This window comes from uncultured Sphingomonas sp., assembly GCF_964243315.1.
Taxonomy (GTDB): domain Bacteria; phylum Pseudomonadota; class Alphaproteobacteria; order Sphingomonadales; family Sphingomonadaceae; genus Sphingomonas.
Map to the genome: position 1 here is coordinate 1 of NZ_CAXTEM010000004.1, position 112,345 is coordinate 112,345.

Genomic DNA, 112,345 nt, shown 5'->3' on the forward strand with positions numbered 1-112,345 from the left:
GCGTGGATGCCGACCGCGTCCATCAGGAATGCCGAGATGCAGAAGGCGGCGAGGACGATGGCGAGGACGAAATGGCTCATCTCGCCCTCGCGTTCGACGATCCGCGCGAGTGGCGCGAGCAGGCGCGGTCCGGCGAGGATCACGAACGCCGCCCAGAGCAGCCCGCCGCCGATCGCGAGGATCGCAACGCCAGCGCCACCGCCGAAGGTCGCGAGCACGATCGCCAGCACGCACCAGGAACAGGCGTCGTCGAACGCGCCCGCGGTCAGCGACAGCGTGCCGAGCGACGAATCGGCGAGGCCGCGCTCGTTAATGATCCGCGCCAGCATCGGGAAGGCGGTGAGCGCGATGCAGGCGCCGAGGAACAGCGTGGCGTTGCCGGTGCTGATCCCGTCGGCGAACAGGCCGGGCACGGTCAGCAGCCACGGCGTGATCAGCACCGCGATGCCGAACGGCGCGGCAATGCCGGCGAACGACACCATCGACGCGCTCTTCGCCTTGGAGCGGAAATGGTCGAGCCGCAGCGTCGTCCCGACCAGAAACATGTAGAGCCCGACGCCGAGCTGCGCGCCCGCATAGAGGACGTTGCGCGTCTCCTTGGGGAAGATCGCGCCCTGGAGGCCGGGGAAGAACAAGCCGAGCAGCGAGGGGCCGAGCACCACACCCGCGATCATCTCGCCGACGACCTGAGGCTGGCCGAGCAGCTTCTTTCCGAGCCAGCCGACGACGCGACAGGCGACCAGGATGACCGCGAGCTGGAGGAAGAAGTGGATGCTGAAGTCGCCCGGCGCATAGGAGGCTGCCGTTCCCGGCGCCGCGGGGCCGTGCGCGCCGAGCACGCCGCCCAGCGTCTTGCCCAAACTGTCCATCCAGCCTTGCATCTATCGTCTCCACCCCCGGATCCACGCCGTTCCGTGGTTTCCGTCGGCGGCAGAAGCCCGAGGATCGGTGGTGCGCGCAACATCTTTTCCGAGCGCGCGATGGCGAATTATCGCCTGGTGGGGCAAAGCGTTGCCGGGGTGACACAGGATAGGTATGTACCTACAAGGATCGAGCTATTCGGTAGGCAGGTAGCCACATGAAAACGGTGACGAGCCGTGCGTTCAACCAGGATGTCAGCCAAGCCAAGCGACTGGCCCGCGTCGAGCCGGTGTTCGTCACCGATCGCGGCAAGCCGACTCATGTGTTGATGAGCATCGACGCGTTCCGCGCGCTCGCATCGCCCGCCGAAACGCTGATCGATCTGTTGGCGATCGACGAACCGGTCGCTGCGGAGCCCGATTGGCGGGCGGCCGCTTCATGGGGGCGGGGGGAGACGCCCTGATGCACCTGCTCGACACCAGCGTGGTTTGGGAGCTTCGCGGGGCGCGTGCCGGGCGATGCGATGCCGGCGTCGCGGCCTGGACGAGCGCGCGGCTGCGGACCGAGCTGTTCGTCTCGGCGCTGGCGATCGCGGAACTCGGGGCGGCGGCGGCGCAGGTGGCGCGCACCGACAAGGCAGGTGCGGCCATTATCAAGCGTTGGGTCGACACCAAGGTGGTCGCCGCATTCGACGGACGCGTGCTGCCGGTCGATGCGGCGGTCGCGGGGCGTGCCGCGGCGCTCGGCTATTCCGACATGCGCGACGCGCTGATCGCAGCGACCGCGCTGGAACATGGGCTGGTCCTGGTCACTCGCCGCGCGCCCGCGTTCCGGCTCGGCAAGGTCAGGACCTTCGATCCCTGGGGCTTCCAACCCGACGCGGCGGAAATCGGCACCGACTGGCGCGAGGCGACCCGGCCCGGGCCGCAATGGCTCAAGAGCCTGTTCGTTCGCGGCTGATCCGTCTCGGCGCGCTCGCGGCGAACTGCTCCACCAGCGTGCGGTGCATCGGCAGGTCGAGCGCCGCGCGCTCGCCATAGCCCTTGATCCGCGCGAACAGCCGTTCGGCCTCCGCGGTGTCGGGGAAATCGCGGCGCCCGGCCGACAGATCGGTGCGGAAGTCCATGCCGTAGAGGATATATTGGTAGTTGAAGAAGGCGAAGGATTCGACGTCGATCGTGAAATCGAACCGGCTCGGCGGGCGATAGCGCCACTGATCGAGTAGCTCGCGAAGCCGGTCCGGGATCGTCGCCGGATCCGCATTGTCGCGCCAGAACGGCTCGGGACGCTCACTGAGGCAATAATGCAGCTTCAGGAAGCTCACGATCGTCGCATAGCGCGCGGTCATCAGCTCGTTGAACCGGCGCGCGGGCAGGTCGACCGGGCCGTGATGAGGGAACAGCTCCGCGATCATCCCGATCGCCGCCTCGATCAGCACGACGCCGGTCGATTCGAGCGGTTCGAGGAAGCCGCCGGCGAGGCCGACCGCGACGCAATTGCCGATCCACGCGCGTTCGCGGTAACCGGCGTCGAAGCTGAGCCGCCGGGTCTGGATCTCCCCTGCGCGTGGGCCGACATAGTCCGCGAGGATCGCCTCTGCGCGCGCATCGTCGATGTAGCGGCTGGCATAGACGCAGCCGATGCCGCGCGCGCCGGCCAAGCCGATGTCCCAGATCCAGCCGGCTTCGTGCGCGCTGGCGACGGTGTAGCTTTCGATCGGCGCGTCGGCCCGGTCATAGGGCAGCTTGCAGGTGATCGCGCGATCGGTGAACAGCTGGTCCGACACCGAATGGAACGCGGAGCCCATCGCACGCGCGATCAGCTCGGCGCGGAACCCGGTGCAGTCGATATACAGGTCAGCACGGAGCCGCCCGACATCGGTGTCGAGATGCTCGATCCAGCCATTTTCCGCGAGGACCACCTCGCCGACCCGCCCCGGCAGATGCGTGACGCCCAGTTCCCGCGCGCGATCGGCGAGCACCCGCGACAAGCCGACCGCATCGAAATGATAGGCGTAGTTGAGGGGACCTTCGAAATCGCCTTCGCTCGATTGCTTGGGCCCGCGCTGCGCCTCGGCGACGCGGTTCTGGATCGTGACCGCTTCGGCGAACGGCGGCCGTGCCGCGTCGTCTTGGAGCAGCCAATAGGGCACCAGACTGGTGCCCTCGGCATAGAAGGGGGGTTCGAAGGGGTGGAAGTAGGAATGTTCCGCGCCGTTGCCCGCTTGGTGCAACCAGTTCCTGAAGCGAACGCCCTGCTTGAACGTCGCCGAGGTTTCGCGAACGAACGCCGCCTCGTCGATCCCGAGGAAGCGCAGGGTTTCGCGGATCGTCGGGAAGGTGCCCTCGCCGACACCGATGATACCGATATCGGGCGATTCGAGCAGCGTGATCCCGACCGACGGACCCAGTGCCTTTGCGAGATAGGCGGCGGTCAGCCACCCGGCGGTGCCGCCGCCGACGATGAGGATGGTGCGTCGCGCCGTCACGATCCGGTCATAGCGCGCGCGCCGGGCTCATGACAGCCTTTGTCCGCCTCGCGTGCGGCGCGAAGGCGAGTGACGCGACGGCGATCAGCGGAGCGCGGCGGCACTTGCGGGCTTGGCAGCGGCGGGGTTGGTGCCGTCCCCGGTGAAGGGGGTCAGCCGGAAGCCGTAGCTACGGGGCGCGACCGGGATGCGGTATTGCGGCATCGGGCGACCGCCCTGGTCCCAGCTATTGTCGCCGCCGACTCCTGCCTGGACCGCGTCGATCATCAGCGACACCGATCCGTGTGGCACGATGTCGGTGCTGCGTCGCGTGCCGGGCGCGCGGCGCGACAGGTCGGCATAGGGGAAGGCGAGGACGTTCATCGACAAGGGCGCGTCACCGGTCACGCGCAGGCCTGCCGTCTTCGCCTGGAGCAGTTCCATCCAGCGGACATCGACCTTGTTGCCGCTTTCCTGCGGCCGCATGTAATCATGATATTGGTCCGCGATCGGCCCGCGCCACAGGCCGATCGGCGCGCCGGTCTTGCGATCCGCATAGGTCTCGTGCGGTCCGCGGCCATACCATTCGACGGTGTCGATGCTGGTCGGCATCGTGAAGAAGAGGCCGATCCGCAGCGGATCGGGCAGGTCGGTGCGCGAGGGCGTGAAGTCCGCCTGCACCGCGACCGACCCGTCGCCCGTCATCCGATAGCGCGACACGAAGGTGCCTGTGCCCTCGCCGACCGCATAGCGAACCATGACCTCCCGGCTGCCATCGCCGAGCGTGCGCGTGGTGACGGCCTCGACCTTGCGGCGATCGGATGCCTGCTGCCAGACCATATGGCTCTTCTCGATACCGGTGCCGATGTCGTTGTCGGTCGGTGCCCGCTGGAAATTGGGCGCACCGCCCTGGAGCAGCAGCCGCCCGCCCGCGGTGTAGCGATCGACGAGCCCGCTGCGGCGATCGATCACCAGCTCCGCGCCGCGTGCCGAAAGCCGCACTTTGCCGCCGCTCTCGACGAGTTGCACCGCGCCATCCGCTGGTGCGGCGGCGAGGGGCGTGCGGCCGAGCTCGAATTGTTCCCAGCCGATCACGCTGCCGGCGTCCACGCCCGCCACCGCGCCTTCGGTCGCCTTGGCCATTACGGTCAGCACATACTCCGCACCCGGCTTCGCGTCGCGCGGGAGGTCGAGCTTCAGCCGCTTGCGGCCATGCGGGTCGACGCGGATCGCCGGAAGGGTCGACTGCGCCACCGCCACGCCGTCTTCGAGCAACTCGTAGGCGAAGGAATAGCCAGACAGATCGACGAAATCGTGGCGGTTGATCACCGTCACCTCGCCCGTGGTGCGATCGAAATCCGCGAACTGGACCGGCGCATAGACCTTGCGGAGTTCGAACAGTTGCGGGTTGGGGGTGCGGTCCGCCTGCATCAGCCCGTCGCCGAACTCGATATCGCCGCCGGGGTTGGGTCCGTATTCGCCGCCGGTGCCCCAGTAGCGGCGGCCGTCGGTGGTGTACCGGTACATCGACTGATCGACCCAGTCCCAGATGAACCCGCCCTGCAGCTTCGTCGGGTGCGCGTAGATCGCGTCCCAATATTCCTTCAGATTGCCGCCCGAATTGCCCTGCATATGCGCATATTCGCACTGGATCAGCGGCTGCCGAAACGCCCAGTTCTCCGCATAGTCGACGATCCGTTCGACGCTGTCGTACATCGGCGCATAGATGTCGGCATAGTCGTTGGGCCGGTGATCGCGCGGCCCCGGCCAGGTGCCCCAGCCGAGATAACTCAACAGCCGCCCGGGATCGCGCGCCTTCACCGCCGCCACGGCCTTGTTGAAGGAGGGACCGATCCCCGCCTCGTTGCCGAGCGACCAGAAGATGATCGACGGGTGGTTCTTGTCGCGTTCGACCATGTTGGTGACGCGGCTGACATGCGCGCCTTCCCAGGCGGGATCGAAGCCCAACTGGAATTTCGCGCGCACTTCGGGGTGCCGGTTGGCGTAATCCATGTAGCCGTGGCTCTCGATGTTCGCTTCGTCCATCACGTACAGCCCGTAGCGGTCGGCGAGTTCGTAGAGCCGCGGATCATTGGGGTAGTGCGAGGTGCGCAGCGCGTTGATGTTCGCGCGCTTCATCAGCTGGATGTCGCGATCCATCGCTTCGTCGGAGATGACGTGGAAGGTCTCGGGATCATGTTCATGGCGATTGACGCCGCGGATCGTGATCGGCTTGCCGTTGACCGTGACGAGGCCGTTGCGCATTTCGACGATGCGAAAACCGATTCGGCTGGGGGTAGACTGGAGGATCCTGCCCTTGGCGTCGTAGAGTTCGACCAGCAGCGTGTAGAGATTGGGCATTTCCGCGGTCCAAGGCCTGGCGTTCGGCAGGATCGCCTTCAGCGTTACGGTCCGTTCCTTGTTGGCGGCGGGCACGGCCTGCGTGGTTTCCAGTACCTTGCGATCGCCGTCGAGCAAGACCGCGCGCGCGCTGGTCGCGCGTGAACCGGGGACGACCGCGAGATCGATCGACAGCGCGCCATCGCGATAGTCGTTCGTCAGCCCTGCATGGACGAAGAAGTCGCGCACCCGCGTCTTCGGCGCCGACATCAGGAAGACCTCGCGCTCAATCCCCGAGACGCGCCAGAAATCCTGATCCTCGAGATACGAGCCGTCGGACCAGCGATAGACCTGGATCGCGATCGTATTCCGGCCGGGTCGCGCATGCGCGGTCACGTCGAATTCCGACGGCAGCTTCGAATCTTCCGAATAGCCGACCTTCTTGCCGTTGACCCAGACGTAATAGGCCGATCCCGCCGCACCGATGTGGAGGATCACGTCGGTGCCCGCCCACCCCGCGGGCAGATCGACGTCGCGGCGATAGGATCCCACCGGGTTGGTCTTGTGCGGGATCAGCGGGCGATTGGCAGGGAAGGGATAGGTGATGTTGTTGTAGCGCGGCTGGTCGTAACCCTCGGCCTGCCAATCGGCCGGGACCTTGATCTCCTTCCAGGTCGAGACATCGTAGGCGGGCTGTTCGAACCCTGTCGGCAGCCGATCGGCATCGGGCGACAAGGCGAACTTCCATCGGCCGTTCAGCGGCAGGAAGCGGTCCGATCTCGCCCGTTCTCCGGCAATCGCCTTGGCGCGACTTTCGAACGGGAAGCCGGTGGCGCGGGCGGGCATCTTGCCGGCCGCGAACACCGCTGGGTTCTCCCAATCGGGTCGCGCCGCGTCGGCCTGCGGCTGGATCGGAACCGCGGGGTCCTGCGCGAGCGACCCCGCCGAGACGGAGAGCAGCAACATGGCGGCAGGAATGCGAACCCAAGGCATCGAAACGTCCTCCCACGGCTTGTCGCTTGCCAGGTTCAGGCTCGTGCGCCGCGTTGATGCCATCGCTAGCAACGAGCGATCATACTGGCAACGATGGTGGGATCAGCTGATTGCCGGCAGATCGATCACCACGCGCAACCCGGGGGAGGCGGCCTCCAGCCTCACCTCGCCGTCATGGAGCCGGGCGACCGCGGCGACGAGCGACAGGCCGAGCCCGACGCCCGCACCGCCGCGCGCCTCGTCGATGCGGCCGAAGCGGCGAAGCGCGGTGTGGTGATCTTCGGGGGCGATGCCCGCGCCCTCGTCGGCGACCGACAAATGGATGCGGTCCGCGGACCGGGCGAGACCGAGGGTGATGGTGCCGACGCCGTATTTCAGTGCGTTGTCGACGAGGTTGCCGAGCGCCTGCGCGATCAGTTCGCGGTGCGCGGGGCGGGTCACGTCATCGTCGATCGCGAGCCGGATATGGCGACCTGCATCCTCGATCACCGGTGCGTACATCTCGGCCAGTTCGCGCAATGCGTCGCCGAGATCGAGCGGGACGAAGGCTTCGCGGCCGATCCCGGCCTCGGCGCGCGAGATGCGCAGCGCGGTCTCGACGGTGGCGAGCAGGCGATCACCCTCGGCGAGCGCGCGATCGACGTCCTCCTGCGCGGCGGGCTCGCGAACCGTCACCGCGGCACGCTCGAGGGCAGACCGCAATCGGGTGAGCGGGGATTTTAGGTCATGCGCGATGATGTCGGTTGCCAGCGTCAATTCGGCGACCAGCGACTGGACGCGATCGAGCGTGGCGTTGACCGACATGGCGAGCGCCGCGAAGGCATCGCCGCTGGAATCGTCGGCGACGCGGCGAGACAGGTCTCCGTCGCGCACCGTGCGCAGCGTCGCGACGGTGTCATTCAGGCGGGTGACGATCATCCGCGCCGCGAGCCACGCCGCAAGGGCTGCGAAGGCGACCGCCAGCGCGAGCGCGATCAGGGTGGCGCGTTCGAGCAGTCGCACGATCCGGCGCTCGTCGTCGACGACGCTGCCGGTGAGCAGGCGAGCGCCGCCCGGCAAGCGGGTCGCGCGGATCAGCATCGCCTCGGGCGCGGCATGGCCGCGGCGGCGAAGCTCGACGTGAGCCGCGCGGTCGTCCAACGTCACTCCGGCCGGCCAGGCGGCGAGATTGCCGGCGATAGCGCGGCCATCCGGATCCGCCAGCAGCAGCACCGCGTCCGAACCGGCGGCGTCTCGCGCGCGGAGCGTCACCGCCTCGATCAACCCGCGGTCGCCGGCTTCGGAGCGGATCGCGAGCAGGTCCTGCCGGATCATGTCGGCGGTGGCGCTGGCGCTCGCATAGACCTGATCGCGCACCAGGGTGCGTACCGGCAGCAGCAGCGCGGCGGCGGCGGCGATCTGGAGCAGGAAGACTAGCGCAGCGAACCGCGCGGTGGTCGATCGGGGGTGCATGTCAGGGCGTCGCGCTCAGCCGGTAGCCGGCGCCGCGGACGGTATGCAGTAGCGAGCGGGCGGAGCCGTCGTCGATCTTCTTGCGCAAGCGGCTGATATGGACGTCGATGACGTTGGTGCCAGGATCGAAGTGATAGTCCCAGACGCCTTCGAGCAGCATCGTCCGGGTGACGACCTGGTCGGCATGGCGCAGCAGGTATTCAAGGAGCCCGAACTCACGCGGCTGCAGCGGAATCGGCCGCCCCGCGCGGGTCACGCGGTGCGCGAGGAGGTCCATCTCGAGATCGTCGCAGCGTAACGCGGTCTCGACCCCGGAGCCCCCCTTGCCGCGACGGACGAGGATCCTGATCCGCGCGAGCAGTTCGGCGAAGGCGAACGGCTTGGTCAGATAGTCGCTCGATCCCTCGGTCAGCCCCTTCACCCGGTCCTCGGCGGACCCGAGCGCGGACAGGATGATGACCGGCGTCTCGACGCCCGCGCCGCGCATGCCCGACAGCACCGCCATGCCGTCGATCCCGGGCAGCATCCGATCGAGCACGATACAGTCGTAGCCGGCGTCGGTGGCATGGAACAAGCCGTCGCGGCCCTTCGCGACCCGATCGACGACGAAGCCTTGTTCGCGCAGCCCGGTGGCGACGTAATCGGCGGTGGCGTCGTCGTCCTCGATCAACAGGATCCTCTGCGACACGGCTCCACCTCGCTGGTCCGCCGGAACGCTGCGCCGGGCGGGTCGCGGGGGGTGATGCCATCGCGGCTTCCCGGACGGCAAGCGCGCAAAGATGACATATCGCTCATCTTCCCGTCAGCCGATCGACAAGTGCGCAGGTGCATCGACAGCGCATGACGACCATCGCCTATCGCCGTGCCCGGCTGGACGAGCGCATCTGCCGGATGATCTGCCCGATCGCGTCGGGGATGGTCGGCGTGTGCCTGACGGGGATCGGGCTGCTCCGTCTCGGCGTCGTGGTGGGACGCCGCGCCAGCTTCGCGGACGACATGCTGGCGATCGACGCGCTGCTGTTCCTGGTCGCGACGCTCGCGTCCTACCTGTCGCTGCGCAGCCTGGACCAGCGTCGGCTGCACGGGATGGAGCGGATCGCGGATATGACCTTCATCATCGCGATGCTGGTGCTGACCGCGGCGTGCTTCGTGATCACCTATGCGTTGAGCGCGTGATCGCGCGCCCGGTCCGGATCGTCGCCGCGTGCATGGCGCTGCTGTTGGTGGGTGCGGTCGGCTACCTGGCGCATCTCGGCTATTACGGCAGCGAGATCTACCGGCTGCAGCCCGCGAGGCGCGCACCGCCTGCCGGGCGCGCTGGCATCGTCGCGGTGTTCCTGTCGGGTGATTCCGGGCTGAATGCCGGGATGGCGAGCACCGTTACGGGCACGCTGGCTGACCGCGGTATCCCGGTGCTGGGTGTCAATTCGCTGACCGCGTTCAAGAACGGCAAGACGCCCGCCGAGACGCGCGCACTGGTCGCGGACGCGACGCGGCGCGCGTTGCGGCTGCCCGGCGCGCGGCGGGTGGTGCTGATCGGTCAGTCGTTCGGCGCCGACATGCTGCAATATGGCGTGGCGGATTTGCCGGCCGCATTGCGATCGCGGGTGGTGCAGGTGATCCTGACGGTTCCGGGCGATACGCTGCTGTTCACGGCGTCGCCCGGCGGGCTGCTCGACGGACCGCCCGATGGCCCGGCGCTACCCAGCGCACGCCACATCGACTGGGTGCCGGTGCTGTGCGTGTACGGGCGCGAGGAGACCACCAGTCTCTGCCCCTCGCTCCACGCCGCGAACGTCCGCGTGGTGGCTCTGCCGGGTGGGCATTACCTGCATCACGACGGCCCGCGGCTCGCCGATCTGCTGTGGGATACAATCCTGCGCGCGACCCCGGCAAAGGCGGTGTCGCATGCGTGACCCCGTCGCCTGGATGCAACGACACCGGTTCGCGCTGTCGATCGTGGCGGCGCTGGTGCTTGCGGCAGTGGCGATCGTCGCACTCGAGCGATTGACCGCCGAGGTGCGCTTCGCCGACGTGCGCAGCGCGGTGCATGAGCTGTCGACCGCGCAGTTGGCGGCGGCGCTCGGCTTTACCGCGCTAAGCTACCTGATGCTGACGCTGTACGATGTCGTCGCGCTACGGATCATCGGGCGCGCGCTGCCGTGGCGAACCGCGGCGCTCGCGTCGTTCACCAGCTACACGCTCAGCCACAATCTCGGGTTGTCGCTGCTGACCGGCGGATCGGCGCGCTATCGCGTCTACAACGAGGCGGGGCTCGACGGGCCAGACGTCGCCCGCGTCATCGGCATCGCCGGCGCGACCTTCTGGGTGGGGATCGTCGCGGTAGCCGGCGTCGCGTTGCTCGTGCAGCCAACTCCAATCGCGCTCGGCGGGCTGACCGTCGGCACCGCGTCGGCGCATGCGATCGGAGCGCTCGCGCTGGTTGCGCTCGCGGCGCTGGTGGTGACGTGCGGTCGTCGGCGGACACCGCTGCGGCTGTGGCGGTTCAGCGTGCCGTTGCCGACCGGCCGGCAGGCGCTGGCGCAGATCGGCGTCGCGGTGATCGACACCGCAGCGGCCGCGGCGGCGCTGTACGTGCTGGTGCCCGGCGCCACCCCGGCGTCGTTCCCCGCCTTTATCCTCGCCTATGCGCTCGGCATCCTCGCTGCGGTGCTCACCCATGTGCCGGGCGGGGTCGGGGTGTTCGAGGCGGTGGTGCTCGCGGTCGTGCCGGGGAACCGGGTCGCGATCTTCGCCGCGCTGATCGCGTATCGGCTGATCTACTACCTGCTGCCCCTCGCGCTGGCAGCGGCGTTGCTGGTGTGGCGCGAGGGCGTTCGCCATCGCTCGCTGACCGGGCGCCTATTGCGCGACGGGCGGGCGGCGGCGACTGGGATCGCGCCGCTGTTGCTGGCCGCGGCGACATTCTTCGGCGGCGGCATGCTGCTGCTGTCTGGGTCGCTGCCGTCGCTGCAGGCGCGGATGGGCGTTCTAGCCGAGATCCTGCCGCTGCCGTTCATCGAGGCGAGCCATATCGCCGCGAGCCTGGTCGGGACGGGGCTGCTGCTGCTGTCGCCCGGTCTCTATCGGCGGCTCGACGGCGCGTTCGTCGCGACGCGAGCCTTGCTGGTCGCGGGTGCGGTGTTCTCGCTCGCCAAGGGAATCGATTACGAGGAGGCGATCGCCTGTCTCGCGCTCGCCCTGCTGTTGCAGGCGACGCGTGCCGCCTTCTATCGCCGTACCGCGCTGACCCAGACGCCGTTCTCGGGCGCGTGGCTGGCGGCGGTCGCGGTTGCGGTGTCGGGCGCGACCTGGGCCGGGCTGTTCGCGTATCGCCACGTCACCTATTCGGACGATCTGTGGTGGCGGTTCGCGCTGCACGGCGATGCGCCGCGGTTCCTGCGCGCGATGCTCGGGGTGGCGGTGCTGCTCGCGGGGGTGGCCTTGTGGCGCTGGCTCGGCCCCGCGCACCGCGTGAGCGATGTCGCGGCGGACCCCGCCAAGGTGCGCGACGTGCTCGCGCGCAGCGACCGGACCGACGCGATGCTGGCGCTGACCGGGGACAAGCGCTTCCTGATCGCGGAGGACGACAGCGCGATGCTGATGTACCAGGTGCGCGGGGCGAGCTGGATCGTGATGGGCGATCCGGTGGGCGACCAGGCGGCCTGGGGGCCGCTGCTCTGGCGGATTCGCGACCTGGCGGATCGCGCGCAGGGGCGCTTGCTGCTGTACCAGATCACCGCACCGGTGCTCGATCTGGCGATCGGGATGGGCTTGCAGATCGTCAAATATGGCGAGGAAGCGGTGGTCGATCTCGCGGCCTTTTCGCTCGACACGCCGCGGCTGCGCTCGATCCGCAAGGCGGAGCGCGTCGCGTCACGGCATGGGCTGACCTTCCGGATCGTGCCCGCCGCCGCGGTGCCGGTGGTGATCGACGACCTCGCCGCGGTGTCCGCGGAATGGATGGCGGCGAAGGGGCATGCCGAGAAGCATTTCAGCCTCGGCCGGTTCGATCGCGCCTATCTGCACCATTTCGACGTGGCGCTGGTGATGATCGAGGACCGGATCGTCGCGTTCGCCAACCTGTGGCTCACCGCCGATCACGGCGAGGCGTCGGTCGACCTGATGCGCCACCGCGACGATGCGCCGAACGGCACGATGGACTTCCTGTTCGTCCACATCCTGCGATGGGCGCAGGAGCGCGGCTATGCGCGCTTCACGCTGGGGATCGCGCCGCTGTCGGGGATCGAGGGCGGGCGGCTGGCGCCGGCCTGGGCGCGGGCGGCGGCGCTGGTGTTCCAGCATGGCGAGCGTTTCTACGGGTTCCGCGGGCTCAGGAGCTACAAGGCGAAGTTCGATCCCGCATGGGAGCCGCGGTACATTGCGGGCCCGCGCGGCGTCGCGCTCATCCAGGCATTGCGCGACCTCTCGCTGCTGGTCGGGCGCGGGGTGCCGGAGGCGAGCGGGTCATGACCGGGCCCGATACGAGAGCCGCGGATCCCGCGGCCGCGTGCAGCGTCGGGCGTCACGTGCCGGGCGGCGCGATCGTCGTCGACGAGCACGGCACGCGTCACGCGAAGTGCCGGCATTGCGGATGTTCCCTGTCGCGGCTGCAGTCGATCCGGCGCTGGTATCGATCGGGGCAACTCGGCTGAACATGACAAAGATGTAAGGCGCAGCCCAGCCTCCGCTTAGCCGCGCGCGCTACAAGCGCCGGTCAAAGCCGCGTCGGATTTGCCTGGCGCGCCGTTCGAAAAGGCCCAGCGATGCCAGCGCCCGTGTTCTTCGATCCCTCCGGCCGCCGCAGCCGGATGTCGCGCCGGGCGCTCGGGATCGTGATGCTCGCGCTGGTGCTGGCGTCGATCGCGTTCGCGACGACGCTGATCCTGGTGCCGTCCCGCCGCGACCTGCGGCTGCCCCTGCCGCAGCCGCATGCCGCCGCCGCGCGCGGGCAGCGGCACCGGCACGGGATCGCGGCCTGGCTGCCGCGGCGGATGGCGCAGGACACCGGCGCGGCGCTGAGCGTCGGCTTCTACGTGCCCGGCGACGATGCCAGCCTGGCGTCGCTGCGGCGTAACGGCAGTGCGCTCGACTGGGTAGTGCCCGCGCTGGTCAGCATCGCGGGGCCGCAGCATCAGGTGTCGGTGCAGCACGACGACGCATTCGATCGCAGCGTCGCGGCGCTGCCGAACCCGCCCAAGATACTGCCGATGGTGCAGAATTACGGCACCGACGCATGGGACGGCGCCGGTGCCGCGGCGCTGCTCGCCGATCCGGCACAGAGCGCCGCGACCGTGCGGCAGCTGGCGGCTTATGTGGTGGCGCGCCATGCGGCCGGGCTGGTGATGGACTTCGAATCGCTGCCCGCCCCCGCGATGCGCCCGTATCTCGGATTCCTGCGCCAGTTGCGCGCGGCGATGCCGAAGGGCGCCATCCTGGCGGTCACCGCGCCCGCCGAGGACGATCGCTGGCCGCTGCGCGCGCTGGCGCAGGTCGCGGACAAGATCGTGTTCATGGCCTATGACCAGCATTGGGAGGGCGGCGAGCCCGGTCCGATTGCGGCGCAGGACTGGTTCGTGCGGCAGGTGCAGGCCGCGCGCCGCGCGGTGCCCGGTGACCAACTCGTCATCGCGCTCGGCAGCTATGGCTATGACTGGCATGGCGGCGACACCGACGCACTGTCGATCGAGGAGGCGTGGCTCGCCGCCCACGACAGCGACGCCTCGCCCGCGTTCGACGCCGCCAGCGGCAATGCCAGCTTCGGCTATGACGAGGACGGCGTGCGACATTCTATCTGGATGATGGATGCGGCAACCAGCTGGAACCAGATGCAGGTGCTGAAGCGGCTCGACATCGACAATGTCGCGCTCTGGCGGCTCGGCACCGAGGATCAGGGCTTCTGGGCCGATCTGGCGGCGATGCGCACCGGCGGCGTGCCTGATCTGTCGCGCCCGGCGGCGATGCTGAACACCGATGTCGAGGGATCGGGCGAGATCCTGCGCATCACCGCGACCCCCACCACCGGCAAGCGCACGACGCGGATAGATGCGCAGGGGATCATCCGCGACGAGCGCTACGACGCGCTGCCGACCCCCTATGTGGTCCAGCGCGCGGGCGCCGCGAACCCGAAGCTGTTGGCGCTGACCTTCGACGATGGGCCCGACGGCGTTTGGACGCCGCGCATCCTCGACGAACTGAAGGCTGCGCGGGTGCCCGGGACCTTCTTCGTGATCGGCGAGAACGCGCTCGCGCATCCACGTCTGCTCAACGACATCATCGCGGGCGGCAACGAGATCGGCAACCACAGCTACACGCATCCCAACATGGCGCGGCTCGGGCCGCGGGCGACCTCGCTCGAACTGAACGCGACGCAGCGGCTGGTGCAGGCCTATACCGGGCGATCGATGACGCTGTTCCGTGCGCCCTATTTCGGCGATGCGGAGCCGACCACGATCGACGAGCTGGAGCCCGCCCTGCGCGCGCAGCAGCTCGGCTATACGGTGGTCGGGCTCCATGTCGATCCGAACGACTGGCAGCGGCCGGGGACCGACGCGATCGTCCGGCAGGTGCTCGATCAGGTGGCGGCGGCGACACCGACCAACAGCGGCAACGTCATCCTGCTCCACGACGGCGGTGGCGACCGCGCGCAGACCGTGGCGGCGCTACCGCGGATCATCGCGGCACTGAAGCAGCAGGGGTATCGGTTCGTCACCGCATCGCAGCTGGTTGGCGTCAGCCCCGCGCAGGCGATGCCGACGGTGTCGGGTGGCGACCTGTGGGCGGTGCGTACCGATGTCGCGGTGTTCGTGATCCTGGCAGCGCTGGTCGCGGGGATCACCTGGCTGTTCTACGTCGCCATCTCCCTCGGTATCGCGCGCGCTATGATGATGGCGGCGCTCGCCTGGTTGCAGGCGCGCCATCGCCGCGCGGACCCGCCGGCGTTCACGCCGACCGTATCGGTGATCGTCCCCGCCTATAACGAGGAACGCGTGATCGTCTCGTCGGTGCAGCGCGTGCTGGCGAGCGACTATGCCGGGCTGGAGGTGATCGTCGCCGACGACGGTTCGAAGGACGCGACCAGCGCGCGGGTGCGCGAGGCGTTCGCGGGCGATCCGCGGGTGCGGCTGCTGACGCTCGAGAATGGCGGCAAGGCGGCGGCGCTCAACCGTGCGCTGCTCGATGCGGGCGGCGAGGTGATCATCGCGCTCGATGCCGATACGCAATTCGAGCCGGAGACGATCACGCGGCTGGCGCGGTGGTTCGCCGACCCGCGGATCGGCGCGGTCGCGGGCGATGCGCGGGTCGGCAACCGCGTCAACCTGGTCACGCGTTGGCAGGCGGTGGAGTATATCACCGCGCAGAATCTGGAACGCAGGGCGCTTGCCGGGTTCGACGCGATGACGGTCGTGCCGGGCGCGGTCGGTGCATGGCGCCGCGCCGCGCTGGATGCGGTCGGCGGCTATCCCGAGGATACGCTGGCGGAGGACCAGGACCTGTCGATCGCGGTCCAGCGGGCGGGGTGGCGGATCACCTACGATCCCGATGCGGTCGCCTGGACCGAGGCGCCCGAGACGTTCCGTGCGCTCGCCAAGCAGCGGTTCCGCTGGGCGTTCGGGACGCTGCAATGCCTGTGGAAGCACCGCGGGATCCTGCGAACCGGCAAGCCGTCGGGGCTCGCCTGGGTTGGGTTGCCGCAGGCGTGGTTGTTCCAGATCGCGTTCGCCGCGATCTCGCCGCTGATCGATCTCGCGCTGATCGTATCGATCATCGGGACCATCCTGCGGGTCGGGCAGCATGGCTGGGCGCAGACCAGCGGCGATGTCGGACGGATGGCGGTCTACTGGACCGCGTTCACCGCGATCGACGTGGCGTGCGGGTGGATCGGCTATTGGCTCGACGGTAACCGCGCGCGCTTCCCCGCGTTCCTGCTGATCGCGCAGCGGCTGGTATACCGGCAGATCATGTACGGCGTCGTGCTGCGCGCGATTGCGGCGGCGATCGGCGGCTGGACGGTGGGCTGGGGCAAGCTCGAGCGGACCGGTCGGGTCGGGGTAGGGGCGGCGGCCTGACGAGCGGCGCTAGGCGTTGCGGCGGTCGCGCTCTACAGTCCGGCGGATGTCCGAAGATTACGCCCACGGCCGACGCGATGGCCTTCGTCTCGCGCTGGCGATCCTGGCGGCGGAGGAGGAGAAATGGTCCGCGCTGCTCGGTGCGAGCAGGTCGTCGCGTACCAACATGATCCGCGGCGTTCGTCACAAGGCGCTGCAGGTCGCGCAGACCCGGGTGCAGACCGCGCTCAACCGGTTGGTGCCGAAGGACGACGCGGCGATCAGCGACGAACTGGCGAGCGCATTGGACCGCGTCGGGCTGTAGCGGCGGTTAGGTCCCGACCTTGCGCGGGCGGATGTAGACCGAGGTGAGGGTCGGTATCGCGGCCTTCAGTTCGTGCTCGATCGCGGTGACGAGGGTCTCGCCTTCGCCCATCGTCAGCGTGTCGTCGAAGTCGGCGGTGACCGCGACGAACACCGCCTCGGGCGCGGTGTGGATGGTGCGGACTTCGCTGACCGAAGTGATCCGCGGCTGCCGCGCGATCATCGTGCGGACCTGCTCGATCAGCGCGGGCGCGGCGCTCTCGCCGATCAGCAATCCCTTCGCCTCGCGCGCGAGCAGGACGGCGACGAGCCCGAGGACGAGGCCGATCAGGATCGACGCGACGCCGTCGATGCGGGGATCGCCGAAGTGGTGGCTTGCCCAGACCCCGAGCGCGGCGAAGGCGAGGCCGACCAATGCCGCGCTGTCCTCGAACAGCACGATGAATCCGGCAGGATCCTTCGATCGGTGGATCATCGCCCACCAGCCGAGCTCGCCGCGCTTGGCGCCCAGTTCGCGGACCGCGATCGTCCAGGAGCTACCCTCCAGCAGGAAAGCGACGCCGAGTACGACATAGTTGATCAGCGGATTGCCGAGTGGTTCGGGTTCGCGGATATGCTGCCAGCCCTCGTAGACCGATACGCCCGCGCCCACCGCGAAGATCAGGATCGCGACGATGAACGCCCAGAAGTACAGCTCGCGGCCATAGCCGAACGGGTGGAGCCGATCGGGTGCGCGGCGGGCGCGATGCTGGCCGTAGAGGAGCAGGACCTGGTTGCCGCTGTCGACTAGCGAGTGCACGCCCTCGGTCAGCATCGACGACGATCCGCTGATCGCCGCCGCGACGAATTTGGCGATCGCGATGCCGACATTGGCGGCGAGCGCGCCGTACAGCACGATGTTGGCCCGGATTCGTTCCACGATGGTCATCGTCTTGCGCTCGCACAGTCAGGCGACGGGACGGTCGCCTGGTCATGGCGGGCAACGTACCGCCGCGCGGTAGGATGCACGGCGTAGCGATCGATATGCATGCTGACGGCAGGAAGCCGCCAGCCTTTCGGCCGACGGCTTCCGCACATCTGTCAGGGAAAATCAGGCGTAGGTAACGGCGCTGTGACGACGACGATACCGTGCGGTCGCACCGATCAGGCCGAAGCCGATCAGCATCATCGCCCAGGTCGCCGGCTCCGGAACCGCTGCGATCGCGAGGTTGTCGACCTCGAACGAATTGCCGGTCGACGAGAAGGTCACGTTGGTGAAGAACTCGCCCTCGTCGCCGGTGATGGTGAACAGGCCATTCGTCGAAGGATCGGACTGATTGCCGTTGGCTGGGTTCTCGAAGCTGCTGCTGCCGGGGATGACGATGTCGATGCCGGTGCTGCTGCCGATCGTGAGCTGGTTGTACGAGTCGATCGAGCCCCAGTCGAACTGGAATGACTTGACCGCGTTCATAAAGGTGTAGGTCGCGAACCCGCCGTTAAGGACCGACAAATAGGCGGTGCCTGCCGGCTGCGAGTTGGCGGGCGGTGCACCGCTGCCATCGGCCGGCGGAACCTTGATCTGGAACTTCTCACCGATCAGCCCCGCTGCAGTGTCGAACGTGTTGATTACGGTATAGCCATTCGATGGCGAAGCACCCATTGGCATGAATGCGAACGTCGCTGCGCTTGCGGGGGCCGCAAACACGGCAACGCTTGCGACAAGACCAGTAGCGAGTACCGACTTCAGAATAGATGACATGTTTACCTCCCGAGTTAGACGATTGATCCAGTGAGAGTGACTTCGACCCGCTTGCGCCCTTTCGAGCGAGTCTCCCTCGGAACCCACCACCATCGATTAACAGCAAGTTAAGGACCGCACATGGACCATGTGCGCGTTAACCCTGTTCTTGCTTATGATCATTGCGGGGCGCCTAGAGCATTAGATTCAAACGACTTCTCGGTTTGAATTTGGCCGGTTTTTCCATGCCGACGTATCGAAGCATGGTTAAACTGTCCTGTTTCAGCACGATCGGTCGAAGGCGCACGATAATAGTGCGGGCAATGTACGAGCAAATCGCGGGATCAGGTGGCGATCCTGCGGGTCGTAGTCGGAAGGACCGCCTTGAAGATCTTGATCTATGTTTGCGACTGCTTGGAGCCTGGCCGTCGTGCTTTACCGAACCACGATTGCATCTAGTACCTGCGCCGAGCGTCGACGGCCGCGGGTCTAGAGCGGGGACGACGAAGAAGGTGACTGGGTCTGCTTCAGGTCATCTCGCTTTCGCTCCAGCGCGCCTCGATGATCGGCGCGGGGACGAAGCTGATTGGGCGCGGGATCGACGGCGGTGGCGCGGTCATGCCCTGTTGCAGGTAGCGGATCGCCGACATCAGCCCGTTGCGCGAGAATGGTTTTGGAATGACGCCGTGCGCACCCGCGAAGTCCGACGGGATCTTCATCGGGTTCGCGGTGACGAAGACGATGACCGCGCTGGTCCAGCGCTCGCGGATGAGCGCGGCGACGTCCAGCCCGCTCGATCCCTTTGCCAGGTGCATGTCGAGAAACACCAGATCGGGCGCGTCGATCGTCAGCGCCTCGACTTCGTCGAACGACGCCGCCTCCCCGATCACGCGGTGGCCACAGTCGGTCACCATCGCCTCGAGATCCATCGCCAGCAACGCCTCGTCCTCGACGATGAGGACGGCAAGGGTCTTGGCGATCGGATCCACCTAGCGCGCCACGGGGAAGGAGATGGTCACCCGGGTGCCCGGCGCCGCGCTGGTATAGACCGCGGCCGCGCCGACCTGGCGCGCCATCCGGTCGATCAGCGTGCGCCCGAGCCCGCCTTCGCGACCGGGGCCGTCGGTGAAGCCAGGTCCGTCATCCGCGACGACGATCCGCGCCTGATCGTCGGCGACATCGGCACGGATGGTCAGGGTGCCCGGTCGGCCGTCGGCATAAGCATGCTTAATCGCGTTGGTCACGACCTCGTTCAGGACCAAGCCGAACGCGGCGGCACTGGCGGACGGCACGTCGATCGGCTCGACCACGCTGTCCACCACGATGTCGTCGCGCCCGCTGGCGCCGATCACGTCGGTGGCGAGGTTCACCGCGAAGGCAGCGACGTCGAACCGGGTCACGTCGTCCGACTGGTAGAGCCGGCGGTGAACGGTCGCGAGTGCATCGACGCGTTCCAGCATCGCCTCCAGCTTGCTGGTGATCGCGGGATCGTCGATCGTGCGTGCCTGGAGCCGAAGCAGCGACCCGATCATCGTCAGGTTGTTCTTCACGCGGTGATCGACCTCGTGGAGAAGCACCGTCTTGGCTTCCAGCGCCATGGCGAGCGCGGCGGTGCGCCGTTCGACCTCGCGTTCGATCTCCGCCTTCTGCAGCGCGATCGTCTGCTGCGCTTCGACCCGGCTCGTGACATCCATTTGCGAGGCGAAGAAGAACTGGATCGCGCCGGCCTCGTTGCGCACCGGGCTGACATAGAGCGCGTTCCAGAAGGTCGACCCGTCTTTGCGGTAGTTGAGCAGGTCGACATCGACGCTCGTCCCCGCGGCGATCGCCTCGCGCAGCTTGCGGACCTCGACCTGATCGGTGTCGGACCCCTGGAGAAAGCGGCAGTTGCGGCCGATGATCTCGTCGCGGTCATAGCCGGTGAGCTTCTGGAAGGCTTCGTTGACGAAGATGATCGGATTGTCGTCCTGCTGGGGATCGGTGATCACCATCGGCATGCGGGTCGCGCGGACCGCCGCGGCGAACGGATCGCCCTCGCCGGATTCATGATGCACCTTATCCGTCAGGTGCCAGTCGTCACGCTGCTTCAAGAAATACGCTCCGTCTCGCCGGGAACCCGGCACGTGCACGCCAGGTGCCGCGCGTGAGCCGATAGAGCGGCTCACCCTCGTTGGCCAGAGGGCCCGCCCTTTATCCTAGAAAACGCTCGAAATGAGCATGCGTCGCGTCCGGCTTCGACGCGATCAGCGTGCGGACACGGCCGTCGACGTCGTCGTCGGTTTCCCCGCTGTGGCGCAGGGCCATCGACCAGCTGCCGAATTCCCGCTGATCGAGATCGCGATCGACAAGCACCTCGACATCGCGGTGCCTAGGATCCTTGACGATCCGGTCGAGGGTGAGGCGGACCGCCTCGTCGGGTCCTTCGAGCACTTGGAGGAAGCGGTCACGGCGGACCCAGAGCAGCCCGGTGACGCTTTCGAGCGCGTTGTTGTGGCGCGATTGCTGGAGGATGGCGTCAACCACCGCTTGTCGCGGGGGTGCCGTACTCGTGCTGACGTAAAGAACCTGACGCAAGAGACCTCCTAGCGGGGTGCCGGGTATCACCACGCCTAATCGATGACGTTGATATGGATCAACTTCTTGTTCCCCGTGATTATCGTCAGCACACAAATTGCAGACATGAGGATACTCACTATATCTGCGCTCATGAGTGACAGCATCGGTTTTCTAATCAGCGATGTCTCCCGGCTGATGCGGCGGCGGTTCGACGAGCGTGCACGCGCAATCGGGGTGACGCGGCCGCAATGGCGCGCGTTGACCGCGCTTTCCCGGCACGAAGGCATCAACCAGGGCCAACTGGCCGATCTGCTCGAGGTCGAGCCGATCACGCTGTGCCGGATGGTCGATCGGCTGGAGGACGCGGGGCATGTCGAGCGGCGGCGCGATCCGGGCGATCGCCGCGCCTGGAATATCTTCCTGACCGACCGATCGCGACCGCTGCTGGAGCAATTGGGCCGGATCGCGGACGACCTGTTCGCGACCGCGCTGGCGGGCGTGGCGGCGGAGGATCGCACCCGCCTGACCGCGACGCTCGACCGTATTCGCGACAATCTCGCCACACCCGAAACCGGGAAGGATAGTGCACATGGCTGATGCCGATCCCGTCACCGACCTGCGTAGCGCGGAGGCGGCACAGGTCCAGGTTGCGAAGCCACGCCGCTGGGGGCGGCTGGCGCTGCTGCTGAGTGTGCCGCTGCTGATCGTCCTGATCGGCGCGTATCTGTGGGTGACCTCGGGCCGGACGGTATCGACCGACAACGCCTATGTCTCGCAGGACAAGGTGGCGGTGTCGGCCGATGTCGCGGGCCGGATCGTCGAGGTGAATGCGCGCGAGAACCAGCAGGTGCGTGCCGGCGACATGCTGTTCCGGATCGATCCCGACCCGTACCGGATCGCGGTCGCCCAGGCGAACGCATCGATCGCGACCGCGCAGGTCGACGTTGCGACCTTGCAGGCGAACTACCGCGGCACCAACGCAGATATCGAGGCGGCGCGCGATGCGATCACCAATGCGCAGGAGGATTACCAGCGGCAGGCAGCGCTGATGAGCAGCGGCTTCACCACGCGCGCGCGGCTCCAGCAGGCTCAGCATGCGGTGGAGCAGGCCCGCGCGCAGCTTGCCAATGCGCAGGCGGCAGCAGCGGAGGCGCAGGCCAAGCTCTCGGCAGGGTCGGCGGTGCCGGGCACTGCGCCCGCGATCGCCGCCGCGCAGGTCCAGCGGTCGCGCGCCGCGCTCGATCTCGCGCGCACCGTCGTTCGTGCCCCGGTCGGCGGCACGGTGAGCCAGGCCGATCGGCTCCAGGTCGGGCAGATGATGATCACCGGACTGCCCGCGGTCAGCATCGTCGCCAACGGCCGGTCGTGGGTCGAGGCGAACTTCAAGGAAACCGATCTCAACAAGATGCGCGTCGGCCAGTGGGCCGAGATCGGCTTCGATGCGTATCCGGGGCTGACGCTGAAGGGCCATGTCCAGTCGATCGGTGCGGGAACCGGCAGCGAATTCTCCGTGCTCCCGGCGCAGAACGCGACCGGCAATTGGGTGAAGGTGACGCAGCGCGTGCCGGTGCGGATCGCGATCGACGAGAAGAGCCCGCGTCAGCTGATCGCGGGGCAATCGGCCGACGTGACCGTCCGGGTCGAGTAGGGCCGCGCGCGTGAACGACGAGGCGCCGGCTCTCCATACGTCCAATCGCCCGCTGCTGACGCTGGGGGTGATGGCGGCGACGATCATGCAGATCCTCGATTCGACGATCGCTAATGTCGCGCTGCCGCACATGCAGGCGTCGCTCGGGGCGACCGCCGACACCGTGACCTGGGTGCTTACCAGCTACATCGTCGCGTCCGCGGTCGCGATCCCGCTGACCGGCTGGTTGTCCGACCGGGTCGGCAGCCGCAACCTGTTCCTCGGTGCGGTGGTCGGCTTCGTGATCGCGTCGATGCTGTGCGGGCTGGCGACGAGCCTGCCCGAGATGGTCGTGTTCCGCGTGCTCCAGGGAATCGCTGCGGCGTTCATGAACCCGCTTAGCCAGACCGTGATGATGGACATCAACCCCAAGTCCAAACAGGCGAGCGCGATGTCGATCTGGGGAATGGGGGTGATGGTCGGCCCGATCCTCGGCCCGGTGATCGGCGGCTGGCTGACCGACTATTACGACTGGCGCTGGTGCTTCTACGTCAACGTGCCGGTCGGGATCGGCTGCTTCGCGATCCTGTGGGCGCTGCTGCCCGGCCGCGGCATCACCCGGCGGCGGTTCGACCTGTTCGGCTTCGCCTCGCTGGCGGTCGCGATAAGCGTGTTCCAGCTGATGCTCGACCGTGGCCAGACGCAGGACTGGTTCAGTTCGTGGGAGGTGTGGATCGAGGGCATGGTCGCACTCGCGGCAACGTGGATGTTCGTCGTTCACCTGTTCCTCGCCGATCACCCGATGTTCGATCGCAGCCTGTTCGCGAACCGCAACCTCATCACCGGGCTCGGCTTCATGTTCGTGATCGGCGTGCTGATGACCGCGACGCTCGCGCTGCTGCCGCCGATGCTCCAGAGCCTGTACAATTATCCGGTGCTGACCATCGGGCTGCTGTTGATGCCGCGCGGGATCGGGATCGTCGCGAGCATGTGGATCGCCGGGCGGCTGATGCAGCGCAACGTCGATCCGCGGATCATGGTCGGACTGGGGCTGAGCATCGCGGCGTATTCGCTGTGGGAGATGACCGGCTGGAACCTACAGATGGGATCGATGCCGTTCATTGTCACCGGCGTCGTCCAGGGCGTCGGGCTTGGCCTGATCTTCATACCCCTGAACGTCATGGCCTTCGCGACGCTGTCCCCGATGAAGCGCACCGACGGCGCCAGCCTGATGAACCTGTCGCGCAACATCGGCGGTTCGGTCGGCATCTCAGTGGTCACCGCGCTGCTCGCGCGCAACGTCCAGATCAGCCACGAGGTGCTCGGCGGGCATCTGACCACCGGCGTGATCGGCGGCGCGGATCCGGTCGTGTCGAGCGCTGTCGGCGGCACCACCGACCAGGCGCTGATGCTCGCGGATGCGCTGATCAACAAGCAAGCGGCGATGATCGCCTATATCGACGACTTCAAGCTGATGATGATCCTGACGCTCGCGGCGTTGCCGCTGGTCTTAGTGCTGAAGCGGCCGAGGGGCGCCGCGCCGGTCGCCGCCGCCGCTGACGCGATGGGTCATTGATGGTTCAGGCAGGCAAAGGCATCTAGGAACCTCCGCGCGTTTCGCTAGTCTGATCGCCGGTCACGCGCGGAAGAAGCGCGGAGCGAACAGGGCGAGGTACGACGATGACCGAGATCTCCGCTGCGCCTGACGAGCCGATCGCCGCCGAGCGGCCGGGCCGGCGGCGCAAGATCGTGGTGCGGGTGCTCGTCGGTATCGTGGTGGCGATCTTTGCAGTGTGGCTGCTGCTCTACATCACCAAGGGTCGGTTCCTGCGCCACCCGTTCGAGCGCGTCGTCGGGTCGCTAACCGATCGCGAGGTGCGGGTAGGGGGCGATTTCCAGCTTTATTTCGCGCCGTTCGCGATTCGGCTCGTCGCGGACCGCGCGAGCGTCTCCAACCCCGGCTGGACGACGCGACCGCATCTGTTCAGCGCTGATCATGTCGAGGCGCGGATCGCCCCGCTGTCGCTGCTGTTCGGGCGGCGGCGACTTTATTCGCTCGATCTGGTCAACGGTGCGGTCGATCTGGAATGGAACGCCGCGCACGATCGCAACAGCTGGACCTTCGGCGACAAGAAGGGCGGCAAGCCGCTCGAGTTCCCGACGATCGACGTCGCGACGGTGGCGGGCACCACGATCCGCTACCGTGATCCGCGGATGAAGCTGCTCGCCGATCTCCGCTTCGAGACGATCCGCTCGAACGCCGCGCGGATCGGGCAATCGGTCGACTTCACCGGCACGGGCATGGTCCGCGCGACCCCGTTCACGCTGACCGGCGCGCTGCTGTCCCCCGACCGCACCGTCGCCCGCGGGCAGAACAAGCTCACACTTCGCGCGGTCGCCGCCCATAATGTGATCGACGTCGCCGGCACGCTGCCGAGCGTCGCCGATATCGAAGGCGTGCCGCTGGCGGTCGCGGCGCGCGGGCGCAACATCGACGAACTGCTCAACATTATCGGCGTGGTGGTGCCGGAAACCCGGCGCTACCGGCTCACGGCCAGCCTGGTGAAGCGCGGCACCGACTATCGCTTCACGGGGATGAAGGGGCGGTTCGGCGACAGCGACATCGCGGGCAGCTTCACCGTCCAGCAGATCGAACCTCGGATCCACATCGACGCGACGCTCGCCACCCGGCAGCTAGACATCGTCGATGTCGCGCCATTCATCGGCTACAATCCCGATCTCGTCGCCGCCAAGGGCGTGGTCGCCGCGGCGCGTGCGACCGGCGCCGCGCCCGCGCGAATGCTGCCCGATGCGCGGCTGCGGGTGGAGGCGATGCGGCAGTTCGATGCCGATGTCCGCTACACCGTCGGTACCGTGCGATCGCGCAAGGTGCCGATCTCGAACGTCGCGCTGACGACGCGATTGAAGAACGGCGTGCTCCAGCTGTCGCCGCTGACCTTCGCGATGGCGCGCGGCAACGTCGCTGCCGACGTGACGATCGACGCGAGCAAGCGCCCGACCCATACCCGCTACGACATCCGCCTCGCGCCGACCCCGATGAGCCGGCTGCTCGCGGGCTTCGGGGTGGCCGAGGCAGGTACCACCGGCATGATCAAGGGCCGGCTCCAGCTCGAAGGTGACGGCGAGACCATCCATGAATCGCTGTCGGCGGCGAATGGTCGCATCGCGCTGACGATGCCGCACGGCACCTTTTGGACGCGCAACGTCCAGCTCGCCGAACTCGATGTCGGCACCTTCGTGCAGAAGATGTTCCAGGGCCGGCTGAAAAAGCCGGTGGAGATCAATTGCGGCGTGATCGCCTTCACCGTCCGGCGCGGCGTCGCGGCGGCGGATCCGATCCTGATCGACACCACCAAGAACGTGATCGTCGGGCGCGGCGGCTTCAGCTTCGGCACCGAGGCGATGGACCTCGCCTTTCGCGCCGACGGTAAGAAGTTCAGCGTGTTCTCCGGCCAGTCGCCGGTCGGGTTGAAGGGTTATTTCGCGGAACCGCGGATCGACGTGATCAGCCCCGAACTGCTCAACCGCGCGGGTGCGGGGCTCGGCCTCGCGCTGCTCGCGACGCCGGTGGCGGGCATTCTCGCGTTCGTCGATGTCGGCGATGCGGAAGCGGCAGCCTGCGGTCCGGTGCTGCGCGGGGCACCGGCCGCGGCCCAGCGGACGACGGAAGGCGAGCGGCGCGATGATGTCGGGACGGGGAAGACCGACAAGAAATCGGGAAAGAAGAAGAATTTTTTGGGGATATTCTGAAGGACTGACGGTAACCCCGAATGATCCCGTCATCCCCGCCCTTCGCGGGGATGACGGAGCGGTTTGCCTTCGTCGTTGTTCGTTATGCGGAGCACTGGCCGAAAACGACTGATCCTCTCCGACCCGTTCGTCGGAGTAGGGATCGAGTAGCTGCGTCAGCAGCGTATCGAGAGCCCGTATCGGAGGACAGGTTGGCGCGCGGAACCTGTGCTTCGATACGAGCCCTCGATACGCCCCTGCGGGGCTACTCGGTCTCTACTCAGCACGAACGGTTGAGTAGACGCCGTGGGGAGGATCAATCCGCCGTGCCCGGCTCCGCCATCTTGCGGTGCTGTTCCGCCAACACTGCGGCCGGGGTGATGTGCGCCGCGGCGACTTGCAGCTTGTTCTTCCAGCCCGATACGATCGACGCCTTGCCGGCCATCAGCGCGTCCCAGCCGTCCTTGGCGACATCGACCGGATCGCTCTTGTTGGGGTTGGTGCCGACCGACGTGTCCATCATGTCGGCGCGGTCGAAGAACTCGGTCTCGACCGGGCCCGGCATCAGCGTGGTGATCGTGACGCCGTCCGATTCCTTCAGCTCGTTGCGCAGCGCATCGGTGAAGCTGTCCACGAACGCCTTGGTGCCGTTGTAGACCGCCTGGAAGCTGCCCGGGATGAAGCCCGCGATCGAGCCGACCACCAGCACCTTGCCCTCGTTGCGCGCGACCATCGCGGGTAACGTCTTGTGAAGCAGGTAGAGTGTGCCGACGACATTGGTGTCGACGACCTTGCGCCAGTCCGCGACCGACTGATCGAGGAAGCCGTGGCCGAGCCCGCGACCGGCATTGGCGCAGACCAGGTCGATCTGGCGCCCGCCGGCGGCCGCGAGGAGACGATCGACGCCCTCGATCGTCGACAGATCGGCCTCGACCGACTGGACGTCGGTGCCGAACTGCTTGAAGTCCGCCGCTGCAGCCTCGACCAGCGGTTCGTCGGCGACTACCAGGATGTCGTAGCCGTCCTTGGCGGCGAGGGTGGCTAGTTCGAAGCCGATGCCGGTCGATGCGCCGGTGATGATCGCGAATTTATTGGCCATGGTCTATTTTCCTCAAGCAGCGGCGAAGTCGGGGCGAAGCACGACCTTCGTCACCTCGTTCTGGTTGTTCTTGAACATGTCGTAGCCCTTGGGCGCGTCTTCGAGCGCCATGCGGTGCGAGATCAGGAAGGTGGTGTCGATCTTCCCTTCCATGATCGCGTTGAGCAGCGCGGGCATGTAATGCTGGACGTGGGTCTGCCCGGTCTTGAGCGTCAGCCCCTTTTCCATGAACGCACCGAGCGGGAACTTGTCGATGAAGCCGCCATAGACCGCGGGCATCGAGACGCGTCCGCCCTTGCGGCAGGCGATGATCGCTTGGCGGATCGAATGCGCGCGATCGGTGCCGAGGAAGGTCGACGCCTTGATCTGGTCGACGATGTTGTCGACGAACGCGCCGTGCGCCTCCAGCCCGACGCTGTCGATCACCGCATCGGGGCCGATCCCGCCGGTCATCTCCATCAGCGCTTCGTAGACCGCGGTCTGTTCGAAGTTGATCGTCTCCGCGCCGAAGCGCTTGGCGAGTTCGAGGCGGTGCGGGAAGTGGTCGATCGCGATGACGCGCTCGGCGCCCATCAGGAACGCCGACTGCACCGCGAACAGGCCGACCGGGCCGCAACCCCAGACCGCGACGGTATCGCCGGGCTCGATCTGCGCATTTTCGGCTGCCATCCAGCCGGTTGGCAGGATGTCCGACAGGAACAGGACCTTCTCGTCCTCGACACCGTCGGGAATGACGATCGGGCCGACATCACTGAACGGCACGCGGACATATTCGGCCTGGCCGCCGGCATAGCCGCCGGTCATGTGGCTGTAGCCGAACAGTCCCGACATCGGCTGGCCGTAGATCGTCTGCGCGATATCCTGATTATCGGCGGGCAGGCCGTTGTCGCACGCCGAATATTGATGCTTGCCGCAATGATAGCAGCTGCCGCACGAGATCGTGAACGGGACCACGACCTTCTGGCCCTTCTTCAGCGTCGATTTCGCGCCGATCTCGACGACCTCGCCCATGAATTCATGGCCTAGGATGTCGCCAGCCTGCATCGTCGGAATGTAGCCGTCGTAGAGATGGAGGTCGGACCCGCAGATCGCGGTCGCGGTGACCTTGATGATGCAGTCGCGGGGATTGACGATCTCGGGATCATCGACGGTATCGACGCGGACGTCGTGCTTGCCGTGCCAGGCCAGGGCGCGCATCAGGCGGCCTCCTCTTCATGTTGCTTGCGGGTCATCGCGGAAGTCGCGATCTCGCCAGTTTCCATCAGTTGCTTGAAGCGACGCAGGTCGCGGCGCGCCTGGATCGCAGGCTCGCGCTGGAACATCTTGGCGATGAACTTGCCGATCGCGCCGCCGGGGGGATCGTAGAGGATCGTCGCGGTGACGACGGTGCCGCGCGCACCCGCGTCGCGGAAGTCGATCCGGCCGCTGTTGGGGACATCCGCACCGGGCTCGGACGCCCAGGCGATGAACCGATCCTGAGCTTCCTCGGTGATCAGCGAGTCCCATTCGTATGCCTTGCCGGCGGGGCCTTTCACGACCCAATGCGACCGCTTCTGGTCGAGGATGTCGATGCGCTCGACATTCTCCATGAACGTCGGAAGATTGGTGAAATCGCGGAAATAGGCGAAGAGTTCACCGACGGGACGATTGATCGTGACCGACCGTCCGACGAGTTGATCGCCGCGTTTCTCGAAGCTGCCGCCGGTCGCCTCGTCGATTGCGTCATGACGATTCGATGCGGTCAGCGGGGCGTCGTCGTGGACGCTCTGATCTGCCATGGAACACTCCTGTCTGCGGTAAGGTCACCAAGCGAACCGCCCAAAACTTTGTTCCGAATTGATCGGGATCACAGCGGTTTGCCGGTCTCCCATCCCCAATGTTGATCCATGTTGGCGACTTCGGGTCGCAAGCGACCATCGACGGCGCGGGAACCGCGACGCTGCGCGTTCGCTTGCGCTGAATGGCACGCCCTTCCGCAGACAAGCTGGCAACGCCGACGCTTCAGCATCTCGAGCAACTGGTGCAGGGCCTCACCGCTGGCGTCATCCTGGTCGACCCGACCGGCGTGATCCTCACCGCCAATCCCGCCGCGTGCAAGATGCACGGCGTCACCAAGCCCAAGGACCTCGGCGCGACCGCCGACGAATATTGCCAGCGCTTCTGCCTGCGGCACCGCAACCACCACCGGCTCGACCGGCGCGAATACCCGATCATGCGGATGCTCGCGGGCGAACAATTTCCCGACATGATCGTCGAGGTGGCACGGGTCGGCGACAACGAGCCGCGCTGGACGCACCAGGTTCATGACGTGGTGATGGACATCGACGGCGGCGATCCCGATTGCCTCGCGCTCGTCATCCAAGATGTGTCCGACCGGTTCGAAGCGGAGGCGCGGTTCGAGGCGATGTTCCAGGCCAATCCGGCGCCCGCCGCGATCGTGCGGCTTAGCGACCAGCGTTATGTACGCGTCAATGCGGGGTTCCTTGACATGACCGGCTACGAGCGCGCCGCGGTGCTGGGGCGGCCGCTGCGCGAGATCGACGTGCTCGCGCGTGCCGAACGCCACAAGGTCGTCGCCGATCACCTCGCCGCGGGCACGACGATTCCGCAGGTAGAGGCGGAGGTGCCGCTGCCCGACGGCGGCACCAAGCTGGTGATCCTCGCCGGCCAGCCGATCGAAATCGCCGACGAGCGTTGCATGTTGTTCACCTTCGCCGATCTGGAGCCGCGGCGACAGGCGGAGGGCGCGTTGCGCGCGAGCGAGCGGCATTTCGCGACGGTGTTCCGGATGGCGCCGGTGGCGATGGCGGTGACCAGCGGCGACGACCACCGCATCGTCGAGGTCAACGAGGCGTTCCGGCGGCTGACCGGCCATGCCACCGAAGCACTGCTCGGCCATGCTCCCGACGACCTGCAGCTATGGAACGACGGCGACCAGCGCCGCGTGCTGGAGGATGAGATCAAGCGGCGCGGCGGCATCCGCAACCATGATGTCCGCGTGCTCCACAAGGACGGGTCGACCAGCGACTGCCTGGTGTCCGCCGAGGTGATCGCGCTGCGCGGCGATCGCTGCGTGCTGTGGCTGTACCAGGACATCAGCGCGCGCAGGCATACCGAACTGGAGCTGGTCGACGCCATCGACGCGGTGATGAAGGATGCGAGCTGGTTCAGCCGATCGATCATGGACAAGCTCGCCACCGTTCGCGGCAACGCGAGCGAGGGCACATCCGCGCAACCCGCCTCGCAGGAGCTGAGCCGGCGCGAACGCGAGGTGCTGGAGCTGATCTGCGAGGGCCGCGACGACAAGGCGATCGCGGCGCGGCTTGCGCTGTCGAGCAACACCGTGCGCAACCACGTGTCGCGGCTCTACGCGAAGATCGGCGTCAACCGGCGCAGCGCCGCGGTGATCTGGGCGCGCGAACGCGGGATCGGCGGCCGAACGGGTTGACGCGCGCCGGTCTCGCCCAGCGCGGTAGCCTGGTCGATTGCGGGGGAGCCGATCGGCAGGGAAGGACGTTACCTTATCAATGCCTCGCGTCCTGCTCGATCCCACCGACCTCCGCCAAGCCGTGGGTGCCGCCTTCATCGCGGCGCTCGATGGGTGCGATCGCACCCGCCCGATCCTGATCGTCGGCCATTTCGATGCCGATGGGCTTGCCGCCGTCGCTACACTCGCACGGGCGTTGGGCGCGGCGCGGATCGATCATGCGGTCCGCATCCTTGGCAAGGGCGAGAACCCATGGGACGCTGCGTTCGCGGACGAGGTTCGCGCGCGTGACCCGGGCGGGCTGATCGTCACCGATCTCGGCGTGCGGAGCGAGCCGATAGCGTCGGGCGTGCCGACCATCTTGATTGATCATCATGTGCCGACCGGCGAGCCCGGCGGCGAGACCACCGCGATCAGCGGCAACGGCCTGGTGCCCGAACCGACTTCGGCGCTGCTAGCGTGGTGGTGCGCGCAGGCGTTGGGGGATGCGGACGCTTGGCTGTGGCTCGCCGCGCTCGGCCTGATCGGCGACATGGCGCCAGAGGACGCGTTTCCCGAACTCGCGACCGCGCAGGCGCGCTGGGGCAAGACCGCGCTGCGCAATGCGGTGTCGCTGATCAATGCGCCGCGCCGCGCGGCCGCCGCCGACGCAAGTCCGGCACTAGCGCTACTGATGAAGGCGGGCGGACCCAAGGACGTGTTGTCCGGCGCGCATCCCGAGACCCAGGCGTTGCTCGACGCCAAGGCCGAGGTGAACGCCGCGCTCGCGGAGGCGAAGCGGGTGCCGCCGCGGGTGCAGGGCGACGTCGCGCTGATCCGTTTCGCGTCGCCGTGCCAGATCCATCCGCTGATCGCGCAGCAATGGCGCGGGCGGCTGAAGGACAAGATCGTGCTCGCCGCCAACACCGGCTACCGCGACGGCTGGGTCCATTTCGCCGCACGATCCGCCAGCGGCCGGGACCTGATCGCGTTCCTCGCCGACCACCGCCCGGCAGGCGCCGGCGCCCACTACGGCAACGGCCATGTCCAGGCCACCGGTGGCGCCTTGCGACCCGCCGAGTGGAACGCGTTCGTCCGCGATCTCGGCTTTCCTTCCGAACAGGTGCCTGCATGACTCGACCGCTACGACTCGGCTTTCCCGTGAAGGTCATGGGCCGACCCGACATGAAGTCGAACGACACGCGCCGATGGCAGAAGAACCCGCATCTGAAATGTTCGCTGGAGGGGGTCGACCGGATACTCGACTATCTCGCTTCGCAGCATCTCGACATGTACCGACTGTCGTCGGATCTCGCGCCCTACGCGACGCATCCGGACATGCCGCAATTCCACGACATGGTCGCGGAAAGCGATGCCGAACTACGCGCGTTCGGGGCCAAGGCGAAGGCGCTCGATATCCGCCTGTCGTTCCATCCGTCGCAATATGTGCTGCTGAATTCGCCGGACGAGACGCTGACCAGGAAAAGCATCTGGGATCTGGCGAGCCAGGCCGAGATGCTCGATCGCATGGGGCTCGACGACGAGGCGGTGATGGTGACGCATGTCGGCGGAGTCTATGACGACCGCGAGGCGAGCCGCGCACGCTGGATCGAGGGGTGGGAGAAATGCCCCGATCATGTGCGCCGGCGGCTGGTGCTGGAGAACGACGATATCCGCTTCTCCGCCGCGGACGTCCTGTGGATCCATGAACGAACGGGCGTGCGGTTGATCTTTGACTATCAGCATTTCTGGTGTCTCAACCCCGAACGGCTCGACATGCGTGCGACGCTCGAACGCTTCCTCGCGAGCTGGCCTGCGGGTGTGCGGCCGAAGATCCACTTCTCGTCGCCGCGTACCGAAATGCGCGAGGTCAAGCAGGCGATCACCCCGAAGCAGCGCGCGGCCGCGAAGGCGGGCACCGCTCGCCCCAAGAAGGGCGAGATCACCAAGGCGCCGGTAAAGGCTACCGCGCGGGTGAAGACGGTGCTGCGGCCGCCGATCTGGACCGGGCATGCCGACTTCACCAACCCGTTCGAATTCGCAACGTTCATGCGGATGGCCGAGGGGCTGGAGTTCGATGTAATGATGGAGGGCAAGTCGAAGGACATCAGCCTGTTGAAGCTGCGTCCCGACCTGCTCCGCTTCGCCCCCGACGTCGCCGCGCGCTTCGGCATCACCGCGGCCGACGAGGCGGGACTGGCAGCCGATGAAGCGGCGCTCGAGCAGGGCGTAGCGGCCGACGACGCACCCGACGTCGACGAGGGCGCCGTCTAAACGAGCGCGGCTTCGACGCTCGGCAGGATGGATCGCGCGATGATCTCGATCGCGCGGGCGCTGGGGTGGAGGCCGTCGCGCAGCGTCAGCTCGGGCCGGCCGATCGCGCCCGCCATGAAGAACGGGTATAGCGAGACGCCGCGCCGTGCGGCCAGCGCCGGGAACAGCGCGTTGAAGCGCAGCGCACGTTCGCCGAGGAACGGCGGCGCCATCATCCCTGCGAGCAGCACGCGGATGTCGCACGCCTCGAACTGGTCGAGGATCGCGCCGAGATTGCGTTCGGTGACGACGGGATCGACGAAGCGCAGCATATCGTTGGCGCCGAGTTCGACGATCGCGAGGTCGGGTTTGCGGCGCAGGCTCGCTAGCAGCCGCGGCAGTCGGGCTAGGCCGCTGCCGGTGGTGTCGCCCGACACGCCGGCATTCTGGACGCTGGCGGCAGGCGCGCGCTCACGCAGCAGCGCCTCCAGCCGGGCTGGGAACGCCTCGGCGCGGGTCAGGCCATAGCCCGCGGTCAGGCTGTCGCCGAAAGCGAGGACGAAGGGATCGGCGCGCAGGTTCATCGACCCATGATCTCCATGAGGGCAATCGTTCGTATGCGTTGGTGAAGCGCGGGAGGTGGGGATCGCCGCCGCCGATTACCATGTCTCGGAGCCACCGGAACTGGGCCGGAACTGGTTCGCAGGCTTAACGGTTTCGTATGGCAAGGAGATCGACGATGGCCGACGAATTGCACAAGGGCGACAAGGTTTCGTGGAAGAGCCATGGCGGCACCGCGCATGGCAAGGTGGTGAAGAAGCAGACCAGCGAAACCGAGATCAAGGGGCACAAGGTCGCCGCGAGCAAGGACGATCCGCAATACATCGTCGAGACCGATGCGGGTAAGCAGGCCGCGCACAAGCCGACGGCGCTGAAGAAGGAATGACGGGTCAGCGACGCCCGTCGAGATACAGATAGGACGGGTCGAACTCGCCCGCGCGCCGCAGCTTCGGAAGATCGAGGATCGTCACCCGACCGCTGCGGAAATTGACGAGATCGCTCTCGCGCAGATCCTTCAGCGTACGGTTGACGTGGACGTTGGTCAGCCCGGTACATTCGGCGAGGTCGGTCTGCGTGATCGGCAGATCGTAGCCGGTCTCGTCGGCAAGCCCGACCACCTGCAAGCGCAGTTGTAGTTCGCAGAACAGCGCGGCGAGCTTGGCACGCGCGCTGCGGCGCCCGAGCGAGAACGTCCATTCGCGGTGGATTGCCGCGTCCAGGTTGGTCGCGAACCAATAGACCCGCGCGAGATGCGGGAAACGTTCGGTGATCTCGCGCAGCCGAGCATGCGGCACGAACGCGACCCGGCAAGGGCTGAGCGACATGATCGCATGGTCGAGATGCTTCAAGGTGAAGCTGTGGAGGTCGACGAAGTCGCCCGCGACATGGAGTTCGGTGATCTGGCGACTGCCCCCGCGCAGGTCCTTGTACCGGCACATTATGCCGGAGAGCAGCAGCGTGCAGTGATCGAGATCGACGCCCGGATAGATCAGCGTGTGATCGGCGGGCAGATCCTTGTAGCCCGACACCGAGTCGCGAATCGCCTTTTCCTCCTCCGGCGAGATCGTGTCTCGCGCGCGTAGCTTGGCGAGGTGTCGGTCGATCATCTCGGCGCCCCGCAGCTCGGGGTTGCGGCTTCCCTGTTCCTTGCGGGCATCGCCTGCTCCCTGGTCGTTGCGATTGGTGACGAACGATCGACCGCCGCGATCTTTCCGCGACCCATGCCGACGGCGCATCGACGCCGCGCTCCGGTGCCGCTAACTGACGGCATGAACCAAACCACCGCGGTCGAACGGGTCGACCTGGATCTCGCCGAACGTGCGGCGCCCGCCCGCCGCAATCCTATCGTGAGGGCCGTGGGCTGGGTGAGCGAGCTTGCCGATCAACCGCCGCTAATCTCGATTTGCGTCGCGACCACCCTGATCGGTGCGATCGCGCACAATCCGCGGATGATCCGGGCGGGCGCGACGATGCTGGCCTCCGAGTTGCTGGCCACGCAGATCAAGACCAGCGTCAAGAAGCGGGTCGATCGGACCCGGCCCGAGGCCGTCGACGACGGCCGCGACTATACGATGGAAGCCGGGGATAGTCGGGAAAGCGAAGACAGCAGCTTTCCCTCGGGACACACCGCGGGTGCGGTCACGGTCGCGCGTGCGTTTGCCCGCGTCTATCCCGAACATCGCCTTTCCGCCTATGGCACCGCCGCGGCCGTCGCGCTTATCCAGATCCCGCGCAGCAAACATTATCTGAGCGATCTCGCCGCAGGCGCGGTCGTGGGCGTCGCTGCCGAACTTGCCGTCGATGCGGTGTTCGGCAAGCGAGAAGCGGACGAAAACGAGTGACGGCCGCGCGGGGGTTCCGCGCGGCCGTTGGGTAGAGAAGAACGACGCCCTTCAGCGTCGGCTTTAGATCCGGTCGTCAGATCCGGTCGTCGTCCGACCGGTAATAGGAGCGATACCGATTGCTGCTCTGGTCGGTGTCGCGGAACCCGGTGAGCACCGAGCCGCCGGCCCGATCGTTCTCGGTGGTCGCGGTACCGATGTCCGTATCGCGGTCGGCGCCAAGGCCGGTTCCCGTGCTGCCCGCATAATCCCATCCGTCGGAACGCCACTGCTGCGACCGTTCGTCGAGATCGATTGAATTCGCTTCCTCGAGCGCGCGGACTGCGGCTGCCGTATTGTCCTCATCGACATCGGCGGTCAGCAGGAAGCCACCACGACGGATGCCCTCCTCATAGGTATGGCGATCCTCGTCCGGCAGGAAGGCGTTCTTGATCGACGCCCACAGGCCGCGATCCTGGTGCGTCGAGTAGCTGCCCGATGTCGTGTGCGACGATTGATCGTGGATGTTGACGTGGCTCGCGTCAATACCTGCCTGGCGGAGGCGCTCGCCCCCAGCTTCGGCATCGGCGCGAGTGTCGAACAGCGCGGTGATGGTACGTGACATGGTTCGTTCCTTCGTTCGAGTGCGTCGATCCCAAGGATCAACGCTGCGTGACGACGATCTCGGTGCGGCGGTTTTCCGCCTGACCTGGGGTCGTGGCGTTGGAGCCGACGGGGTCGGCTTCGCCACCGCTGCCGGTCTCGATCCGGTTCGCGTCGATGCCCTGCGCGACCAGTGCGGCCTTCACGCTGTCGGCGCGTGCCTTGCCGAGCGCGACGTTGGCGGGTTCCGCGCCACGGGCATCGGCATAACCGGCAACGCGCACCTTTGTGTTTGGATACTGCTTCAGCGTCGCGGCTACCGTCGCGACCTCGTCGGCGTCTTCCGAACGGATGTCGCTCTTGGCGGTGTCGAAGTTCAGCTTTTCGAACGTGAAGCTGCGCGGCACGGCTTCATTGCCCGCCAGATAGGCGCCGAGACCGGCGGTGGTGGCGAGAACGGTCGACTGCCCCGCATCGGCGGTGGCGGCGACGACGCCGTCGCTGGTCGCGCTGGCAGTCGGCGAAGGCACGGGCGCAACTGCCGCTTCGTCGTCCCGGCCGCAACGGCTGAGCGCGAAGAGCAGCGCCAACAAGCCGAGCGCGAGGAGGATCCACGCGAGCCAGTTGGTCTTCTTGTTCTTCTCGATGTGAATGTGGTTCGGTGGCGCGCCGTCGGTGCGCCGGTCTTCCGGATCAACCATAGTTGCTCTCCTGTTGCTGGTATCCTGTTTCGCCAACGCACTAATTCGGAAAACCGCTCCACGCCGTCGCGTTCCCGGTCGAATGCGACGGCGCGACCGTCTTCGGCACCAGTCCGACATGACGATCGCGCCCCCGCATCAGATGTTCGTGGTTGCGATCAGCGCACCGCACCACGACGGAACAGGTTGATCAGCGCGAGCAGGATCACCGCGCCGAGCAGCGAGACCAGCACCGACTGGATCGAAATGGCGCCGCTGGTGATCGGGGCGCCGCCGATCAGCGGTGTGACGATGAAGCCCGCGAGCAGTGCGCCGACGATGCCGACGACGACGTTGAGGACGATGCCCTGCTGGCCGTCGGTGCGCATGATGAGGCTCGCCAGCCAGCCGACGATGCCGCCGACGATGAGGAGAATGATGAGACCCATGAGATTACCTTCCGTTGTTCGCCCCCACTCGCAGCCGGTTACGGCGCTGCATTCGGGTAGGACGGCATCAACGATGTCGGAGCGGTAATGTTCAGCACGATCAGTGGGCGAGCCGTGTGCGTGTTGGTGCAACCATCACTCGGACGTTGGTAGATTCTTGGTCCCTTGGATGCGTTGCAATGAAATCGCCACACCTTGGAAACGTTTGCACAATCCCGCTTGCAAACGTTTCCAATGAGCGTAGAGCGAATGATACGGCACCCGAGAGTGTCATCAGGGGAGGATCGTCATGACCGTCAAATTCGCGCTCTACGGACTAAGTTCGCTCGTAACGATCGCCGGCGCCAGCGGCGCTCATGCACAACAAGCCGATCCGGCGGCTGCGGAGGCCGGCGCCGCGGCTCAGGGATCGGACGACGCACTCGGCCTCGGCGATATCGTCGTCACGGCGACCCGCCGTGGCCAGACCCGGCTCGACACCAGCGTCTCGGTCAGCAGCCTCGATGTCACCGCGGCGCTGGAGAACGCACCACGTTCTACCGCGGAACTGCTGCGCAGCATCCCCGGTGTCCGGTCGGAAAGTTCGGGCGGCGAGGGCAATGCCAACATCGCGGTACGCGGCCTGCCGATATCGGCGGGCGGCGCCAAGTTCCTGCAATTGTGGGAAGACGGCCTGCCGGTGCTGGAATATGGCGACATCGCCTTCGGCAACGCCGACATCTTCCTGCGCGCCGATTATAACGTCGCGACGATCGAGAGCATCCGCGGCGGCTCCGCCTCCACGCTTGCCAGCAATTCGCCGGGCGGCGTCATCAACTTCATCAGCAAGACCGGCGCCAAGACCGGCGGCGCGCTCGCCTTCACCAAGGGGCTGGATTTCGGCACCAACCGCTTCGACGGCGATTACGGGCACAACTTCGGGGAAGGCTGGACCGCGCATGTCGGCGGCTTCTATCGTTGGGGCGAGGGCGCGCGCCGCACCGGCTATACCGCGGAAAAGGGCGGGCAGTTCCGCGGCAACATCACCAAGACGTTCGACGGCGGCTATGTCCGCGCGAACTTCAAATACCTGAACGACCGCGCGATTTCCTACCTGCCGATGCCATTGCAGGTGACCGGGAGCAACAGCGATCCCGAATATGCGTCGATCCCCGGCTTCGACATCAAGCGCGATACCCCGCACAGCGCCTTCACCCGCGACATCGCCTCGCTGACCACCGGCAATCGCCGTGCCGAGGACGATCTGGCCGAAGGCATGCACCCGGTGGTCAAGCAGATCGGGCTGGAGGGCAGTTATGAATTCTCACCTGGCTGGGTGGTGGAGAACCGGTTCAAGATCGCGGATGTCGGCGGCGAATTCATCTCGCCCTTCCCGTCGAGCGTGATCGGGGCTCAGGCCGCCGCCAACCAGGTCGGTGCCTATATCGACACCGGCAACCTGACCCCGACCGCGACCAATTACAGCCTGCGTTATGCGACCGGCCCGAATGCGGGGCAGGTGGTGAACCCGGCGGCGCTGAACGGCAACGGTCTCGCCATGCAGACCAACATCTTCAACACCAAGCTCGATACGCTCGACAACTGGATGAACAATCTGCGGCTGTCGAAGACCTTCGACGTCGGTGGTGGATCGATCAGCGCGAGCGCGGGCTATTATCACAGCTATCAGGAGGTCGGCACCACCTGGACCTGGGCGAGCTATCTTCAGGACGTGCGCGGCGACGGCAAGTCGGCGTACCTCGACGTCTATGATCCCGCGGGCAACAAGCTGACGCAAGGCGGGCAATGGGCGTACGGCGTGCCGACCTTCGGCAATTGCTGTATCCGCACCTCCTATACCGAGACGCAGACCGATGCCTTTTTCGGATCGGTGGTCGCCGATTTCCAGCCGGTGAACGTGGATCTCAGCCTCCGCCGCGACGAGGGTTCGACGACGGGCTATTTCATCAGCGGCACCGTGCAGCAGAATCTCGACGTCGATAGCAGCGGCACGATCTCGCCGATCGAACGCCGCGTCACCGCCTTTGACGCTGCGACGCGCCGCGTCATCGATTTCGACTATGGCTACTGGTCCTATTCGGCGGGCCTCAACTATCTGGTGACGCCCGACCTCGCGTTGTTCGCGCGCTACAGCAAGGGTGCGCGCGCCAATAACGATCGCCTGCTGATCGACCGCATCCGCCCCGACGGCTCGGCAAGGCCGGGCGATATCGTCAATCCGGTGAAGCAGGCGGAAGCCGGCGTGAAGTATCGCGCCAGCAATTTCGGGCTGTTCGCCACCGGCTTCTATGCGCGCACCAGCGAGCTCCTCACCGACGATCGCGCCGGGCGGTTCATCACCAACCGCGTTTATGAATCGAAGGGTATCGAGCTGGAGGGCAGCTATCGCAGCGGCGGTTTCTCGATCAACGCCACCGGCACGCTCACCGACGCCCAGATCAAGCGCGACGACGTGGCGCCGGCGCTGAACGGTAACCGTCCGCAGCGCCAGGCGACCTTCCTCTATGCGGTGACGCCGCGCTACACCTACGACCGGTTTACGGTGGGCGGGAACCTGGTGGGGACGACCAAGAGCTATTCGACCAATACCAACGGCCTGATCATGCCGGGCTATACGGTGGTGAATGGCTTCATCGAGGCGCGGGTGCTGCCGTCGCTCGCGCTGTCGGTCAACGCGAACAATCTGTTCAACACCTTCGGGCTGACCGAAGAGGAAGAAGGATCGATCACCAGCGGCGTCACCAACTTCGTCCGCGCGCGCTCGATCAACGGCCGCACGATCAGCGCCACTGCGCGGCTGAACTTCTGATGCACGATGCAGGCGTCACCCGCCGCGGCGCGATCGGTGCCGCGGCCTCGCTCGCCGCGGTGCTGCCCGCCAGCCGCAGCCTGGCGATGTTCCGCGACGATGCGGCGCCTGCCGCCAACGGCTATCGCCGCAAATGGTGGAAGGAGGGCGTGTTCTACCAGATCTACCCGCGCTCGTTCCAGGACACGAATGGCGATGGGGTCGGCGACCTGCCGGGGATCACGCGGCGGCTCGATTATCTGAAGGCGCTCGGCATCGACGTCATCTGGCTGAGCCCGCATTTCCAGTCGCCCAACGCCGACAACGGCTATGACATCAGCGATTATCGCGCGGTCATGGCGCAATTCGGCACGATGGCCGATTTCGATGCGATGCTCGCGGGGATCAAGGCGCGGGGGATGCGGCTGATCCTCGACCTGGTGGTCAACCACAGCAGCGACGAGCATCGCTGGTTCCAGGAAAGCCGCAAGAGCCGCACCAATCCTTACCGCGACTATTACATCTGGAAACCGGGCAAGGACGGCGGCCCGCCCAACAACATGCGCTCGTTCTTCGGCGGATCGGCCTGGACGCAGGACGGGCCGGACGGCGACTGGTATCTGCACCTGTTCGCGAAGAAACAGCCCGACCTCAACTGGGATAATCCCAGGCTGCGCGAGGAAGTCTATGCGCTGATGCGCTTCTGGCTCGACAAGGGCGTCGACGGGTTCCGGATGGACGTGATCCCGTTCATCTCCAAACAGCCGGGGCTGCCCGACCTGACCCCCGAACAGCTGCGCGCGCCGGACGAACTCTATGCATCCGGCCCGCATCTCCACGAATATATCCAGGAGATGAACCGCGAGGTGATGGCGAAGTACGACGTGGTGACGGTCGGCGAGGCGGCGGGCACGCCGCTGTCGCGCGCGCCGCTGCTGATCGACGATCGCCGGGGTGAGCTGAACCTGATCTTCCAGTTCGACGTCTCGCGGATCGGCCGCGACAACTGGCGCCAGAATCCGTGGACATTGGCTGAGTGGAAGCCGCTCTGGGACCGCGCCGGCGGCGTCACCGACCGCCATCTGTGGAACACCGTGTTCCTGTCGAACCACGACAATCCGCGCATCGTCAACGCGTTCGGCGACGCGAGCGCGCAGCACCGCGTGCCGTCGGCCAAGCTGCTCGCGATGCTGTTGCTCACCCAGAAGGGTACGCCGTTCCTGTACCAGGGCGACGAGATCGGGATGACCAAGTATCCCTTCACCGCGATCGACCAGTTCGACGATGTCGAGGTGAAGGGCAATTACGCGGCGCAGGTGCTGACCGGCAAGGTGCCCGCCGCCGAGTATCTCGCTGCCCTGAAACGCACCGGCCGCGACAATGCGCGCACCCCGATGCAATGGACCGCGGGGCCGCAGGCGGGGTTCAGCAGCGCGGCGAAGACCTGGCTGCCGGTCAATCCCAACCATAGCGCGATCAACGTCGCGGCCGAGGAGAAGGACCCGCGCTCGATCCTCGCCTTCTACCGCCGGATGCTGGCGTACCGGAAGGGCAATTTGCCGCTGATCTACGGCGACTATGCCGATCTGGACCCCGGCCATCCCAAGGTCTTCGCCTACCGCCGCACGATTGGCGCGAAGGGGTATCTCGTCGTGCTGAACATGTCGGGTGAGGCAGTGTCGTGGACGCTGCCCGCGGGCCAGCGCCCCGGCGCGCTGGTGCTCGGCAATTTTGATGCTGCTCCCTCCAAGGGCGGCGCTCTGGCACTAAGCCCGTGGGAAGCGCGATTGTACCGGCTGTGAGCTTCGCCGAACGCTGGGATCGTCACGGCTTACGCCTGACGCGGGAACTCGACGCGCTCTACGGCGACCTGCCCGGCCACGACGATTTCGTCGCAGAAGTGACGGCCAGCCTGAAGGCGCGCGCGATCGATCGCCCCGCGCCGCTCGCCGCGCTGGACGCCGCGCGCGAAGCCGATCCGGCGTGGTTCCGCGCGCCCGAGATGCTCGGCTATTCGGCCTATGTCGACCGGTTCGGCGGCACGCTCGCCGGGGTCGGCGATCGGATCGGCTATCTGGAGGATCTCGGCGTCCGCTATCTCCATCTGCTCGCGCTGCTGAAGGCGCGTGGCGGGGATAGCGACGGCGGCTTCGCGGTCGCCGATTACCTGGCGGTGGAGCCACGACTCGGCACGATCCCCGATCTCGAAGCTCTGACTGCACGGCTGCGCGGGGCTGGGATCAGCCTGTGCGTCGATTTCGCGCTCAACCACACCGCCGACGACCATGAATGGGCGCGGCGCGCGCGTGCCGGCGACCCGCTCTATCGCGATTTCTACATCGTGCTGGACGACGCGGCCGAGGTCGCCGCACGCGAGACCGAGTTGGGCCAGGTCTTTCCCGTCACCGCACCGGGCAATTTCACGCACGTGCCGGACATGGGCTGGGTGTGGACGACCTTCTACCCGTTCCAATGGGATCTGAACTGGGCCAATCCGCGGCTGTTCGCGGCGATGCTCGATATGATGCTGCGGCTCGCCAACCACGGCGTCGAGGCGTTCCGGCTCGATTCGATCGCCTTCCTGTGGAAGCAGGCGGGCACCGACAGCCGCAACCGCCGCCAAGTCCACGCGATCGTCCGCGCGCTTCGCGCCGCGATCGACATCGTCGCGCCCGGGGTGCTGCTGAAGGGCGAGGCGATCGTGCCGACGCGCGACGTGATCCCGTATTTCGGCACCGCTGACGGACCCGAATGCCACCTGCTCTACAATAATTCGCTGATGGTGGCGGGCTGGACCGCGCTGGTCGAACAAAGCGCCCAGGTGCCGCGCGCGATCCAGGCGGAAACCGTGCGGCTGCCCGCCGCCGCCAACTGGCTGACCTATGCGCGGTGCCACGACGATATCGGCTGGGGCGCGCTGCTCGGCGATCTGACAGCGTTCGAGGCCGATCCCGAACGCCGCCTGAAAGCGGTGGCGGCAGTGTTGGAAGGCGGCGGCTTTGGGCGCGGCGAGTCGTTCCAGGCGGAGGGCGGCGGGCTGCACGGCACCAACGGCACGATGGCGTCGCTCGCCGGGCTGGAAAGCGCGTTCGACGAAGCGGCGGCGACGAAAGCGATCGCGCGCATCAGGCTGCTCAATGCGCTAATGATCGCCAGCGGCGGCCTGCCGACGATCTATATGGGGGACGAAGCGGCGATGTTGAACGACTACCGGTTCCGCCAAGACCCGTTGCGCGCGCACGAAGGCCGCTGGCTGCACCGTCCGGCGATGGACTGGGACCGCGGGGCCGATGACGCCGCGGCCCAAGTCCACGCCGATCTCGCCGCGTTGTTGCGCGCGCGCGTCGCGGGCGGCGGCAGCGGGCCGAGCGCGATCTGGGCGACGCATGACGACGCCGTGCTCGGGCTGGAGGCGGGCAAGGACATCGTCCTCATCAACTTCGCGGACCGTGATGCGGAGGTCGACATGCCCTTCGCCTGGGCCGATCGGCTGAGCGACGCGACGGCTACGACCCGCGCGATCGTGCCGCCGCTCGGCGTGCTGTGGTGCGCAGCGCGATGACCGCCGCCGCCACGGGCACGAAGCCCCGGCTGTCGCTGGGGCGGATCATCCAGATGAACATCGGCTTCCTGGGGCTGCAATTTAGCTTCGGTTTGCAGCAAAGCAACATGGGGCCGATCTACAGCTATCTCGGCGCCGACGAGGCGACGCTGCCGCTGCTGTGGCTGGCGGGGCCGATGACCGGGCTGATCGTCCAGCCGCTGGTCGGCGCGCTGAGCGACCGCACCGCCAGCCGCTGGGGCCGGCGCACGCCCTATTTCCTGATCGGCGCGATCCTGTGCAGCCTGTGCCTGTTCGCGATGCCGTACAGCCGCGCCTTGTGGGTGGCCGCCAGCCTGTTGTGGGTGCTCGATGCCGCGAACAACATCACGATGGAGCCGTACCGCGCCTATGTCGGCGACCGGCTGAGCGAGGCGCAGCGTCCATTGGGCTTCCTGACGCAGAGCGCGTTCACCGGCCTAGCGCAGACGCTGTCCTATCTCGCGCCGTCGATCCTGGTGTTCTGGGGCATGGATGCGAACGCGGTCGACGGGAACAACATCCCGCACATCACGCGGGTCGCGTTCGTCATCGGCGCGGTGCTGTCGCTGTCGACGATCCTGTGGTCGATCCTGCGCGTCCCCGAACTGCCGCTGACCCCAGCCGAGCGCGCCGAGATGACCGCGGTGCCGCTGTCGTTCGCCGGCGCGCTGCGCGACGTGCGCGATGCGATCGTCGAGATGCCGGTGCCGATGCGGCAACTGGCGCTGGCGATGCTGTTCCAATGGTATGCGATGTTCTGTTACTGGCAGTACATCACCTTCGCGGTCGCCCGATCGCTCAACGGCACCAGCGACGCGGCCACGGCCGGTTTCCGCGACGCCGCGCTGACCACCGGTCAATTGGGCGGCTTCTACAATTTTATCGCCTTCGTCGCGGCGTTCGCGCTGGTGCCGGTCACCAAGCGGTTCGGCGCGCGCAACGTCCACGCCCTGTGCCTGGTCGCGTCGGGCGCGGCGATGCTGGCGATTCCGGGGATGACGGACAAGGCATGGCTGTTCGCGCCGATGCTCGGCATCGAGGTGGGCTGGGCGAGCATGATGGGCAACCCCTATGTCATGCTGACCGACGCGATCCCGCCGGCGCGGACCGGCATCTACATGGGCATCTTCAACATGTTCATCGTCGTGCCGATGCTGATCCAGAGCGTGACGGTGCCGCTGTTCTACCGCGCGTGGCTGGGCGGCGACGCGCGCAACATCCTGTACCTGGCCGGAGCCTTCATGCTGGTCGCGGCGGCGGCGACCTTGCTGGTGCGCCGGCCGCTGCCGAGCGTGGCTCGCTGACGCCGACGGCTGGGTCGGGGTAGGATCCAACCCGATCTAGCTACGGTCTATGTGTCCCCGCGAAGGCGGCGACCCAGTACTGGGCTCCCGCCTTCGCGGGAGCACGAGCAGGATCCTCCTGTCGATCCGCCTGCAGCTCAGAAGCGAGGGAGCACCAAGTTGGGTTGCGTCGAGCGCCAACGCGACCTTCGCTAACCATCGCACCCTCGCCGGAACCGACCTGCGCAGTTGCGGGTTAGGGCGTCATTGCATGAAAATGACGGGAAAACAGGCTTTTAACCTATGCTAACAGGATCGTTACAGTGACCGGAGAAGCGGCTGTAAAGGCGCCGGAATCGGGCTCCAGCGTTGCCGCCGGTAAGCGCGCGGCGCTGCTGCGGCTGCTCGGTACGTTGCGCGATCTAGATTATTCCTTCGTCACGCCGACCCCTGCGACCCATGCGCGCGTGGTCGCGCGGCCCGATCGGCAGCGTGCGCGGTCGATCTTCGACGTGTTGGGCTGGAGCCTGCCGTTCGCGCCCGATTGTCTGCCCGCGGCGGTTTTCGCACTAATGGAAGAGGCAGGTGTCGTTCGCGGGCGCGAGGACGGCTTGTTCGCCGCTACCGTGCGGGTTTCTTCGGTGCGCGGTACGCTGTTCCTGCACTCGGCCTATCCGACGACGGACATGCTGTCGGTATTCCTCGGCCCCGACAGCTACCGGTTCGCGGACCTGATCGCGGCGAAGGCGCGGGTCGGGCGTGGCGAGCGGATCATGGATTATGGCGCGGGCGCCGGCGTCGGCGGGATCACCGCGGCGCGGCTTGCGCCGGGCACCCGGCTGACGCTCGCGGACATCAATCCGCATGCGTTGTTCCTGTCGTCGATCAATGCCGAGTTCGCCGAGGTCGAGCATCAGGTGGTCGAGGCGACCACGCCCGACGAGGTGCCCGGCAGCTTCGACGTGATCGTCACCCACCCGCCGTTCATGATGGACCCCGATCGCCGCGCCTATCGTGACGGCGGCGACCTGTACGGGGCCAAGCTGTCGCTCGACTGGGTCGTCTCGGGCATGGCGAAGTTGCGTCCCGGCGGGCGGCTGGTGCTGCATACCGGGGTGTCGATCGTCGACCGCACCGACGTGCTGGTCGGGCCACTCCGCGCGGCGCTGCCCGAGGGCGGCTGGGGGTTTGATTATCACGAGCTCGACCCGGACATCTTCGGAGACGAGCTGGATCAACCCGCCTATGCCGAGGTCGATCGCATCGCCGCGGTGGGCTTGTGCCTGACGCGTCCGGCCGGCGTGGCGCAGCCGATGGCGGATCCGATCCCTTGAAGAACGCCGGCGCGGCGGAGATCACGGGGCTTCGGGTAACGGAACGCAGCATCTACCGCGGGCCGAACCTGTTCGGTGCGCGGCCGATGATCCGCATCCAGGTCGATCTCGGCGCGCTCGAAGAGTCGCCGAGCGACCGGTTGCCGGGCTTCGTGGATCGGTTGCTGACGGTCCTGCCCGGGCTTACGGCGCACGGGTGCAGTTGTCGGCAGGCGGGCGGCTTCGAACGGCGGCTGCGCGAGGGCACCTGGCTCGGCCATGTCATCGAACATGTCGCGCTGGAGCTGCAGAACCTCGCGGGCCATGCGGTCACCCGCGGCAAGACCCGGTCAGTGCGCGGGCGGCCGGGGGTGTACAACATCCTTTACGCTTATCTGGACGAGGCGGTCGGGCTCGCCGCGGGAGCGCATGCGATCGCGCTGGTCGCGGCACTGCTGCCGCCCGATCGCTGCCGGGTCGCCGGGCTGTCGCTGTTGAAGGTCATCGTCGCGGACGATCCGCTCGATCTCGCCCCGGTGGTGGCGACGCTCCGCGCGCTGGCTAAGGCGAGCGCGCTCGGGCCGACCACCCGGTCGCTGGTCGATGCGGCGTTGCGACGGGGGATCCCGGTGACGCGCCTCAATACCGCGAGCCTGATCCAGCTCGGTCACGGTCGGCGGCAGCGCCGGATCCGCGCGAGCGTCACCGGCGGTACGTCGCTCATCGGTGCCGAACTCGCGGGCAACAAGAATGCGGCGAAGGCGCTGCTCGCCGAAGCGGGCCTGCCGGTGCCGCGCGGGGCGCTGGTCGGCAGCGTCGAGGAGGCGGTGCGTGAGGCGCGACGGCTCGGCTGGCCGGTCGTCACCAAGCCGCTCGACGGCAATCACGGGCGCGGCGTTACCACCGGGATCGTCGATGCGGCGGGGGTCGAACAAGGCTTTGCGCTGGCGGTGCAGCATGGCCGGCGCGTCATCGTCGAGCGCGAGCTGCCGGGGCGCGATCACCGCATCCTCGTCGTCGGCGGGAAGGTCGTCGCGGTCGCCGAGCGCGTTCCGGCGCGGGTGTTCGGCGACGGCATCCACAGCATCGACGAACTGATCGCGCTCGCCAACCAGGACCCGCGGCGCGGCGTCGGTCATGAAGCGGTGCTCACCCGGATCGTTCCCGACGCGGCCATGCGCGCGTTGCTGGAGGCGCGGGGGCAGACGCTCGCCACGGTGCCGCCCGCGGGCGCGGAAGTGATCTTACGCGGCACAGCAAACCTATCGACCGGGGGCACCGCAATCGATCGGACCGACGAGATCCACCCCGAGACCGTCGCGATCGCGGAGCAGGCGGCGGCGGTAATCGGTCTCGATGTCGCGGGGATCGATTTCCTCACCACCGACATCGCGCGGCCGGCGCGCGAGACCGGCGGCGGCATCGTCGAGATCAACGCCGCGCCGGGCTTCCGGATGCATCTCGAGCCGTCCGAAGGGACGCCGCGCGACGTCGCCACCCCGGTGATCGACATGCTGTTCCCGCGCGGCACCCGCAGCCGCATACCGATCTTCGCGATCACCGGCACCAACGGCAAGTCGACCACTGCGCGGATGGTCGCGCGGATCCTGCGCGAGGGCGGGCTCACCGTCGGCATGACCTCGACCTCCGGCATCTATGTCGACGACAATCTGCTTGTTGCCGCCGACAGCAGCGGGCCGAAAAGCGCACGGGCGGTGCTGCGGAACCCGGTCGTGGATGTCGCGGTGCTGGAGACTGCGCGGGGCGGTATCCTGCGCGAGGGGCTCGGCTTCCCGGCATGCGATGTCGGCGCGGTGCTGAACGTCACCGCTGATCACCTCGGACTGAAGGGCATCGACACGCTGGAGGACCTTGCGCGGGTGAAGGCGGTAGTCGCGCGCAGCGTCGCGCGGCGCGGGCATTGCGTGCTCAACGCGGACGATCCGATGACGGTGGCGATGGCACGGCGGACGCGCGGGCGGGTGGTGTGGTTCTCCGCCAAGGGGCTGGGCCCGCGGTTGCGCGCGCATGTCGACGCGGGCGGCGTCGCGGTGGTGCGCGAGGCGGGAGAACGCGGCGGCATGCTGGTCGTGCACCGGGACGGTGAGCGGACCGAGCTGATCGCAGCGGCGGACATTCCCGCCACTCTGGACGGCACCGCCGAGTTCAATATCCAGAACGCGCTCGCCGCGGCCGCGATGTGCATCGCGCACGGCGTCGCGGCGGACGTGATCCGGCAGGGGCTGCGCGCCTTCACCACCTCCTTCGCGGACAGCCCGGGGCGCCTCAACATCCATGACGACCACGGTTTCCGCGTCATCGTCGATTATGCGCACAATCCTGCCGCGATCACCGCACTCGGGCGACTGATCGACGCGATGCGCCCGCATCACGGGCGGGTGTACGGGATGGTGTCGATCCCGGGCGACCGGCGTGACGACGATCTGAAGGAGATGGGGCGCCTCGCCGCGAGCATCTTCGACGAGGTGATGTTCCGCGAGGCACCCGATGGTCGCGGCCGTCCGGCGGGGTCGATCAACGCGCTGATGTCCGAAGGCGCGATGGCGGCGGGGTTGCCGATCGATCGGCTGCACCGGCTGAAGAACGAGGAGGCCGCGACCGATGCGTGCCTCGCCGCGGCGGCGCCCGGCGACCTGGTGGTGCTGATGCCGACCGACGTCGAGGGGATCTGGAACCGCGTGGTCGATTATCGTCCGATCCACGACCGGGCGCAGGTCACGTCACGCATGCCGGCGGCGCTCGATGCCTGAACGCGGTGCGGGCTGGTCGCTGATCGTCCATGGCGGTGCGAAACCGATCGCGCCGGACCGGGCGACGGCGAACCGGGCGGGCTGCCTCGCCGCGACGATCGCGGGCGCGGCGGTGCTGCGCGACGGCGGCAGCGCGGTCGATGCCGCCGTCGCCGCGATCCGCACCCTCGAAGACGATCCGACCTTCAACGCCGGGCGCGGTTCGGTCGCCAACGCCGAGGGCGAGCAGGAGATGGACGCGGCGTTGATGGACGGTGCGACTCTCGACCTCGGCGCGGTCGCGGCGGTGCGGCGCGTGCGCAATCCGATCGAGGCGGCGCACGCGGTGCTCCGCGCCGGACCGACGCTGCTGGTCGGGCCGGGGGCGGAACGCTTCGCCGCGGGACAGGGCATCGCGCTGCTCGAGCCCGGCTGGGCGGCACTGCCGGCGCAGGACAGCGGCCACGATACCGTCGGGTGCGTCGTGCGCGATGCGAACGGGCGGTTCGCGGCGGGAACCTCGACCGGTGGACTGGCGGGCACCGAGACGGGCCGGGTCGGGGACTCGCCGCTGCCGGGCTGCGGGCTGTACGCCGACGATCTGCTCGGCGCAGTGTCGTTGTCGGGCGACGGCGAGAGCATCATGCGGACGATGCTGGCCGCGCGGGTGATGAGCGCGCTCGGCGATCGACCGGCCAGCGCGGCGGCGCGATCGGCGCTCGATCATCTGCGCCGTGTCGGCGGCGAGGCGGGGGCGATCGTGATCGATCGCGACGGACGCCCGGGGATCGCGCACAACAGCAGCCATTTTGCGCTGGGCTTCGCCGGCGCCAGGATCGAACCGCGTGCGGGGATCCATTATGACGAGTTGAAGGACCTGTTGAACGATGACTGACACCAATGGCCCCCTGATCATCATCGGCGGGCATGAGGACAAGGAAGGCGACCGCGCGATCCTCGCCGAGGTGGCGCGCCGCGTGGCGGGCGGGCGGCTGGTGATCGCGACCGTCGCCAGCCGCAAGCCCGAAGGCTATTTCGATGCCTATCGCGAGGCGATGGCGCCGCTCGGCGTGACCGATCTGGTCGAGCTCTACCTCGACAGCCGCGACGATGCGTTCGATCCGGCACAGGGCGTGCTGATCGAGGGCGCCACGGGCGTGTTCTTCAGCGGCGGCGACCAGCAGCGGATCGCCGACATGATCCGCGGCACGCCGGTGGAGCAGCAGTTGCGCCGGCTGCGCGCGCGGGGCGGGGTGATCGCCGGTACGTCGGCAGGTGCATCGATGATGGGGACGACGATGATGGTCGGGGGTGCGAGCGAACAATCGCACCGCATCGGCGATCTGCGGATGACCGAGGGATTGGGGCTGATCCAGGGCGTGATCATCGACCAGCATTTCGCCGAGCGGGGCCGCATCGGCCGATTGCTTGGTGCGGTCGCGGCGCATCCCGAGGCGATCGGGATCGGGATCGACGAGGACACCGCGATCGTCGTCGAAGATGGCGGCTTCTCCGTGATCGGCGACGGCGCGGTGACGATCGTCGATGCGAGCGGCGCGAGCCTGCCGGATCGGGGGGCGTCGGGCACGCTGTCGATCCGCGACGTCCGGCTGCACCTGTTGAGCGAGGGCAACGTGTTCGATCTCGCCGGTCGGATCGTCGATCCAAGAGCAGCCGCGGCGTGAGCCGCCTCTCGATCGCGATCCTCACCGCGCTGGTCCTCGGCTGGGCGATCGGCACCGCGATTGCGGGGACCGGTGTCGCCGGACCCGCGGCAGCGGTCGCCGCGCCGATCGGCCAATTGTGGCTCGATGCGCTGACGATGACCGTAGTGCCCTTGGTCTTCGCGCTGCTGGTCACCGGTGTGATCGCCGCGGTCGCTCATGCGTCGGGCGGAGTGGTCGCGTTGCGGGCGCTGCTGTGGTTCGCGGCGATGCTGCTCACGACGTCGCTGCTGTGCGCGGCGGTGACCTCCGGCGCGCTGCTGATCTCGCCGGTGCCGCAGGCTGCGTCGGCGTTGCGGCCGGGTAGCCACGACGCGCTGGTGCCGCAGGCGCAGAACTGGCTGGCGGCGATCGCGCCGATGAACCCGGTGCGCGCCGCAGCCGAAACCGCGATGGTGCCGCTGGTGTTCTTCGCGCTGATCTTCGGGTTCGCGGCGAGCCGGATCGAACCCGATCTGCGCGCAAGCCTTGCCCGGGTGTTCGACGCGATCGCCAAGACCATGTTGCAGATCGTGCATTGGGTGCTGGTCGTCGCGCCGATCGGGGTGTTCGCGCTGGCGCTGGGCGTCGGGATCAGGACCGGGGCGGGGGGCGCCGGGGTGCTCGCGCATTATGTCGGGATCGTGGTGGTGGCGGCGCTCGCGACGTTGCTGCTCGCCTATGTCGTGGTGGCGGTCGCGGGGCGAATGACGCCGATCGGGTTCGCGCGGGCGGCGCTGCCGTCGCAGGCGATCGCGCTCAGCACGCAGAGCTCGCTCGCCTCGCTGCCGGCGATGGTCGGCGCGTCCGCGGCGCTCGGCATCGATCGAGGTGCGGCGGGAGTGGTGCTGCCGCTCGCGGTGTCGTTGTTCCGCGCGACCAGCGCCGGGGCGAACGTCGCTGTGGCGGTGTATCTGGCGCATGTCCACGGCGTCTCGGTCGGCATCGGATCGCTGATCGCAGGCGCAGCGATCGCTGCGGTAGTGAGCATCGCCGCGGTCGGTCTGCCGGCCCAGGTGTCGTTCTTCGCGATTATCGCGCCGGTATGCATCGTCATGGGGGTGCCGGTCGTTCTGTTGCCGCTGCTGCTGGCGATCGAGACGCTACCCGACCTGTTTCGGACCGTCGGCAACGTCACCTGGGACCTGGCGATCGCGCGGATCGTCGGGCGTGACCGGGGCGACCCGAACGGAGAACCCGTATGACCGAGAAACCACGCATCTACGGCACCGCCGACGACGACGACAAGGCAAAGCCCGGCAAGGAGGGCATGCGCGGCGAGCATAGCGCGGATCAGCATGTCGACGATCCCGCGCTGCGCCACCCGACCGACACCGCCAACGGCGAGATCGTCGTGCAGGAAACCTCCGGCACCGCCTTCGCCGAAGCCACCGGGCGCGCGGACGGCAAGGACCACGACTGACGGAGGGGTCAGCCCGCCGGCTTGGCGCTCCGCGGTGTGCAGGGGAGCGTCAGCCGCGCGTGCAGACCGGTATCGCGCCAATCGAGCGTGACGCTACCGCCGAGCTGGCGTTCGGCGATCCCGCGGATCATCGACAGGCCGAAGCCGTTGCGGGTCGGTGCGACCGTGGCCGGCCCGCCGGTCTCGATCCAGTCGAGCACCAGCCGGTCCGCCTCCACCCGCCAGTCTATTGCGAGCGCGCCGTGCGGCGTCGCCAGCGCACCGTGGCGGCACGCATTCGCCATCATCTCGTGCAGGATCAGCACCAGCGGCTGGACCATCGCTGCCGGCACCGACAGCGCGGGGCCGTTGGCGCGAACCCGGCCCAGCGCGGGGGTCTCGGCCTGGATCAATCGCGCGAGATCCTCGCCCTTCCAACCCGATGCCGCGAGCAGGCGGTGCGCGCGCGCCAGCGCATCCACGCGGCCGAGCACCAGCGACGAATAATCGTCGATCGTATCGGCGCGGCTTAGCCGGACGATGCTCTGGACCAGCGCGAGCGCGTTCATCGCGCGGTGATCCACCTCCAGCAGCAGCAACCGCTCGCTCGCCTCCAGCTCCTCCGCGCGGCGGCGGGCGGTGACGTCCTTTTGCGACGCGAAATAGTAGATCAGGCTGCCGTCATCGTCATAGACCGGGCTGATCACCAGCTGGTTCCAGAACGCGCTGCCGTCCTTGCGGTAATTGAGGAGTTCGACCGACAGATGATCGTCGCCGCCGGCCAGACCATCGCGGATCGCCCGCACGTCGGCCGGGTCGGTGTCGGGGCCTTGGAGGAAGCGGCAGTTGCGGCCGATGACCTCGTCCGATCCGTAGCCGGTGAGATCGAGGAACGCCTGGTTCGCCAGCACGATCGGTGCATCGGGCAGGGTGGGGTCGCTCACCACCATCGGCATGCGGGTCCGCTCCACCGCCACCAGCGCGAGTTCGCGACGATCGGGGAGGGCGCTCCGGTCCGCCGCTGCGGGAGCATCGCCGAGAAAGGCGGCATCTGTCTGTTGGTCGATCAAGCCGGCAATCCGAACCTATGTTAGATGATGCCAACGCCGCTGTAGTGATCCGGTTCACCGAATTTCGACGCGATCCGCCGTGATCAGGCCGCGCCGGCGCCGATGCGCGCTTGCAAGTGAGCGCCCGCGCGGCGAAGGTGCGCGTGCAATCGAGATTGTGGCGATGGGCGGACAACGACCGGGGCCACGCACCAGGAGAGATCGATGATCGAAGTAAGTCGCCGTGCGATGCTTGGGGCCGGCGGGTTGGGAGTGGCGGCGTTGATGTCGCGGCCGGCGCTCGCCGCCGGTGCTGGATCTACCCTCAAGATCGCTCCCGGGCTCCAGCTGTGGACCGTGAAGGACGAGCTCGCACGCGACTTCGACGGCACGCTGCGCGCGCTGAAGCGGATCGGCTACCAGCGGGTCGAGGCTGCAGGCTGGGTCGGGCGGACCCCCGCCGATTTCCGCAAGGGCATCGCCGCCGCGGGGCTCGAGTGCGTGTCGTGCCATTTCTCGATGCGCGATCTGATCGATGAGCATGAATCCAAGCTCGCCCAGGCGCGCGATGTCGGGGTGCGGTATTTCGTCGCGTCCTCACCGGCGCTCACCAAGCCGCAGGACCCGGCCAAATCGTGGAACCTCGGTCTGGCCGAGGCGATGACGCTTGCCGACTGGCGCCGCAATGCCGACGCGATGAACCGGATCGGCAAGTCCGCCAAGGCGATGGGCATGCGCTTCGGCTATCACAATCACGCTGCCGAGATGCTCGATTACGAGGGCAAGAACGCGTTCCACGAACTGGTGCGCCTGACCGACCCTGCGCTGGTGACCTTCGAGCTCGATCTCGGCTGGGTCGCGGCGGCGGGGCATAGCCCAGCGCAGACGATCGATCATCATCGCGACCGCATCGAATTGCTCCACGTGAAGGACATCTCGGCCAAGGCGCCGGGGCTGAACCAGATCTCACCGGACGTCGCGAGCACGCCCGTCGGGGCGGGCGTGATCGACTGGAAGCCGGTGTTCGCGGCGGCGGACCGCGCCAACATCCAGGCGTGGTTCGTCGAACAGGAACCGCCGTTCGCGCGACCGGCGCTGGAAGGGCTGGCGAAGAGCTTCGCCTATCTGCAGACGCTGAAGGGCTGACCCGGTGACGCCGGTTCGGTACGCCATGGTCGGCGGCGGCGAGGGTGCGTTCATCGGCCCGGTCCACCGCACCGCCGCCGCGATCGCGGGCAATTGCCGGCTGGTCGCCGGGGCTTTCTCCAGCGATGCCGATCGTGCGGCACGCTCGGGCGCAGCGTTGGGCGTGGCGCCCGAGCGCAGCTATGCGAGCTGGCAGGCGCTGATCGACGGCGAGCGTGCGCTGGGCCCGGACGAGGGTGCCGAGTTCGTCGCGATCGTCACCCCCAACCACCTCCACGCCCCGGTCGCGATCGCCGCGCTGGAGGCGGGGTTTCCGGTGCTGACCGACAAGCCGCTGACCGACACGATGGAGGCGGCGACCGCCTTCGTCGATGCGGCGGCGCGGACCGGCGGGCTGGTCGGGGTGACGCATACCTACGCCGCCTATCCGATGGTCCGGCAGGCGCGCGCACTGGTCGCGGGCGGTGGGCTCGGCGCGGTGCGGCGAGTCGCGGTGCGCTATACCCAAGGGTGGCTGGCGCGCGCGGAGGATGCGGTCGGCAAGCAGGCGGAATGGCGGATCGATCCGGCACGGTCGGGGCTGGCGGGGGCATTCGGCGACATCGGCACCCACGCCTTCAACCTGGTCGAGACGATCACCGGCGAGGCGATGGAGCGGATCGCGGCGGAGCTGCGCGCGACGCTGCCAGGTCGCATGCTCGACGACGATGGCGCGGCGATGTTCCGGTTGTCGGGCGGCGGGCGCGGGACGCTGGTGGCGAGCCAGGTGTGCAGCGGCGACGCCAACGGGCTCGCGATCTCGGTGTGGTGCGAAGAGGCGGGCGTCCACTGGGCGCAGGAGAACCCCAACGTGCTGCGCGTCGCGCGGCGCGGCGGGCCCGAGGAGATCTGGACCCCCGGCGTCGACCGCGGCTATCTGGGCGCGGAGGCGATGCGGGTGACGCGGACGCCGTCGGGTCATCCCGAGGGCTATCTCGAGGCGTTCGCCAACATCTATCATGATTTTGCGCTGGCGGTGCGCGGGCAGGCGCCCGACGCGCCCTGCTATGCGAGCCTGGAAGCAGGGAGGCGATCGATGCGCTTCATCGTCGCGGCGCACCGCAGCAGCGCGCAAGACGGGCAATGGACCGATCTGGAGGAGGGTACGTGAAGGGACCGGCGATATTCCTGGCGCAGTTCGCGGGCGACGCGGCGCCGTTCAACAGCCTCGGCGCGATGGCGCGCTGGGCGGGCGACCTCGGCTATGTCGGGGTGCAGATTCCGACGTGGGACAGCCGGCTGATTGACCTCGCCAAGGCGGCGGAGAGCCAGGATTATTGCGACGAGATCGCTGGCGTGTGTGCCGAAGCGGGCGTCGCGATCACCGAGCTGTCGACGCATCTGCAGGGGCAGCTGGTCGCGGTTCACCCCGCCTATGACGCGCTGTTCGATTCGTTCGCGCCGGCCGAGGTCCATGGCCGCCCCGCCGACCGCACCGACTGGGCGTGCCAGCAGCTGCGCCATGCCGCGGTTGCGAGCCGGCGGCTGGGGCTGGACGCGCACGCGACCTTCTCCGGGGCGCTGTTGTGGCACACCATGTATCCGTGGCCGCAGCGGCCGGCGGGGCTGGTCGAGGAAGGTTTCGCGGAGCTGGCACGGCGCTGGCGGCCGTTGCTCGACGCGTTCGATGCGGAGGGGATCGATCTCGCCTATGAGATCCACCCGGGCGAGGATCTGCACGACGGGATCAGCTGGGAGCGTTTCCTGGCGGCGGTGGACAATCACCCGCGCGCCAACATCCTCTACGATCCCAGCCATTTCGTCTTGCAACAGCTCGATTACCTGCAGTTCATCGACATCTATCACGAGCGGATCCGCATGTTCCATGTGAAGGATGCCGAGTTCGTGCCGTCGGGTCGTGCCGGGGTCTATGGCGGCTATGCGGATTGGGGCGACCGGCCGGGCCGGTTCCGCTCCCTCGGCGACGGGCAGGTCGATTTCGGCGGAATCTTCTCGCGGCTGACGCAGCACGGCTATGAGGGCTGGGCGGTGCTCGAATGGGAATGCTTCCTGAAGCATCCCGAGCAAGGCGCCGCAGAAGGCGCGCCGTTCATTGCCGCGCACATGATCCGCCGTGCCGAACACGCCTTCGACGATTTCGCGGGCGCCGCGCCCGATGCGGCGCGCAACCGGCGCATTCTCGGCCTGGATGCTGGCTGACATGTCTGGAGGCAGGGCCTCGACAAACCCACTCGTCATTCCCGCGAAGGCGGGAATCCATACTGGCGAGCGTCGCGAGTAATTCGCAAACGATAGCCAGTCTGGATTCCCGCCTTCGCGGGAATGACGGAATGGTTGATTGGACGCTACCCGTACCGCGGTTTCAAAGAAGGACCAATCATGACCGCCTCCATTCGCATCCGGCTGTCGCTGATGATGTTCCTTCAATATGCGGTGTGGGGCGCGTGGTTCGTGCCGTTCAGCACTTATCTGGTGCATCACGGTCTGCAGGCGTGGATCGGAACGATCTATTCGGCGCAGGGCTGGGCGGCGATCGCCGCGCCGCTGTTCGTCGGCGCGATCGCGGACCGGTATTTCTCTGCGGAGAAGGTGATGGGCGTGCTCCATATCGCGAGCGGCGCCTTGTTGTTCGCGCTGTCGACCGTCGATGCGGATCCGGCGCTGATGTTCGCGGCGACGCTCGGCGTGCTGCTCGCCTATATGCCGACCATCGCGCTGTCGAACGCGATCGCGTTCAACGCGATCACCGATGTCGAGCGGCAGTTTCCGGGCATCCGGGTGTTCGGCACGATCGGCTGGATCGTCGCCGGGCTGATCGTCGGCAGTCTCGGTGCCGAGCGTACCCCGATCCCGCTCTACCTCGCCGGGACCGCGTCGCTGTTCTACGGTGCCTATGCCTTCACCCTGCCGACGGTGCCGCCGCGCGCGGGCGGGCAGCCGGTGTCGGCGGGTTCGCTGCTCGGGCTCGACGCGATCCGCGAGGGCGATCGCAGCTTTTGGGCGCTGATCGCGTGCGCGCTGCTGATGATGATCCCGTTCGCCTTCTACAACGTCTACGCCAACGCGTTTCTCGACGGGATCGGGCTGAAGGCTGCGGCGGCGGTGCAGACGATCGGACAGGTGTCGGAGGTCGGGTTCCTGCTGCTGCTGCCGCTGTTCTTCCGCTTTCTGGGGATCAAGGGCGTGCTGCTGGTCGGTATGCTCGCGTGGGCGGTTCGCTACGTGCTGTTCGCGAATGGCTTCGATGCCAACGGGCCGATCACCCCGGTGCTGTTCGTGGCGCTCGCGCTGCACGGCGTGTGCTTCGACTTCGTCATCGTCGCGGCGACGATCTGGGTCGACAAGCATTTCCCGACCGAGACCCGCGGGCGGGCGCAGTCGTTCCTGGCGCTGGTGACGTGGGGCGTGGGCTATGTGGTCGGCAGCAACGCCGCCAATCTGGTGTTCAACGCCACCGCGGGTGCCGGCGGGCAGCCGGTGTGGCACAGCTTCTGGCTGGTGCCCGCGGGCCTCGCCGGTGTGACCGCGGTAATCTTCCTGCTGATCTTCCGCGACCGCACCCGCGGCGTGGCGAGCGCACATTGATCCGCCGGCACTGGACAGCGGCGGCTGGTTCGGACACTAGTTCTAACAAATCATAAGGATGCGGCTAACGACATCCCCATCGGATTCGGAGTGGATGATGTCGGCTGGCCATTTTGATAGTCTCGATCGCCGCGCGCTGTTGCGCAGCGCCTTCCTGCTCGTCGGCGGGATCGGCATAGCGCCCGAGGTGCTGGCGCAGGCACAGACCAAGGGCGGCTTCTTCACCGCGCCCGAACGCGGCACGCTGGCCGCGCTGTGCGACACGATGATCCCGCGTACCGACACCCCCGGCGCCGTCGATGCGAAGGTACCGCAGTTCCTCGATTCGCTGATGAGCAACTGGGCGTCGGCCGCGCACAAGGCGCAGTTTCGCGATACCGTGGCACGGCTGGATCGATCGGCACGGGCCGAGCTCGGCAAGCCGCTGGCGTCGGCGCCCGCTGCGGCGCGCACTGCGTGGCTGACGAAGCAGGACGCGGCGCTGCTGGCGGCGGGCGATGGCGGTTATCGTGATTTCAAGCGGCTGCTGCTGACCGGCTATTATTTTTCGGAAGCCGGCGCGACGCAGGAACTGCGCTACGAATTGGTGCCGGGCGTCTGGGAGCCGTCGATCCCGATCACCCCCGACACGCGCAGCTGGGCTGCCTGAGAGGATCAACATGAAATTCGATGCGATCGTGGTCGGCTCTGGCATGAGCGGCGGCTGGGCGGCCAAGGAACTCGCCGAGCGCGGATTGAAGACGCTGGTGATCGAGCGGGGCCGTCATCTCGAACATGGCGCCGACTACACCGATTCGGCGTCGCCGTGGGAGCTCGACAATTACGGCATGGTCTCGGAAAACGAGATCGACGCCGAATATCCGGTGCAGAGCCAGTGCTACGCCTTTTCGACCGCGACCAAGCACCTGTGGGTGAAGGATAGCGATCACCCCTATACGACGCCGGCGGACCGGCCCTTCATGTGGATCCGCGGCTATCACCTCGGCGGTCGGTCGATCATGTGGGCACGCCAGTCGTACCGGATGAGCGAAATGGATTTCGCCGCGAACAAGGCCGATGGGCACGCCATCGACTGGCCGATCCGCTATGCCGACATGGCGCCGTGGTACGATCATGTCGAGACCTTCGCGGGCATATCGGGCGAGAATGACGGGCTCGATCAGCTTCCCGATGGCAAGTTCCTGCCGCCGATGGCGCTGACCCCGCCGGAGATCGAGTTCGGCCGCAAGATCGAGGCGAAATATCCGACCCGCAAGCTGATCACCGGCCGCTGCGCGCATCTCACCGCGCCGACCAAGGTGCATGAGGATCTGGGCCGCACGGCGTGCCAGTATCGGTCGCTGTGCGAGCGCGGCTGTTCGTACGGCGCGTATTTCTCCAGCCTGTCGGCGACGTTGCCCGCGGCGATGCGTACCGGCAACGTCACCGTCGTGACCGACGCGATCGCGCATAGCGTGATCCACGATCCCAAGACCGGGCGCGCCACCGGGGTGCGGGTAATCGATGCCAAGACCAAGCAGGGCCGCACCTATGAGGGGCGGATGGTGTATCTCTGCGCGTCGACGCTCGGCACGGCGCAGGTGATGCTCAATTCGGTGTCGGAGGCTTTTCCGAACGGCATCGCCAACCGATCGGACCAAGTGGGGCGCAACCTCACCGACCATCTGAGCGGATTGGGCGCGAGCGGCACCTATCCGGGGTACGAGGACATCTACCATCACGGGCGGCGCCCCAACGGCTTCTACATCCCGCGCTACCGCAACGTCACCGAGCCCGCGGACGGCTATGTCCGTGGCTTCGGGTTCCAGGGCCGGATCATCCGCGACGGATGGCAGCGCGGCATGGGCGCGCCCGGCGTCGGCGCCGCGCTGAAATCGGAACTGCGCAAGCCCGGCCCGTGGCGCGCGTCGCTCGGCGGCTTCGGCGAGATGCTGCCCCGTCCCGACAACCGGATCACGCTCAGCAGCACCGCCAAGGACAAATGGGGCATCCCGATCCCGCATATCGACGTCAGTCTCGGCGCCAACGACCTGGCGATGATCGCACAGGTCGGCGAGGATGCGCGCGCGATGCTCGAAGTCGCGGGATGCACCGACATCAGGGTCAGCAAGCATTATGGCGGGGTCGGGCTCGGCATCCACGAGATGGGGAGCGCGCGGATGGGGCACGATCCCAAGACGTCGGTGGTCAACAAGTACAACCAGGCGCACGACGTGCCCAATCTGTTCGTCACCGACGGGGCGTGCATGACGTCGTCGGGCTGCCAGAATCCCTCGCTGACCTACATGGCGATGTCGGCGCGTGCCGCGCACCATGGCGCTGAATTCCTGAAGGAGAACAAGATTTGATCCGGACGATGAAGCTCGCTCTGGCGATGTCGGCACTGGCGCTGGTCGGCGCCGCGCCCCCACCCGCCCCCAAACAATGGCAGGTCCAGATGCTCAACAAGGGTCCGGACGGCCAGATGATGGTCTTCTCGCCCGCGAAACTCGCGATCGCGCCGGGCGATAGCGTCAAGTTCGTCGCCACCGACAAGGGCCACAACGCGGAGTCGATCGCGGGCATGATCCCGGCGGGTGCGCCTGCGTTCAAGGGCGCGATCAACCAGGAGATCGTGGTCAAGTTCGACCGCGCGGGACTATATGGCTACAAGTGCCTGCCGCATCTGGGCATCGGTATGGTCGGCGTCATCCAGGTCGGCAACGCCGCCAACCGCGCGCAGCTACAGGCCGCAGCGGCGACGCTGCCAGGGATGGGCAAGAAGCGGATGACGGCGCTGCTCGCGAGCTGACGCGGCCGCCGATCAGCGAGCCGCGACGATCCGCGGCAGCGTCTTGATCGGTTCGACGGTGATGGCGCGGAACCAGGTTTCCGCGCCCTCGGACTGGAGCTGGATGCGGCCATGGGTCAGCGGCACGCGGGTGCCGTCGGGGGCGATCGTCGCCAGATCGCGGATCTGCGCCACCGGCACCCCGTTGACGACATGGACCGCCCGGTCACCGACCACATACAGATCTAGCGTGTTCCATTCGCCGGTCGGACGCTCTGCGTCGGTCGCGGCCTCGACGTTCCAGGTCGGAGTGCCGTTGATCATGTCGACCTCGCGTCCGCCGAGCCGATAGCGAAGCTGCGGCGCGATCAGGCGCGGATCGGTGACGACATCGGTACGCCCGCGTAGCTGCTTGCCGACCATCACGACCATGCCGGTCGACCCGCGCATGATCTCGAACTCCACCGACGGCGACCAGGTCCCGAACACCGCCCCCGGTTCACCATGGGTGTGGTACAACAGCCCGTTGTTCTGCGCCTCGCGAAGCCGCGGCGCGTATCGCTTGGTGCCCCATTTGAATTGAAGCCGAAGATGGTAGTCGCGCAGGTCGGCCTTGTTGACGAGGCTGCCCCAGGTCTCGCCCTTCACCCAGATCGCCGGCGCGCCGTCGATGGTGCGGACCGCGAAGTCCTGATTGCCGGGTCGCGCGGTTCCGATCGGGCTGGCGCCGGGCGCGCCGCGATAGGTTATCGACGGATCGGCGTAGCCGAGCCACGCGTCCCAGTCGGCGAGGTCTCGCCCGTCGAAGAGGCTGCGCTTCGGCCCGCTGGCGGCGGGGACATCGACGAGGCGGAGGCGCTGCGCCGGCTCAGCCATCGCGGGCGTCTGCTCGGGCGAACCCTGCGCGACAGCCACGCCGGCGATCGCCAGCAATCCGATGATCGACAATCGCTTCACCCGCACATCTCCCCGCAGTCGCATCGGACGCTAGCGTACTCGCCGGGCAGAAACGACGGCAAAAGCGCACGATGCTTGCGCCGCGCCAGCGTCCGACGCATCGTGGTCTTGTATATCGTCACTAAGCGAGCGACCGGGACGGGTCGCCGCGACCAAGGAGACCGGGATGAAGTTCGCTGGATCGATCGCCGCAGGTATCGCCGCGTTGTCGTTGCTCGGCGCCGCGCCGCCGCCACCGGCACGACCTGCGATCGACGGGATCTCGCATCTCGCAGTCTACTCGACCGACATGGCCAAGTCGGAAGATTTCTACGTCCGGGTGCTCGGTGCCCGCAAAGGCGCCGACCCCGAGGAGGCGAACGGCGTCCGCTTCTACTTCAGCCCGCGGCAGTTCGTCGAAGTGCTGCCCGCACCCGCCACGCACGGGCCGAGCATGCTCGCGCATGTCGCCTACACCACCGCAGATGCGGCCGGCATGCGCGCCTATCTCGCCGCCAACGCGGTGCGCGAGCTGTCGCCGGTGCGGGCCGGCGCGGCGGGCGAGCGCTGGTTCGCGACCCGCGATCCGGAGGGCAATGTCGTGCAGTTCGTCCAGCCCGCGCCAGGCGGAGAAGCGGTCGGCTCGGCGATCAGCGGGCGGATCATCCATGTCGGTCATCTGGTCCACGACCGTGCCAAGCAGGACGGCTTCTATCGCCGTCTGCTCGGCTTCCGGCCTTATTGGTACGGCGCGTTCAACGCCGACAAGGTCGACTGGGTGTCGCAGCAGGCGCCCGACGGCCGCGACTGGCTCGAGTACATGATGGTCGGGCCGGGCTCGGACGTGCCGCTCACCAAGGTCGACGCCAACCAACTGGGCGTTCTCAATCATCTGTCGCTCGGGGTCGTCAACATGCAGGCGGCGGTGACCAAGCTCTATGCCGAGAACCGGCTGAGCCCGCGACACGACGGCCCGCAGATGGGGCTCGACGGTAAATGGCAGGCGAACTTCTATGATCCCGACGGCACGCGCGTCGAGCTGATGGAGTACAAGGCGGTAATCAAACCGTGCTGTTCGAGCTTCACCGCGGACGATCCAACGCCCTGATCGACGCTCCTTTCGCCCTGCCGATCTACGACCTTAGGCTCGATTGACAGGGTCGAGCCTCAGCACGCATGTTACCGGTATCAAGCGGCGCGAAGGAGCATCATGCCGAAGATCGTCAACGCTCGGGTCATCATCACCTCGCCCGGGCGCAACTTCGTCACGCTGAAGATCGAATGCGACGACGGCACCACCGGCGTCGGTGACGCGACGCTCAACGGTCGCGAACTGGCGGTCGCGAGCTACCTCGCCGATCATGTCGTGCCGTGCCTGATCGGGCGTGACGCGCACCGGATCGAGGATGTCTGGCAGTATCTGTACAAGGGTGCCTATTGGCGTCGAGGCCCGGTGACGATGACCGCGATTGCGGCGGTCGATACCGCCTTGTGGGATATCAAGGGAAAGCTGGCGGGGCTGCCGGTGTACCAGTTGCTCGGCGGGGCGAGCCGTGAGGCGGTGACGGTCTATTGCCATGCCAACGGCACGTCGATCGACGACACCATCGCCGCCGCGCTCGAATATCAGCAGCAGGGCTTTCGCGCGATCCGGCTGCAATGCGGCGTGCCGGGCATGGCGTCGACCTATGGGGTGTCGAAGGACCGCTACTTCTACGAGCCCGCGGATGGCGATCTGCCGTCCGAGAGTGTCTGGAACACCAGCCGCTATCTTCGCATCGTGCCCGAGCTGTTCAAGGCGGCGCGCGAGGCGCTCGGCTGGGACGTCCACCTGCTCCACGACATCCACCACCGGCTGACCCCGATCGAGGCGGGACGGCTCGGCAAGGATCTGGAGCCGTATCGCCCGTTCTGGCTCGAGGACGCGACCCCGGCGGAGAACCAGGAAGCGTTCAAGCTAATCCGGCAACATACCAGCGCGCCGCTCGCGGTGGGCGAGATCTTCAATTCGATCTGGGATGCGAAGGACCTGATCCAGAACCAGCTGATCGACTATATCCGCGCGACCGTGGTGCATGCCGGCGGCATCACCCATTTGCGCCGGATCGCGGCGTTCGCGGACCTCTATCAGGTCCGTACCGGATGCCACGGCGCGACCGATCTGTCGCCGGTGTGCATGGCCGCGGCGCTGCACTTCGATCTGTCGGTGCCGAATTTCGGGATCCAGGAATATATGCGCCACACGCCCGAAACCGACGCGGTGTTCCCGCACGCATACAGTATCGAGGGCGGCATGATGCATCCCGGCGACGAGCCCGGGCTGGGCGTCGACATCGACGAGGAACTCGCCAAGGGGTATGAATATAAGCCCGCCTTCCTGCCGGTGAACCGGCTCGAAGACGGCACGATGTACAGCTGGTGAGCGATCTTACCGACGCCGTCGCCGCAAGGCCCGTCCCCGAGATCCCGGCGGCGGTGAAGCCGCGCGGGCGGATCCGGTGGATCGTCTGCGGGCTGCTCTTCGCCGCGGTGGTGCTGTCGTACATCGACCGGCTGGTGCTCGGCGTGCTCAAGCCGCAGCTCACCAGCCTCTATGGCTGGACCAACAACGGCTATGGCGACATCACCGGCTATTTCCAGGTCTGCTACGGCCTCGGTTTCCTGTTCTTCGGCTGGCTGATCGATCGAATCGGCGCGCGAGCCGGCTACGTGCTCGCGATGGGCATGTGGACGGTGGGGCATTTTGCGCAGGTGCTGGTGACCAGCACGCTGGGTTTCACGATCGCACGCATCCCGCTCGCGCTCGGCGAGGCGGGGACCTATCCGGCGGCGCTGGCGGCTGTATCGCGGTGGTTCCCGAAGAAGGAGCGTGCGCTCGCAATCGGGATCTTCAACGCGGGTGCCAATGTCGGCGCGATCGTCACCCCGATGCTGGTGTCGTTCCTGGTCGCGGGGCTGCTGCTCGACTGGCGGTGGGCGTTCATCATCACCGGATCGTTCAACCTCGTCTGGCTCGCGGCGTGGATCATGTTCTACCGCAACCCGGCCGATCACCGCACGCTGACCACCGAAGAGCGCGCCTATATCGAATCCGAACCCGCCGAGGATGTCGGCCGCGCGGGCTTCTTCCGCGTGCTTCGCCACCGTCAGACCTGGGCCTATATGTCGGGCCGCTTCCTGATCGATCCGGTGTGGTGGACGTTCCTGTTTTGGCTGCCCGATTTCTTCAGCAAGCAATATGGCTACGACCTGAAGAGCTTTGGCCCGCCGCTGGTGGCGATCTACCTGCTGGCGGATGTCGGCGCGATCGCGGGCGGGTGGACGTCGTCGCACCTGCTGAAGCGCGGCGTCGCGACCGGCCGGGCGCGCAAATGGACGATGTTCGGGTGTGCGTTGTTCGCGCTGCCGGTGATGTTCGCGGTGCAGGCGAGCAACATCTGGGTCGCGGTCGCCTTTATCGGCCTGGCATGTGCCGCGCATCAGGGCTTCTCGACCAATTTGTTCGCGATGCCGGGCGATCTGTTTCCGCGCTATGCGCAGGGCACGCTGATCGGGCTGGGCGGGTTCGCCGGTGCGGCGGGGGGCTTCATCGCGTCGAAGTCGCTGGGCGTGCTGCTCGACACCGTCGGCAGCTACGAACCCTTCTTCATCGCCTGTGGACTGGCGTATCTTGTCGCGCTGCTGGTCACCCACCTGATCAACCCGCGCTACGCCGAAGTGCGGATGAACGGCGCGACCTAGAGGCTGCTCCTCAGGCGCTTAGAAAAGTGGCCCGGCGCGTGAACGCCGGGCCATAGTCTACGCCTGGGAGCTTCACCCCGCGTGTCTCTTGAGAACTGCGCTATTCGGCATTGCCGATCGTGTTGCCGGCGATCGGATCGGTGACATCGTCGCTCGTGTTGCCGCCGATGCTGCCGTCCTCCGCGACGGTGACGTTGCCGGCTTCGTCGAAACCGTTCGCGTCCACCGCGCTGTCGAAGGCAGCCTCGTTCGACGTCGCGACATTGTCGGCGGCGTCGTTCTTGCCGCACGCCGTCAGCGTCACGGCGAGCGCGATCGAGGCGGCGATCATGGACTTCTTCATTCGTCTTCCTTCCTTGGTGTAACCTGTCAGTGGCAGCGCGGCGGCGGGCGGCGCGGTTCGGCACGGTCGCTGGCGATCAGGGCGTCGCCGATCATCGTGAAGAAGGCGCGGCCATGGCCGGAGCGGCCGACGTCCCATTCCGGATGCCATTGCACCCCGATCACCGCGGCATCGCAGGGCCGTGCCGAGACCGCCTCGATCAACCGGTCGCCGACCGCGATCGCCTCGACCGCGAGCCCGGTGCCGAGCCGGTCGATGCCCTGTTCATGGACCGAGTTCACCGTCAGATGCCGCTCGCCGAGCGCGCGTGCCAGCACGCCGCCCTCGGTCAGCGCGACCTCGTGGCGGTGGCTGAACAGTTCGGCATAGTCGCGATCCCAGTTGCCGAGATGGTGGCGTCCGGCGCAGGCGTCGTGCGACAGCGTGCCGCCGAACAGGACGTTGATCTCCTGCAACCCACGGCAAATCCCGAACAGCGGCTTGCCCGCTTCGATGATGCGGTCGGCGAGGCGCAGCGCGACCTCGTCGCGTTCGGCGTCGTGCGGCATCGTCGTCGCGGCCGCGGCGCCGCCGTAATGCGCCGGACCGACATTGGACCGCGATCCGGTCAGCAGCAGGCCGTCGAGCAGTTCTGCGGTCGCAGCGATATCGACCGCGGATGCGATCGCGGGGACGAGCAGCACCGTTGCGCCGGCGATCGCCGCGAGCGGTTCGACGAAGCGGCTGGCGACGACCTGTACCGGGCGGCCCGCCACCTCGTTGCAGCACAGCACGCCGATCACCGGACGGCGGCCGCTCATGGCTCGACCGCGTGGACGAGGACGTGGCGGAGGGCGACGCCGGCGGCGGGATCGAGGCGGATCGCCTCGGGCTGCACCACGACACTGTCGGGGGCGACGTCGGACAACAGCCAGACATTGCCGCCGATCGTGGCGCGGTCGCCGATCGAGACGCGGCCGAGGATCGTCGCGCCGGCATAGATTACCACGTCGTCGCCGACGATCGGATGTCGCGCCAGCCGGGTAGTCGCCGCATGACGAGCGATGCCGAGCGGCGATCGTGCGCCGAGTGTGACGTGCTGGTACAGCCGCACGCGACGACCGATGATCGCGGTCTCGCCGATCACCACGCCGGTGCCGTGATCGATGAAGAAGCCTTCGCCGATCGTCGCGCCAGGGTGGATGTCGATCCCGGTCCGCTCGTTTGCGAGTTCGGAGATGATGCGGGCGACGATCGGCGCGCCGAGCGAGTCGAGCTGGTGCGCGATCCGGTGGTAGAGCGTGGCGATCGCGCCGGGATAGCAGAGGAGGATCTCGTCGACGCTGCGTGCCGCGGGATCGCCGAGGAAGGCGGCCTCGACGTCGCTGTCGACCAGGCGCCTGATCTCGCCCAGCGTCGCGCCGAACAGCCGCACGATCGTGCCCGCCTGATCGGCGTCGAAGCGATCGCTGCTCTCCTGCTGCCAATAGCCGAGTTCGGCGGCGACTTCGCGTTCCAGATCGGTGAAGGCGGCGATAAGCTTTGCGGCGACGAAGCCGTCCTCATCCGCGGCGGCGCCCGCGAAGCGGCCGAGCCGCCGGGGGTAGATCGCGGCGCCGAGCGTATCGACGACATTGGCGAGTGCCCAGCGCGACGGGAAACTGGCGGTGTCGCGCGCGCTTTCGCGGGTGCTGCGCCAATCGATGCGGGCGGCGCTCAGATCGTCGACCGCACTACCGATCGTGGCGGTTGCGGATCGGGTCTGTCGAGCGGCATCGTCGAAGGGCTGGGCGGTCATCGGTTTCTCCGCCGCCGAGCATATCCTACCAGCTAAGTAGGTATTTAAACAATTGCTTGTCGGTCGCGAAGGCTGGCTGTCGCGGTGCGCTCATGCTGCATCTGCGTTCATCATGTGGCGCTCCCGGCCGCGAGCGACTAGGGGTCGCGCATGAACGGTGAGCCCAGCAGCATATCGATGCCCCGGCGCGAATTCGTCGCCTTCGTCGCGGCGGTGATGGCGGTGAACGCGCTCGGCGTCGACCTGATGCTGCCGGCGCTGGCGGATCTCGGCCGCGACCTGTCGATCGCGACCGCGAACCACCGGCAATGGGTGGTGACGGCGTATCTGCTCGGCTTCGGCGCGGGCCAGCTCGTCTACGGGCCGCTCGCCGACCGGTTCGGCCGCAAGCCGATCCTCGCGGTGACGCTGGCGGGGTTCGTCGCGGCAAGCGTTTTCGCGGCCGGATCGGCGACGTTCGAGGCGTTGCTGGGTGCGCGGGTGCTGCAGGGATTGATGTCGGCGTCGACGCGGGTGCTGGCAGTGGCGATCGTCCGCGACCGCTATTCGGGACGGCAGATGGCGCGCACCCTGTCGTTGGCGCAGATGATCTTCTTCCTGGTGCCGATCCTGGCGCCGAGCCTCGGCCAGATCCTGCTTGAATTCGGGCCGTGGCGCTTCATCTTCTACGCGCTCGGCGGGTTCGCGGCGCTGATCTGCGCCTGGACGGTGGTGCGCCTGCCCGAGACGCTGCCGGTCGCGCGGCGGATTCCGATCTCGATCAAGACGCTGAAAAGCTCCTATCGGCTGACGCTCACCAACCGTTATTCGCTCGGCTATGCGATCGCGGCGTCGCTGACGTTCGGCGGCATCATCGCGTTCGTGTCGTCGGCGCAACAGATCTTCGTCGACGAATTCCATGCGGGCGAGCGCTTCACGCTGTTGTTCGCGCTGTGCGCCTTTTCGATGGGGTGCGCGTCGTTCCTCAACAGCCGGCTGGTCGAGCGGCTCGGCACGCGATTGATCTCGCAGTCCGCGGTGATGGGGCTGATTGCGCTGTCGGTGGTGCATCTGCTGGTGATCGGCGCGGGTGCCGAATCGCTGTGGACGTACATTGCGTTCCAGGCGCTGAGCATGACCTGCATCGGCTTGTGCGGCTCCAATTTCGGATCGATGGCGATGGAGCCGGTCGGCGCGATTGCGGGCACCGCATCGTCGGTGCAGGGCTTCATCAGCAGCATCGGCGCGGTGATGGTCGGATCCGCGATCGGGCAATCGTACAACGGCACCACCTACCCGCTCGCGATCGGCTATCTGTGCATCGGGCTGGCGGTGCTCGCGGTGGTGTTCTGGGTCGAAGGCGGCAAGTTGTTCACCGCCCGGATGGCGCCCGGCGCGGCAGTGCGGCAGGACTAGCGGCAGACGGCGACATGGGAGCGTGACGGTGATGGCGGTGACGCTGGCATATCTGCTGTTCCTGCCCGTCGCCGCGCTCTGCTTCTGGCGGCTGTCTTGCCGCACCGCGATCCTCGTCACCGCGATCGGCGGCTGGCTGTTGCTGCCGGTCGCGCATTACCCGCGGCTCGCGGAGGGCAGCGATCTGGCGTGGTGTATCGTCGGCATTGCGCTGCCGTCGGACATGCTGGTGACCAAGGCGTGGATCGCGCCGGTGGTCGCGCTGATCGGTGGTGCGATATGCGACCGTGCGGCGATCAAGGCGTGGCGACCGACCGCGATCGATGCGCCGATGACATTGTGGTGCGTCTGGCCGCTCGTCCCGGGGCTCGTCGTGGGGGGCGGCGACCCGCCGCCCGTGATTGCGGCGCTCTATATCACCGGGGCTTGGGGCGTGCCGTGGCTGATCGGGCGCGTGTGGTTCGCGGATCGGGAGGGCGGCCTGATGCTCACCCGCGGACTGGCGCTGTCGGGGCTCGCGCTGACGCCGATCGCCATCATCGAGACGGTACGTCCGCCGCTGCTCTACGGCTTGTTCTACGGCCCGCATCCGTTCCGCTTCGACGGCATCTACCGCTATTTCGGCTATCGGCCGCTCGGCTTCATGGAAGACGGCAATCTGTACGGGCTGTGGGCGACGATCGGTGCGCTGGCCGCGATCTGGGTGGCGCGGCGCCCTGCCGAGCTCGACGAGAAGCGGTTCTGGTTCATCGTCGCGGCGGTGACGACCGGCGTCGCGATCGCGGCGCAGTCGGTCGGCGCATTGGTGCTGCTGGCCATCGGCGTCGCGGTAATGCTGCTGAGGAACGTCGCGATCGTCCTGCCCGCATTGGCCGTGGCAGCAACGGGGGTGCTGGGGCTTGCCGCGGTGCATTTCAGCGGGGTGGTGCCGCTACGCACGCTCGCAGCGGGCGCGGTCGGACAGCAGACGATCGGGACCCTGCGCGCGGTCGGGCGTCAATCCTTCGCCTGGCGGGTGTCGCAGGACATCAAGACCTTACCCGGCGCTACCGCAGCGCCGATCGCCGGCACGTCGCGCTGGGACTGGTGGCGTCGCTTCGGCACCCGGCCCTGGGGCCAGCCGCTGCTGATCATCGGGCAATATGGGCTGATCGGACTCGCGCTCGCCTGGGGCAGCCTGGCGCTCGCCGCCGCCGCCGGGCTGGTGCGCTACCGGCGCTGGGGCGACCGAGTCGACGATGGCACGGTGGTGCCGCTGGCGCTGGTCGTTATCCTGACGCTGGCGGATGCGCTGCTCAACGCGTTCTTCTTCTCGGCGGCGATCCTCGCCGCCGGCGCGATCGCCAGGCACCCCGGACAGAACCGGGGTGCACGGCGACCGGGTGTCGGGCGGGTAGCGGATTAGCGGCCGACGGCTTCCTTCAGCTTCTTGGCGGCGCGGCTGACGATGCCTTCCTCGGCTGCCTCGGCGTCGGCCTTGGTGCGATGCGCGACACCTGCGGGCTCGGCCGGCGGTGCGTAGACCGAGAACAGCTTCATCGCGCCGCTGCCCTTGTTGAGGATGTTGTGCTCGGCGCCCTTGGGGATCACGATCATGTGGTTGGCGACGACCTTGGTGTTGGCCCCGTCGATCACCGCCTGCCCCTCGCCGGCCACGAAGAAGGTGGTCTGGTCGGCGGGATGGGTCTCCATGCCGATATCGTCGCCGGCCTCGATGCTCATCAGCACGATCTGGACCTTGGCGTCGCGATAGACCTCCTTCTGGAAGAAGTCGTTCTTGGTCGCGAGATCGATCATGTCCTTGTTGAAGATCGCCATCGTTGTCTTGCTCCTCATAGTCGTCGGCTAGGACGATCCATCCGCCATCTCGTTCCTCCCGACGTCGCTCGCGCCTGAGGAGAGGAACGATCCGCGTCGCCGATCCTTCATGTCGCGAGCCTAGGAGATGGTAATGGACGATGATCGTGTGTGGACGTTCGAAGAGAGCCTGTGGACCGCGGATGCCGAGCATTATCGCAACTCGATCGACGCCGAATGCCTGATGGTCCTGCCGACCCCGCCCTATGTGTTGAGCGGCGAGCAGGCGGTCGAGGCGGTCGCGTCGACCCCGCGCTGGTCGACGGTCGAGATGAGCGACAAGCGCGTCGCGCGGCCTGAAGAGGGGATGATCGTCGTCGCCTATCAGGTGAAGGCGTCGCGCGACGGCGAGGAATATGAGGCGCATTGCACCTCGACCTATCGCCGCCGCGGGCATGAGGACTGGCAGGTCGTGCAGCACCAGCAGACCCCGCCGCTGGCGTTCGGCACGGCCGAAGCATCGAACAGCGCTGGCTAGCGCACCGCGGCGCCCGCGATCGCTTGCTGGGCGGCACGCCGTTCGGGCGTGTCGTACCCGCCGAGCGCGACCGGGCGCAGGGTGCGGCGCGCCTCTTCGCTGAGGCCGCGCTTGGCATATTCGGTGCCGAGCGCGAGCCGGGCGACCGGTGCGTTCGGCACCCGCGTCACCGCCCCCGCCAGCGCATCGACCGCGAGCGGTGGCGCGGTATCCCCCGCATAGCTGCGATAATAAGCGAGCAGCGGCAGCACCGCCTCGGTGTCCGCCCGGTTGGCGCGGGCGATCACCTCGCGCCCGGCGCGTAGCTGAGCAGCGCGCTGGTCGGCTGGGGCCGCCTGCGCCGCCAGTGTCATCGCGCTTCCCTTCCACGCGAGCGCGGCGGTATCGCCCGGCCGCAGCACCAGCGTCGCCTCCGCCGCGGCTTGGCACGCCGCGGGATGGCCGGTCCGGCACTCGGCCTCGGCCAGCAGCAACTGCGCGTCGACATCGCCGGGGTAGCGCGCGGCATCGCGACGCAGGCGGTCGAGCCATTCGTCGCGGGTGGCGATCGCCTTTCGATGCGTCTTGGCGAGCTTGGCGGTCTCGTCGGGCGTGCTGCCGACTTCTGGCTCCGCTGACAGGTCGACACGCGAGCCGAGTTCGAGGCGCCCCTTGATGAACGCGGCCTGCCCCTTGGTGAGGCGGGTCACCTGGGGGTCGGGGATGCGATCGGCGGGGTAGGCCATCTTGTCGAACGGCTTCTTGCCGCGATAATATTTGCGCAGTTCGGCGGCAAGCTGGTCGAGATCGCCGAAGGCCGATGCCGCCTCGGCGGGCGTGGCGCCATTGGCATAGGCGAGCAGATACGCGCGCAGCCGCGGCCGCCAGGCATCCGAGAAGAACAGGAAATGCGTCAGCATCCACGCGTGCGTCGGCGTCCATCGGCGACGCGACGCCTTTGGGTTCAGGTAGCTACCGTCGAAAACCTGGGCGAGCGGGTAGCCGCCATAGCGATCGAGCGTGGAGGTGGTGCCGATCGGTACGCGGCCATAGTCGAGCTGGTTCTCGCCATGCGTTCCCATCGTCGCGAACACCTGGCCGAAACCGTCGAGATACCAGCGGGGGTAGGCTGCGGGGAAATAGGTCTGCAGGTAATGCTGTGCGAAGCCGGCGTAGAGCAGATAGTCCGATGGCACGACCACCGACTTCTCGTTGGGCAAGCCGACGCGGTCGCCGCTATTCGACAGGCCGATCAGCGACGATCCGCCATAGCCGTTCATGCCGAAATTGCCGGTGCCGTCGGATGCGCGATCGTTGAGCGCGGACAGCATGCCCTGGAACCGTTCCCAGCTGATGCCGCGTTCGGTGATCACCTTCTGGTCGATCCGGCTGGTCGCCATGACCGCGCCATCGTCGCGCGGATCGTAATAGCGCATGTCGCCGAACTCGTCGGGGAAGGGGCCCTGCTGCCATCGCAGGTTGCGAAGGCCCATCGCGGTGAATTCCGCGACATCGCCGATCAGGGTGACTCGCAGCTTGACGGTGTCGTCGGGCTTGTCGACGCGCCCGAGCAGCATCGACAGCAGGAAGTGCAGCCGTTCGAGGTTGCGCGCGATGCGGATTAGGTCCGTTTCCTTGCCGTCGCTCAGCACCACGACGTGCGGCGTTTCCGCCTCGCGCCAATTGCTGGGCTCGGCACGGCGACCGGTGACGAGGATGTCGTCGGCACGAACGGCGGGCGACCGCGCGGGAGTAGCGGGCGGCGCCGACGAGGGCGTGGTCTGCGCCGTCAACGGTGTGGCGATCAGCAAGCTGGCGATCATCGCCGTCCGACGTATCGATCTCATCCGCTTTTCCTCGCCCGGCTCGCCGTAGCTACGGCGTTGGAACGAGTTGAGCACGTTGCCGAAACCACGGCAAGCAGCGGTGCAGTGGGCCTTAGGCGGTGGCGAGGACGCGCCGGGCGTAGGGATGGAGATCGAGCGCGACGGCGAGGCCGGGGAGCGACAATTCGGTGTTGGTCAGCCGCCAGCGCGGGGTGGCGCGGATCAGGCGCTGGAACTTGGTCTTGGCTTCGAACGCGGCGTTGAAGCCGTCGATCGCAGGGTCGGCGACGATCTCGGCGATGCGTTTGCCGGTGACGATCGTGCCCGACCACGCGCCGTGCGCGAGCACGACTTCGCCGACGAACTGCCCGGCGAGCCGCGCGAGGACCCCGACGCGCTTGCTGCGCGACACGTTGACGCCGTCGATCGTCCAGATGGGATCGTCGAGCGGGATGGTCAGGATGGATTCCCAGGTCACCGCCTTGGCGAGACGGCGCGACAGAGCGGACGCCAATGCCTCGTGTTCGGACGAGGATGGAGAAAAGCCGCAATGCCCCATCTCGCATTCGAGCACGCGCGGGACGCCGGCTTCGTCGACGTCGATCACCGCGAGGCCGACGCCCTTCTGGATGTGCGCTACCGCCCAGCGACCGGGACGCCTGAAATCGGGCTCGCTGCCGCCGGGCGACAGGGGCGATAGCTTCTGTGCCTGCCCGCCGAGGATCGCCCAGGCACTCGCGGCGACGTCGTTGATGACGATCGCGTCGTGGCGGAACAGCGACTTAAGTCCGGCGCGACTGATCGCCCATTGCCCGCGCGACAGAAGGATCGAATCGCGGCAGGTCGCGCCGATGATCGAAATGCCACACGTCGAGCCGAGCAGCGGCACGCCACTGCTCGCTTCGTAGGTAAGCAGCGCGTCGGTCAGCGTCGAGAATCGCGCGATCGGCCACTCTTCGAGCCTGCTCAGCGCGCCATGCGTGCCGACCACCGCGAAGCGCACGGTGTCGTCGCCGATCGCGACGGCGAGCTTGCCCTGTTCCATCTACATCCCGTCCGCGTCGCCGACCGGTGATCGCTGCCCGATGCAGCGATCCCGTCATATCGATCAGCCGCAATGGCACGGGTGGGGTTAAGGCTAACCTAAGCGTATCGTCAGCTTGTTGACAGTGCGGCTGGCGGAGAGATGAGCGCGGCGGCGGTCCGATAGCAATCGTCGATATGTGCGTTGCCGACGAGCTTCATCGCGCCGAAGCTGATCGTCGCAGCCACCGCCGAGCCGAGGATCGGCACGTATTTGGCGGCGGAGGCGGTTGCGAGGCGAATGCCGACGCGGCGGAGCATGGCAACGACGATGCGCTTGGTGATCGCCTGCCCGATGACGTTGTTGCCCATGCTGGAGGCGAGCACCAAGACCTTCTGCGCCAGATGCGGCTCCAACCGGGCGACCTGATCGTGATCGAGGTCGAACCGCTTGCTGATGTCGGGGAGCAGCGTGGTCAGCAGCCCGATATCGGCCATCAGGTCGGCCCCCGGGATCGGCACCACCGCGGCACCCGCCGACACCAGCGATCGGTTGGTAACGAGCTTGCGGCATTCGGTGCGGATCGCGTCGAGCTCGGCCAGGCTATGGATCATCGTGAAATCTCCCAATCGGCGGCTCAACGCCGGGTCGTGTCGGTTGGCTGCATCCAATTGCATCGCCAGCCGTTGCCGCCCCGTATCGCATCCATCGTGGCTGCGCCCTCACAAGGAGATCATCATGAACACGACCACACTCGAAGGCCAGGGCCAGAGCATCACCGGCGCCGCCAAGGAAGGCTTCGGCAAGGCGACGGGCGACGATTCGCTGCAGGGCGCGGGCATCGCGGATCAGCTGACCGGCAATGCCAAGCAGATCGCAGGCGCCGCCAAGGACGCGATCGCCAACCCGGCACCGATGGTCGACAAGGCAAAGGGCTTCGCGCGTCAGCGTCCGTTCGCGACCGCGGCCCTGGTCGGTGTGCTCGGCGTCGCGTTGCTCAACACGCTGCGCGGGCGTTAAGCTGAAGGGCGGCGTGGGTCGGGAACGATCCACGCCGCCGCTGCTGGGTGATTAGCTTGGGATCATCGCGTGGAGGTCGAAACTCCGGGCCGATCCGACTGGCTCAGCCGAGCCGCGATTTCAGTCGCGACAACCAATTACCGCGATTGCGCGAGGCGTCGAAACGCTGCCGTTCTTCGGCCGCACGGCGATACAAGGCGCTGAGCCGCTGTTCGCGCGGCAGGTCCGAGATCCTCTGGCTCGGCGTGCCCTGAACGGCCATGATTCGATACTCCCGTTAACGTTTGTCCCCAATCCAGCAACGCGGTGCCGGACGTTCGGTTTCGTCGCGATCGCACGCGAGAGGCGATATTTCACGTGGCGGCGCGCCTTCGTCCCAGAGCGAGACGGCATGCTTATCGTAAGTTAAGCAACCGGCTTGACGCGCGCGGCCTGAACCAGTTGCATCAACTGGGCGCGGATCTTCGCACCGTCGAGATGGCCGTGAACATCGGAATAGCCTTCGCGCTGCAACTGCCGCGCGATCTCTTCAAGGCGCAAAGCCTTGCCTTCGCGTGCGATTTCGAAGGCTCGCTCGATCGTGGATTTGGCTCCGTCCATCTTCGCGACTTACCGATCGGTCGCATTCTCACGCAATGCCGTTCGCTATGATGTCGATCAAGCGCCGCCCGATCGTGCGTCGGCGCTTGCATGTCGCGGCAAAGCACCGGATCACGGGCCGATGCCCCTGACCTCGTCCTGCGATCGGCGTGCGATCGCCACCTTGCGCGGGGCGACGCTGGTCCTGCTCATCGCTGCGTCGGGGTGCCAGCGGCCGACGGGCAATGCGGCGCCACCGCGGGTGGACACGCCTGCGATGCTGCCCGATCAGACCTCGACGATCGTGGTGCCGGTAACCGCGCAGCTCGCCGATCTCGAACGCGGGTTGGAGGCGCGGGTGCCGCGACTGCTCTGGCGGATCGACAAGCACGAGCCGCGCTGCGTCCCCGAACAACGCGTCAAGCTGTTCGGCCGCAAGCTTAAAGTGGTTCCGGCGCTCGGTTGCCGCATCGTCGGACAAGTGACCCGCGGCCGCATCCGCCTGGGCGGGCGTGGCGACGTGCTCGCGATCACGATGCCGGTCGAGGCGACGATCAGTGCGCGCGATGTCGGGGGTATCGTCGGGCAGGAGACCGCGACCGGCGCCGCGATCGTCCACGCCAACGCGCGGCTGTCGGTCGACCGTCGCTGGACGCCGATGGCCAGTGTCTCGATCGACTATGACTGGGTCGAGCCGCCCGGGATCGACCTGTTCGGCCAGCGGATAAGCTTCGTCGAGAAGGCGGACGCGCGGCTCGCCCCGGTAATCGCGGGGCTGGAGCGCGACCTGCCGCGCGAGCTGGCGAAAATCCGCACCCGAGAACGTCTTGCCGTGGCGTGGCGGCAGGCGTTCACCTCGATCTCGCTGAATCGCGAACGCCCGCCGGCGTGGTTGCGGGTGACGCCGCGGCGGCTGGGGTTCGGCGGTTACCGGATCATCGGGCGCGAGTTGCAGATGGTGCTGGCGGCGGAGGCGCTGACACAGACCTTCGTCGGGGATCGCCCGCCCGATCCGGTGCCGACGCCGCTGCCGCCGCCCACGCCCGCGATCGGCAAGGAGGGGCTGCGGTTCTTCATGCCGGTGGTGGCGGATTACCAGCAGCTCGAGCCCGTCGTGGCGCGCGCGCTGCGCAAGCTGGCGGCGCGCGGGATCACGATCTCGGGGGTGGGGCCGGTCGACGCGACCTTCGGCAAGGTCACGATCTACGCGACCGAGGCGGGGCACATCGCGGTCGGCATCCAGGCGACGGTGAAGGCGCGGGCGAGTTCGCTGGCGACGACCAAGGGCGAGATCTGGCTGACCGCGATCCCCTACAACGATCCCGGATCGCAGGTGGTGCGGGTCCGCGACCTCGGGATCGCGGGGCAGACCGACAGCAACACTGTCAACCTGCTGTTCGCGCTGTTCAGCGACACCGCGGTCCTCGCCAACATCCGGGGGTCGCTGGTGCATGATTTCGCGCGGGACTATCAGAAGGTGCTCGGCGCCGCGAAGACCGCGATCGCGGGGCACCGCGCGGGCGATTTCCTGCTGAAGGCGACGGTGTCGAGCGTCGAGAACGGACAAATCGCGGTGACCGGTCAGGGGCTGTTCCTGCCGATCCGCGCCGATGGCAGCGCGCGGATCGTGTATCAGCCCAAGTAGGCCGGTGTCGCTGACTGAGATTGGAGCCAGCTGACTCAAACTAGAACCAGTTACCTTCTTCGTTAGAAGGCAAAGCCTAGCGGTGAATAGCTGTATTCCCGCGCAGGCGGGGATCCAGGGTCAAGCAACATGACGGCTCATGGCTCTGCTTGGTCCTGGGCTCCTGCGTTCGCAGGAGCACCACCGCGCGGTCGAGAACCGCGGCGGGGCCGGCCCTATTTCTCCTCGACGGTTTCGGTCGGTTCGGCGGCGCTGCTGGTGTTCGCGGGTTCCTGGGCCCGTTCGGACCGGGCGGTCATGCCGGTGGCGGCGGCGTCGTCCATCATCTGTTCGTCGGGCGCGACCGCGGCTTCGGCGGGGGTGTCGTCGACCGGCGATGCGCTCGGCTCGGGAGCGGGCGCGGGTTCGGGCAGGGCGGGGGGCGCGACCGGCGCAGGGGCGTCGCTGGGCGCCTCGCCCTCCTCGACCGGCGCATCGGGTTCCTTGCGCGAACAGCCGGCGAGCGTCGGCAGGACGAGGGCGGCGGCGAGCAGCAGCGGGCGGAGGCGGGTCGTCTTCATCGTCGGTTCCTTCAGCGGGCGGCCAGCGCCTGACGCGCCGACCGGGCTTCGATCTTGCTCGCGAGCGCGCCGTCCCAGCGATAGGGATCGTCGCGGAACCCGACCTGGCCATTGGCCGCGGCGAAGGCGGTCCAGTAGAGCAGGTAGACCGAGACGGGTTCACCCATCTTCGCGCGGACCGTTTTGCCCGCGGCGACGGTGGTATCGATCGCCTCGGGCGACCATTGCGGGGTGTTCTGCATCAGCAGCTTGGCGAGTTTGTCGGGGTGTTCGAGCCGCACGCACCCATGGCTGGCGAGCCGGTCGAACTTCGCAAACCCGGCCTGCGCGGGCGTATCGTGCAGGTACACCGCGAAGGCGTTGTCGAAATCGAACTTGTAGCGCCCGAGTGCGCTGCGTTCGGATGCCTGTTGCAGCCGCTTGCCGCCATCGGGCGTGTCGATCACGCGAAAGCCGTTGCGGCGCAGATAGCCGGGGTTGGCGCGTTCCTTCGGCCACAGCTCCTTGGTGGCGATCGAGCTCGGCACGTTCCAGGGCGGGTTGAGGACGATGCTGTGGATAGACGACACCAGCATCGGGGTCTCGTCGCCCGGCCGGCCGGTCACCGCCTTCATCGACATCACCGGCGCATCGCCGTCGAACACGGTCAGCACAGCAGCGGCGATGTTGACCTGCACGCGGTCCTTGTCGAGCTGCGGCGGCAGCCAGCGCCAGCGCTCCATGTTCGCCATGATCTGGCGGATGCGTTCCTCGACCGGCACGTTGAGCGCGGCGACGGTCTGCGCGCCGACGACCCCGGTCGGGTTGAGCCCGTAGCGCCGCTGTGCACGGCGTACCGCCTCCAGCAGCGCGGTGTCGAACACCGCGCCGGTCGCGACCAGCTGCGGATCTTCCGCCGCGAGGCGCTTGCGCAGCGCCTCGACCGCGGCTCCCTTAGCGCGGAACGCCAGATCGGCACCGGTGCGCAGCGTCGGCCAGCCGCCGGCAGCGGCGAGCTTGCGGTAGCGCGCGAGCCCGGCGACGAGGCCGTCATAGCCGGCATAGGGCGGCGGCAGCGACGCGATCCACGCCGCGATCCGATCGCGCTTCACCGCATCGGCGAAGCCCGGCAGCGGATCGAAGGCCGGAGGCCTGATCCCCCATTCGCGCTGGAAATCGGCGCCTTCGAGCCGGCCCGAGCGGACCGCATGGGCGTGATCGAGCGCGCGGCGGATCAGCGCGTCGTGATCGGACGCGCTCGGCGCCGCGCCGGCGGTCTCCTGAAGTCCCTGGGCGACCGCGTCGCGCGCGATCAGATCGGCGAGCTGGCGCGCCTGCGCGTCGCTGATCCGCGGCAACGGCAGCGCCGGGGCGGGGACCGGCACCTCGACGGCTTGCGGCGCGACCGAAGGCGGGAGGATCGACTGCGGGGTCGACAAGGGCGCAGGCAGAGTCTGTGCCCCTGCCGTCGACGCGGCGAGAAGCGAAGCGGCTAGCGTCAGGCGAGTGATGTGCATGCGCGCGTCATAACCGATCGAAACGCGCTTGGCGCGTGTCTTTGCCGCACCACCCGCGCGAATTCACCTTTTGGTCGCGAACCAGATCACATGGCGCGGGCCCTTGCCGTTGCCGCGGGCGCGGACCGCCACCTCCTCGACCGCGAAGCCGGCATCGCCGAGCCGCCGGGCGAACGGCTTGTCGGGTCCCGCGGACCACACCGCGAGGATCCCGCCGGGGGCCAGCGCGGCGCGCGCGGCATCCAGCCCGCGCGCCGAATAGAGCCGATCGTTGCCCGCCGCGGTCAGCCCATCGGGGCCGTTGTCGACGTCGAGCAGGATCGCGTCATACGCGCCCCGCGCGTCGGCGATCGACCGGGCGACGTCGCCTTCGACGACGGTCACGCGCGGATCGTCGAGGCAGCCCGCGGTCAGTTCGGCCATCGGTTCGCGCGCCCAGCGCACGATCTCGGGCACCAGCTCGACGACGGTGAAGCGTGCCTTCGCGTCTGCTGCCAGGCCGGCACGGAGGGTGAAGCCCATCCCATAGCCGCCGATCAGCACGTGCGGCGCGGCGCGCCCGCTCAGCCGCTCCAGCGTCATCACCGCGAGCGCCTCTTCCGATCCGCTCATCCGGCTGTTCATCAGCTCGTTGCGGTCGAGCACGATCATGAAGTCGCCGCCGCGCCGGAAAAGCCGCAGTTCCACGCCGCCAGGAACGGCCGCGGTATCGATCAGCTCGCGAGGGATCATGGAAAGCGCTCCGGCGGAACAGGCCAAAAATAAATAGTCCGACCGGTACAGAAGTCGGTTGACGCACGCCCGACCCGTTTATATACCGCCTGGTATTGAAGCCGATCGCGATGTCGATCGTACCTGACACCGGTGGACGAACCGATGTGGTGGCATGTGCGCCGCCGCCGTAGGCCGTTCGCGCCCGTTCCTGAAGGGGGAAACGACATGGCCTATCTCGACCTCGACAATCTGTTCGCTGCACCCGGTTCGAGCCGGAATAGCCGTGCTCCCGAGGTGGCGGGATTCTCCGCGCTGGAATGGAGCGTGATCGCACTCGCCAAGCGCGATCCGCTGCGGAGCATCGACGAGCCGAGCCGGCTGTCGCGCGCGATCGGCGGGCTGTTCGGGGCGGGCACCAGCTCGCGGCTGGCCGATCCGCGGCTCGAGGCTCTGCGGCGGCTCGCGATCCACGCCTGGCGCCGCGGCTTCGCGCTGCCGGTCGCCGAGATCGAGCGGTTCACCGCCGCGGGGTTCACCGAGGCGCAGATGGAAACGCTGGTGACCAGCGTCACCGGCTTGCGGGTCGGCGTAAAGGACTGGCAAGTCGTCGCGTGATCGTTAGGATCGAATGACGATCGGGTTCGTTGCGATCGATATACATAGATCATGAAAGGTGCCGCTGTTGGATAACACGAGCGGATTCGAAGTCTCGCGTCGGGGTGTCCTCGCGACCGGGGTAGCCTGCGGTGCGATGGTCTCGGTTCCCGCCGCGGCCGGGCAGGTCCAGCCAGCGCCGGGCGCCGCGCCGCCGACGATGCCGGTGACGTTGAAGGTCAACGGTACCGCGGGCACGCTCGATCTCGATACCCGCACCACCTTGCTCGACGCGCTCCGCGAGCATTGGAAGCTGACCGGCACCAAGAAGGGTTGCGACCACGGCCAGTGCGGTGCGTGCACCGTGATCGTCGAGGGGCGTCGGATCAATTCGTGCCTAAGCCTCGCGGTCATGCACGACGGCGACGAGATCACCACGATCGAAGGGCTCGGCAAGCCGGGCGACCTGCACCCGATGCAAGCGGCGTTCGTGAAGCATGACGGGTATCAGTGCGGGTACTGCACGCCGGGGCAGATCTGCTCCGCGGTGTCGGTGTTGAAGGAGATCCGCGACGGGGTCCCGAGCCACGCCAGCGCCGACATCACCGCCGCGCCGCAGCCGACCGCTGCCGAGATACGCGAGCGGATGAGCGGCAACATCTGCCGGTGCGGCGCCTATTCGAACATCGTCGAAGCCATGCAGGAAGTGTCCGGGCAGAAAGTATCGGGGGCGAGCGCATGAAGGCCTTCACTTACGAGCGCGCGACCACGCCCGCCGAAGCCGCGACGATGGTCGCGCGTGCACCCGGCGCCAAGTTCATCGCGGGCGGCACCAACCTGCTCGACCTGATGAAGCTCCAGATCGAGACGCCGCAGCATCTGGTCGACGTCAACCGGTTGAAGCTCGATGCGATCGAGCCGACCGCGGAGGGCGGGCTGCGGATCGGTGCGCTCGTCCGCAACACCGATCTCGCCGCCGACGCGCGCGTCCGCCGCGACTATGGCGTGCTCAGCCGCGCGATCGTCGCCGGGGCCAGCGGGCAGTTGCGCAACAAGGCGACCACCGCGGGCAATCTGCTCCAGCGCACGCGATGTCCGTATTTCTACGACACCAACCAGGCGTGCAACAAGCGCAAGCCGGGCTCGGGCTGCGCGGCGCTCGGCGGCTATAGCCGGCAGCTCGGCATCATCGGGACCAGCGATGCGTGCATTGCGACCTATCCCGGCGACATGGCGGTAGCGATGCGGGTGCTCGACGCGACCGTCGAGACGGTGCAGCCGTCGGGCCAGACCCGCCGCATCCCGATCGCCGACTTCCACCGGCTGTGGGGCGACACGCCGCACATCGACACCAATCTGGCGGCAGGCGAGCTGATCACCGCGGTGACGCTGCCGAAGCCGGTCGGCGGCACGCATATCTATCACAAGGTGCGCGATCGTGCGTCCTACGCCTATGCGCTGGTGTCGGTCGCGGCGATCATCAAGCGCGACGGCAGCGGCCATGTCGCGATCGGCGGCATTGCCCCCAAGCCGTGGCGGGTCGAGGCGGCGGAAGCGGCGTTGCCGCAGGGCGCCAAGGCGGTGACCACCCGGCTGCTCGCCGGGGCGCGTCCGACCGCCGACAACGCCTTCAAGGTCCCGCTGGTCGAGCGCACGATCGGCGCGGTGATCGCGGAAGCCAAAACGATGGGAACCGCAGCATGAAGTTCGACACGCCCGCGGGCACCAACCCGATCGACCAGTTGAAGGTCATCGGCAAGCCGACCGACCGTATCGACGGCAAGTTCAAGACCACCGGCACCGCGCAATACGCCTATGAGCGCCACGATGTCGCGCCCAACGCGGCCTATGGCTATGTCGTCGGCGCGGGCATCGCCAAGGGTCGGATAGCGAGCATGGACCTCGCCGCCGCAAAGGCTGCGCCGGGCGTCATCGCGATCGTCACCGCGGACAATGCCGGTCCGCTCGCCAAGGGTGATTTCAACACCGCCAAGCTGCTCGGCGGTCCCGCGATCGACCATTATCACCAGGCGATCGCGCTGGTCGTCGCCGAGACCTTCGAACAGGCGCGTGCCGCCGCTTCGCTGGTCCGGATTGATTACGCGCGTACCAAAGGGCGGTTCGATCTCGACACCGAATTGAAGACCGCGCCGCTGAAGGGCAACGACAGCGGCGAAGGCAGCGCCGCGCCGCCGGTCGACCGCGTCGGCGATTTCGAAAAGGCGTTTGCCGCTGCTCCGGTGAAGCTCGACGCGCGCTACGAGACGCCCGACCAGAGCCACGCGATGATGGAGCCGCATGCCACCACCGCCGCCTGGGCTGGCGAGAAGGTGACGTTGTGGACGTCGAACCAGATGATCGCATGGGGCAAGGGCGACGTCGCCAAGACGTTGGGGATCCCCAAGGAGAATGTCCGGCTGGTCGCGCCCTATATTGGCGGCGGGTTCGGCGGGAAGCTGTTCGTGCGTGTCGACGCGATCTTGGCGGCGCTCGGCGCGAAGGCGGCGGGGCGTCCGGTGAAGGTCGCGCTTCAACGGCCGCTGATGATCAACAACACCACGCACCGTCCGGCGACGCGTCAGCGCATCCGGCTGGGCGCGGGCAAGGACGGCAAGATCACCGCGATCGCGCACGAAAGCGGATCGGGCGATCTGCCCGGTGGCGGCCCGGAGACGGCGGTGTCGCAGACCAAGCTGCTCTATGCGGGCGCGAACCGGCTGACGTCGATGCGCCTGGCGGTGCTCGACCTGCCGGAGGGCAATGCGATGCGCGCGCCGGGCGAGGCGCCGGGCCTGATGGCGCTCGAAGTCGCGATGGACGAGATGGCGGAGAAGCTGGGCATGGACCCGGTGCAGTTCCGCATCGTCAACGACACCCAGGTCGATCCGGAGAAGCCGGGGCGTAAATTCTCGCAGCGGCAGTTGGTCGAATGCCTGCGCATCGGCGCGGACAAGTTCGGCTGGGCGCAGCGCAATGCCAAGCCGCGATCGGTCCGCGACGGCCGGTGGCTGGTCGGAATGGGCGTGGCGTCGGGCTTCCGCAACAACATCACGATGAAGTCCGCCGCGCGGGTCGGCATCGACCGCAAGGGCGTCGTCACGGTCGCCACCGACATGACCGACATCGGCACCGGCACCTATACGATCATCGCGCAAACCGCCGCCGAGGTGATGGGCGTGCCGATCGACAAGGTCGCCGTGCTGCTCGGCGACAGCGACTTTCCGGTCGGTGCCGGATCGGGCGGGCAATGGGGCGCCAACAGCTCGACCGCCGGCGTCTATGCTGCGTGCATGAAGTTGCGCGAGGCGGTGGCGCAGAAGCTGGGCTTCAACTCGGCGGATGTCGAATTCAGCGACGGGAAGGTCCGCGCGGGCAATCGTAGCGTGTCGCTGGCCGAGGCGGCCGGTGACAAGGGCCTGTCGGTCGAGGACGGAATCGAGTTCGGCGATCTCGCCAAGAAGGAACAGCAATCGACTTTCGCGGGTCATTTCGTCGAGGTCGGCGTCGACGCCTTCACGGGCGAGATCCGCATCCGGCGCATGCTCGCGGTCTGTGCGGCAGGGCGCATCCTCAATCCGAAGGCGGCACGCAGCCAGGTGATCGGCGCGATGACAATGGGGGTCGGTGCGGCGCTGATGGAGGAACTGGCGGTCGACAAGCGGTTCGGCTTCTTCGTCAACCACGACCTCGCCAGCTACGAGGTGCCGGTACATGCCGACATTCCGCACCAGGAGGTGATCTTCCTCGATGAGGTCGACCCGATGTCGTCGCCGATGAAGGCGAAGGGCGTCGGCGAGCTCGGCCTGTGCGGGGTCGGCGCGGCGATCGCCAACGCGATCTACAACGCCAGCGGCGTGCGGGTGCGCGAATATCCGGTCACGCTCGATAAGCTGATGACGAAGATGCCCGCTATCGCTTGAGCCGCGCCAGATCGTCGGGGGTGTTGACGTTGGCGAGGCCGTCGATCGTCACCGGCAACGCCGCCACCCGCGCGGTCCAACGCCACATCGATCTATCGCCGCCCTCGGCGAGGTGAAGGTCGAGTTCGTCGGCGAGGCGTGCCGGCCATAGCCCGACGACCGGCATCGCGGTCACGAAGCTGGTCGATCCCGCCGCCTGCAACCGAGCGACCAGGTCGGCGGGCAGGATCGGCATGTCGCACGGCACGCTGACCACGGCGTCATAGCCGTGGGCGACGGCATGATGGAGCGCGGCGTTGAGCCCGCCCAGCGGACCGAGGTCCGGCGCCGGGCGATCGGCGACGCAGATGCAGCCAGCGACCGCGCGGCCGCTCACCACCACCGTGTCGCACTGGTCGGCCAGCGCCGCGATCGCGTGGTCGATCAGCGTGGTGCCATCGAACAGGGCGACCGCCTTGTCGCTGCCGAACCGCCGCGATCGGCCGCCGGCGAATACCGCGCCGAGGATGCGCGTCATCGGACCAGCACCGCGTCGCGTCGCGCCAGCACGTGGACCGGCAGCCCCGCCGCGGCGGCGCGCTCGACCGCCAGCGACGTCGGGGCGGAGATCGTCGCCAGCATCGGGCAGGCGGCGAGCACCGCCTTTTCGACCAGCTCGTACGAACAGCGCGAGGTCAGCAGCGCGAAGCCACCATCCCAACCGCGCCCGGTGCGCAGCATCGCGCCGATCAGCTTGTCGAACGCGTTGTGGCGGCCGACATCCTCGCGCACCAGCCACGGCTCACCCGCGGCGGTGCAGGCGGCGGCGGCGTGTACCGCACCGGTCTCGCGATTGAGCGGCTGGTGCGCATCGAGCGCGGCCAGCGCAGCGAACACAGCGGTGGGGTCGCCGGCCCATGTCGCGGCCGCGGGCGGGAGCGGCCTGAGCGCCTGGTCGAGATTCTCGATCCCGCACATCCCGCACGAGCTCTCCGAAACACGGTGACGGACCCGATCGACGATCCGGTTCATCACAGGATCCGCCAAGGTCACGCGGATCACGACCCCGCGCTCGACCGCGACTTCGTCGATGTCGATGACGTCCGTGATGCCGTCGATCAGTCGCTCCGACAGGGCGAACCCCGTCACTAGATCGGCCAAATCGCATGGCGTCGCCATCAGCACCGCATAGCCGATCCCGCCGAATTCGACCGCGATCGGCATTTCGACCGCGAGGTGGCGGTCGATCTCGGTCGCGTCGCCCTGCGCGCCGACACGCGTAAAGGCGTGCGCGGCAGTGGCGGCGGTCAAGCCGCTATCCGGACCGGCACCGATTTGGCCGCGGGGACGTGGCTCTCCTCGGCATGATGCTCGACCGGCATCAGCACGTTGCACTCGGGATAATAGGCGCCGAGGCAGCCGCGCGGGATGTCGTAGGGCGTGACGATCAGCCCCTCGCGGCGGCGCGCGATGCCGTCGCCGGCGTCGCTTTCCAGCGCGACGATCTGTCCACCGGCGAGCCCCGCCGCGGCGATATCGGCAGCGTGCATGAACAGCACGTCGCGGGTGCCCTTCACGCCGCGGAACCGATCGTGATAGCCGTAGATCGTGGTGTTGAACTGGTCGTTCGATCGCAGCGTCATCAGCCGGTAGCGGCCAGGCGCATCGGCGAACCCGGCTGCGCTGAGTCCGCTCGGCACCAGGAACTCGGCCTTGCCGCTCGGCGTCTCCCAGATCCGTTCGGCCGCCTTGTTGCCCTTCCAGGATCCACCCGGCTCGAACAGCCGCGCGTTGAAGTTCTTGAACACCGCGGGATAGGTCTGCTCGATCGCGTCGCGGATCAGCGAATAGTCGCCGACCCACGTATCCCAATCGACCTTGGGATTGGCGGGCAGCAATCGCTTGGCGAGCGCGCCGACGATCGCAGGCTCGGACAGCAGATGCCGGCTCGCGGGGTGCGCCTTGCCGCGTGAGGCGTGGAAGCAACTGGTCGAATCCTCGACCGTGACGACCTGCGGGCCGGTCGCCTGCACGTCTTCCTCGATCCGGCCGAGGCAGGGCAGCAGATAGGTGACCGCACCGGGGAACAGGTGGTTGCGGTTGAGCTTGGTCGCGATCTGCACCGACAGGTCGAGGCGCGGCCAGGCTCCCTCCATCGCCGCGGTTTCCGGCACCGCGCGCAGGAAATTGCCGCCGAGCGCGACGAACGCCTTGATCGATCCGTCGATGACGCCGCGGCAGGCGTCGACGGTGTCGGTGCCCTTCTCGCGCGGGGCGGTAAAGCCATATTGCGCCTCCAGCACCTCGACCGGCACCAGCTCGGTCTTTTCGGTAATGCCGACGGTGCGCTGGCCCTGGACGTTGCTGTGCCCGCGCACCGGGGTCGGCCCCGCCCCGGGCTTGCCGATGTTGCCGCGCATCAGCAGCAGGTTAACGAGCATGCGGACATTCTCGACGCCCTTCACATGCTGGGTCAGCCCCATGCCGTAGATCGCGAGGACTGCCTTCGCCTTGGCGTAGATCCGCGCCGATTCCTCCAGTTCGCCCTTCTCCAGTCCCGCCTCGCGGACGATGTCGTCCCAGTCGGCGGCGCGCACCGCGTCGACGAAGGCGTCGAAGCCGTGGGTGTGCTGCGCGATGAACTCCTCGTCGAGCACGGGCTGCGCACCCTTCGCATGCGCAGCGTCGTTCCATTCGACCAGGAACTTGGCGATCCCCATCATCGCCGCGATGTCGCCGCCAGCCTTCACCTGATGATATTGGGTCGAGATCCGGGTCTCGCCGAGCGTCGCCATCTCGATCGGATTCTGTGGATCGGTGAAGCGTTCGAGACCGCGTTCCTTCAACGGGTTGAAGGTGATGATCTGGACCCCGCGCTTGCGGGCCGAGCGCAGGTCATGGAGCATGCGCGGCGAATTCGATCCGACATTCTGCCCGAAGAACAGGATCGCGTCGCACTTCTCGAAATCGTCGAGCCGCGTGGTGCCGACCGGCACGCCGATCGCCGCCTTCAGGCCGACCGAGGTCGATTCGTGGCACATGTTCGAACTGTCGGGCAGGTTCTGGTTGCCGTACATTCGCGCCATCAGCCCGTACATGTACGACGCCTCGAGGCTGGTGCGGCCGGACGAATAGAACACCACCGACTTGGGATCGAGCGGCCGCAGCGTCGCGGCGATCTCGTCGAACGCCTCGTCCCACGACACCGCGACGTACTTGTCGGTCGCCGCGTCGTAGCGCAGCGGGTGGGTCAGCCGGCCATGTTCCTCAAGATCATAGTCGCGCCAGCCGCGCAGTTCGGTCAACGTGTGCGCGGCGAAGAAGTCGGGCGTGGTGCGGCGGGTCGTCAGCTCCCAGGCGGTTGCCTTCGCGCCTTCTTCGCAGAACTCGGCGGGGTGGTGATCGGCGGGCTTGGCCCAGGCGCAGCTGACGCACGCGAAGCCGTCGGGCTTGTTCTGCCGAGTTAGTTCGCGCAGCGCCTCGGGCGTGACGCGTTCGCGCGGGATGATCTCGGCAAGCGATCGCACCGATCCCCACCCGCCGGCGGGGCCGGTGAAGGGGCGGATCTCCGGACTGTCCGACTTCTGGTTGGTCATGATCGAAAGGTCCCGCTTCTGAGATGGTCGACGCGGTCGATCCTAAGCGAACGGTCCGCAAGGTGGAACGGGCCTGCAAGCGATTGGTTCAGGATCGGCATGGGCGATTGCGCCGGTCCGCTCCGCTATAGACGACCTGTCCGATGATGAGCTAGCCGGAACGCGAGGAGAGGCCATTGTCGTCGACGATCGAGGAACTGGAGCGCCGCCGCGAAGCCGCCCGAATGGGCGGCGGCGAAAAGCGGATCGCGGCGCAACATGCCAAGGGCAAGCTGACCGCGCGCGAGCGGATCGACATCCTGCTCGACGAGGGCAGCTTCGAAGAGCTCGATATGTATGTCGAGCATAACTGCGTCGATTTCGGCATGGCGGCGCAGGTGATCCCGGGCGACGGGGTGGTCACCGGGTCGGGCACGATCAACGGCCGGCTGGTGTTCGTGTTCTCGCAGGACTTCACGGTGTTCGGCGGATCGCTGTCGGAGCGTCACGCGCAGAAGATCTGCAAGGTCATGGACACCGCGATGAAGGTCGGGGCGCCGGTGATCGGGATCAACGACAGCGGCGGCGCGCGAATCCAGGAGGGCGTCGCGAGCCTTGGCGGCTATGCGGAAGTGTTCCAGCGCAACGTGCTGGCGAGCGGCGTGGTGCCGCAGCTGTCGCTGATCATGGGGCCGTGCGCGGGCGGGGCGGTGTACAGCCCGGCGATGACCGACTTCATCTTCATGGTGAAGGATTCGAGCTACATGTTCGTCACCGGCCCCGACGTGGTGAAGACGGTGACCAACGAGATGGTGACGCAGGAGGCGCTGGGCGGGGCGGTGACGCACACCACCAAGACCAGCGTCGCCGACAACGCCTTCGAGAACGACATCGAGGCGCTGCTGGCGGCGCGGGACTTCTTCGATTTCCTGCCCGCGTCGAACCGCGCGGGCGTGCCCGAGCGTCCGACCTCGGACGATTGGGACCGTGTCGAGGAGAGCCTCGACACGCTGATCCCGGCGTCGGCGAACCAGCCTTACGACATGCACGAGCTGATCCGGAAGACGGTCGACGAGGGCGACTTCTTCGAGACGCAGCCGGCGCATGCTGCCAACATCATCACCGGCTTCGGGCGGATCGAGGGTCGGACGGTCGGGTTCGTCGCCAACCAGCCGATGGTGCTGGCGGGGGTGCTCGACATCAACAGCTCGAAGAAGGCGGCGCGGTTCGTGCGCTTCTGCGATGCGTTCGACATCCCGATCGTGACCTTCGTCGACGTTCCCGGCTTCCTGCCCGGCACCGCGCAGGAGCATAACGGCATCATCAAGCACGGCGCCAAGCTGCTGTTCGCCTATGCCGAGGCGACCGTGCCCAAGATCACCGTGATCACGCGCAAGGCCTATGGCGGCGCCTATGACGTGATGGCGTCCAAGCATCTGCGCGGCGACCTCAACTATGCCTGGCCGACCGCGGAGATCGCGGTGATGGGCGCGAAGGGCGCGGTCGAGATCATCTTCCGCGGCAAGACCCCCGAGGAGATCGCCGAGCGTACCGCCGAGTACGAGGCGCGCTTCGCAAACCCCTTCGTGGCGGCGAGCATGGGGTTCATCGACGAGGTGATCCAGCCGCACTCGACCCGCCGTCGCATCGCGCTCGGCCTGCGCAAGCTGCGCGGCAAGACGCTCGAGAACCCGTGGAAGAAGCATGACAACATCCCGCTCTGATCGCGTGCGGCCATGATGCTGTCGCTTCTCCTCTTGGCGCAGGCCGCCGTGTCGGCGCCGGCGCCCCCCGCGTGGAAGTTCGCGGAGCGCACCAATGCCGCGGGCGTGCGCAGCGTCTCCGCCTCGGTGGCCGGCTATGACGGCGTGTCGCGCCTCGTCGTGAAGTGCGATGTCGGGCAGGAGCCGATCGTCTCGATCCAGTTCTTCCAGACCGCACCGCTTGGCCAGGGCGAAAAACCAGTAGGCATGCGATTCGATAACGGCTTCGCGAACACCTATGCCTGGCAGTCGGCTGGCAAGGGCCTGTACGTCAGCGATCCCCAAGCTGTGACGGCGCTAACCACGCTGCTGGTGAAAGCCAAGGCGGTGAACGTCGAGACGACCAACGCGTCGAACTTCGCGGTGCAGGCTTCCTTCGCCGCGCCGGGCGGCGATAATATGGTCCGCAAGGTGCTCGGCGTATGCGGCTACACCCTCGGCGTCGTCCCGCCGCTGCCGCCTGCACCACCGGCAGATGAGGAGGAGCAATGACGCTCTATCCTTGCTGCCGACACCTCTTCACATTATCATGTCATGTGAAGGAGAAGCTTGGATGCAAACCGAACGCGTGACATTCCTGACGACGCCCGACCACAAGGCTGCGCTCGATGCCTTTGCGGCGTTGAACGGCCGGTCGGTCGGCCATGTCGTTCGTGAAGCGACGAGCCGCTATATCGACCAACCCGCTGCCGATCGCGATGAATATGACCAAGCGCTCGAACTGGCATTGCCTGAAGTCGAGGCGGCTTTCGCGCAAATGGGTGCGACGATCGAAACGATGCGGGCGACGATTGCCGATGCTTGTGCTGCGATCGATCGAGCCCTGGAGGGGGACGCGAGATGAGTGCCGGCGAGAAAGCCTTCGGGCTGATCAAGACGGTGTTCACCGTCAAGGACCAGATCGAGGCGATGGGTCGCGACATTACCGCGCTGGGCGAGCGTGTTACGCGACTGACCGAAAGCCATGTGTCGCTGCGCGAACGTGTCAGCCGGATCGAAGGGCTGATCGAGGGTGCGGCAATGGCACGAAACACGCTGCCGCCAAGGATCGAAGGGTGACGCGGCAATGACTCTCGGCCGCCTCAATCACATCGGGGTCGCGACGCCGTCGATTGCGCGGTCGATCGAGACGTATCGCCTGCTGCTCTGTGCTACGGCGATCGGCGAGCCGTTCGACTTGCCCGCGCAGGGGGTGAAGGTCTGCTTCATCGATGCGCCCAACACGCAGATCGAGTTGATCGAGCCGTTCGACGACACGTCGCCGATCGCGGGGTTCCTGCGCAAGAACCCCGCGGGCGGGCAGCATCACGTCTGTTTCGAGGTGCCCGACATCGCCACTGCCGTCGCCGACCTGTCCGCCAAGGGCGCGACGGTGCTGGGCGAGCCGCGGATCGGCGCGCATGGCACGCCGATCGTGTTCGTCCACCCGCGCGACTTTGGCGGGCTGCTGGTCGAATTGATGGAAGCGCCCGTGGCGGGACGGCATCCGCGATGATAGGATGGCAGTCATGAACAAGCCCATTTTGCCGCCGGTCGCGGAGGACGTCGGTCCGCTCGACGAGCATGGCCAGCAGATCTGGTCGCCCGGCGAGGCGGCGGCGATCGCCCGGCTCGATGACGACGCTGCGTACTGGGCGTCGATCGCCGAGGCGAGGGCGCAGATCAGCCGCGGCGATTGCTTCACCACCGACGAGGTCAGGTCGCATATGGCCGAGGTCAAGCGGGAGTGGCGCGCCGAGCGTGATCGACATTGAGGATCAGCTGGTCCCGCACTGCGCGGGCCGATCAACAGCGCATCTGGTTGTTCCTGGCCGAACGAAGCGCCGCGTACGCAGACATGGCTGAAGCACGGATCGAATCGCGCGTGCTCAGCCTTGCCGAGTTTCCGCGGATCGGCCGGCTGGTCGCGGGGACGACGGTACGCCGGCTATCGGTGGCCGAATTCCAGTACGTTATCGACTATGAATTGGCTGACGAAGGCGTTCGCGTCCTTCGGATCCGAAGCACGCGCGAAGGCGGAGACCGACTATGACCGAGCACATCCTGAGCGAGCGTCGCGGCGACGTGCTGGTGCTGACGCTCGACCGGCCCGACCGGCTCAATGCGGCGCCGCCGGCGATGTTCGTCGAACTGCGTGAGGCGCTGGCCGATCTCGGCGGTGCGCGGGCGGTGCTGGTAAAGGGCGCGGGGCGTGCCTTTTGCTCGGGCGCGGATGTCGGCGGCGGTGCGCTGGGTAGCGCCGATCCGGGCAACGCGACCTATGAGGCGCTGACGCAGAGCTACAACCCGACGATGCTCGCGATCGCGCGGTTGGCGGTGCCGGTGGTGAGCGCGGTGCGTGGGCCGGCGGCGGGGATCGGGTGCAGCCTCGCGCTGGCCGCCGATTTCTGCGTGGCGAGCGAGACCGCCTATTTCCTGCAGGCGTTCGTCAATATCGGCCTCGTGCCGGACGGTGGCGCGTCGTGGATGCTGCCGCGGCTGATCGGCAAGGCGCGCGCGACCGAGATGATGATGCTCGGGCAGAAGGTGCCCGCCGCGACCGCGCTCGATTGGGGCATGATCCATAAGGTCGTCGCGGACGAGGCGCTCGATGCCGAGGCGTTCGCGCTGGCCGAGCGGCTGGCGGCGGGGCCAACGGCGGCGCTCGGGCTGATGCGTCGCGGGCTCGCCGAGGCGCTGGACGGCGACTATGAAAGCGCAATGCTGCGCGAGGCGGAGAATCAGCGCGCGGCGCGCGGCACCGCAGATTCGATGGAGGGCGGCCTGTCGTTCCTCCAGAAGCGCAAACCCATGTTCACGGGCGCTTGATGGCCGAGATCGAGACCAATCTCGGCGAGGATAGCGGTGCCGCGCCGATCGAACGGCGCGCCCCCGAGCCGACCGCCACGCCGACGCTCGCCGACTGGGAAGCCGCCGCCGCGCAGGAGGTGAAGGGCGCCGACCTGACCTGGCACACGCCGGAGGGTATCGACGTCAAACCGCTCTACACCGCGGCCGACGTGCGTGACGATCCGGGGTTGCCCGGCTTCGCGCCGTTCACGCGCGGGGTACGCGCGTCGATGTATGCCGGGCGGCCGTGGACGATCCGGCAATATGCGGGCTTTTCGACCGCGGAGGAGAGCAACGCCTTCTACCGCCGCAATCTCGCCGCGGGGCAGAAGGGGCTGAGCGTCGCCTTCGATCTCGCCACGCACCGTGGTTACGACAGCGACCATCCGCGCGTGACGGGCGATGTCGGCAAGGCGGGCGTCGCGATTGACAGCGTCGAGGACATGAAGATCCTGTTCGACGGCATCCCGCTCGACAAGATGTCGGTCAGCATGACGATGAACGGTGCGGTGATCCCGATCCTCGCCTTCTTCATCGTGGCGGGCGAAGAACAGGGCGTGCCGCGCGCACAGCTCGACGGGACCATCCAGAACGACATCCTGAAGGAGTTCATGGTCCGCAACACCTATATCTACCCGCCCGAACCGAGCATGCGGATCATCTCGGACATCTTCGGCTTCACGTCGCGCGAGATGCCGAAGTTCAACAGCATCTCGATCAGCGGCTATCACATGCAGGAGGCGGGGGCGACGCAGCTCCACGAGCTCGCCTTCACGATCGCGGATGGGCGCGAGTACGTGAAATACGGGGTCGCGAGCGGGCTCGACATCGACAAGTTCGCGGGTCGGCTGTCGTTCTTCTTCGCGATCGGCATGAACTTCTTCATGGAGATCGCCAAGCTGCGCGCCGCGCGGGTGCTCTGGCACCGGGTGATGACCGATCTCGGCGCCAAGGACGAGCGCAGCAAGATGCTGCGGACGCATTGCCAGACGAGCGGCGTCTCGCTGACCGAGCAGGATCCGTACAACAACGTGATGCGCACCACGATCGAGGCGATGGCGGCGATGCTGGGGGGCACCCAGTCGCTGCACACCAACGCGCTCGACGAGGCAATCGCGCTGCCGACCGACTTCTCGGCGCGGATCGCGCGCAATACCCAGATCGTGCTCCAGGAAGAGACGGGGATGACCAAGGTCGTCGATCCGCTGGGTGGGTCCTATTACATCGAGAGCCTGACCCAGCAGCTGGTCGACGGCGCGTGGGAGATCATCGAGCGCGTCGAGCGTGAGGGCGGGATGGCCAAGGCGGTCGCCGCTGGCTGGCCCAAGGCGATGATCGAAGAAGCGAGCGCCGCGCGTGCGGCACGGGTCGATCGCGGCGAGGACGTGATCGTCGGGGTGAACAAGTACCGGCTCGCGGAGCAGGACCCGATCGAGATCCTCGATGTGGATAACGTCGCGGTGCGCGAGGCGCAGATCCGGCGAATCGAGCGGGTGAAGGCCACGCGGGACGACGTGGCGTGCCGCGACGCGCTGGACGCGCTGCGCGAGGGTGCAAGGGCTATTCCTCCCCGGCACGGGGAGGGGGACCAGCCGCAGGCTGGTGGAGGGGGGGCGCCAAAAGCGGCAACGCTTGCGGAAGCCCCCCTCCGTCAGCCTGCGGCTGCCACCTCCCCGTCCCGGGGAGGAGTTGAGACCAACCTCCTCGCGCTCGCGGTCGACTGCGCCCGCCACCGCGCCACGCTGGGCGAGATCAGCCAGGCGATGGAGGACGTGTTCGGGCGCTACGGCACCCAGCCGACGCCGGTGAAGGGCATCTATGGCGGTGCCTATGCCGACGATATCCGCTGGGACCGGTTGACCGAGGGTGTCGAGGCGACCGAGCGGCGGCTGGGTCGCAAGCCCCGGATGTTGGTCGCGAAGATGGGGCAGGACGGGCATGACCGCGGGGCGAACCTCGTCAGCTCGATGTTCGGCGATCTGGGCTTCGAGATCGTACCCGGCCCGTTGTTCCAGACGCCCGCCGAGGCCGCGGCGCTGGCGATCGAACGCGAGGTCGACGTGGTCGGCGCGTCCTCGCTCGCGGCGGGACACAAGACCTTGGTGCCCGACCTGATCGGGTTGCTGAAGGAGGCCGGGCGCGGCGACATCAAGGTAATCGTCGGCGGGGTGATCCCCGCGCAGGATTACCAGATGCTGCGCGACGCCGGGGTGCAGGCGATCTTCGGCCCCGGCACCAATCTGATCCAGGCAGCGGAGGAGGTCCTGCGCCTGCTCGGCCACAACATGCCGCCGCAAGAGGAAGCTGCAGAATGAACGACATGATCGCGTCCCCCTCCCGCTTGCGGGAGGGGCTAGGGCAGGGCCTGTCGGATGGCGCTCACCCGGAGCAGGCCCTCCCCCGACCCCTCCCGCATGCGGGAGGGGAGATCAGGACCGACTGGACGCGCGCGGAGATCGCGGCGCTGTTCGACCTGCCGTTCGACGACCTCATGTTCCGCGCGCAGACCGTCCACCGCGCGCATCACGCGGCGGGCGAGGTGCAATTGTGCACGCTGCTGTCGATCAAGACCGGCGGCTGTCCGGAGGATTGCGGCTATTGCTCGCAGTCCGCGAGCGCCGACAGCGGGTTGAAGGCGGACAAGCTGATGGACGTCGACGCGGTGCTCGCCAGCGCGGCCGAGGCGAAGGCGGCGGGGTCGCAGCGCTTCTGCATGGGCGCAGCGTGGCGCAACCCGAAGGACCGCGACATGGGCGCGATCGTCCGCATGGTCGAGGGCGTGCGCGAGATGGGGCTGGAGACGTGCATGACATTGGGCATGCTCGAGCCGCACCAGGCGCAGCAGCTCGCGGCGGCGGGGCTCGATTACTACAACCACAACATCGATACCTCGCCCGAGAACTACGGCAACGTCATCACCACGCGGACCTTCCAGGATCGGCTCGACACGCTGGCGAACGTGCGCGACGCGGGAATCGCGGTGTGTTGCGGCGGCATCGTCGGGATGGGCGAGACGCGCGGCGACCGGGTCGGTTTCGTCCACACGCTGGCGACGCTGCCGCGGCATCCCGAGAGCGTGCCGGTCAACGCGCTGGTGCCGGTGCGGGGCACGGTGCTCGGCGACATGCTGGCGGACACGCCACTCGCCAGGATCGACGATATCGAATTCGTCCGCACGGTGGCGGTGGCGCGGATCGCGATGCCGCTGAGCATGGTTCGCCTGTCCGCCGGGCGCGAGAGTATGAGCGAGGCGACGCAGGCGCTTTGCTTCATGGCGGGCGCGAACTCGATCTTCACCGGCGACAAGCTGCTGACGACAGGCAATGCGGGCGGTGGCGCGGATGCGGCGCTGTTCGCGAAGCTCGGGCTGGTGCCGATGGCGGGCGCTGAACCGATGCGGGTGGCGGCGGAATAGTTGTTCCCCTCCCGCTTGCGGGAGGGGTGGGGGAGGGCCTGCCCCTCCCGAAAAGAAGACCGTCGCGGACAGGCCCTCCCTCGGCCCCTCCCGTGAACGGGAGGGGAGAAGAGCGTGTTCAAGAAGATCCTGGTCGCCAATCGCGGCGAGATCGCGTGTCGGGTGATGCGCACCGCCAAGCGGATGGGGATCGCTACCGTCGCGGTCTATTCGGATGCGGATGCGCGATCGCCCCACGTGCTGATGGCGGACGAGTCGGTGCGGCTCGGGCCGGCACCGGCCGCGGAGAGCTATCTGAAGGCGGAGCTGATCCTGCTCGCGGCGCGCGAGACCGGGGCGGACTGCATCCATCCCGGCTATGGCTTCCTGTCCGAGCGCGAGAGCTTCGCGCTGGCTTGTGCGGAGGCGGGGATCGCGTTCGTCGGGCCGCCGCCGGGGGCGATCGCCGCAATGGGCGACAAGATCGCGTCGAAGAAGCTGGCCAAGGCGGCGGGCGTCAACGTCGTGCCGGGCTTCCTCGGCGAGATCGCGGACACCGAGGAAGCGGTGCGGATCGCGTCCGAGATCGGCTATCCGGTGATGATGAAGGCCAGCGCCGGCGGCGGCGGCAAGGGGATGCGGCTCGCATACGGCGAGCAGGATGTCCGCGAAGGCTTCGAGGCGACCAAGCGCGAGGGGCTGGCGAGCTTCGGCGATGACCGGGTGTTCATCGAGAAGTTCATCGAAAGCCCGCGCCACATCGAAATCCAGGTGATGGGCGACCAGCACGGCAATATCGTCTATCTCGGCGAGCGCGAATGTTCGATCCAGCGCCGCCACCAGAAGGTGGTGGAGGAGGCGCCTTCGCCGTTCGTGACCCCCGAGATGCGTCGCAAGATGGGCGAGCAGGCGGTCGCGCTGGCGCGGGCGGTAGGGTATTTCTCGGCCGGGACGGTCGAGCTGATCGTGTCGGGCGCGGATACGACGGGGGAGGGGTTCTACTTCCTCGAGATGAACACCCGGCTGCAGGTCGAGCATCCGGTGACCGAGGCGATCACCGGGCTCGATCTGGTCGAGCTGATGATCCGGGTCGCCGCGGGCGAGCCGCTGGGGTTCGCGCAGGACGACGTGACGCTGACCGGCTGGGCGATCGAGAACCGGGTCTATGCGGAGGACCCGTATCGCGGGTTCCTGCCGAGCATCGGGCGGCTGGTGCGGTATGACCCGCCGGCCAGCGAGGGGACGCCGTACGTGTCCCCCTCCCGTTTACGAGTTTCAGGCCGGTCAGGCTCCCAGCCTGACCTGAACGATGCGGGGCATCGTTCACCCGAAGCTGGGTTAGGGGAGTGGCTGTCCGCGAACGCCTCGTCGCCTGAGACCACAAGCCCTCCCCCGACCCCTCCCGCAAACGGGAGGGGAGAAGAAAGAGAAGGCTATGTCCGCGTCGACGATGGTGTGCGCGAGGGGGGCGAGGTCAGCATGTTCTACGACCCGATGATCGCCAAGCTCATCACCCATGCGCCGACGCGGGAGGAGGCGATCGACCTTCAGATCGCAGCGCTCGACGCGTTCGAGATCGAGGGGCCGGGCAACAACATCGATTTCCTGTCCGCGATCATGCAGCACGAGCGGTTCCGCAGCGGCGCGCTGACCACCGGGTTCATCGCCGAGGAATATCCCGACGGCTTCCACGGCGCACCCGCGAGCGCGGCCTTGCTGCGGACCCTGGCCGCGACCGCCGCCTTCGCCGCGACTGCCGAAGCGGATCGCGCGCGGCGGACCGACGGGCAGCTCGGCCAGCGGCTGCATCCGCCAGCGGATTGGGTCGTGCAGATCGGCAAGGTCGATCATGCGGTGTCGATCTCGACCGACGGCATCGTCGTCGATGGCGAGGAACTGCCGCTCGACCTCGAATATACGCCGGGGAGCCGGATCGTGCATGTCGAGGGCGACGAGGCGCTGACGGTGCGGATCGCGCGGACGCGGACCGGCTTCCGCATGACCACGCGCGGGGCGAGCCACGTGGCGCGGGTGCTGCCCGCGACGGTGGCGCCGCATGCGCGCCATCTGATCGAGAAGATCCCGCCGGATCTGTCGCGCTTCCTGCTCTGCCCGATGCCGGGGCTGCTGGTACGGCTGGATGTCGCCGTCGGCGACAAGGTCGAGGCGGGGCAGCCGCTCGCGGTGGTCGAGGCGATGAAGATGGAGAACATCCTGCGCGCCGAGAAGAGTGCCACGGTGAAGTCGGTCGAGGCTCAGGCGGGAGACAGCCTGGCCGTGGATCAGGTAATTTTGGAGCTGGAATAGCAGCACCTCTTCACCCCTCCCTGAAGGGGAAGGGCTTCAGGGTCGGTACCGGCGGCAGCGCTCAGACCAACCGCTTCGTCCCCACCCGCGTCAGTGCCTCCGGAGCGTGGACGAGGTCGCGCAGGCGATCGAGTTGTTCGCGGGTGTCGACGTCGATCAGTTCAGCGGCATTGGTGACGACGCGGCGACCGCGCTTGATCATGTCGCGGGCACCCGCGTCGCCCTCCAGCGACAGCAGCCGCTCGAAATGCGCGCGGCCGAATATCGCGGGCGGTTTTGGTTCCTCGCCGTCGCTGGACGCGACCACCGAGTCCGCCCCCTCGGTCGCATCGAACAGGCGGTGGATATGCGCGGCGGTGACGCGCGGCATGTCGGCGAGCGCGACGCAGATCGCGTCGGCACCGATCTCCTTGGCGTAGCTCACGCCGAGGTGGAGCGAGTGCGACATGCCCTTGTCGCGATCATCGTTGCGGATCTGACGGAAGCCGCAGGCGCCATAGTCGATCTCGGCGCGGTCGATGATTGCGATGCGTTCGCGGAAGAGCATTGCCTCCAGCGCGACCGCGACGTGGAGGCCGAGCGCCTTGCCTAGAAACGGCTGGTCGAGCTTGCTGCCGATGTCGCCGAACCGTTCCGACCGGCCTGCCGCGAGTAGGATCAGGACGGTGTCCTCAACGGCGATCATGAAACGCTCCGATCATCGCCGCCGCGATCGACAGCGCGATCTCAGACGGGCCGATCGCGCCGATGTCGATGCCGACCGGGGCATCGATCCGGTCGATATTGGCTGCGGTGACACCGGCGGCGGCAAGACGCTCGCGGCGTGCGGCATGGCTCTTGCGGCTGCCGAGCGCGCCGACATAGGCGGCGTCGGTGGCGAGCGCCGCGATCAGTGCCGGATCGTCGATCTTGATGTCGTGGCTGAGGGTAACCACCGCGGTCGACGGCCCGGGGCGATAGGCGGCGATCGCCTCGTCGGGCCAGCGATCGTCGAGCGTGACGCCGGGGAAGCGCTCTTCGGTGAGGAATCGCGCGCGCGGGTCGATGACCACGATATCGATGCCGAGCGGCGCGGCGAGTTGCGCCAGCGCCTGCGCGATCTGCACCGCGCCGACGATCAGCAGGCGACGCGGCGGATCGTAGCGGTTGACGAAGACCTGCCCGGTCTCGATCGGCCGCGCATCGCTGTGGCCGGTATCGAGATCGGTGGTCACGGTCAGCGCCGCGCCGGTGTCGCGCGCATCGGCGATCCGGTCGAACAGCTCGGGATCGAAGCCCGCCGCGGAGACGGGTTGCACCATCACCGCGATCTCGCCGCCGCAGGGCAGGCCGACCTCCCAGGCCGCGGCGTCGGCGACGCCGTAGTTCCTGACCTGGAACGGGGCGCCCGCGATCACCTCGGCCGCGGCCTGGAGGATGTCGTTCTCGACGCAGCCACCCGAGACCGATCCTTCGAACCGGCCATCGGCGTGGACGAGCATGTGGCTGCCGCGCGGGCGCGGCGCCGATCCCCAGGTGGAGATCACGGTCGCGATCGCCATCGGCTCGCCCTTCCAGGCGCGCGCCGCGGACAGGACGGTGTCGTTTTCAGCCATCGGTCATTCCCATCGGAGAAGGTCGCTTCATCAGATCGCCGGCAAACCCGCGAGCAGCTTGTCGAGCGCACCGGCATGTCGCGCACGCGGACTCCGGTGGCATTGTAGATCGCGTTGACCACCGCGGCGCCCGCGCCCGAGATGCCGAGTTCGCCGACGCCCTTGGCGCCGACCGGGTTGGCGGAGGTGTCGACCTCTTCGATGAAGTGGACTTCGATCTGCGGCACGTCGGCGTTCACGGCGACATGATATTCGCCGAAGTCGGGGTTCACGAAGCGGCCGGTGCGGGTGTCGATCACCGCATCTTCGCTGAGCGCATACGCGATGCCCCAGACCATCCCGCCGATGATCTGGTTGGCGGCGGTCTTGGCATTGAGGACGCGACCGACATCGAACACGCCGACCATGCGGCGGACGCGGACCTCGCCCGACACACGGTTCACCGCGACCTCCACGAACTGCGCGCCGTGGCTCGCCTGGCTGGTGCGCTTGCTTTCGGCGCCGGGGGCGGTCTTGCCGATCGCCTCCAGCGTGTCGCCGCGCAGCAGATCGGCGAGGGACACGCTGCGGCCCGCGGCGGTGACGCAGCCGTCCTTCAGCCGCAGATCCTCGGGCGCGGCGTTCATCCGGAGCGCGAGTGCGGCGAGGATCTCCTCGCACGCCAGCACGACCGCAGAGCCGGCGCTGCCCGCGCCGAACGACCCGCCCGAACCGGCGCTTGGCGGCAGATCGGTGTCGCCCAAGCGCACATCGACCCGCTCGATCGGCAGTCCGAGCATCTCACCCGCGACCTGCGCCAGAATCGTATAGGTGCCGGTGCCGATGTCGGTCATGTCGGTCTCGACCACCGCGCGGCCATCGGCTTCGAGGCGGACGCGGGCCTGGGCGTTGACGGTGAAGTTTCCGCGCAGCGACGCGGCCATGCCGATGCCGATCAGCCAGTCGCCGTCGCGAACCGATCCCGGCTTCGGAAGCGTGGCCGGCCAGCCGAAGCGGCGTGCGCCCTCTTCGTAGCAATCGAGCATGCGGCGGGTGGAGAAGGGCTTGCCGCTGAGGGGGTCGGTCTCCGGCTCGTTGCGGCGGCGCAGTTCTATGGGATCGAGCCCGAGGCGTTCGGCGAGCTCGTCCATCGCGCCTTCGACCGCGAAGGTGCCGATTGCCTCGCCAGGGGCACGAACCGCACCGGTGGCGGGAAGGTCGACCCGCGCGAGATCGGTGCGGAAGCGGCGGACCTTGCCGGCATAAAGCGGCAGCGAGCCGAACGGCACGGGTTCGAGGAACTCGCCGTCGTCGTTCTGCGCGGCGACGCTTTCATGCGCGAAGGCCGAGATATGGCCATCGGCATCGCAGCCGATGCGAATCCGCTGCACCGTATCGGAACGATGATGGACGAGATAGGCGGTGTCGCGGCGCGGCAGCGCGACCTTGACTGGGCGGCCGATCCGTTCGGCGGCGATCGCCGCGAGCACCAGTTCGGGGCCGACTCCGGTCTTGCCGCCGAAGCCGCCGCCGACGAACGGCGCGAGGACGCGGACCCGATCGGCGTCGATGCCGAGTGCGGTCGCGATCGTCGTGCGCGCGGCGCCGATCACCTGGTTGCTGGATTTCACGATCAGCTTGTCGCCTTCCCACCACGCGGTGGTGGCGTGGGGCTCGAGCGCCGCGGGAAAGTGGATCGGCGTGGTGTAGCTTTCGTCGAGCACGACGGCCGAGGCGGCCAGCGCGGCGTCGAGGTCGCCCTTGTCGATCGTGGGGAGGAAACCGATCCCGTGGTCGCGCTCGACAGGGGCGGCGCGGCTGTCGAAACGATCGCGGCCGCTCTCGGTCTCGACACGGACGAGCGCCGCGGCTTCGCGCGCGATCGCCTGATCCTCCGCGACGACGATCGCGACGGGCTGACCGTAGTGGAAGATGAGATCGGTGCCGAGCTTCGGCATCGCGCGGGAGTTGGCGCTGCCCGCAGGCATGCGCGGGTCGCCATGGATCACCGCGATGACGCCCGGCATCGCCTCGGCGGCGCTCGCGTCGATGCTCGTCACACGCCCGCTGCCGACGGGCGCGCCGACGATCGCGGCGAAGGCGGTGTTCGCGGGCGCATGTTCATAGGCATAGTCGGCCGCGCCAGAGACCTTGGCGGGTCCTTCGACACGCGTGATCGGCTTGCCGAGCACACCCTGTTCGGCATGATCGAGACCCGCCGGGCGATAGGCCCGGTCCATGACGTGCTCGTTCATGCTGACGCATCCTTCACCGGGGCCGCTCCCCACGCCCGATGTAGAGCGTGGGGCGGCAAACTCAAACCGGTGGCAAGTGATCGATGAGCTTGTCGAGAGTGATCGGGAAGTCGCGGACCCGGATACCGACCGCGTTGTAGATCGCGCTCGCGATCGCGGCACCCGCACCCGAAATGCCGAGCTCGCCGATCCCCTTGGCGTGGAGCGGGTTGGCGTGGATGTCGCGTTCCTCCAGGAACTCGACTTCCAGCTGCGGAACGTCCGCATTCACCGGCACGTGATATTCGGCGAGGTCGCGATTGACGAGCTTGCCGGTGCGGGTGTCGTGGATCAGCTCCTCGTGAAGCGCGGTGCCGATGCCGAAGGTCATCCCGCCGAGGCATTGTGACCGCGCGGTCTTTTCGTTGAGGATGCGTCCCGCCGCGAACACGCCGAGCATGCGCACCACGCGCACCTCGCCGGTGACCGCGTCCACCTTCACCTCGACGAAGTGCGCGCCGTAGCTGGCCTGGGTGAACTGCTCCTCCTGTTCCCCCGGCTGGCACTCGCCCAGCGCTTCGATGCCCGCGCCGACGAGTTCGGCGAGCGGCACGCTGCGGTTCCCCGCGATGACCCGCCCGTCCTTCATCGTCATCGCATCGGCGGTGGTGCCCATCGCCTCGGCGACCTTGGCGCGGAGCGCTTCGCAGGCGAGATAGACCGAGGTGCCCGACGAGGATGCGCCCCATGAACCGCCCGAACCCGCACCCGGCGGCGCGTTGGTATCGCCGAGGTTGACGGTCACATCCTCGATCGGCAGCCCGAGCAGCTCGCCGACGATCTGCGCGAGGATCGTATAGGTGCCGGTGCCGATATCGGTCATGTCGGTGTCGACGGTGGCGCGACCCTGGCCGTCGATCGATACGCGTGCCGCGGATTGGGTGAGCATGTTCGATCGCGCCGCGGCGGCGACGCCGATGCCGTGCCACCAATCGCCGCGGCGGTCGGACGCGGGGGCCTTGCGCGCCGACCAGCCGAACTTTTCCGCGCCGTGCGTCAGGCAGCGCGACAGCTGGCGCGACGAATAGGGGAGGTGCTTTTCGGGATCCTGCTCGGGATCGTTGCGAAGCCGCAGATCGATCGGATCCAGGTTCATCCGCTCGGCAAGCTCGTCCATCGCGCCTTCGAGCGCGAGCATGCCGACCGCCTCGCCCGGCGCGCGCATCGACCCCGACACCAGCCAGTCCATCCGCACGATGTCGTGGGTGATGCGGCGGTTCTCCCCCGAATACATGAAATGCGTCGCCATGCCGGCTGGTTCGAAGAACTCCTCGCCCGGCAGATTCGAGGTCAGCGTCTCGTGGCCGACGCCGGTCAACTTGCCGTCGGCATCGGCGGCAAGGCGCAGGCGCTGTTCAGTATTGGAACGGCGTACGGTGGCGTCGAAGACCTGGGTCCGCGCCATCACCGCCTTCACCGGCCGGCCGATGCGCTTCGCTGCGACGGCCGCGGCGACGCTCTCGGGCGCAATGCCGAGCTTCGACCCGAAACCGCCGCCGACATAGGCCGCGATGATGCGCACCTTGTCGGGTTCAAGGCCGAGCGCGTCGGCGAGCTGGAGCTTGTCGGACGCCGGCATCTGGTACGCGCCGTAGAGCGTCAGGGCGCCGTCCTTCCACACCGCAAGGCTGGCGTGCGGCTCCATCGCGGCGGAGTTCTGGCTCGGCGTGACGTAGGTCGCATCGACCGTGTAGGTCGCGGCTTCCAGCGCCTCTTCCAGATTGCCGATGTCGCTATGCGCCGGGGTCGGGCCGTCTTCGCCGGGCTTCTCGGCCTCGTGCCGATAGGTGGCGAAGTCGAAGCGTCCTGCCGCACGATCATAGGTGACGGGCAGGCGATTGGCGGCGTCGCGGGCGACCTCGTAGCTTTCCGCGACGACGATCGCGATGATCTCGCCGAAATAAGCCACGGCCTCGACGCCCTGGGTAGGCGCCTCCTTCTCGCCGCCCTGCTGGGCATTGCGCAGGAAGGTGTCGTAGTCGGTGATCACGTCGATGACACCGGGCATCGATCGAACCGCGTCGATGTCGATCGACGCGACCTTGCCGGCTCCGACGGTGGCGCGGACCAGATAGCCGTAGGCGAGGTCGGGGATGTCGTATTCGGCGGCATAGGTGGCCCGCCCGGACACCTTCAGCGGCCCGTCGATCCGGTTCAGCGGCTTGCCGATCACGTCCTGCACGCCGGCGTCGAGCAGACTGTCGGGGTACGGACGATCCATCGTGAGCGAGGCGGTGGTCATGCGGACATTCCCGTCAATTCGCGAAGCGACGCGATCAACACGCGGCGGGTCAGCGGGATCTTGAAATCGTTGCTGCCGAAGCCCTTGGCTCCCTCCAGCAGCGTCGTGGCGGCGCTTTCGAACAGCGCGTCGCTCGGTACTTGGCCGACCAGCCCGGCCTCGACCTCGGCGTTGCGCCAGGGCAGGTGGGCCAGACCTCCGAATGCCAGCGCGGCGCTGGCGATCTTGCCGTCGGCCATCGTCACCACGCCGGCGACGGAGACCAGCGCGAAGGCGTAGGAGGCGCGGTCGCGGACCTTGCGATACAGCATCCGCGCACCCGTGACGGGCGGCGGCAGTTCGACATGGGTGATGAGTTCGCCCGACTCCAGCACGTTTTCGATGTGCGGGGTATCGCCGGGCAGCAGGTAGAAGTCCGCGATCGGGATGCGGCGCTTGTCGCCGTCGCCCTTCAGCGTGACGATCGTCGCGTCGAGCGCGCGCATCGCCACCGCCATGTCGCTGGGGTGGGTCGCGATGCAGTGTTCGCTGGTGCCGAGCACCGCGAGAATGCGGTTGAAGCCGCCGATCGCCGAGCAACCGGTGCCAGGCTCGCGCTTGTTGCAGGCGCTGGCGGTGTCGTAGAAATAATAGCAGCGGGTGCGCTGGAGCAGGTTGCCGCCGGTCGTCGCCTTGTTGCGTAGCTGCCCTGTCGCGCCGGCGAGCAGCGCGCGTGCCAGCACGGCATAGCCCGCGGTGACGCGCGGATCGGCCGCGAGATCGGAATTGGGCACCAGCGCGCCGATCGTCAGGCCGCCGTCGGCGCGCTGCTCGACCTGCGCGAGATCGAGGCGGCTGATGTCGACGAGGCGGTCGGGCGTCTCGACCTGGAGCTTCATCAGGTCAAGAAGGTTGGTGCCCCCGGCGATGAACCGCGCGCCCGGCTGCGCCTGATCGCGCGCGGCCGCTTCGGGCGTGTCGGGGCGATCGTAGGTGAAGGTCTTCATGCGCTGGCCTCCGCCTTGGTGCGTTCGGCGCCGGCAACTTCGCGGATCGCATCGACGATGTTGGGGTAGGCGGCGCAGCGGCAGATGTTGCCGCTCATCCGTTCGGAGATCTCGTCGTCGGACAGGGTCACCGCGCCGAGATCGCCGCTGACATGGCTCGCCCAGCCCTTGTCGACCTCGTTGAGCATGCCGACCGCGGAGCAGATCTGGCCCGGCGTGCAATAGCCGCACTGATAGCCGTCATGATCGACGAACGCGGCCTGCAACGGGTGAAGGTTGCCGACGCTGCCGAGACCCTCGATCGTGGTAATCTCGTCCTCCTGGTGCATCACCGCGAGCGTCAGGCAGCTGTTCACGCGGCGGCCGTTGATCAGGACGGTACACGCGCCGCACTGGCCGTGGTCGCAGCCCTTCTTGCTCCCGGTCAGCCCGAGATGTTCGCGAAGCAGGTCGAGCACCGAGGTGCGGATGTCGGGGTCGGCCTCATGCGCCTGTCCGTTGATGGTGAAGTGCATGTGCTGACCTTTTTTGGCTTGAGCTACCCTAACGCGCGCGGCGGACATGGTTTCCGCCGATCGCCACATCGGTGTAGAGAGGCGCGTGGAACCGTGGAGGGTGTCGTATGCGTCGCTTGGGATATGTGCTGGTGTCGTTGCTGCCGATCGCCACCGGCGGCTGCATCGCGCAGACCGCGTGGGACGTCGCGACGCTGCCGGTGAAGGCAACCGGCAAGGCAATCGACTGGACGACGACCAGCCAGTCCGAAGCCGACCGCAACTACGGCAAGAAGATGCGCAAGCAGGAGGAGCGCGAGGGGCGCGAGCGCAAGAAAGCCGCGGAGGCTTGCCGGAAGGATTCGGAGAAGTGCGGCGAGTATGACGGCTATCGCGCCGGGCAGGACGATTAGTCGAACCAGCGCATCACCGTGACCGGGAAGGGCGTCCAGCGGCCGATGCGGACGCCGGCATAGCGTAGCGCGTCCCCAGTCCAGGCGTTGCAGGTGCGGATCGCGCTGTAATGCCCGCGTGCGGTGTAGAAGGCGTCGTAGCCCGCATAGCCGCGATAGGCGCTGCGTTGCGGGGCGAAGCTCGCCTGCACATAGGCGGCGAGGCGGCGATATTCCGCGGGACGCAGGACGATCGCGTGGACCGCGGCGTCGCCCGGCGCCGGTGCTGCGACGTGTTCGACGTGCATCAGCGTACGATCGCTGCCGATCGCGGCGGCGACGATCGTGCTCGGCTTCACCGACGACCATGTCGGGGTTTCGAGGAAGAAGGCGTGTTCGCCCCAGCCGATCGCAACGTGATCGAGCCGGGCATAGCGCGGATCGGCCAGGTCGCGCGCGGGTGCCCAGCCGCGCCAGTCGACGCCCGCGGCGAGCTTCGGCATCAGCAGCCCGACATGGATGCCGTTCGTTTCGACGAAGATGCGCACGCCGCGCTCGGGCGGGCGCCACGCGGCGTTGCTGGGAACGACGCCGCCGATCAGCCCCGCCGTGGCATAGCCGACCGCGATCGACAGCACTCCGCCGACGCTTATCGCGACGATCCTGCGGCCCTTGGGGTAGGTATTGTCCGGCATTTCGGTCATCCGGGCGTCATGCTAGAACAGCGGCATGAACCAGGAAACACATGTCGTCGACGCTCCGCCCCCCGGCATCGCGGGCGACTGGACCGTGGCGCAGGATTGGCAGCACTACACGCCCGAGGAACACGCGACCTGGGACACGCTGTTCGCGCGCCAGGCCAAGTTGCTTCCCGGGCGCGCGTCGAACGCGTGGCTGCGCGGGCTCGACGTGCTCAAGCTGTCCAAGCCCGGCATCCCCGACTTCGCGGAGCTTTCGGACCGGCTGATGGCGCTGACCGGGTGGCAGGTCGTCGCGGTGCCGGGGCTGGTGCCCGACGACGTGTTCTTCGATCACATGGCGAACCGCCGCTTCGTCGCGGGTAATTTCATCCGCCGTCCGGACCAGCTCGACTACCTGCAGGAGCCCGACGTCTTCCACGACGTGTTCGGGCACGTGCCGATGCTCGCGGATCCGGTGTTCGCCGACTATCTCGCCGCGTACGGCCGTGGCGGGCAGCGCGCGCTGGGGCTCGATGCGCTCAAATATCTCGGGCGGCTCTATTGGTACACGGTCGAGTTCGGGCTGATCGCCGAGCCCGAAGGCCTGCGGATCTACGGGTCGGGGATCGTGTCGAGCTATGCGGAGAGCCGCTTCGCGCTGGACGATCCCAGCCCGAACCGGATCGCGTTCGATATCGCGCGGGTGATGCGGACCGATTACCGGATCGACGATTTCCAGCAGAACTACTTCGTCATCCCGAGCTTCGACGAACTGCTGCGGGTGACGGTGGAGAGCGACTTCGCGCCGCTGTACGAGGCCTTGAAGGCGCAGCCGGACATTTCGGTCGGGGTCGTCCAGTCCGACGATATCGTGCTGTCTCACGGGACTCAGGCGCACGCCCGGCGCGGTGCGGCCTGACGCGACTCGCTTCCCGTGGGCTGGCGACAGCAGCAACATTCGTGCCACGTTCGAGGCGAGCCGTGGACACGGCGCGCTCAACTGCCGGAAACCTTACGGAAATTTTACCTCATCGATGCTATATCGGGTGCCGCGCAACAACGGAGCTGATCCAGATCGATGCAAGAGATGCGTGACATGACGCGCGATCGCCGCGCTATCCTGAAGAACGCCGCGCTGCTGACCGCGGCTCTGGCGATCCCGAACGCGGTCGCCGCATCGGGCCGGATGCTGACGCAGCGCGATCTGAAGCCGGTCGCGGAGCCGCCGGTGCCGCCCGCGCCGCCGATCGCGCCGATCCAGACGTCGTCCAAGGTCGTTCGTCCCGATCTGCTGCGCCAGGCGCTGGCCTCGCTCGACCGCCACCGCGGCCGGATCGCGCGCCACGACCGGATCGCGATCGCGGACATGGACGCGCCGTCGTCGCAGCCGCGTTTCCACATCGTCGATCTGCGTGGCGGCGAGAGCCACTCCTTCCTGGTGGCCCATGGCAGCGGGTCGGACCCGGCGCACACCGGTTTCCTGAAGCTGTTCTCCAATGAATTCGGCTCCAACGCGACCAGCCAGGGCGCGTTCGTCACGGCCGATTATTATGTCGGCAAGCACGGTTCGTCGCAGCGCCTGATCGGGCTCGATGCATCGAACTGCAACGCGTTCGGTCGCAACATCGTGGTCCATTCGGCCTGGTATGCGAACAAGGACATGATCCAGTCGCACGGCATGCTTGGCCGCAGCCAGGGCTGTTTCGCGGTCGGCGAACGAGACCTCGACAAGGTCTTCGCGCTGCTCGGCAGCGGGCGGATGATCTATTCGGCGAAAGTCTGAGTCCCGGGATCCGATGCTGCCCTGCCGGTTGACACACGATAAGCGAATGGGCGCGTTGAGACGCTGACGACGGTGAATGTCGCTTAGATGGGTAGCCCACCGAGCAGCAAAGCTGCTCCCGATCCCACCGCACCGAACGGATAGGATACGCTGCCCCGTACGGAACACCTCCGCGCCCTTCGCGCCTCCGCGTGAACCACTCTTCTTCTTCCCGCCGCGCGAGCGTCCCGCGCAGTCGACGATCGTGTGACCGCCCCCGGCCGGCAATTAGCCCGCAAGCACCAGCATCCCGCACCGGGACACTCGCCGCTCAGCCGCCATTCACACGGAACCGCGGATAACGCGTCCTCGTTCTAGGACCAACGGCGCGTATCCTGCCGTCTCCGTGAGTGTGGGAGATCTACGATGTTCCTCAAGCGTCTTGGCCTGGCCAGCCTCGTCATCGGCCTCGGTATCGGTGCGGCCGGCTGCACCAACGGCTATGGCTATAGCGGCGTCAACGTCGGCTACGCGTCGGGCTATGGCTATGACGACGGCTATTACGACGGCGGCTTCGGCAACGGTTATTACGGCGCGGGCTATGGCGGCCTCGGCTCGAGCCCGTTCGGCTGGTACGGCGACTATTACTATCCGGGTGCCGGGATCTACGTCTACGATCGCTATCGGCGCCCCTTTCGCTGGAACGACGGCCAGCGCCGCTATTGGGAGCGCAATCGCGGGTCATATCGCGGCGACCGCAACTGGAACGGCTTCGATCGCGGCGTGAACCGTCCTGACCGTGGCGCCTATCGCGGCACCTGGAACGGCCGCGACGGCAATGGTGTCCAGAACCGCGGCGACCGCGGGCAATATTATCGCGGTCGCGGCGATCGTCGCGACGGCGTCGCGCCGGGGCAGACGCGTACCTTCACGCCGCGTGTCGACGGCACCCCGCGCGCAGAGGGCCGCACCTTCACCCCGCGTACCGAAGGCCGCACCTTCACCCCGCGGACGGAGAACCGTGGCTTCACTCCGCGCGCGCCGCGCGGCGACGGCCAGTCACGCGGCTGGCGCGGGCGGGGCGGCAACCCGCAGCAATAGGGCAGGTGGTGGCGACTTTTCGCCACCACAACTTTGGTCGAAGACCCATCGATCCGAGATCAGGGCCGCGCGACGCGCATCTCTCGGGCGGGCGCGTCGCGACCAGCCCGTTCGACACGAACGTCATCACCGTCACGCCGTCCTGGTTCCGCACCGTCATCCGGCTCTTGAAGATCCCCATCTCCGGCCGGCTGGCGGACGCCCGCTTCTCCAGCACCTCGGTCTCGCAGTGGAGCGTATCGCCGGGATAGACCGGCTTGAGCCATCTCAGCTCGTCGAGCCCCGGCGAGCCGAGCCCGGCCTGGCGGTTCTCCTTCAGATGCTCGACGAACATCGACATCGTAATCGCCGCGGTGTGCCAGCCGCTGGCCGACAGCCGACCGAAATGAGTCTGCGCGGCGGCGTCGTCGGACAAATGGAAGGGCTGCGGGTCGAACTTCTCGGCAAAGGCGACGACCTCGTCGCGCGTTACCGGATAGGCGCCGAAGCTGGCGGTCGCGCCGACCACGATATCCTCGAAATATTGCATCGCTCGGCCGCTATCGCTTGAGGACGGCGCGGAACGGCGCGTCGTCGCCGTCGAGATCGCGCCCGGGGGGAAGCCCGATCAGGTCGCGCAGCAAGGGCGCGACATCGACATTGTCGAAGCTTGCCAGTCGCTTGCCGCCGACGAACGCCGGCCCGCTGGCGAGGAACAGCGCCGCCATCGCCGGGTCGGCGGGATCATAGCCGTGCGCGCCGCCGCTGAACGGTGCGGTCGGCGGCGTCGCGACGATCAGCCAGCCCGTCTCCGCAAGGCAGACGAAGGGCGCGACGCGCGGGTTGCGGCCATAATGGAAACGGGCGGGCATCGCCGCCTTGCGCCAGCATTGGACGTGGTCGTGCGGGCGCAGCAGGCGGCGTGCGACGGCGTCTTCGCGGCCGGGCAACGGCACGATGCTGGCGACGGGGCCGGTCTCTATCGTGCGCAGATCGGCGGGATCGGCAAGGTCCGCGAGCGCGACGGTGCGGCTGCTGCTGGTCGCCGCCATGCCATGATCCGCGACGACGACGATGTTCGCGGGCTGGCCGATCTCGGCGAGCCCGGCGACCAGCGCGCCGATCTGCGCATCGACCTTGGCGACCGCCGCCGTGGTCCGTGGATCGGCGGGTCCGCCATCGTGGCCTGCGGTATCGACGATGTCGAAATACAGGGTGATCAGCCGCGGGCGCGTGGCGGCGGGACGTCGCAGCCAGTCGATCACCGTGGCGACCCGCTGCTCGCCGGTCACCGCCTCGTTATATTGCTGCCAGTCGCTCGGCCGCGTACCGCCGCTGACCGCATGATGGCCGCTCGTCGCCCGCGTGCCACCGATCGCGACGTTCGCGCCCGGCCAGAACATCGTCGCGGTGCGGATCCCCATCTTCTCAGCGGTTGCCCAGATCGGCTCCGCGTCGCTCCACCAGAACGGGTCGTCGGTCTGCATCGTGAAGACTTCGCCGGGACGTCGGGCATCCTCCATCCGGTTCCCGACGATGCCGCTCCGGTCCGGACGCATCCCGGTGACGAGCGTCCAGTGATTCGGGAAGGTGACCGAGGGAAACGACGGCCGCATCGCCGCGGATATGCCCGCGGTCTTTAGCCGATCGAGGTTCGGCGTGACGCCGCGATCGAGATAGTCGGGCCGGAAGCCGTCGATCGACACCAGGATCGTGACCGGGGCGGCCGCCTGGGTGGCTTCCAGGGGAGCCGCGGGCAGGGCGGGGGCGGGCACGGTCACCGGCGCGAGCGCAGGCGGGGGATAGGGGTAGGCGCATCCCGCAAGGCCGAGTGCGCCCGCGATCGCAAACAACATCCCGCTGCGCATCATCCGATCCTCGCTCGTCACTGCCCCCGCTACAGCGCACGCCAAGCCGGCGCAATCGCATGGACGCCTCCAGCACTCTCTACCACCCCGGCGAAGGCCGGGGCCCAGTCGAGAGACGCTAATGGTGAACGACAGCGCTCCGTTACCACCACCACCGCCACTGGGCCCCGGCCTTCGCCGGGGTGGTGCCGAATGCCGGGAGCGCCCCGACCCTGTCAGACGTTGAACCGGAACAGCATCACGTCGCCGTCATGGACGACATATTCCTTGCCCTCCTGGCGCAGCTTGCCCGCGTCCCGCGCGCCGCTCTCTCCGCCGAGCGCGACATAGTCGTCGAACGCGATCGTTTCGGCGCGGATGAAGCCACGTTCGAAGTCGGTGTGGATTTCTCCCGCCGCCTGCGGGGCGCGCGCGCCGACCTCGACGGTCCAGGCGCGGGCTTCCTTCGGGCCGACCGTGAAGAAGGTCAGCAGGTGCAGCAGCTTGTATCCCGCCCGGATCACCCGCGCGAGCCCGGTCTCCTCGAGCCCCAGCTCGCCGAGGAACTCGCCGCGCTCCTCGGGCGGCATCGTCGCGATCTCCGCCTCGATCGCGGCGGAGACGACCACCGCCTCCGCGCCCTCGGCGGCGGCCTTGGCGAACACCTTCGCCGACAGCGCATTGCCGTTGGCGGCGTCGCGCTCGTCGACGTTGCAGACGTAGAGCACCGGCTTCGCGGTGAGCAGCTGCGCCTGCGCGAAGATGCGTGCCTCTTCCTCGTCCTTCGGCACCGTCAGCCGTGCCGGTTTGCCCTCGCGCAGCAGC

At 67.6% G+C, this 112,345-nt stretch carries 105 protein-coding genes and 1 pseudogene (1 of these 106 cut by a window edge); 61 read left to right on the forward strand and 45 right to left on the reverse strand.

Annotated elements, in window-relative coordinates; translation table 11 throughout:
* On the reverse strand, positions 1–881 hold an 881-nt coding region (locus tag ACFE77_RS02235), incomplete at its 3' end, for a cation:proton antiporter (protein ID WP_375419994.1).
* A 197-nt stretch (positions 882–1,078) separates the two neighbouring features.
* Here ACFE77_RS02235 and ACFE77_RS02240 point away from each other — a divergent pair.
* Both ACFE77_RS02240 and ACFE77_RS02245 read left to right on the forward strand, forming a co-directional pair.
* Entirely contained in the window at positions 1,079–1,324 is a 246-nt protein-coding gene (locus tag ACFE77_RS02240) for a type II toxin-antitoxin system Phd/YefM family antitoxin (protein ID WP_375419995.1), read from the forward strand.
* A complete protein-coding gene (locus tag ACFE77_RS02245) occupies positions 1,324–1,821 on the forward strand; it encodes a PIN domain-containing protein (RefSeq protein WP_375419996.1) in 498 nt (165 codons plus the stop codon). The genes ACFE77_RS02240 and ACFE77_RS02245 overlap by 1 nt, the downstream gene beginning before the upstream one ends.
* Here ACFE77_RS02245 and ACFE77_RS02250 read toward each other — a convergent pair.
* From ACFE77_RS02250 to ACFE77_RS02265, 4 genes are all read right to left on the reverse strand, one after another.
* Positions 1,796–3,349 carry a tryptophan halogenase family protein gene (locus tag ACFE77_RS02250; protein WP_375419997.1) on the reverse strand — a complete coding sequence of 518 codons (1,554 nt, stop codon included), beginning with the start codon at positions 3,347–3,349 and terminating at the stop codon, positions 1,796–1,798. The two genes, ACFE77_RS02245 and ACFE77_RS02250, sit on opposite strands and share 26 nt — an antisense overlap.
* A gap of 84 nt (positions 3,350–3,433) precedes the next feature.
* Positions 3,434–6,661: a glycoside hydrolase family 2 TIM barrel-domain containing protein gene (locus tag ACFE77_RS02255; protein ID WP_375419998.1), complete on the reverse strand. Its 3,228-nt coding sequence runs from the start codon at positions 6,659–6,661 to the stop codon at positions 3,434–3,436.
* A gap of 102 nt (positions 6,662–6,763) precedes the next feature.
* Positions 6,764–8,113: a sensor histidine kinase gene (locus tag ACFE77_RS02260; RefSeq protein ID WP_375419999.1), complete on the reverse strand. Its 1,350-nt coding sequence runs from the start codon at positions 8,111–8,113 to the stop codon at positions 6,764–6,766.
* A 1-nt stretch (position 8,114) separates the two neighbouring features.
* The gene (locus ACFE77_RS02265; protein WP_375420000.1) at positions 8,115–8,801 is read right to left on the reverse strand and encodes a winged helix-turn-helix domain-containing protein; all 687 of its coding nucleotides are present in this window, start codon (positions 8,799–8,801) and stop codon (positions 8,115–8,117) included.
* Positions 8,802–8,953: 152 nt separating this feature from the next.
* Between ACFE77_RS02265 and ACFE77_RS02270 the strand changes: the two genes are divergently transcribed.
* The 6 genes from ACFE77_RS02270 (at position 8,954) to ACFE77_RS02295 (ending at position 16,486) form a co-directional block, all read left to right on the forward strand.
* On the forward strand, positions 8,954–9,289 hold the full coding sequence (locus tag ACFE77_RS02270) for a hypothetical protein (protein WP_375420001.1): 336 nt from the start codon (positions 8,954–8,956) through the stop codon (positions 9,287–9,289).
* Positions 9,286–10,029 (forward strand): AcvB/VirJ family lysyl-phosphatidylglycerol hydrolase, encoded by a 744-nt coding sequence (locus tag ACFE77_RS02275; protein ID WP_375420002.1) that lies wholly within the window; start codon positions 9,286–9,288, stop codon positions 10,027–10,029. The genes ACFE77_RS02270 and ACFE77_RS02275 overlap by 4 nt, the downstream gene beginning before the upstream one ends.
* Positions 10,022–12,586: a bifunctional lysylphosphatidylglycerol flippase/synthetase MprF gene (gene mprF / locus ACFE77_RS02280; protein WP_375420003.1), complete on the forward strand. Its 2,565-nt coding sequence runs from the start codon at positions 10,022–10,024 to the stop codon at positions 12,584–12,586. Before ACFE77_RS02275 ends, mprF begins: the two co-directional genes overlap by 8 nt.
* Entirely contained in the window at positions 12,583–12,768 is a 186-nt protein-coding gene (locus ACFE77_RS02285; protein WP_375420004.1) for a hypothetical protein, read from the forward strand. The genes mprF and ACFE77_RS02285 overlap by 4 nt, the downstream gene beginning before the upstream one ends.
* A gap of 111 nt (positions 12,769–12,879) precedes the next feature.
* The gene (locus tag ACFE77_RS02290; RefSeq protein WP_375420005.1) at positions 12,880–16,182 is read left to right on the forward strand and encodes a glycosyltransferase; all 3,303 of its coding nucleotides are present in this window, start codon (positions 12,880–12,882) and stop codon (positions 16,180–16,182) included.
* Between the two features lie 46 nt (positions 16,183–16,228).
* Complete coding sequence (locus ACFE77_RS02295) at positions 16,229–16,486, forward strand: hypothetical protein (RefSeq protein WP_375420006.1); 258 nt, start codon at positions 16,229–16,231, stop codon at positions 16,484–16,486.
* A 6-nt stretch (positions 16,487–16,492) separates the two neighbouring features.
* Here ACFE77_RS02295 and ACFE77_RS02300 read toward each other — a convergent pair whose 3' ends face one another.
* From ACFE77_RS02300 to ACFE77_RS02320, 5 genes are all read right to left on the reverse strand, one after another.
* Complete coding sequence (locus tag ACFE77_RS02300; protein ID WP_375420007.1) at positions 16,493–17,413, reverse strand: cation diffusion facilitator family transporter; 921 nt, start codon at positions 17,411–17,413, stop codon at positions 16,493–16,495.
* A 162-nt stretch (positions 17,414–17,575) separates the two neighbouring features.
* Positions 17,576–18,124 carry a PEPxxWA-CTERM sorting domain-containing protein gene (locus ACFE77_RS02305; protein ID WP_375420008.1) on the reverse strand — a complete coding sequence of 183 codons (549 nt, stop codon included), beginning with the start codon at positions 18,122–18,124 and terminating at the stop codon, positions 17,576–17,578.
* Positions 18,125–18,729: 605 nt separating this feature from the next.
* Entirely contained in the window at positions 18,730–19,191 is a 462-nt protein-coding gene (locus ACFE77_RS02310; RefSeq protein WP_375420009.1) for a response regulator, read from the reverse strand.
* Positions 19,192–20,292, reverse strand: a complete 1,101-nt coding sequence (locus ACFE77_RS02315; RefSeq protein ID WP_375420010.1) for a PAS domain-containing protein — start codon at positions 20,290–20,292, stop codon at positions 19,192–19,194.
* A gap of 100 nt (positions 20,293–20,392) precedes the next feature.
* Positions 20,393–20,809: a BLUF domain-containing protein gene (locus tag ACFE77_RS02320; protein ID WP_375420011.1), complete on the reverse strand. Its 417-nt coding sequence runs from the start codon at positions 20,807–20,809 to the stop codon at positions 20,393–20,395.
* 99 nt (positions 20,810–20,908) lie between these two features.
* Between ACFE77_RS02320 and ACFE77_RS02325 the strand changes: the two genes are divergently transcribed.
* The 4 genes from ACFE77_RS02325 to ACFE77_RS02340 all read left to right on the forward strand — a co-directional run bounded on the left by ACFE77_RS02325 (position 20,909) and on the right by ACFE77_RS02340 (position 26,156).
* Complete coding sequence (locus tag ACFE77_RS02325; RefSeq protein ID WP_375420012.1) at positions 20,909–21,355, forward strand: MarR family winged helix-turn-helix transcriptional regulator; 447 nt, start codon at positions 20,909–20,911, stop codon at positions 21,353–21,355.
* The gene (locus ACFE77_RS02330; RefSeq protein ID WP_375420013.1) at positions 21,348–22,406 is read left to right on the forward strand and encodes an HlyD family efflux transporter periplasmic adaptor subunit; all 1,059 of its coding nucleotides are present in this window, start codon (positions 21,348–21,350) and stop codon (positions 22,404–22,406) included. The genes ACFE77_RS02325 and ACFE77_RS02330 overlap by 8 nt, the downstream gene beginning before the upstream one ends.
* A 10-nt stretch (positions 22,407–22,416) precedes the next feature.
* Positions 22,417–23,961, forward strand: coding sequence for a DHA2 family efflux MFS transporter permease subunit (locus tag ACFE77_RS02335; protein WP_375420014.1), 1,545 nt, complete (start codon positions 22,417–22,419; stop codon positions 23,959–23,961).
* Between the two features lie 104 nt (positions 23,962–24,065).
* On the forward strand, positions 24,066–26,156 hold the full coding sequence (locus ACFE77_RS02340; RefSeq protein ID WP_375420015.1) for an AsmA family protein: 2,091 nt from the start codon (positions 24,066–24,068) through the stop codon (positions 26,154–26,156).
* 295 nt (positions 26,157–26,451) lie between these two features.
* Here ACFE77_RS02340 and ACFE77_RS02345 read toward each other — a convergent pair whose 3' ends face one another.
* Genes ACFE77_RS02345 through ACFE77_RS02355 form a run of 3 tightly spaced genes read right to left on the reverse strand, consistent with a single transcriptional unit; the run spans position 26,452 to position 29,012 of the window.
* Entirely contained in the window at positions 26,452–27,234 is a 783-nt protein-coding gene (locus ACFE77_RS02345; protein WP_375420016.1) for an SDR family NAD(P)-dependent oxidoreductase, read from the reverse strand.
* A 12-nt stretch (positions 27,235–27,246) separates the two neighbouring features.
* Entirely contained in the window at positions 27,247–28,431 is a 1,185-nt protein-coding gene (locus ACFE77_RS02350; protein WP_375420017.1) for a zinc-dependent alcohol dehydrogenase, read from the reverse strand.
* Complete coding sequence (locus ACFE77_RS02355) at positions 28,431–29,012, reverse strand: SRPBCC family protein (protein ID WP_375420018.1); 582 nt, start codon at positions 29,010–29,012, stop codon at positions 28,431–28,433. The genes ACFE77_RS02350 and ACFE77_RS02355 overlap by 1 nt, the downstream gene beginning before the upstream one ends.
* A gap of 182 nt (positions 29,013–29,194) precedes the next feature.
* Here ACFE77_RS02355 and ACFE77_RS02360 point away from each other — a divergent pair, with 182 nt between their 5' ends.
* The 3 genes from ACFE77_RS02360 to uvsE all read left to right on the forward strand — a co-directional run bounded on the left by ACFE77_RS02360 (position 29,195) and on the right by uvsE (position 32,974).
* Positions 29,195–30,682 carry a PAS domain S-box protein gene (locus ACFE77_RS02360; RefSeq protein WP_375420019.1) on the forward strand — a complete coding sequence of 496 codons (1,488 nt, stop codon included), beginning with the start codon at positions 29,195–29,197 and terminating at the stop codon, positions 30,680–30,682.
* A gap of 79 nt (positions 30,683–30,761) precedes the next feature.
* Positions 30,762–31,835, forward strand: coding sequence for a phosphoesterase (locus ACFE77_RS02365; RefSeq protein ID WP_375420020.1), 1,074 nt, complete (start codon positions 30,762–30,764; stop codon positions 31,833–31,835).
* Positions 31,832–32,974, forward strand: coding sequence for a UV DNA damage repair endonuclease UvsE (gene uvsE, locus ACFE77_RS02370; protein WP_375420021.1), 1,143 nt, complete (start codon positions 31,832–31,834; stop codon positions 32,972–32,974). The genes ACFE77_RS02365 and uvsE overlap by 4 nt, the downstream gene beginning before the upstream one ends.
* On the opposite strand, the gene ACFE77_RS02375 is transcribed toward uvsE, so the two are convergent.
* Positions 32,971–33,537 (reverse strand): arylesterase, encoded by a 567-nt coding sequence (locus ACFE77_RS02375; RefSeq protein ID WP_375420022.1) that lies wholly within the window; start codon positions 33,535–33,537, stop codon positions 32,971–32,973. The genes uvsE and ACFE77_RS02375 overlap by 4 nt on opposite strands.
* A 155-nt stretch (positions 33,538–33,692) precedes the next feature.
* On the opposite strand from ACFE77_RS02375, the gene ACFE77_RS02380 reads away from it, so the two are divergent.
* Entirely contained in the window at positions 33,693–33,899 is a 207-nt protein-coding gene (locus tag ACFE77_RS02380) for a DUF2945 domain-containing protein (RefSeq protein ID WP_375420023.1), read from the forward strand.
* 4 nt (positions 33,900–33,903) lie between these two features.
* Here ACFE77_RS02380 and ACFE77_RS02385 read toward each other — a convergent pair whose 3' ends face one another.
* Complete coding sequence (locus tag ACFE77_RS02385; RefSeq protein WP_375420024.1) at positions 33,904–34,749, reverse strand: Crp/Fnr family transcriptional regulator; 846 nt, start codon at positions 34,747–34,749, stop codon at positions 33,904–33,906.
* 33 nt (positions 34,750–34,782) lie between these two features.
* Between ACFE77_RS02385 and ACFE77_RS02390 the strand changes: the two genes are divergently transcribed.
* Positions 34,783–35,355, forward strand: a complete 573-nt coding sequence (locus ACFE77_RS02390; RefSeq protein WP_375420025.1) for a phosphatase PAP2 family protein — start codon at positions 34,783–34,785, stop codon at positions 35,353–35,355.
* A gap of 76 nt (positions 35,356–35,431) precedes the next feature.
* Here the strand turns inward: ACFE77_RS02390 and ACFE77_RS02395 are convergent, their stop codons facing one another.
* From ACFE77_RS02395 to ACFE77_RS02405, 3 genes are all read right to left on the reverse strand, one after another.
* Positions 35,432–35,959, reverse strand: coding sequence for a hypothetical protein (locus ACFE77_RS02395; protein WP_375420026.1), 528 nt, complete (start codon positions 35,957–35,959; stop codon positions 35,432–35,434).
* Positions 35,960–35,996: 37 nt separating this feature from the next.
* Positions 35,997–36,638, reverse strand: a complete 642-nt coding sequence (locus ACFE77_RS02400) for an OmpA family protein (RefSeq protein ID WP_375420027.1) — start codon at positions 36,636–36,638, stop codon at positions 35,997–35,999.
* A 158-nt stretch (positions 36,639–36,796) separates the two neighbouring features.
* Positions 36,797–37,066, reverse strand: coding sequence for a GlsB/YeaQ/YmgE family stress response membrane protein (locus ACFE77_RS02405; protein ID WP_375420028.1), 270 nt, complete (start codon positions 37,064–37,066; stop codon positions 36,797–36,799).
* Between the two features lie 289 nt (positions 37,067–37,355).
* On the opposite strand from ACFE77_RS02405, the gene ACFE77_RS02410 reads away from it, so the two are divergent.
* The 10 genes from ACFE77_RS02410 (at position 37,356) to ACFE77_RS02455 (ending at position 51,909) form a co-directional block, all read left to right on the forward strand.
* Positions 37,356–39,875: a TonB-dependent receptor domain-containing protein gene (locus ACFE77_RS02410; protein WP_375420029.1), complete on the forward strand. Its 2,520-nt coding sequence runs from the start codon at positions 37,356–37,358 to the stop codon at positions 39,873–39,875.
* On the forward strand, positions 39,875–41,656 hold the full coding sequence (locus ACFE77_RS02415; RefSeq protein ID WP_375420030.1) for an alpha-glucosidase: 1,782 nt from the start codon (positions 39,875–39,877) through the stop codon (positions 41,654–41,656). The genes ACFE77_RS02410 and ACFE77_RS02415 overlap by 1 nt, the downstream gene beginning before the upstream one ends.
* On the forward strand, positions 41,653–43,416 hold the full coding sequence (locus ACFE77_RS02420; protein ID WP_375420031.1) for an alpha-amylase family glycosyl hydrolase: 1,764 nt from the start codon (positions 41,653–41,655) through the stop codon (positions 43,414–43,416). The genes ACFE77_RS02415 and ACFE77_RS02420 overlap by 4 nt, the downstream gene beginning before the upstream one ends.
* The gene (locus ACFE77_RS02425; RefSeq protein ID WP_375420032.1) at positions 43,413–44,741 is read left to right on the forward strand and encodes an MFS transporter; all 1,329 of its coding nucleotides are present in this window, start codon (positions 43,413–43,415) and stop codon (positions 44,739–44,741) included. Before ACFE77_RS02420 ends, ACFE77_RS02425 begins: the two co-directional genes overlap by 4 nt.
* A gap of 302 nt (positions 44,742–45,043) precedes the next feature.
* Positions 45,044–46,054: a methyltransferase gene (locus tag ACFE77_RS02430; RefSeq protein WP_375420033.1), complete on the forward strand. Its 1,011-nt coding sequence runs from the start codon at positions 45,044–45,046 to the stop codon at positions 46,052–46,054.
* A complete protein-coding gene (gene cphA, locus ACFE77_RS02435) occupies positions 46,051–48,804 on the forward strand; it encodes a cyanophycin synthetase (RefSeq protein WP_375420034.1) in 2,754 nt (917 codons plus the stop codon). The genes ACFE77_RS02430 and cphA overlap by 4 nt, the downstream gene beginning before the upstream one ends.
* On the forward strand, positions 48,797–49,678 hold the full coding sequence (locus tag ACFE77_RS02440; protein ID WP_375420035.1) for an isoaspartyl peptidase/L-asparaginase family protein: 882 nt from the start codon (positions 48,797–48,799) through the stop codon (positions 49,676–49,678). Before cphA ends, ACFE77_RS02440 begins: the two co-directional genes overlap by 8 nt.
* Positions 49,671–50,468 carry a cyanophycinase gene (locus ACFE77_RS02445; RefSeq protein WP_375420036.1) on the forward strand — a complete coding sequence of 266 codons (798 nt, stop codon included), beginning with the start codon at positions 49,671–49,673 and terminating at the stop codon, positions 50,466–50,468. The genes ACFE77_RS02440 and ACFE77_RS02445 overlap by 8 nt, the downstream gene beginning before the upstream one ends.
* The gene (locus tag ACFE77_RS02450) at positions 50,465–51,691 is read left to right on the forward strand and encodes a dicarboxylate/amino acid:cation symporter (RefSeq protein ID WP_375420037.1); all 1,227 of its coding nucleotides are present in this window, start codon (positions 50,465–50,467) and stop codon (positions 51,689–51,691) included. Before ACFE77_RS02445 ends, ACFE77_RS02450 begins: the two co-directional genes overlap by 4 nt.
* On the forward strand, positions 51,688–51,909 hold the full coding sequence (locus tag ACFE77_RS02455; RefSeq protein WP_375420038.1) for a hypothetical protein: 222 nt from the start codon (positions 51,688–51,690) through the stop codon (positions 51,907–51,909). Before ACFE77_RS02450 ends, ACFE77_RS02455 begins: the two co-directional genes overlap by 4 nt.
* An 8-nt stretch (positions 51,910–51,917) precedes the next feature.
* Here the strand turns inward: ACFE77_RS02455 and ACFE77_RS02460 are convergent, their stop codons facing one another.
* Entirely contained in the window at positions 51,918–52,958 is a 1,041-nt protein-coding gene (locus tag ACFE77_RS02460; RefSeq protein WP_375420039.1) for a PAS domain-containing protein, read from the reverse strand.
* Positions 52,959–53,162: 204 nt separating this feature from the next.
* Here ACFE77_RS02460 and ACFE77_RS02465 point away from each other — a divergent pair, with 204 nt between their 5' ends.
* From ACFE77_RS02465 to ACFE77_RS02495, 7 genes are all read left to right on the forward strand, one after another.
* Positions 53,163–54,083, forward strand: coding sequence for a sugar phosphate isomerase/epimerase family protein (locus tag ACFE77_RS02465; RefSeq protein WP_375420040.1), 921 nt, complete (start codon positions 53,163–53,165; stop codon positions 54,081–54,083).
* Between the two features lie 4 nt (positions 54,084–54,087).
* A complete protein-coding gene (locus ACFE77_RS02470; RefSeq protein WP_375420041.1) occupies positions 54,088–55,233 on the forward strand; it encodes a Gfo/Idh/MocA family protein in 1,146 nt (381 codons plus the stop codon).
* Positions 55,206–56,282: a sugar phosphate isomerase/epimerase family protein gene (locus tag ACFE77_RS02475; protein ID WP_375420042.1), complete on the forward strand. Its 1,077-nt coding sequence runs from the start codon at positions 55,206–55,208 to the stop codon at positions 56,280–56,282. The genes ACFE77_RS02470 and ACFE77_RS02475 overlap by 28 nt, the downstream gene beginning before the upstream one ends.
* A gap of 180 nt (positions 56,283–56,462) precedes the next feature.
* Positions 56,463–57,668, forward strand: a complete 1,206-nt coding sequence (locus ACFE77_RS02480) for an MFS transporter (protein WP_375420043.1) — start codon at positions 56,463–56,465, stop codon at positions 57,666–57,668.
* Between the two features lie 97 nt (positions 57,669–57,765).
* Entirely contained in the window at positions 57,766–58,317 is a 552-nt protein-coding gene (locus tag ACFE77_RS02485) for a gluconate 2-dehydrogenase subunit 3 family protein (RefSeq protein ID WP_375420044.1), read from the forward strand.
* A gap of 10 nt (positions 58,318–58,327) precedes the next feature.
* Positions 58,328–60,016: a GMC family oxidoreductase gene (locus ACFE77_RS02490; protein ID WP_375420045.1), complete on the forward strand. Its 1,689-nt coding sequence runs from the start codon at positions 58,328–58,330 to the stop codon at positions 60,014–60,016.
* 8 nt (positions 60,017–60,024) lie between these two features.
* Positions 60,025–60,459: a pseudoazurin gene (locus ACFE77_RS02495; protein WP_375420046.1), complete on the forward strand. Its 435-nt coding sequence runs from the start codon at positions 60,025–60,027 to the stop codon at positions 60,457–60,459.
* A 12-nt stretch (positions 60,460–60,471) separates the two neighbouring features.
* Here ACFE77_RS02495 and ACFE77_RS02500 read toward each other — a convergent pair whose 3' ends face one another.
* Positions 60,472–61,395 carry a DUF1080 domain-containing protein gene (locus ACFE77_RS02500; RefSeq protein ID WP_375420047.1) on the reverse strand — a complete coding sequence of 308 codons (924 nt, stop codon included), beginning with the start codon at positions 61,393–61,395 and terminating at the stop codon, positions 60,472–60,474.
* A 166-nt stretch (positions 61,396–61,561) separates the two neighbouring features.
* Here ACFE77_RS02500 and ACFE77_RS02505 point away from each other — a divergent pair, with 166 nt between their 5' ends.
* The 3 genes from ACFE77_RS02505 (at position 61,562) to ACFE77_RS02515 (ending at position 65,115) form a co-directional block, all read left to right on the forward strand.
* Positions 61,562–62,482, forward strand: coding sequence for a VOC family protein (locus ACFE77_RS02505; RefSeq protein WP_375420048.1), 921 nt, complete (start codon positions 61,562–61,564; stop codon positions 62,480–62,482).
* Between the two features lie 102 nt (positions 62,483–62,584).
* A complete protein-coding gene (manD, locus tag ACFE77_RS02510) occupies positions 62,585–63,796 on the forward strand; it encodes a D-mannonate dehydratase ManD (protein ID WP_375420049.1) in 1,212 nt (403 codons plus the stop codon).
* Positions 63,797–63,837: 41 nt separating this feature from the next.
* Positions 63,838–65,115 (forward strand): MFS transporter, encoded by a 1,278-nt coding sequence (locus ACFE77_RS02515; protein WP_375420101.1) that lies wholly within the window; start codon positions 63,838–63,840, stop codon positions 65,113–65,115.
* Between the two features lie 100 nt (positions 65,116–65,215).
* Here ACFE77_RS02515 and ACFE77_RS02520 read toward each other — a convergent pair whose 3' ends face one another.
* The 3 genes from ACFE77_RS02520 to epsC are packed head-to-tail and all read right to left on the reverse strand — an operon-like array spanning position 65,216 to position 67,235.
* Positions 65,216–65,458 (reverse strand): hypothetical protein, encoded by a 243-nt coding sequence (locus ACFE77_RS02520; RefSeq protein WP_375420050.1) that lies wholly within the window; start codon positions 65,456–65,458, stop codon positions 65,216–65,218.
* 26 nt (positions 65,459–65,484) lie between these two features.
* Positions 65,485–66,258: a gamma-glutamyl-gamma-aminobutyrate hydrolase family protein gene (locus ACFE77_RS02525; RefSeq protein ID WP_375420051.1), complete on the reverse strand. Its 774-nt coding sequence runs from the start codon at positions 66,256–66,258 to the stop codon at positions 65,485–65,487.
* Positions 66,255–67,235 (reverse strand): serine O-acetyltransferase EpsC, encoded by a 981-nt coding sequence (gene epsC / locus ACFE77_RS02530; RefSeq protein ID WP_375420052.1) that lies wholly within the window; start codon positions 67,233–67,235, stop codon positions 66,255–66,257. The genes ACFE77_RS02525 and epsC overlap by 4 nt, the downstream gene beginning before the upstream one ends.
* A 177-nt stretch (positions 67,236–67,412) precedes the next feature.
* Here epsC and ACFE77_RS02535 point away from each other — a divergent pair, with 177 nt between their 5' ends.
* Positions 67,413–68,630 (forward strand): multidrug effflux MFS transporter, encoded by a 1,218-nt coding sequence (locus ACFE77_RS02535; RefSeq protein WP_375420102.1) that lies wholly within the window; start codon positions 67,413–67,415, stop codon positions 68,628–68,630.
* A gap of 22 nt (positions 68,631–68,652) precedes the next feature.
* Positions 68,653–70,035 (forward strand): hypothetical protein, encoded by a 1,383-nt coding sequence (locus ACFE77_RS02540; RefSeq protein WP_375420053.1) that lies wholly within the window; start codon positions 68,653–68,655, stop codon positions 70,033–70,035.
* Here the strand turns inward: ACFE77_RS02540 and ACFE77_RS02545 are convergent.
* On the reverse strand, positions 70,032–70,448 hold the full coding sequence (locus ACFE77_RS02545) for a cupin domain-containing protein (protein WP_375420054.1): 417 nt from the start codon (positions 70,446–70,448) through the stop codon (positions 70,032–70,034). The genes ACFE77_RS02540 and ACFE77_RS02545 overlap by 4 nt on opposite strands.
* A gap of 133 nt (positions 70,449–70,581) precedes the next feature.
* Here ACFE77_RS02545 and ACFE77_RS02550 point away from each other — a divergent pair, with 133 nt between their 5' ends.
* Positions 70,582–70,965: a DUF4440 domain-containing protein gene (locus tag ACFE77_RS02550; RefSeq protein ID WP_375420055.1), complete on the forward strand. Its 384-nt coding sequence runs from the start codon at positions 70,582–70,584 to the stop codon at positions 70,963–70,965.
* On the opposite strand, the gene ACFE77_RS02555 is transcribed toward ACFE77_RS02550, so the two are convergent.
* The 3 genes from ACFE77_RS02555 to ACFE77_RS02565 all read right to left on the reverse strand — a co-directional run bounded on the left by ACFE77_RS02555 (position 70,962) and on the right by ACFE77_RS02565 (position 74,408).
* On the reverse strand, positions 70,962–72,791 hold the full coding sequence (locus ACFE77_RS02555; protein ID WP_375420056.1) for a hypothetical protein: 1,830 nt from the start codon (positions 72,789–72,791) through the stop codon (positions 70,962–70,964). The two genes, ACFE77_RS02550 and ACFE77_RS02555, sit on opposite strands and share 4 nt — an antisense overlap.
* Positions 72,792–72,882: 91 nt before the next feature.
* Positions 72,883–73,815 (reverse strand): glucokinase, encoded by a 933-nt coding sequence (locus ACFE77_RS02560; RefSeq protein ID WP_375420057.1) that lies wholly within the window; start codon positions 73,813–73,815, stop codon positions 72,883–72,885.
* Positions 73,816–73,925: 110 nt separating this feature from the next.
* The gene (locus ACFE77_RS02565) at positions 73,926–74,408 is read right to left on the reverse strand and encodes a hypothetical protein (protein ID WP_375420058.1); all 483 of its coding nucleotides are present in this window, start codon (positions 74,406–74,408) and stop codon (positions 73,926–73,928) included.
* Positions 74,409–74,532: 124 nt separating this feature from the next.
* Here ACFE77_RS02565 and ACFE77_RS02570 point away from each other — a divergent pair, with 124 nt between their 5' ends.
* A complete protein-coding gene (locus ACFE77_RS02570) occupies positions 74,533–74,814 on the forward strand; it encodes a CsbD family protein (protein WP_375420059.1) in 282 nt (93 codons plus the stop codon).
* A gap of 103 nt (positions 74,815–74,917) precedes the next feature.
* Here the strand turns inward: ACFE77_RS02570 and ACFE77_RS02575 are convergent, their stop codons facing one another.
* Together ACFE77_RS02575 and ACFE77_RS02580 are read right to left on the reverse strand one after the other, a co-directional pair.
* Positions 74,918–75,076, reverse strand: a complete 159-nt coding sequence (locus ACFE77_RS02575) for a hypothetical protein (protein WP_375420060.1) — start codon at positions 75,074–75,076, stop codon at positions 74,918–74,920.
* A gap of 143 nt (positions 75,077–75,219) precedes the next feature.
* Positions 75,220–75,414: a hypothetical protein gene (locus ACFE77_RS02580; protein WP_375420061.1), complete on the reverse strand. Its 195-nt coding sequence runs from the start codon at positions 75,412–75,414 to the stop codon at positions 75,220–75,222.
* 121 nt (positions 75,415–75,535) lie between these two features.
* Here ACFE77_RS02580 and ACFE77_RS02585 point away from each other — a divergent pair, with 121 nt between their 5' ends.
* Positions 75,536–77,038, forward strand: coding sequence for a DUF4403 family protein (locus ACFE77_RS02585; protein ID WP_375420062.1), 1,503 nt, complete (start codon positions 75,536–75,538; stop codon positions 77,036–77,038).
* A gap of 215 nt (positions 77,039–77,253) precedes the next feature.
* Here the strand turns inward: ACFE77_RS02585 and ACFE77_RS02590 are convergent, their stop codons facing one another.
* From ACFE77_RS02590 to ACFE77_RS02600, 3 genes are all read right to left on the reverse strand, one after another.
* A complete protein-coding gene (locus ACFE77_RS02590) occupies positions 77,254–77,598 on the reverse strand; it encodes a hypothetical protein (protein ID WP_375420063.1) in 345 nt (114 codons plus the stop codon).
* Between the two features lie 11 nt (positions 77,599–77,609).
* Positions 77,610–79,094, reverse strand: coding sequence for a murein L,D-transpeptidase (locus ACFE77_RS02595; protein WP_375420064.1), 1,485 nt, complete (start codon positions 79,092–79,094; stop codon positions 77,610–77,612).
* A 63-nt stretch (positions 79,095–79,157) separates the two neighbouring features.
* Positions 79,158–79,826, reverse strand: a complete 669-nt coding sequence (locus ACFE77_RS02600; RefSeq protein WP_375420065.1) for a spermidine synthase — start codon at positions 79,824–79,826, stop codon at positions 79,158–79,160.
* 207 nt (positions 79,827–80,033) lie between these two features.
* Between ACFE77_RS02600 and ACFE77_RS02605 the strand changes: the two genes are divergently transcribed.
* The 4 genes from ACFE77_RS02605 to paoC all read left to right on the forward strand — a co-directional run bounded on the left by ACFE77_RS02605 (position 80,034) and on the right by paoC (position 84,322).
* Positions 80,034–80,423 carry a hypothetical protein gene (locus ACFE77_RS02605; RefSeq protein WP_375420066.1) on the forward strand — a complete coding sequence of 130 codons (390 nt, stop codon included), beginning with the start codon at positions 80,034–80,036 and terminating at the stop codon, positions 80,421–80,423.
* 67 nt (positions 80,424–80,490) lie between these two features.
* On the forward strand, positions 80,491–81,144 hold the full coding sequence (gene paoA / locus ACFE77_RS02610) for an aldehyde dehydrogenase iron-sulfur subunit PaoA (protein WP_375420067.1): 654 nt from the start codon (positions 80,491–80,493) through the stop codon (positions 81,142–81,144).
* Positions 81,141–82,106: an FAD binding domain-containing protein gene (locus ACFE77_RS02615; RefSeq protein ID WP_375420068.1), complete on the forward strand. Its 966-nt coding sequence runs from the start codon at positions 81,141–81,143 to the stop codon at positions 82,104–82,106. The genes paoA and ACFE77_RS02615 overlap by 4 nt, the downstream gene beginning before the upstream one ends.
* Complete coding sequence (paoC, locus tag ACFE77_RS02620) at positions 82,103–84,322, forward strand: aldehyde oxidoreductase molybdenum-binding subunit PaoC (RefSeq protein ID WP_375420069.1); 2,220 nt, start codon at positions 82,103–82,105, stop codon at positions 84,320–84,322. The genes ACFE77_RS02615 and paoC overlap by 4 nt, the downstream gene beginning before the upstream one ends.
* Here the strand turns inward: paoC and ACFE77_RS02625 are convergent.
* Genes ACFE77_RS02625 through ACFE77_RS02635 form a run of 3 tightly spaced genes read right to left on the reverse strand, consistent with a single transcriptional unit; the run spans position 84,312 to position 87,897 of the window.
* Positions 84,312–84,839 carry a molybdenum cofactor guanylyltransferase gene (locus ACFE77_RS02625; RefSeq protein ID WP_375420070.1) on the reverse strand — a complete coding sequence of 176 codons (528 nt, stop codon included), beginning with the start codon at positions 84,837–84,839 and terminating at the stop codon, positions 84,312–84,314. The two genes, paoC and ACFE77_RS02625, sit on opposite strands and share 11 nt — an antisense overlap.
* The gene (gene fdhD / locus ACFE77_RS02630; protein ID WP_375420071.1) at positions 84,836–85,612 is read right to left on the reverse strand and encodes a formate dehydrogenase accessory sulfurtransferase FdhD; all 777 of its coding nucleotides are present in this window, start codon (positions 85,610–85,612) and stop codon (positions 84,836–84,838) included. The genes ACFE77_RS02625 and fdhD overlap by 4 nt, the downstream gene beginning before the upstream one ends.
* Positions 85,609–87,897, reverse strand: coding sequence for an FdhF/YdeP family oxidoreductase (locus tag ACFE77_RS02635; RefSeq protein WP_375420072.1), 2,289 nt, complete (start codon positions 87,895–87,897; stop codon positions 85,609–85,611). The genes fdhD and ACFE77_RS02635 overlap by 4 nt, the downstream gene beginning before the upstream one ends.
* A 176-nt stretch (positions 87,898–88,073) precedes the next feature.
* On the opposite strand from ACFE77_RS02635, the gene ACFE77_RS02640 reads away from it, so the two are divergent.
* The 11 genes from ACFE77_RS02640 to ACFE77_RS02690 all read left to right on the forward strand — a co-directional run bounded on the left by ACFE77_RS02640 (position 88,074) and on the right by ACFE77_RS02690 (position 98,169).
* Complete coding sequence (locus tag ACFE77_RS02640) at positions 88,074–89,600, forward strand: acyl-CoA carboxylase subunit beta (RefSeq protein WP_375420073.1); 1,527 nt, start codon at positions 88,074–88,076, stop codon at positions 89,598–89,600.
* Between the two features lie 12 nt (positions 89,601–89,612).
* Positions 89,613–90,131 (forward strand): hypothetical protein, encoded by a 519-nt coding sequence (locus ACFE77_RS02645; protein WP_375420074.1) that lies wholly within the window; start codon positions 89,613–89,615, stop codon positions 90,129–90,131.
* A 10-nt stretch (positions 90,132–90,141) separates the two neighbouring features.
* Entirely contained in the window at positions 90,142–90,483 is a 342-nt protein-coding gene (locus ACFE77_RS02650; protein ID WP_375420075.1) for a hypothetical protein, read from the forward strand.
* Entirely contained in the window at positions 90,480–90,698 is a 219-nt protein-coding gene (locus ACFE77_RS02655; RefSeq protein ID WP_375420076.1) for a hypothetical protein, read from the forward strand. Before ACFE77_RS02650 ends, ACFE77_RS02655 begins: the two co-directional genes overlap by 4 nt.
* A gap of 7 nt (positions 90,699–90,705) precedes the next feature.
* Positions 90,706–91,134 (forward strand): methylmalonyl-CoA epimerase, encoded by a 429-nt coding sequence (gene mce / locus ACFE77_RS02660; protein ID WP_375420077.1) that lies wholly within the window; start codon positions 90,706–90,708, stop codon positions 91,132–91,134.
* A gap of 13 nt (positions 91,135–91,147) precedes the next feature.
* On the forward strand, positions 91,148–91,393 hold the full coding sequence (locus ACFE77_RS02665) for a hypothetical protein (RefSeq protein ID WP_375420078.1): 246 nt from the start codon (positions 91,148–91,150) through the stop codon (positions 91,391–91,393).
* On the forward strand, positions 91,390–91,671 hold the full coding sequence (locus ACFE77_RS02670) for a type II toxin-antitoxin system RelE/ParE family toxin (protein WP_375420079.1): 282 nt from the start codon (positions 91,390–91,392) through the stop codon (positions 91,669–91,671). The genes ACFE77_RS02665 and ACFE77_RS02670 overlap by 4 nt, the downstream gene beginning before the upstream one ends.
* Positions 91,668–92,447: an enoyl-CoA hydratase-related protein gene (locus ACFE77_RS02675; protein ID WP_375420080.1), complete on the forward strand. Its 780-nt coding sequence runs from the start codon at positions 91,668–91,670 to the stop codon at positions 92,445–92,447. Before ACFE77_RS02670 ends, ACFE77_RS02675 begins: the two co-directional genes overlap by 4 nt.
* Positions 92,447–94,783 carry a methylmalonyl-CoA mutase gene (scpA, locus tag ACFE77_RS02680; protein WP_375420081.1) on the forward strand — a complete coding sequence of 779 codons (2,337 nt, stop codon included), beginning with the start codon at positions 92,447–92,449 and terminating at the stop codon, positions 94,781–94,783. The genes ACFE77_RS02675 and scpA overlap by 1 nt, the downstream gene beginning before the upstream one ends.
* A 113-nt stretch (positions 94,784–94,896) precedes the next feature.
* On the forward strand, positions 94,897–95,883 hold the full coding sequence (bioB, locus tag ACFE77_RS02685) for a biotin synthase BioB (RefSeq protein ID WP_375420103.1): 987 nt from the start codon (positions 94,897–94,899) through the stop codon (positions 95,881–95,883).
* A gap of 114 nt (positions 95,884–95,997) precedes the next feature.
* The gene (locus tag ACFE77_RS02690) at positions 95,998–98,169 is read left to right on the forward strand and encodes a biotin carboxylase N-terminal domain-containing protein (protein WP_375420082.1); all 2,172 of its coding nucleotides are present in this window, start codon (positions 95,998–96,000) and stop codon (positions 98,167–98,169) included.
* A 61-nt stretch (positions 98,170–98,230) separates the two neighbouring features.
* Here ACFE77_RS02690 and ACFE77_RS02695 read toward each other — a convergent pair whose 3' ends face one another.
* The 6 genes from ACFE77_RS02695 to ACFE77_RS02720 form a co-directional block, all read right to left on the reverse strand.
* A complete protein-coding gene (locus ACFE77_RS02695) occupies positions 98,231–98,854 on the reverse strand; it encodes a nucleotidyltransferase family protein (RefSeq protein ID WP_375420083.1) in 624 nt (207 codons plus the stop codon).
* Positions 98,841–99,764 (reverse strand): XdhC family protein, encoded by a 924-nt coding sequence (locus ACFE77_RS02700; protein ID WP_375420084.1) that lies wholly within the window; start codon positions 99,762–99,764, stop codon positions 98,841–98,843. Before ACFE77_RS02700 ends, ACFE77_RS02695 begins: the two co-directional genes overlap by 14 nt.
* A complete protein-coding gene (locus ACFE77_RS02705) occupies positions 99,692–101,998 on the reverse strand; it encodes a xanthine dehydrogenase family protein molybdopterin-binding subunit (RefSeq protein ID WP_375420085.1) in 2,307 nt (768 codons plus the stop codon). The genes ACFE77_RS02700 and ACFE77_RS02705 overlap by 73 nt, the downstream gene beginning before the upstream one ends.
* 61 nt (positions 101,999–102,059) lie before the next feature.
* Complete coding sequence (locus ACFE77_RS02710) at positions 102,060–104,279, reverse strand: xanthine dehydrogenase family protein molybdopterin-binding subunit (protein ID WP_375420086.1); 2,220 nt, start codon at positions 104,277–104,279, stop codon at positions 102,060–102,062.
* Positions 104,276–105,265 (reverse strand): FAD binding domain-containing protein, encoded by a 990-nt coding sequence (locus tag ACFE77_RS02715; protein ID WP_375420087.1) that lies wholly within the window; start codon positions 105,263–105,265, stop codon positions 104,276–104,278. The genes ACFE77_RS02710 and ACFE77_RS02715 overlap by 4 nt, the downstream gene beginning before the upstream one ends.
* Positions 105,262–105,780 carry a 2Fe-2S iron-sulfur cluster-binding protein gene (locus tag ACFE77_RS02720; RefSeq protein WP_375420088.1) on the reverse strand — a complete coding sequence of 173 codons (519 nt, stop codon included), beginning with the start codon at positions 105,778–105,780 and terminating at the stop codon, positions 105,262–105,264. Before ACFE77_RS02720 ends, ACFE77_RS02715 begins: the two co-directional genes overlap by 4 nt.
* A gap of 107 nt (positions 105,781–105,887) precedes the next feature.
* Between ACFE77_RS02720 and ACFE77_RS02725 the strand changes: the two genes are divergently transcribed.
* Entirely contained in the window at positions 105,888–106,172 is a 285-nt protein-coding gene (locus ACFE77_RS02725) for a hypothetical protein (protein ID WP_375420089.1), read from the forward strand.
* Here ACFE77_RS02725 and ACFE77_RS02730 read toward each other — a convergent pair.
* Positions 106,169–106,855 carry a TIGR02117 family protein gene (locus ACFE77_RS02730; RefSeq protein WP_375420090.1) on the reverse strand — a complete coding sequence of 229 codons (687 nt, stop codon included), beginning with the start codon at positions 106,853–106,855 and terminating at the stop codon, positions 106,169–106,171. The genes ACFE77_RS02725 and ACFE77_RS02730 overlap by 4 nt on opposite strands.
* 25 nt (positions 106,856–106,880) lie before the next feature.
* On the opposite strand from ACFE77_RS02730, the gene phhA reads away from it, so the two are divergent.
* The 3 genes from phhA (at position 106,881) to ACFE77_RS02745 (ending at position 109,694) form a co-directional block, all read left to right on the forward strand.
* A complete protein-coding gene (gene phhA, locus ACFE77_RS02735) occupies positions 106,881–107,750 on the forward strand; it encodes a phenylalanine 4-monooxygenase (protein WP_375420091.1) in 870 nt (289 codons plus the stop codon).
* Positions 107,751–107,909: 159 nt separating this feature from the next.
* Positions 107,910–108,614 (forward strand): murein L,D-transpeptidase catalytic domain family protein, encoded by a 705-nt coding sequence (locus tag ACFE77_RS02740; RefSeq protein ID WP_375420092.1) that lies wholly within the window; start codon positions 107,910–107,912, stop codon positions 108,612–108,614.
* A gap of 405 nt (positions 108,615–109,019) precedes the next feature.
* Positions 109,020–109,694, forward strand: a complete 675-nt coding sequence (locus ACFE77_RS02745) for a hypothetical protein (RefSeq protein ID WP_375420093.1) — start codon at positions 109,020–109,022, stop codon at positions 109,692–109,694.
* An 88-nt stretch (positions 109,695–109,782) separates the two neighbouring features.
* Here the strand turns inward: ACFE77_RS02745 and ACFE77_RS02750 are convergent.
* The 3 genes and pseudogenes from ACFE77_RS02750 to ychF all read right to left on the reverse strand — a co-directional run.
* Positions 109,783–110,223: pseudogene (locus ACFE77_RS02750) on the reverse strand (MaoC family dehydratase); the annotation flags it as partial.
* A 10-nt stretch (positions 110,224–110,233) separates the two neighbouring features.
* Positions 110,234–111,541: an ectonucleotide pyrophosphatase/phosphodiesterase gene (locus ACFE77_RS02755; protein ID WP_375420094.1), complete on the reverse strand. Its 1,308-nt coding sequence runs from the start codon at positions 111,539–111,541 to the stop codon at positions 110,234–110,236.
* 215 nt (positions 111,542–111,756) lie between these two features.
* Positions 111,757–112,345, reverse strand: the 3' portion of a protein-coding gene (ychF, locus tag ACFE77_RS02760; RefSeq protein WP_375420095.1) for a redox-regulated ATPase YchF. 512 nt of this gene lie beyond the right edge of the window; only the last 589 of its 1,101 coding nucleotides appear in the window; its start codon lies off the right edge, out of view; it ends in the stop codon at positions 111,757–111,759.

Bases quoted from the DNA above. Each gene is read 5' to 3' on its own strand.
- ACFE77_RS02240 (WP_375419995.1), top strand. From the start codon at position 1,079: ATGAAAACGGTGACGAGCCGTGCGTTCAACCAGGATGTCAGCCAAGCC.
- ACFE77_RS02245 (WP_375419996.1), top strand. From the start codon at position 1,324: ATGCACCTGCTCGACACCAGCGTGGTTTGGGAGCTTCGCGGGGCGCGT.
- ACFE77_RS02255 (WP_375419998.1), bottom strand. From the start codon at position 6,661: ATGCCTTGGGTTCGCATTCCTGCCGCCATGTTGCTGCTCTCCGTCTCG.
- ACFE77_RS02260 (WP_375419999.1), bottom strand. From the start codon at position 8,113: ATGCACCCCCGATCGACCACCGCGCGGTTCGCTGCGCTAGTCTTCCTG.
- ACFE77_RS02270 (WP_375420001.1), top strand. From the start codon at position 8,954: ATGACGACCATCGCCTATCGCCGTGCCCGGCTGGACGAGCGCATCTGC.
- mprF (WP_375420003.1), top strand. From the start codon at position 10,022: ATGCGTGACCCCGTCGCCTGGATGCAACGACACCGGTTCGCGCTGTCG.
- ACFE77_RS02285 (WP_375420004.1), top strand. From the start codon at position 12,583: ATGACCGGGCCCGATACGAGAGCCGCGGATCCCGCGGCCGCGTGCAGC.
- ACFE77_RS02290 (WP_375420005.1), top strand. From the start codon at position 12,880: ATGCCAGCGCCCGTGTTCTTCGATCCCTCCGGCCGCCGCAGCCGGATG.
- ACFE77_RS02295 (WP_375420006.1), top strand. From the start codon at position 16,229: ATGTCCGAAGATTACGCCCACGGCCGACGCGATGGCCTTCGTCTCGCG.
- ACFE77_RS02300 (WP_375420007.1), bottom strand. From the start codon at position 17,413: ATGACCATCGTGGAACGAATCCGGGCCAACATCGTGCTGTACGGCGCG.
- ACFE77_RS02305 (WP_375420008.1), bottom strand. From the start codon at position 18,124: ATGGGTGCTTCGCCATCGAATGGCTATACCGTAATCAACACGTTCGAC.
- ACFE77_RS02325 (WP_375420012.1), top strand. From the start codon at position 20,909: ATGAGTGACAGCATCGGTTTTCTAATCAGCGATGTCTCCCGGCTGATG.
- ACFE77_RS02330 (WP_375420013.1), top strand. From the start codon at position 21,348: ATGGCTGATGCCGATCCCGTCACCGACCTGCGTAGCGCGGAGGCGGCA.
- ACFE77_RS02340 (WP_375420015.1), top strand. From the start codon at position 24,066: ATGACCGAGATCTCCGCTGCGCCTGACGAGCCGATCGCCGCCGAGCGG.
- ACFE77_RS02345 (WP_375420016.1), bottom strand. From the start codon at position 27,234: ATGGCCAATAAATTCGCGATCATCACCGGCGCATCGACCGGCATCGGC.
- ACFE77_RS02350 (WP_375420017.1), bottom strand. From the start codon at position 28,431: ATGCGCGCCCTGGCCTGGCACGGCAAGCACGACGTCCGCGTCGATACC.
- ACFE77_RS02355 (WP_375420018.1), bottom strand. From the start codon at position 29,012: ATGGCAGATCAGAGCGTCCACGACGACGCCCCGCTGACCGCATCGAAT.
- ACFE77_RS02360 (WP_375420019.1), top strand. From the start codon at position 29,195: ATGGCACGCCCTTCCGCAGACAAGCTGGCAACGCCGACGCTTCAGCAT.
- ACFE77_RS02365 (WP_375420020.1), top strand. From the start codon at position 30,762: ATGCCTCGCGTCCTGCTCGATCCCACCGACCTCCGCCAAGCCGTGGGT.
- uvsE (WP_375420021.1), top strand. From the start codon at position 31,832: ATGACTCGACCGCTACGACTCGGCTTTCCCGTGAAGGTCATGGGCCGA.
- ACFE77_RS02375 (WP_375420022.1), bottom strand. From the start codon at position 33,537: ATGAACCTGCGCGCCGATCCCTTCGTCCTCGCTTTCGGCGACAGCCTG.
- ACFE77_RS02380 (WP_375420023.1), top strand. From the start codon at position 33,693: ATGGCCGACGAATTGCACAAGGGCGACAAGGTTTCGTGGAAGAGCCAT.
- ACFE77_RS02385 (WP_375420024.1), bottom strand. From the start codon at position 34,749: ATGCGCCGTCGGCATGGGTCGCGGAAAGATCGCGGCGGTCGATCGTTC.
- ACFE77_RS02390 (WP_375420025.1), top strand. From the start codon at position 34,783: ATGAACCAAACCACCGCGGTCGAACGGGTCGACCTGGATCTCGCCGAA.
- ACFE77_RS02395 (WP_375420026.1), bottom strand. From the start codon at position 35,959: ATGTCACGTACCATCACCGCGCTGTTCGACACTCGCGCCGATGCCGAA.
- ACFE77_RS02400 (WP_375420027.1), bottom strand. From the start codon at position 36,638: ATGGTTGATCCGGAAGACCGGCGCACCGACGGCGCGCCACCGAACCAC.
- ACFE77_RS02405 (WP_375420028.1), bottom strand. From the start codon at position 37,066: ATGGGTCTCATCATTCTCCTCATCGTCGGCGGCATCGTCGGCTGGCTG.
- ACFE77_RS02410 (WP_375420029.1), top strand. From the start codon at position 37,356: ATGACCGTCAAATTCGCGCTCTACGGACTAAGTTCGCTCGTAACGATC.
- ACFE77_RS02415 (WP_375420030.1), top strand. From the start codon at position 39,875: ATGCACGATGCAGGCGTCACCCGCCGCGGCGCGATCGGTGCCGCGGCC.
- ACFE77_RS02425 (WP_375420032.1), top strand. From the start codon at position 43,413: ATGACCGCCGCCGCCACGGGCACGAAGCCCCGGCTGTCGCTGGGGCGG.
- ACFE77_RS02440 (WP_375420035.1), top strand. From the start codon at position 48,797: ATGCCTGAACGCGGTGCGGGCTGGTCGCTGATCGTCCATGGCGGTGCG.
- ACFE77_RS02445 (WP_375420036.1), top strand. From the start codon at position 49,671: ATGACTGACACCAATGGCCCCCTGATCATCATCGGCGGGCATGAGGAC.
- ACFE77_RS02455 (WP_375420038.1), top strand. From the start codon at position 51,688: ATGACCGAGAAACCACGCATCTACGGCACCGCCGACGACGACGACAAG.
- ACFE77_RS02465 (WP_375420040.1), top strand. From the start codon at position 53,163: ATGATCGAAGTAAGTCGCCGTGCGATGCTTGGGGCCGGCGGGTTGGGA.
- ACFE77_RS02475 (WP_375420042.1), top strand. From the start codon at position 55,206: ATGGACCGATCTGGAGGAGGGTACGTGAAGGGACCGGCGATATTCCTG.
- ACFE77_RS02480 (WP_375420043.1), top strand. From the start codon at position 56,463: ATGACCGCCTCCATTCGCATCCGGCTGTCGCTGATGATGTTCCTTCAA.
- ACFE77_RS02485 (WP_375420044.1), top strand. From the start codon at position 57,766: ATGTCGGCTGGCCATTTTGATAGTCTCGATCGCCGCGCGCTGTTGCGC.
- ACFE77_RS02490 (WP_375420045.1), top strand. From the start codon at position 58,328: ATGAAATTCGATGCGATCGTGGTCGGCTCTGGCATGAGCGGCGGCTGG.
- ACFE77_RS02495 (WP_375420046.1), top strand. From the start codon at position 60,025: ATGAAGCTCGCTCTGGCGATGTCGGCACTGGCGCTGGTCGGCGCCGCG.
- ACFE77_RS02505 (WP_375420048.1), top strand. From the start codon at position 61,562: ATGAAGTTCGCTGGATCGATCGCCGCAGGTATCGCCGCGTTGTCGTTG.
- manD (WP_375420049.1), top strand. From the start codon at position 62,585: ATGCCGAAGATCGTCAACGCTCGGGTCATCATCACCTCGCCCGGGCGC.
- ACFE77_RS02520 (WP_375420050.1), bottom strand. From the start codon at position 65,458: ATGAAGAAGTCCATGATCGCCGCCTCGATCGCGCTCGCCGTGACGCTG.
- ACFE77_RS02525 (WP_375420051.1), bottom strand. From the start codon at position 66,258: ATGAGCGGCCGCCGTCCGGTGATCGGCGTGCTGTGCTGCAACGAGGTG.
- epsC (WP_375420052.1), bottom strand. From the start codon at position 67,235: ATGACCGCCCAGCCCTTCGACGATGCCGCTCGACAGACCCGATCCGCA.
- ACFE77_RS02535 (WP_375420102.1), top strand. From the start codon at position 67,413: ATGCCCCGGCGCGAATTCGTCGCCTTCGTCGCGGCGGTGATGGCGGTG.
- ACFE77_RS02545 (WP_375420054.1), bottom strand. From the start codon at position 70,448: ATGGCGATCTTCAACAAGGACATGATCGATCTCGCGACCAAGAACGAC.
- ACFE77_RS02550 (WP_375420055.1), top strand. From the start codon at position 70,582: ATGGACGATGATCGTGTGTGGACGTTCGAAGAGAGCCTGTGGACCGCG.
- ACFE77_RS02555 (WP_375420056.1), bottom strand. From the start codon at position 72,791: ATGAGATCGATACGTCGGACGGCGATGATCGCCAGCTTGCTGATCGCC.
- ACFE77_RS02560 (WP_375420057.1), bottom strand. From the start codon at position 73,815: ATGGAACAGGGCAAGCTCGCCGTCGCGATCGGCGACGACACCGTGCGC.
- ACFE77_RS02565 (WP_375420058.1), bottom strand. From the start codon at position 74,408: ATGATCCATAGCCTGGCCGAGCTCGACGCGATCCGCACCGAATGCCGC.
- ACFE77_RS02570 (WP_375420059.1), top strand. From the start codon at position 74,533: ATGAACACGACCACACTCGAAGGCCAGGGCCAGAGCATCACCGGCGCC.
- ACFE77_RS02575 (WP_375420060.1), bottom strand. From the start codon at position 75,076: ATGGCCGTTCAGGGCACGCCGAGCCAGAGGATCTCGGACCTGCCGCGC.
- ACFE77_RS02580 (WP_375420061.1), bottom strand. From the start codon at position 75,414: ATGGACGGAGCCAAATCCACGATCGAGCGAGCCTTCGAAATCGCACGC.
- ACFE77_RS02585 (WP_375420062.1), top strand. From the start codon at position 75,536: ATGCCCCTGACCTCGTCCTGCGATCGGCGTGCGATCGCCACCTTGCGC.
- ACFE77_RS02590 (WP_375420063.1), bottom strand. From the start codon at position 77,598: ATGAAGACGACCCGCCTCCGCCCGCTGCTGCTCGCCGCCGCCCTCGTC.
- ACFE77_RS02595 (WP_375420064.1), bottom strand. From the start codon at position 79,094: ATGCACATCACTCGCCTGACGCTAGCCGCTTCGCTTCTCGCCGCGTCG.
- ACFE77_RS02600 (WP_375420065.1), bottom strand. From the start codon at position 79,826: ATGATCCCTCGCGAGCTGATCGATACCGCGGCCGTTCCTGGCGGCGTG.
- ACFE77_RS02605 (WP_375420066.1), top strand. From the start codon at position 80,034: ATGGCCTATCTCGACCTCGACAATCTGTTCGCTGCACCCGGTTCGAGC.
- ACFE77_RS02615 (WP_375420068.1), top strand. From the start codon at position 81,141: ATGAAGGCCTTCACTTACGAGCGCGCGACCACGCCCGCCGAAGCCGCG.
- paoC (WP_375420069.1), top strand. From the start codon at position 82,103: ATGAAGTTCGACACGCCCGCGGGCACCAACCCGATCGACCAGTTGAAG.
- ACFE77_RS02625 (WP_375420070.1), bottom strand. From the start codon at position 84,839: ATGACGCGCATCCTCGGCGCGGTATTCGCCGGCGGCCGATCGCGGCGG.
- ACFE77_RS02635 (WP_375420072.1), bottom strand. From the start codon at position 87,897: ATGACCAACCAGAAGTCGGACAGTCCGGAGATCCGCCCCTTCACCGGC.
- ACFE77_RS02645 (WP_375420074.1), top strand. From the start codon at position 89,613: ATGATGCTGTCGCTTCTCCTCTTGGCGCAGGCCGCCGTGTCGGCGCCG.
- ACFE77_RS02655 (WP_375420076.1), top strand. From the start codon at position 90,480: ATGAGTGCCGGCGAGAAAGCCTTCGGGCTGATCAAGACGGTGTTCACC.
- mce (WP_375420077.1), top strand. From the start codon at position 90,706: ATGACTCTCGGCCGCCTCAATCACATCGGGGTCGCGACGCCGTCGATT.
- ACFE77_RS02665 (WP_375420078.1), top strand. From the start codon at position 91,148: ATGAACAAGCCCATTTTGCCGCCGGTCGCGGAGGACGTCGGTCCGCTC.
- ACFE77_RS02675 (WP_375420080.1), top strand. From the start codon at position 91,668: ATGACCGAGCACATCCTGAGCGAGCGTCGCGGCGACGTGCTGGTGCTG.
- scpA (WP_375420081.1), top strand. From the start codon at position 92,447: ATGGCCGAGATCGAGACCAATCTCGGCGAGGATAGCGGTGCCGCGCCG.
- ACFE77_RS02695 (WP_375420083.1), bottom strand. From the start codon at position 98,854: ATGATCGCCGTTGAGGACACCGTCCTGATCCTACTCGCGGCAGGCCGG.
- ACFE77_RS02700 (WP_375420084.1), bottom strand. From the start codon at position 99,764: ATGGCTGAAAACGACACCGTCCTGTCCGCGGCGCGCGCCTGGAAGGGC.
- ACFE77_RS02705 (WP_375420085.1), bottom strand. From the start codon at position 101,998: ATGAACGAGCACGTCATGGACCGGGCCTATCGCCCGGCGGGTCTCGAT.
- ACFE77_RS02710 (WP_375420086.1), bottom strand. From the start codon at position 104,279: ATGACCACCGCCTCGCTCACGATGGATCGTCCGTACCCCGACAGTCTG.
- ACFE77_RS02715 (WP_375420087.1), bottom strand. From the start codon at position 105,265: ATGAAGACCTTCACCTACGATCGCCCCGACACGCCCGAAGCGGCCGCG.
- ACFE77_RS02720 (WP_375420088.1), bottom strand. From the start codon at position 105,780: ATGCACTTCACCATCAACGGACAGGCGCATGAGGCCGACCCCGACATC.
- ACFE77_RS02725 (WP_375420089.1), top strand. From the start codon at position 105,888: ATGCGTCGCTTGGGATATGTGCTGGTGTCGTTGCTGCCGATCGCCACC.
- ACFE77_RS02730 (WP_375420090.1), bottom strand. From the start codon at position 106,855: ATGACCGAAATGCCGGACAATACCTACCCCAAGGGCCGCAGGATCGTC.
- phhA (WP_375420091.1), top strand. From the start codon at position 106,881: ATGAACCAGGAAACACATGTCGTCGACGCTCCGCCCCCCGGCATCGCG.
- ACFE77_RS02740 (WP_375420092.1), top strand. From the start codon at position 107,910: ATGCAAGAGATGCGTGACATGACGCGCGATCGCCGCGCTATCCTGAAG.
- ACFE77_RS02745 (WP_375420093.1), top strand. From the start codon at position 109,020: ATGTTCCTCAAGCGTCTTGGCCTGGCCAGCCTCGTCATCGGCCTCGGT.
- ACFE77_RS02755 (WP_375420094.1), bottom strand. From the start codon at position 111,541: ATGCGCAGCGGGATGTTGTTTGCGATCGCGGGCGCACTCGGCCTTGCG.